74 protein-coding genes, 4 tRNA genes, 1 rRNA gene and 2 pseudogenes are annotated in these 87,432 nt (G+C 41.7%); 24 read left to right on the plus strand and 57 right to left on the minus strand.

Going from position 1 to position 87,432, the window contains the following annotated elements; translation table 11 throughout:
* Nucleotides 1-195: 195 nt before the first annotated feature.
* The 5 genes from F9802_RS19575 to F9802_RS07455 all read right to left on the minus strand — a co-directional run bounded on the left by F9802_RS19575 (nucleotide 196) and on the right by F9802_RS07455 (nucleotide 4,763).
* Nucleotides 196-336, minus strand: coding sequence for a hypothetical protein (locus F9802_RS19575; protein WP_191991800.1), 141 nt, complete (start codon nucleotides 334-336; stop codon nucleotides 196-198).
* 124 nt (nucleotides 337-460) lie between these two features.
* On the minus strand, nucleotides 461-1,963 hold the full coding sequence (katA, locus tag F9802_RS07440) for a catalase KatA (RefSeq protein WP_152150534.1): 1,503 nt from the start codon (nucleotides 1,961-1,963) through the stop codon (nucleotides 461-463).
* 187 nt (nucleotides 1,964-2,150) lie between these two features.
* On the minus strand, nucleotides 2,151-2,375 hold the full coding sequence (locus tag F9802_RS07445; RefSeq protein ID WP_152150535.1) for a hypothetical protein: 225 nt from the start codon (nucleotides 2,373-2,375) through the stop codon (nucleotides 2,151-2,153).
* Nucleotides 2,376-2,393: 18 nt separating this feature from the next.
* Nucleotides 2,394-2,789 carry a hypothetical protein gene (locus F9802_RS07450; RefSeq protein WP_152150536.1) on the minus strand — a complete coding sequence of 132 codons (396 nt, stop codon included), beginning with the start codon at nucleotides 2,787-2,789 and terminating at the stop codon, nucleotides 2,394-2,396.
* Nucleotides 2,790-2,801: 12 nt separating this feature from the next.
* On the minus strand, nucleotides 2,802-4,763 hold the full coding sequence (locus F9802_RS07455) for a ribonuclease YeeF family protein (protein ID WP_152150537.1): 1,962 nt from the start codon (nucleotides 4,761-4,763) through the stop codon (nucleotides 2,802-2,804).
* A gap of 390 nt (nucleotides 4,764-5,153) precedes the next feature.
* Here F9802_RS07455 and F9802_RS07460 point away from each other — a divergent pair, with 390 nt between their 5' ends.
* The 5 genes from F9802_RS07460 (at nucleotide 5,154) to F9802_RS07480 (ending at nucleotide 11,425) form a co-directional block, all read left to right on the plus strand.
* Entirely contained in the window at nucleotides 5,154-6,293 is a 1,140-nt protein-coding gene (locus F9802_RS07460) for an alpha-hydroxy-acid oxidizing protein (RefSeq protein ID WP_152150538.1), read from the plus strand.
* A 215-nt stretch (nucleotides 6,294-6,508) separates the two neighbouring features.
* Entirely contained in the window at nucleotides 6,509-7,702 is a 1,194-nt protein-coding gene (locus tag F9802_RS07465) for a metallophosphoesterase family protein (RefSeq protein WP_225435224.1), read from the plus strand.
* Nucleotides 7,703-8,226: 524 nt separating this feature from the next.
* A complete protein-coding gene (gene rluF, locus F9802_RS07470; RefSeq protein ID WP_152150539.1) occupies nucleotides 8,227-8,934 on the plus strand; it encodes a 23S rRNA pseudouridine(2604) synthase RluF in 708 nt (235 codons plus the stop codon).
* 115 nt (nucleotides 8,935-9,049) lie between these two features.
* A complete protein-coding gene (locus F9802_RS07475; RefSeq protein ID WP_152150540.1) occupies nucleotides 9,050-10,240 on the plus strand; it encodes an MFS transporter in 1,191 nt (396 codons plus the stop codon).
* Nucleotides 10,241-10,408: 168 nt separating this feature from the next.
* Complete coding sequence (locus F9802_RS07480; protein ID WP_152150541.1) at nucleotides 10,409-11,425, plus strand: LLM class flavin-dependent oxidoreductase; 1,017 nt, start codon at nucleotides 10,409-10,411, stop codon at nucleotides 11,423-11,425.
* Nucleotides 11,426-11,611: 186 nt separating this feature from the next.
* Here F9802_RS07480 and F9802_RS07485 read toward each other — a convergent pair whose 3' ends face one another.
* Nucleotides 11,612-12,283, minus strand: coding sequence for a GNAT family N-acetyltransferase (locus F9802_RS07485; RefSeq protein ID WP_152150542.1), 672 nt, complete (start codon nucleotides 12,281-12,283; stop codon nucleotides 11,612-11,614).
* A 102-nt stretch (nucleotides 12,284-12,385) separates the two neighbouring features.
* Here F9802_RS07485 and F9802_RS20215 point away from each other — a divergent pair.
* Nucleotides 12,386-12,511: pseudogene (locus F9802_RS20215) on the plus strand (hypothetical protein); the annotation flags it as partial.
* Nucleotides 12,512-12,550: 39 nt separating this feature from the next.
* On the opposite strand, the gene F9802_RS07490 reads toward F9802_RS20215, so the two are convergent.
* The 6 genes and pseudogenes from F9802_RS07490 to F9802_RS07515 all read right to left on the minus strand — a co-directional run bounded on the left by F9802_RS07490 (nucleotide 12,551) and on the right by F9802_RS07515 (nucleotide 18,912).
* On the minus strand, nucleotides 12,551-13,819 hold the full coding sequence (locus tag F9802_RS07490) for a cytosine deaminase (RefSeq protein ID WP_152150543.1): 1,269 nt from the start codon (nucleotides 13,817-13,819) through the stop codon (nucleotides 12,551-12,553).
* Nucleotides 13,820-13,822: 3 nt separating this feature from the next.
* Nucleotides 13,823-15,085, minus strand: coding sequence for a cytosine permease (gene codB, locus F9802_RS07495; RefSeq protein WP_152150544.1), 1,263 nt, complete (start codon nucleotides 15,083-15,085; stop codon nucleotides 13,823-13,825).
* Nucleotides 15,086-15,467: 382 nt separating this feature from the next.
* Entirely contained in the window at nucleotides 15,468-16,070 is a 603-nt protein-coding gene (locus F9802_RS07500) for a hypothetical protein (RefSeq protein ID WP_152150545.1), read from the minus strand.
* Between the two features lie 9 nt (nucleotides 16,071-16,079).
* Nucleotides 16,080-17,261: a ParM/StbA family protein gene (locus tag F9802_RS07505; RefSeq protein WP_152150546.1), complete on the minus strand. Its 1,182-nt coding sequence runs from the start codon at nucleotides 17,259-17,261 to the stop codon at nucleotides 16,080-16,082.
* Nucleotides 17,262-17,709: 448 nt separating this feature from the next.
* Nucleotides 17,710-17,856, minus strand: a pseudogene (locus F9802_RS07510) (SAM-dependent methyltransferase); the annotation flags it as partial.
* Nucleotides 17,857-17,865: 9 nt separating this feature from the next.
* Nucleotides 17,866-18,912, minus strand: coding sequence for an NAD(P)/FAD-dependent oxidoreductase (locus tag F9802_RS07515; protein ID WP_152150547.1), 1,047 nt, complete (start codon nucleotides 18,910-18,912; stop codon nucleotides 17,866-17,868).
* Nucleotides 18,913-19,102: 190 nt separating this feature from the next.
* Here F9802_RS07515 and F9802_RS07520 point away from each other — a divergent pair, with 190 nt between their 5' ends.
* The 4 genes from F9802_RS07520 (at nucleotide 19,103) to F9802_RS07535 (ending at nucleotide 22,906) form a co-directional block, all read left to right on the plus strand.
* Nucleotides 19,103-19,894, plus strand: coding sequence for an ABC transporter ATP-binding protein (locus F9802_RS07520; protein WP_152150548.1), 792 nt, complete (start codon nucleotides 19,103-19,105; stop codon nucleotides 19,892-19,894).
* A gap of 3 nt (nucleotides 19,895-19,897) precedes the next feature.
* Nucleotides 19,898-20,821 (plus strand): iron-hydroxamate ABC transporter substrate-binding protein, encoded by a 924-nt coding sequence (locus F9802_RS07525; RefSeq protein WP_152150549.1) that lies wholly within the window; start codon nucleotides 19,898-19,900, stop codon nucleotides 20,819-20,821.
* 70 nt (nucleotides 20,822-20,891) lie between these two features.
* Nucleotides 20,892-21,902, plus strand: coding sequence for a FecCD family ABC transporter permease (locus F9802_RS07530; RefSeq protein WP_152150550.1), 1,011 nt, complete (start codon nucleotides 20,892-20,894; stop codon nucleotides 21,900-21,902).
* Nucleotides 21,899-22,906: a FecCD family ABC transporter permease gene (locus F9802_RS07535; RefSeq protein ID WP_152150551.1), complete on the plus strand. Its 1,008-nt coding sequence runs from the start codon at nucleotides 21,899-21,901 to the stop codon at nucleotides 22,904-22,906. Before F9802_RS07530 ends, F9802_RS07535 begins: the two co-directional genes overlap by 4 nt.
* Nucleotides 22,907-23,029: 123 nt before the next feature.
* On the opposite strand, the gene ypfJ is transcribed toward F9802_RS07535, so the two are convergent.
* Both ypfJ and F9802_RS07545 read right to left on the minus strand, forming a co-directional pair.
* Nucleotides 23,030-23,872, minus strand: coding sequence for a KPN_02809 family neutral zinc metallopeptidase (gene ypfJ, locus F9802_RS07540; protein WP_152150552.1), 843 nt, complete (start codon nucleotides 23,870-23,872; stop codon nucleotides 23,030-23,032).
* Between the two features lie 243 nt (nucleotides 23,873-24,115).
* A complete protein-coding gene (locus F9802_RS07545) occupies nucleotides 24,116-25,231 on the minus strand; it encodes an NAD(P)/FAD-dependent oxidoreductase (protein ID WP_152150553.1) in 1,116 nt (371 codons plus the stop codon).
* 230 nt (nucleotides 25,232-25,461) lie between these two features.
* On the opposite strand from F9802_RS07545, the gene F9802_RS07550 reads away from it, so the two are divergent.
* Complete coding sequence (locus F9802_RS07550) at nucleotides 25,462-26,637, plus strand: MFS transporter (protein ID WP_152150554.1); 1,176 nt, start codon at nucleotides 25,462-25,464, stop codon at nucleotides 26,635-26,637.
* 142 nt (nucleotides 26,638-26,779) lie between these two features.
* Here the strand turns inward: F9802_RS07550 and F9802_RS07555 are convergent, their stop codons facing one another.
* Nucleotides 26,780-27,664: a LysR family transcriptional regulator gene (locus F9802_RS07555; RefSeq protein WP_152150555.1), complete on the minus strand. Its 885-nt coding sequence runs from the start codon at nucleotides 27,662-27,664 to the stop codon at nucleotides 26,780-26,782.
* 120 nt (nucleotides 27,665-27,784) lie between these two features.
* Here F9802_RS07555 and F9802_RS07560 point away from each other — a divergent pair, with 120 nt between their 5' ends.
* Entirely contained in the window at nucleotides 27,785-28,975 is a 1,191-nt protein-coding gene (locus F9802_RS07560) for a coenzyme F420-0:L-glutamate ligase (RefSeq protein WP_152150556.1), read from the plus strand.
* 172 nt (nucleotides 28,976-29,147) lie between these two features.
* On the opposite strand, the gene F9802_RS07565 is transcribed toward F9802_RS07560, so the two are convergent.
* The 3 genes from F9802_RS07565 to F9802_RS07575 all read right to left on the minus strand — a co-directional run bounded on the left by F9802_RS07565 (nucleotide 29,148) and on the right by F9802_RS07575 (nucleotide 34,288).
* On the minus strand, nucleotides 29,148-30,593 hold the full coding sequence (locus F9802_RS07565) for a DEAD/DEAH box helicase (RefSeq protein WP_152150557.1): 1,446 nt from the start codon (nucleotides 30,591-30,593) through the stop codon (nucleotides 29,148-29,150).
* Between the two features lie 345 nt (nucleotides 30,594-30,938).
* Nucleotides 30,939-32,402, minus strand: a complete 1,464-nt coding sequence (locus F9802_RS07570; protein WP_152150558.1) for a protein adenylyltransferase SelO — start codon at nucleotides 32,400-32,402, stop codon at nucleotides 30,939-30,941.
* Nucleotides 32,403-32,785: 383 nt separating this feature from the next.
* Nucleotides 32,786-34,288: a malate:quinone oxidoreductase gene (locus F9802_RS07575; RefSeq protein ID WP_152150560.1), complete on the minus strand. Its 1,503-nt coding sequence runs from the start codon at nucleotides 34,286-34,288 to the stop codon at nucleotides 32,786-32,788.
* Nucleotides 34,289-34,790: 502 nt separating this feature from the next.
* On the opposite strand from F9802_RS07575, the gene F9802_RS07580 reads away from it, so the two are divergent.
* The gene (locus F9802_RS07580; RefSeq protein ID WP_152150562.1) at nucleotides 34,791-36,002 is read left to right on the plus strand and encodes an MFS transporter; all 1,212 of its coding nucleotides are present in this window, start codon (nucleotides 34,791-34,793) and stop codon (nucleotides 36,000-36,002) included.
* 519 nt (nucleotides 36,003-36,521) lie between these two features.
* Here the strand turns inward: F9802_RS07580 and F9802_RS07585 are convergent.
* From F9802_RS07585 to rlmH, 4 genes are all read right to left on the minus strand, one after another.
* Entirely contained in the window at nucleotides 36,522-37,187 is a 666-nt protein-coding gene (locus F9802_RS07585) for a DNA-binding response regulator (protein ID WP_152150564.1), read from the minus strand.
* 591 nt (nucleotides 37,188-37,778) lie between these two features.
* Nucleotides 37,779-38,306 carry a 3-phenylpropionate/cinnamic acid dioxygenase subunit beta gene (locus F9802_RS07590; protein WP_152150684.1) on the minus strand — a complete coding sequence of 176 codons (528 nt, stop codon included), beginning with the start codon at nucleotides 38,304-38,306 and terminating at the stop codon, nucleotides 37,779-37,781.
* A gap of 2 nt (nucleotides 38,307-38,308) precedes the next feature.
* On the minus strand, nucleotides 38,309-39,667 hold the full coding sequence (locus F9802_RS07595; RefSeq protein ID WP_404799147.1) for an aromatic ring-hydroxylating oxygenase subunit alpha: 1,359 nt from the start codon (nucleotides 39,665-39,667) through the stop codon (nucleotides 38,309-38,311).
* A 731-nt stretch (nucleotides 39,668-40,398) separates the two neighbouring features.
* The gene (rlmH, locus tag F9802_RS07600) at nucleotides 40,399-40,878 is read right to left on the minus strand and encodes a 23S rRNA (pseudouridine(1915)-N(3))-methyltransferase RlmH (protein ID WP_152150566.1); all 480 of its coding nucleotides are present in this window, start codon (nucleotides 40,876-40,878) and stop codon (nucleotides 40,399-40,401) included.
* Nucleotides 40,879-41,162: 284 nt separating this feature from the next.
* On the opposite strand from rlmH, the gene F9802_RS07605 reads away from it, so the two are divergent.
* The gene (locus F9802_RS07605) at nucleotides 41,163-43,478 is read left to right on the plus strand and encodes a glycerophosphodiester phosphodiesterase family protein (RefSeq protein WP_191991801.1); all 2,316 of its coding nucleotides are present in this window, start codon (nucleotides 41,163-41,165) and stop codon (nucleotides 43,476-43,478) included.
* Nucleotides 43,479-43,597: 119 nt separating this feature from the next.
* On the opposite strand, the gene F9802_RS07610 is transcribed toward F9802_RS07605, so the two are convergent.
* From F9802_RS07610 to F9802_RS07725, 24 genes are all read right to left on the minus strand, one after another.
* Nucleotides 43,598-43,750, minus strand: coding sequence for a CxxH/CxxC protein (locus F9802_RS07610; protein ID WP_152150570.1), 153 nt, complete (start codon nucleotides 43,748-43,750; stop codon nucleotides 43,598-43,600).
* Between the two features lie 75 nt (nucleotides 43,751-43,825).
* A complete protein-coding gene (locus tag F9802_RS07615) occupies nucleotides 43,826-45,037 on the minus strand; it encodes a S1C family serine protease (RefSeq protein ID WP_152150572.1) in 1,212 nt (403 codons plus the stop codon).
* A gap of 235 nt (nucleotides 45,038-45,272) precedes the next feature.
* Complete coding sequence (locus F9802_RS07620; RefSeq protein ID WP_152150573.1) at nucleotides 45,273-46,067, minus strand: MBL fold metallo-hydrolase; 795 nt, start codon at nucleotides 46,065-46,067, stop codon at nucleotides 45,273-45,275.
* A gap of 21 nt (nucleotides 46,068-46,088) precedes the next feature.
* Entirely contained in the window at nucleotides 46,089-46,871 is a 783-nt protein-coding gene (locus F9802_RS07625; RefSeq protein ID WP_191991802.1) for a two-component system regulatory protein YycI, read from the minus strand.
* Nucleotides 46,858-48,192 carry a YycH family regulatory protein gene (locus F9802_RS07630; RefSeq protein ID WP_152150577.1) on the minus strand — a complete coding sequence of 445 codons (1,335 nt, stop codon included), beginning with the start codon at nucleotides 48,190-48,192 and terminating at the stop codon, nucleotides 46,858-46,860. The genes F9802_RS07625 and F9802_RS07630 overlap by 14 nt, the downstream gene beginning before the upstream one ends.
* A complete protein-coding gene (gene walK / locus F9802_RS07635; protein WP_152150579.1) occupies nucleotides 48,189-50,012 on the minus strand; it encodes a cell wall metabolism sensor histidine kinase WalK in 1,824 nt (607 codons plus the stop codon). The genes F9802_RS07630 and walK overlap by 4 nt, the downstream gene beginning before the upstream one ends.
* A 5-nt stretch (nucleotides 50,013-50,017) precedes the next feature.
* Nucleotides 50,018-50,725, minus strand: a complete 708-nt coding sequence (gene yycF, locus F9802_RS07640) for a response regulator YycF (protein ID WP_152150581.1) — start codon at nucleotides 50,723-50,725, stop codon at nucleotides 50,018-50,020.
* A gap of 436 nt (nucleotides 50,726-51,161) precedes the next feature.
* Nucleotides 51,162-51,234, minus strand: a tRNA-Phe gene (locus tag F9802_RS07645).
* 98 nt (nucleotides 51,235-51,332) lie between these two features.
* A tRNA-Asp gene (locus F9802_RS07650) sits at nucleotides 51,333-51,409 on the minus strand.
* 147 nt (nucleotides 51,410-51,556) lie between these two features.
* Nucleotides 51,557-51,628 (minus strand) — tRNA-Glu (locus tag F9802_RS07655).
* Between the two features lie 16 nt (nucleotides 51,629-51,644).
* Nucleotides 51,645-51,720, minus strand: a tRNA-Lys gene (locus F9802_RS07660).
* A 219-nt stretch (nucleotides 51,721-51,939) separates the two neighbouring features.
* On the minus strand, nucleotides 51,940-53,232 hold the full coding sequence (locus tag F9802_RS07665; protein ID WP_152150583.1) for an adenylosuccinate synthase: 1,293 nt from the start codon (nucleotides 53,230-53,232) through the stop codon (nucleotides 51,940-51,942).
* 390 nt (nucleotides 53,233-53,622) lie between these two features.
* Nucleotides 53,623-54,972, minus strand: coding sequence for a replicative DNA helicase (dnaB, locus tag F9802_RS07670; protein ID WP_152150586.1), 1,350 nt, complete (start codon nucleotides 54,970-54,972; stop codon nucleotides 53,623-53,625).
* Between the two features lie 123 nt (nucleotides 54,973-55,095).
* Nucleotides 55,096-55,545 carry a 50S ribosomal protein L9 gene (rplI, locus tag F9802_RS07675; protein WP_152150588.1) on the minus strand — a complete coding sequence of 150 codons (450 nt, stop codon included), beginning with the start codon at nucleotides 55,543-55,545 and terminating at the stop codon, nucleotides 55,096-55,098.
* A complete protein-coding gene (locus F9802_RS07680) occupies nucleotides 55,542-57,512 on the minus strand; it encodes a DHH family phosphoesterase (RefSeq protein ID WP_152150590.1) in 1,971 nt (656 codons plus the stop codon). Before F9802_RS07680 ends, rplI begins: the two co-directional genes overlap by 4 nt.
* A 35-nt stretch (nucleotides 57,513-57,547) precedes the next feature.
* Entirely contained in the window at nucleotides 57,548-58,486 is a 939-nt protein-coding gene (locus F9802_RS07685; protein ID WP_152150592.1) for a YybS family protein, read from the minus strand.
* Nucleotides 58,487-58,699: 213 nt separating this feature from the next.
* Nucleotides 58,700-60,640, minus strand: a complete 1,941-nt coding sequence (locus F9802_RS07690; RefSeq protein WP_318636107.1) for a methyl-accepting chemotaxis protein — start codon at nucleotides 60,638-60,640, stop codon at nucleotides 58,700-58,702.
* Nucleotides 60,641-60,861: 221 nt separating this feature from the next.
* Nucleotides 60,862-61,095 (minus strand): 30S ribosomal protein S18, encoded by a 234-nt coding sequence (rpsR, locus tag F9802_RS07695; protein ID WP_152150595.1) that lies wholly within the window; start codon nucleotides 61,093-61,095, stop codon nucleotides 60,862-60,864.
* A 24-nt stretch (nucleotides 61,096-61,119) separates the two neighbouring features.
* Nucleotides 61,120-61,632, minus strand: a complete 513-nt coding sequence (gene ssb / locus F9802_RS07700) for a single-stranded DNA-binding protein (protein WP_152150597.1) — start codon at nucleotides 61,630-61,632, stop codon at nucleotides 61,120-61,122.
* A 68-nt stretch (nucleotides 61,633-61,700) separates the two neighbouring features.
* Nucleotides 61,701-61,991: a 30S ribosomal protein S6 gene (gene rpsF, locus F9802_RS07705; protein WP_152150598.1), complete on the minus strand. Its 291-nt coding sequence runs from the start codon at nucleotides 61,989-61,991 to the stop codon at nucleotides 61,701-61,703.
* A 118-nt stretch (nucleotides 61,992-62,109) separates the two neighbouring features.
* Nucleotides 62,110-63,210 (minus strand): redox-regulated ATPase YchF, encoded by a 1,101-nt coding sequence (gene ychF / locus F9802_RS07710; protein WP_152150600.1) that lies wholly within the window; start codon nucleotides 63,208-63,210, stop codon nucleotides 62,110-62,112.
* A gap of 199 nt (nucleotides 63,211-63,409) precedes the next feature.
* Nucleotides 63,410-63,592: a hypothetical protein gene (locus F9802_RS07715; protein WP_152150602.1), complete on the minus strand. Its 183-nt coding sequence runs from the start codon at nucleotides 63,590-63,592 to the stop codon at nucleotides 63,410-63,412.
* Nucleotides 63,593-63,822: 230 nt separating this feature from the next.
* Nucleotides 63,823-64,029 carry a DUF951 domain-containing protein gene (locus F9802_RS07720; RefSeq protein WP_152150604.1) on the minus strand — a complete coding sequence of 69 codons (207 nt, stop codon included), beginning with the start codon at nucleotides 64,027-64,029 and terminating at the stop codon, nucleotides 63,823-63,825.
* Nucleotides 64,030-64,033: 4 nt separating this feature from the next.
* On the minus strand, nucleotides 64,034-64,942 hold the full coding sequence (locus F9802_RS07725; RefSeq protein ID WP_152150606.1) for a mechanosensitive ion channel family protein: 909 nt from the start codon (nucleotides 64,940-64,942) through the stop codon (nucleotides 64,034-64,036).
* A gap of 171 nt (nucleotides 64,943-65,113) precedes the next feature.
* Between F9802_RS07725 and yyaC the strand changes: the two genes are divergently transcribed.
* Complete coding sequence (yyaC, locus tag F9802_RS07730; protein WP_152150608.1) at nucleotides 65,114-65,791, plus strand: spore protease YyaC; 678 nt, start codon at nucleotides 65,114-65,116, stop codon at nucleotides 65,789-65,791.
* On the opposite strand, the gene F9802_RS07735 is transcribed toward yyaC, so the two are convergent.
* The 11 genes from F9802_RS07735 to rpmH form a co-directional block, all read right to left on the minus strand.
* On the minus strand, nucleotides 65,769-66,473 hold the full coding sequence (locus F9802_RS07735; protein WP_152150610.1) for a DUF554 domain-containing protein: 705 nt from the start codon (nucleotides 66,471-66,473) through the stop codon (nucleotides 65,769-65,771). The two genes, yyaC and F9802_RS07735, sit on opposite strands and share 23 nt — an antisense overlap.
* An 81-nt stretch (nucleotides 66,474-66,554) precedes the next feature.
* The gene (locus tag F9802_RS07740; RefSeq protein ID WP_152150612.1) at nucleotides 66,555-67,406 is read right to left on the minus strand and encodes a ParB/RepB/Spo0J family partition protein; all 852 of its coding nucleotides are present in this window, start codon (nucleotides 67,404-67,406) and stop codon (nucleotides 66,555-66,557) included.
* Nucleotides 67,399-68,160, minus strand: coding sequence for a ParA family protein (locus tag F9802_RS07745; RefSeq protein ID WP_152150614.1), 762 nt, complete (start codon nucleotides 68,158-68,160; stop codon nucleotides 67,399-67,401). Before F9802_RS07745 ends, F9802_RS07740 begins: the two co-directional genes overlap by 8 nt.
* Before the next feature lie 259 nt (nucleotides 68,161-68,419).
* Nucleotides 68,420-69,295: a nucleoid occlusion protein gene (noc, locus tag F9802_RS07750; RefSeq protein ID WP_152150616.1), complete on the minus strand. Its 876-nt coding sequence runs from the start codon at nucleotides 69,293-69,295 to the stop codon at nucleotides 68,420-68,422.
* Nucleotides 69,296-69,421: 126 nt separating this feature from the next.
* Complete coding sequence (rsmG, locus tag F9802_RS07755; protein WP_152150617.1) at nucleotides 69,422-70,138, minus strand: 16S rRNA (guanine(527)-N(7))-methyltransferase RsmG; 717 nt, start codon at nucleotides 70,136-70,138, stop codon at nucleotides 69,422-69,424.
* 25 nt (nucleotides 70,139-70,163) lie between these two features.
* The gene (mnmG, locus tag F9802_RS07760; RefSeq protein ID WP_152150619.1) at nucleotides 70,164-72,053 is read right to left on the minus strand and encodes a tRNA uridine-5-carboxymethylaminomethyl(34) synthesis enzyme MnmG; all 1,890 of its coding nucleotides are present in this window, start codon (nucleotides 72,051-72,053) and stop codon (nucleotides 70,164-70,166) included.
* A gap of 27 nt (nucleotides 72,054-72,080) precedes the next feature.
* Entirely contained in the window at nucleotides 72,081-73,466 is a 1,386-nt protein-coding gene (mnmE, locus tag F9802_RS07765) for a tRNA uridine-5-carboxymethylaminomethyl(34) synthesis GTPase MnmE (protein ID WP_152150621.1), read from the minus strand.
* A 281-nt stretch (nucleotides 73,467-73,747) separates the two neighbouring features.
* Nucleotides 73,748-74,374 carry an RNA-binding cell elongation regulator Jag/EloR gene (jag, locus tag F9802_RS07770; protein WP_152150623.1) on the minus strand — a complete coding sequence of 209 codons (627 nt, stop codon included), beginning with the start codon at nucleotides 74,372-74,374 and terminating at the stop codon, nucleotides 73,748-73,750.
* An 11-nt stretch (nucleotides 74,375-74,385) separates the two neighbouring features.
* Complete coding sequence (spoIIIJ, locus tag F9802_RS07775; RefSeq protein ID WP_404799148.1) at nucleotides 74,386-75,150, minus strand: YidC family membrane integrase SpoIIIJ; 765 nt, start codon at nucleotides 75,148-75,150, stop codon at nucleotides 74,386-74,388.
* 84 nt (nucleotides 75,151-75,234) lie between these two features.
* Nucleotides 75,235-75,600, minus strand: a complete 366-nt coding sequence (gene rnpA / locus F9802_RS07780) for a ribonuclease P protein component (RefSeq protein ID WP_152150627.1) — start codon at nucleotides 75,598-75,600, stop codon at nucleotides 75,235-75,237.
* A 63-nt stretch (nucleotides 75,601-75,663) separates the two neighbouring features.
* Nucleotides 75,664-75,798: a 50S ribosomal protein L34 gene (rpmH, locus tag F9802_RS07785; RefSeq protein WP_152150629.1), complete on the minus strand. Its 135-nt coding sequence runs from the start codon at nucleotides 75,796-75,798 to the stop codon at nucleotides 75,664-75,666.
* A gap of 783 nt (nucleotides 75,799-76,581) precedes the next feature.
* Between rpmH and dnaA the strand changes: the two genes are divergently transcribed.
* The 9 genes from dnaA to F9802_RS07830 form a co-directional block, all read left to right on the plus strand.
* A complete protein-coding gene (gene dnaA, locus F9802_RS07790) occupies nucleotides 76,582-77,925 on the plus strand; it encodes a chromosomal replication initiator protein DnaA (RefSeq protein WP_152150631.1) in 1,344 nt (447 codons plus the stop codon).
* A gap of 189 nt (nucleotides 77,926-78,114) precedes the next feature.
* On the plus strand, nucleotides 78,115-79,251 hold the full coding sequence (dnaN, locus tag F9802_RS07795) for a DNA polymerase III subunit beta (protein ID WP_152150633.1): 1,137 nt from the start codon (nucleotides 78,115-78,117) through the stop codon (nucleotides 79,249-79,251).
* A gap of 283 nt (nucleotides 79,252-79,534) precedes the next feature.
* On the plus strand, nucleotides 79,535-79,753 hold the full coding sequence (gene yaaA / locus F9802_RS07800; RefSeq protein WP_152150635.1) for a S4 domain-containing protein YaaA: 219 nt from the start codon (nucleotides 79,535-79,537) through the stop codon (nucleotides 79,751-79,753).
* Between the two features lie 20 nt (nucleotides 79,754-79,773).
* Complete coding sequence (recF, locus tag F9802_RS07805; RefSeq protein WP_152150637.1) at nucleotides 79,774-80,892, plus strand: DNA replication/repair protein RecF; 1,119 nt, start codon at nucleotides 79,774-79,776, stop codon at nucleotides 80,890-80,892.
* A gap of 10 nt (nucleotides 80,893-80,902) precedes the next feature.
* Nucleotides 80,903-81,154: an extracellular matrix regulator RemB gene (gene remB / locus F9802_RS07810; RefSeq protein WP_152150639.1), complete on the plus strand. Its 252-nt coding sequence runs from the start codon at nucleotides 80,903-80,905 to the stop codon at nucleotides 81,152-81,154.
* A 56-nt stretch (nucleotides 81,155-81,210) separates the two neighbouring features.
* Nucleotides 81,211-83,136 carry a DNA topoisomerase (ATP-hydrolyzing) subunit B gene (gene gyrB / locus F9802_RS07815; protein WP_152150641.1) on the plus strand — a complete coding sequence of 642 codons (1,926 nt, stop codon included), beginning with the start codon at nucleotides 81,211-81,213 and terminating at the stop codon, nucleotides 83,134-83,136.
* Between the two features lie 132 nt (nucleotides 83,137-83,268).
* Nucleotides 83,269-85,785: a DNA gyrase subunit A gene (gene gyrA, locus F9802_RS07820; protein WP_152150643.1), complete on the plus strand. Its 2,517-nt coding sequence runs from the start codon at nucleotides 83,269-83,271 to the stop codon at nucleotides 85,783-85,785.
* 96 nt (nucleotides 85,786-85,881) lie between these two features.
* Nucleotides 85,882-86,964 carry an HD-GYP domain-containing protein gene (locus tag F9802_RS07825; RefSeq protein ID WP_152150644.1) on the plus strand — a complete coding sequence of 361 codons (1,083 nt, stop codon included), beginning with the start codon at nucleotides 85,882-85,884 and terminating at the stop codon, nucleotides 86,962-86,964.
* A 352-nt stretch (nucleotides 86,965-87,316) separates the two neighbouring features.
* Nucleotides 87,317-87,432, plus strand: a 16S ribosomal RNA gene (locus F9802_RS07830); the annotation flags it as partial.

An 87,432-nucleotide genomic window follows, 5' to 3' on the forward strand; every position in this document is an offset into this window, starting at 1 on the left:
CTTTTTCTACACTTTTTGTCACAAGAATATACTACAAAAACAACAAGCTTTTAGAAAACAGTCTTTGGAAATAAAGATATGACAATAAAGAATGATTAAGAATTTTTACTTATTCGGGGCTTCATTGTATTCACAGTGTTTTCGATAGCTCTTCGCTCATTTAAGTGGTATCAGTTACCTGCTTGTCCTTCTATGTTACTTCTGCAAGTTTTCATACTTGCGCTCTGAAGCATAAGACAGAGCATCAACTAAGGAATAGAAGCATAACTCAATATTTTTTCCTTCTCTTACAAGACAAAAGTGATTATTTACCTTTTCAATTTTTCTTTGTTTCATATATACCTCTCCTTTGTTTAATTAATTCATTCATTTGATTTCCAATCGTGTGCTTTCTCATTCATTTGATAAGGCTAAGGGTGTCCTAAAAGCAAAGATTTTAGGACATCTCCCTTCTTAATTTTTATACTTCCTGCGGCACAGCAAGCCCCAGCCCTGCTGCTACACGTGCGCCGTATTCCGGATCCGCTTTATAAAAATGGCTGATTTGACGAAGTTTAATATCTTCCCTTTCAACCAGCTTCATCGCATGGACGATGTTGGCTACAAGGCGTGCTCGCTCTTCTTCACTCAGTAAGCGGTATAAGTCGCCCGCTTGTGTGTAGTGGTCATCATGATTGTAATTATGTGTGCCTGCCTGTCCCGTTACGTCAAATGGCGTGACATTTGTTTCTGGCGCTTCTTTTGGACCGCTGAAGCTGTTTGGCTCGTAGTAAACAGATTTGCCGCCATTGCCGTCAAAGCGCATTTGTCCGTCGCGCTGATAGTTATTCACTTCCACTTTCGGGCGGTTGATCGGCAAGTGATTATGATTCGCACCTACGCGGTAACGGGCAGCATCAGAGTAAGCAAACAGTCTTCCTTGAAGCATTTTGTCTGGTGACGCTTCAATACCCGGCACGAATGTTCCTGGAGAGAATGTTGCCTGCTCCACTTCCGCAAAATAATTTTCCGGGTTGCGGTTAAGCACCATCCGGCCGACTTCGATTAACGGATAATCTTTTTGCGACCATACTTTTGTTACATCAAACGGATCCCAACGATACGTATTCGCATCTTCAAGTGGCATAATCTGAACGTACAGTTTCCACGCAGGGAAATCGCCGTTTTCAATCGCATTAAACAAGTCTTCTGTATGATAATCCGGATGTTCACCTGCTAGTTTCGCTGCCAGGCCGACGTCCATGTTTTTAACGCCTTGCTCTGTTTTAAAGTGGTATTTTACCCACACGCCTTCGCCTTGCTCGTTCACCCATTTAAACGTATGGCTGCCAAATCCGTGCATATGGCGCAGAGAAGCCGGAATGCCGCGATCTGACATTAAGATTGTTACTTGGTGGAGCGATTCAGGTGATAAAGACCAGAAATCCCATACAGCTGTCGGGTTTTTCAAATGTGTTTGCGGATCGCGTTTTTGCGTATGAATGAAATCAGGGAATTTAATCGCATCGCGAATAAAGAAGACCGGTGTGTTATTACCGACAAGATCGTAGTTGCCTTCTTCTGTATAAAATTTAACGGCAAAGCCGCGCGGATCACGTACCGTATCTGCTGAACCGAGCTCCCCAGCTACTGTTGAAAAACGGATAAACATCGGTGTGCGTTTGCCGACTTCTGATAAAAAGTCCGCTTTTGTATATTGGGAAAGGTCGTTTGTTACCTCAAAATAACCGTGGGCGCCGGCACCTTTTGCGTGAACTACCCGCTCAGGCACGCGTTCGCGGTTAAAGTGAGCCAGCTTTTCTAGCAAATGTACATCTTGGATTAACGTCGGACCACGCTGGCCAGCCGTCTGTGAATGTTGATTATCTCCTACCGGGGCACCCCAGCTCGTTGTTAAGCGATTATGATTCGTCAAAATGATCACCTCGTAATTTGTTTTGCTGTTACTATTATAATAACACATATTAAATAAAAATCAATACTAAATTATAATCATTACAAATAGATATTGATTATCGTTTCAAATAACATTCGACAGTGATACTCGGCGAAAGCGGCAGCCGCGCGTCTTTACGCCAGAAGAACATGAAGAATTGAATATATGAACGCAAAAAGGCCGGCCGTATGCCGGTCTTTTGCGAGTGTTTTTATTAAAAGTGAGGGCGCGGTTTCCGTTCATAAAACAAACATGGACGTTCAGAAATTTGTGGTACCCGTGCAGAAAACTGTAGTATCCGCGTATAAATGTCAATAACCGGTGAAAATCCAAGTGCAGTATCTTGCCTATCTCTAGAACGCAGATGATAATTGCCATCATGGTAAAACACCTCAAATTCTTTTCCGTCTAAAACGCCATATTCACCTTGTCTAATCATCTTTAATGCTCCACTGTTTTACAGAGGCTTTCTCTCCTCCCACATATTTTCTATCTCAGCTTTTGGAATCCATTTCTTAAATAATCCGCGTTCCCATTCCAGCTCAGAAGGCGGGAACCCCACTTCTTTTGCTCTCGTGTAACTTCCCTCTCCTAAAAGTAATTGGTTATCGCTTATTTCCCAAATTGGGAAGGTATACCCCTTGTATTTGGCAAATTGATCAATGTAATATAAATCATCTAGTTCATCACGGGTAACTGTTTTTGAATGCACACCCCTGTTATTTAAAGTGAAATCTTCTGGAATAAGGAATTTGTCTCTCGTATATAACTCATACATGCGGTTATCCCGCTCTAAATATTCATATTCTCTTCCCCGATAAACGGCTCTTTTTCCTCTTCGCAACTTCATCACTCCTTTACCATCCTATTTCACCGATACAAACTTTCTTTCTAATTCATCATAAACGGCTATTAATTTTTGACCATTTACGTCAATTTCATAAAGTTCCGCGCCATCATATAAGTCTATTTTTTGTCTGTTTTCATATTCAGGAATAGTATAGTTTTCACTTTTCGTAAAACCATTTCCAGTGAAAGGATCACCTTGTACTTGATCTAAAAAGTCTGTGCCTTTATCGTCCTTTACCATCTTGGCCAGTTCATCTTCATTTTGTCCGCCGAAAGGAATTTTATAATCTTCAGGTTTAGTGGCTTTATACTTTATGGCGAGTGCCGAATCAGAAGTTAAGTATTCATTCGGCCACTCAGCTGTCCCTTTGTAATCTAACCGAAGCCCTTCAAAAACTTTATCATATGTATCTAAACTTTCCGTATCGGCTGCTTTAGCTATAAATCCGCCTATTCTTATTTGCCCACCGTCTCCCGGTGCCTGAAACAACCATCCTTTAGCACTTGGCGGCAACACTTTTTGCATCATCGTATCTTCTTTAATAGGCTGTACACTTCTTCTAATATCCTTCATTACTTGTACTTCTTGAGCAGAATAGCTGCTGACTGGCTTCAAACGAATTTGATTAAATTCTCCAGCTTGAAGTCCATGTTTTTTCAATACGTCATTAAGCTGTGGTTGAAAAGCGTCTTTATTCGTAACAGCTGTACCGCTCAATTTGTTAACACTATACAACGCATTCTTCGCCTGCAGCCGATCCACGTAAAGGGCGGTGCCTCCCAGCCCAAGGTTAGCGAGTGCCTGGATGAAGCTGTTCTCGCGCTGTTCTGCAGTTAACTCATTGCCAAACATGTCTCGTCCGGTCACTGCTTCACTGAATCCGTTCGCCGTCACGAGCCCATAAATGCCCATTTCTGTTTTTTGAAGGGTGCTGAGCGCTCCTGCTCCTTTATAAGCATCCAGCGCATGGTCTGCGGCATTCAACCCTTTAGCCGTTTTGTAAATGGCGCTTCCGCCTTTTACTCCTCTGCCAAGCCAGCCGACGACTGGGATAAAACCGGCTGCAGCCATTGCTCCTGCTGTTACGCGCTGGGCATCTGATAATTTTTCTCCGGTAACAGGATCAATCCCTTCGGAAGCTCTTTTGTAATCATAATAACCCGTCACTTCTCCTGTAAAAGTGCTAATCGTATCCCATGTTTTTTCGTACCACGGACGATTTTTCATTTCTTCCATTTCTTTTGCGACTTTTCTTGCTTCTGCCTGGTCTTCCTTGAATGTTAAATAATCAACTGTCTGTTTTTCCGCTTCTTCTTTCAGCTTGTACACTTCGCTGCTTTCATACGCCTGCGAATCAAAATGAATTGGTGAAACTGCGCCTCCCCTCTCTGATGAAGCAAGCAGCTGGGCGAATAATGTGATCAAGTACGCTTCTTCACTTTCCGACATGGCATATTCGCTCATTAGTTCGCCGTCCAGTGCAATGACTTTTTCAATCGTATCCGTCCGTTTTTTGTTTGCTTTTTCCATGTTTATGTCAAACTCTTCTCTTGAAAAAACTTCGAGCGGTACTAAATCATTGATGCGGTCGAAGATCTTTTGCAAGTCATCCTGCTGAGCGGTCACCATATCATTGGACGTTTGATGAGCCGTAAATAAATCATCCTTTAAAAAAGGCACCTGGACAATCGTGCTGCCCGAAAGCTCGACTTCTTCTGCTGCCCCGGAAATTCCATTAAAAAAAGCAACGTGGCGGTCAATTAGCCGGATCCATGCATCCACGACATCGCTCTGGGCACTGTAAAACCCTTTAATTGCTTCAGCTCCTTCTCCTTGCAGCTCATTTTCCATGTCGACAATTGCAGTAAATTGCTTTTTTAATTCATTCATTTGCGTTTTTAGTTCAGTATACTGCCCCGCACGCTCTTCCATGGCAGCTATTAATGTTTGCGATTCGTAAACTACGCTGTTAGCCATACATTTTTACCTTTCTTGATTCTATTTTTCATACGTTTTTTATATCGCTGTTAGAGTGAGATCTATGCCACTCTTTTGCGTATTTTCCAATATATAACTCGCGCTATTCTCATTGAATCAAGAAGTCGGTAAGAAAAACAGAAACTTTTTTACTGAATTCGGCTAGGAGATTATGCCTTGAATAAGAAAGATATAAAACTATAAAGATTAAAATGGTATTCAACAATAAACAAAATTGATAGAATAAAAAGAAAGTTCGTCACTAACGTTTATTCACTTCTCAGGCATCACATAAAGTGACGCACACATAAAAGAGCAAGAAAATTCACATTTTTAATTTCTACTTAAAAATAAAGTTATACTCCAATTATTAAAGTGAGGTTATTTGAAATGAGCCATGAGAAACAACACGTATCGACAAAAACAATTATTGAAGAAATGGATTTTCCGCTTTCGTTTGAGGAGTGGGAACAAAAAGCGGCCAGTTTGATGATGCAGGGAGGATACGGCTATGCCCGGTCCGGTGCAGGAAGAGGAGAAACAGCAAGAAGAAATGAAGAAGCTTTTGCCAAATGGGCGATCGTTCCGAGAATGCTGAGTGATGTGTCCGAAGCGGATATGAGTGTGACTTTATTTGGACGCACGTATGCCCGTCCATTTTTGCTCGCACCAGTTGGCATGCAAAAGCTCGCTCACGAGGAAGGTGAACTAGCTACAGCTAGAGCTGCTGCTGCGATGAACATTCCTTTTGTATTGAGCACTGTAGCCAGCCACTCAATAGAAGAAGTGGCCGCTGCTGCTCCAGATAGCCCCAAATGGTTCCAGCTTTACTGGTCTAATAACGAAGAAGTTTCTTTCAGCATGGTAAAAAGAGCAGAAAAAGCCGGTTACGAAGCGATTGTAGTGACGGTAGATACAGTGATGACAGGCTTTAGAGAAGAAGATATCCGCAATGAGTTTTCTCCGCTCACAAAAGGATTCGGAAAAGCCAATTACGAAAACGACCCCGCCTTTATGAAGGCATTAACAAGCCATGACGAAGAATCTATTATCGCGGCAATGCTTGAAAACATTCATGCTCCTTCGCTTCATTGGAAGCATATCGCAGAACTAAAAAAGAAGACAAACTTACCTATTTTGCTGAAAGGCATTTTACACCCAGAAGACGCGCTGACCGCACTGGAGTACGGCGTGGATGGCATCATCGTTTCCAATCACGGCGGCCGGCAGCTCGATGGAGTCATTGCTGCAATCGACGCCCTCGCCCCGATTGCCGAAGCTGTCCAAAAAAGAGTGCCGATCCTGCTCGACAGCGGCATCCGGCGCGGCATTGATGCGGTCAAAGCCTTAGCATTGGGCGCTGACGCCGTTCTTATCGGCCGGCCTTATCTTTATGGATTAGCTTCAAACGGCCAGCAAGGTATAGAAAAAGTACTCGAACGGTTTTTCCAGGAAACAGAAATTTCTCTCTCTCTGTCAGGTATCGCCACTTTGTCACAAATTGGCAGACTCAAAATGGTGAGAGAATAAGATATCACACAAAGGGCGAAACGTGACAAGCAGATTTAGCCTTTAGCCTAAAGAAGCAAACAAAAGCCGGTTTTCACACTGGTTTTTGTTTGCTTTTTTCTATTTTTAAGAAAAGGTTTACTTCAAATTAATAGTCTATCCATATTACTGTCCTACAATAAAATAGCAACATTACTACTGACATATAAACAGCAGAAAATTGGGAGGTTATTTTTGTGAGCAGGGAAATGGACAGACGGGATTTTATTAAAATTGGAAGTATGGGTACAGTTGCTTTAACGCTTGCTTCAACCGGCATTCCTGTCGACTTATTCAGCAGCACAGCTTCCGCTGAAAAAAATGATGGGCCAAAGATTCAGTTTAACCCGAATGGCAAGTTTAAAATTGTCCAGTTTAACGACACACAAGATGATGAGCGCGTGGACCGGCGGACGATCCAGCTCATGGAAAAAGTGCTTGACAGCGAGAAACCCGATTTTGTTGTGCTAAATGGCGACAACCTTAGCAGCGGCTGCGATACAGCTTTGGAGATGAAACAAGCGATTAATAATATTGCTCAACCAATGGAACAGAGAGGCATAAAGTGGGCCATTACTTTCGGTAACCATGATGAAGATTCCACTCCTAACAGCGGACTGGATGAGCAGGACATGCTGAAAATCTATATGTCTTACCCTCATAATATGAATCAGCCTGGAGAAAAAGGAATCACCGGGACTGGCAACATGAATTTACTTATCCGCGATTCAAAAGGCAAGAAAGCCGCATTTAACCTCTGGCTTCTTGATAGTGGGAGATATGCTCCAAAAACAATTGCCGGCCAAGATTTCGAAGGATATCCTACGTGGGACTGGCTTCGTTTTAATCAAGTGCGGTGGTATTATGACACGTCTAAAAAAATCGAGAAGCAGGTCGGCCGTAAAGTGCCTTCGCTCATGTTCATACATATTCCTCTTTGGGAACATAGGTACATGTGGTATGCAAGCGTGGACGAGAGATCAGAAAGCCAGCATGCCCTTGCTGTAAAAAAACACAATATTGTGGGAGAAAGAAATGAAGATGAATGTCCTGGTCCAGTCAATAGCGGCCTGTTTTCAGCTATGCTGGAGCGCGGCGATGTCAAAGGAGTATTTTGCGGCCACGATCATATAAATACATACTCGGGAAATTATTATGGAATATTGCTTGGTTATGCCGGCAGCGCCGGATTCGGTGCTTATGGCCTTTCAGGAGCTGAAAAAAACAGGCTGCGCGGAGCTAGAGTTTTTAATTTAGATGAAAATACAGAAGGTGTGCTTGTCGATACACATATGGTTTTTGCGAAAGATTATGGCATCGACTTAACAGCGAATGACCAGAGCATGGATCCCTTGCCGCTGGAGGAAAAAAAGAAAAAAGTAACAACGTAAGAACAAAAGCGCAGGCGCCTTGGCTAGCTGCAAGCACCGAAGCTGGACGACGATGAAAAAAACTGATTTAACGCCTGTTCATTGGCCGTTAAATCCGTTTTTATTTTAAAGGCTGTTTTCTAAAAGATTGTTGTTTTTGTAGTATATTCTTATGACAAAAAGTGCAGCAAAAGGGTTGATTGGAGCGGAAGGTGCGAGACTCCTGCGGGATTAGCGGGACAGGTGAGACCCCGCAGGAGCAAAGCGACGAGGAGGCTCACCGCCCGCCCCGCGGAAAGCGAGCATCCTGGAGCAGAAATCAACCCTTTTCTAATAGCAACAAATTTTACAAAAACAGCCATTTTAAAAGATGAAGTGTCATTCCTCACTGTCGCAACTCTCCTCGTTCCTCCCTGAATCACCTGCTTTTTGTTTATTCATGAAGTTTCCACATGAAAAGTTTGCGTTAGACCCCCAATTTGATTACTCTTTTAAATAAGAAGTTGTCTTTTCAACTTAAATCCAAACTTAAAGGTGTGCTTACTTTGCGAATTAATAAATATATAAGTGAGACGGGTACGACGTCCAGACGAGGGGCTGACAAGTTGATTGCCGAGGGCAAAGTCACTATCAACGGTGTCACTGCTGAGCTGGGCAGCCGAGTGGAGCCTGGCGATGATGTGCGCGTAGACGGAAAACCGATTGCACGTGAACAGCAGCATGTCTATATTGCACTCAACAAACCTGTCGGCATTACGTGCACAACTGAAAGACATATTAAAGGCAACATTGTTGATTTCGTTAATCATCCGCTGCGCATTTTTCATATCGGACGGCTTGATAAAGATTCTGACGGGTTAATTCTGCTTACGAACGACGGCGATATTGTCAATGAGATTTTACGCGCAGAAAACAAACATGAAAAAGATTATATTGTGACTGTAAACAAGCCAATCACTTCTTCTTTCGTAGAAAAAATGGAAAGCGGTGTCGATATTTTAAATACGACGACACTTCCTTGTAAAGTGAAACCATTATCAAAAAATACGTTTCAAATCACGTTAACACAAGGGCTGAACCGGCAAATTCGCCGGATGTGTTCTGCTCTTGGCTACGAAGTCCGCAGTTTAAAACGTACCCGGATCATGAACATTCATTTAGACGGCCTGAAACTCGGACAATGGCGGGATTTGACCAAAGATGAACTGAGACAATTATTTGAGGATTTGAATTACAGCCCAAAAGGGAGATAAAGCAGCTTTATCAGGCAAAGAAAAGACAATTTTGATAAAAGTCTTTTCTTTTTTTATAACAGCTGCAAGTAACAATCAGCCCATAAGCCCCCTGGTCAGAGAAAGGAAGTTTTTCATGAAGGAACAAGCGCAAATTCAATTGCATGTCACGAAAGAAAGAATTTGGACAAGGGATTTTGTCCTTATTTGCCTGGCGAACTTTTTTATTTTCCTCGGCTTTCAAATGACGCTGCCGACGATTCCTCTTTTTGTCGAACATTTAGGGGGCAGCGACCAATTAATTGGAATCATTACGGGCGTCTTTACTTTTTCTGCTCTCCTGTTTCGGCCATATGCCGGACATTCGTTAGAAACAAAGGGGCGGCAATTTGTTTACATGCTTGGACTGGCTATTTTTGTCCTTTCTGTCGGATCGTTTGGTTTTGCTTTTAGTATCGCTTTTCTTTTTGTATTGCGTACGGTCCAAGGCATCGGCTGGAGCTTTTCCACGACTGCAACCGGGACAATAGCGACAGACCTGATTCCACCTAAACGGCGCGGCGAAGGAATGGGCTACTTCGGCCTCTCGGGAAACTTGGCAATGGCGATCGGCCCTGCGCTAGGATTAACACTGGCTGGTTCGATCTCATTCACTATGCTGTTTCTCATTTGTGCAGCACTCGGAGCGGTGGCCCTTACCTTATCAACAAAAGTGCGTTATAAAAAAGTAGAGCCGCCTAAAGAGCCAACGACACGTGCCAAGTTTGATATTTTCGAAAAAACCGCCATTAAACCTTCACTGTTATTATTCTTTATCACTATTACTTTTGGCGGAATCTCCACTTTCCTGCCTTTGTATACCGTTCAAAAAGAAATAGCAGGCATTGAAATGTATTTTTTAATTTTTGCTCTCTTTTTAATGATTTCCAGAACATTTTCTGGAAGAATTTATGATGCGTGGGGACATATCGCTGTTTTTCTTCCAGGCACTTTTATTGTTTTTATCGCGATGATTTTGTTAGCCTGGCTGCCCAGCTCTACTGTTCTCTTTACAGCAGCAGCCTTATACGGTTTAGGTTTCGGCAGTGTCAGCCCTGCCTTGCAAGCCTGGTCTGTCAATCAAGCGCCGAATGACCGAAAAGCAATGGCGAACGCAACCTTTTTCTCTTTTTTTGACCTTGGAGTAGGCGTCGGTGCTGTTCTCTTCGGCCAAATTGCTTTTTTGTTCGGTTATCAAGAGATTTATATTGCTTCAGCAGCTTCCGTTTTTGTATCAATGATGTTATATATTGTGCTCTTACAGAAAGAGCGTAGAAAAACAACCTAAGGGAGAATGTTATTCTTCCTTTTTTCTATTCCAAAATCTCCATTTTATGATCCGCAGCATGGCTGCATTTACAACCCTAAATTTCAGCGTAAGCAGTTCATTGGACGATCTCCCTCTAACACCGTATCATTTTTTATTGCAGGGGTACCACCTTTAAGGAGTGAAAAAATGACTGCAATTAAATCAAAGCAATTTCATCATATCCCTTTATCTGTTCTTGATCTGGCTCCGATTACAGAAGGAAGCCATGCGGGACAGTCGTTTAAAAATAGCGTTGAGTTGGCACAGCACGTGGAGAACTGGGGGTTCAACCGTTACTGGCTGGCTGAACACCACAACATGCCCGGCATCGCCAGCTCAGCCACGTCAGTAATCATCGGCCATATTGCCGGTGCGACGAAACACATTCGCGTCGGGTCAGGCGGTATTATGCTGCCGAATCACGCCACGCTTGTCATTGCCGAGCAATTCGGCACACTTGAGTCACTTTATCCGGGTCGAATTGATCTCGGTCTCGGCCGCGCACCAGGCAGTGACCAGGCGACCGCATTTGCCCTGCGCCGAACGCTGCAAAGCCGCGTCGAAGACTTTCCGTTACAGCTGGACGAGCTGCAAGCATATTTCGAAGAAAATCCTGCTGCCCGCGTCCGTTCCTTCCCTGGTGAGGGTCTTGATATTCCTATTTGGCTGCTCGGTTCAAGCGGCTTCAGCGCCCAGCTCGCCGCTGAAAAAGGCTTGCCATTTTCTTTCGCCAGCCACTTCGCACCGGATTACACACTGCCAGCTCTCAACATTTACCGAGACAACTTTAAACCGTCCAGTGTGCTTAAAGAGCCTTATGCAATGGTTGGGGTCAATGTCATTGCTGCCGACACAGAGGAAAGAGCCCAATGGTTAGCCACTTCCCAGCAACAGCAATTCCTGAGCTTAAGAAGAGGCGAGCCAACCCAATTAAAGCCGCCTATCGATAACATCGATGAATTCTGGGATCCCTTTGAACGTGCAGCCATCGAAAAAACACTCGACTCCCGCTCAACCATCGTCGGCAACCCAGAAACCGTCAAACAAAAACTCGAAAGCTTCCTAAACGAAACAAAAGCCGACGAAGTCATTATTAACTCGCAAATCTTCCATCACGAAGACCGCCTGCGTTCGTATGAAATTGTGGCGGGGATGATGGATTAAGCAGATTTGAGCCGGCCTTTGCTCATTACTTTGAGGGCTTTGTTCACTGTTTCGGACAACTTGTTCACGAATCCTGAACGTTGTTCACCATTTCAACGCCGTCTCATCGAAATAACAAAGAAAAAGCTGTCCAGAAGTCTGCTGCTCACCGACTTTTGGACAGCTTTTGTTATTAATCGACTTTCCTTATAAAGCCACTAGCTCAATTTCTTCTTGATCATCAAGATAAGCGATCATGTCATGCCATTCTTGCGGCTTGTTCGATAAAACATCGTAATATGTTTTAATGAATTGGCTAATAAAGCTGGCTTTTAACGAGTGAAGATTTTCTTCATAGGGCAAGAAACATAAATCTAATTCCTTTACTGCTTCCCCTTCATTTGTCCATGCAGGATGAACATAAGGGAAATCAAGACGTTTATAGCCGAGGTGAGACAATACTTCACGGCGGACAACTGGGTCCATGACTTTAATGCCGCCAAATGAATGGTCTTGTGCCCGATACGGATCATAAATTTCCGCAAACATGCCCCGCAATTGAATATTGTTTTCTTTTGCCAAATTCATTAAATCTTCATGCCTATTATTCGCTAAAAATGGTCCGACACCGAGTCCTTCTTTCATGATAATCGTAAAGTCCGTCATTGCCACTTGCAGCTCTTTATTATAACGATACTCTGTTACTCCCACTACTTCATCATTATGTACAGCTAAAAAGACACGGATAGTAGGATCTTGCAGCGGTTCCGCCCATAAATCATATTCGAGCACTTCTTCAGGAGGAAAAACTTCTTGCATAAGCTTGTGCAGCTTTGCAAACAGCGGATCATTAATGCTATTAATTTGAATGTATTCCATTTGAACTTACCTCTTTTCTAATAATATTTTCTATCTTGATTATACAAGTAGAAAAGGATTTGGTAAAATTTAAATTTTCAAAATGTTTTTCTGTAAAAAAAGGTTTTAAAATCATTTTCTTGGTTTCTCCTTGTCATTATCAGCATTATTATTGTTGCTCAGTTAAAAAGAGTCGAGAATCATTTAAGTGGCGAGTACTCTACTATGGGCCGGCAGCTAAAACAATAAAATAGGCACACCTCCGTTAAAGGTGTGCCCACATGACCATCATTTATTAAAGTTGATCTTCTCTTCTAATTGATCTAACGTGATCGTTGTTTCACTTGGCTTCGTTTTGGAAATCATCTTGCCATCTCTGAATGAATATGTGACGGTCGCCTGCTTGCGAATGGCCTCATATTCATTTTCTGCAGACAATACAATAAAGTTAGCTCGTTTACCTTCTTCAATTCCGTAGTCTTCCTCAATGTGTAACGTTTTGGCGCTGTTACTAGTGATTAAATCAATGGAGTTAACAATTTGCTCATAGCCCATTAATTGAGCAGCATGGATGCCCATATGCAATACTTGAAGCATGTTCCCTGTTCCGAGAGGATACCATGGGTCAAAGATGTCGTCATGGCCAAAACAAATGTTTAACCCTGCTTCCTGCAGCTCTTTTACTCGCGTTAGGCCTCTCCGCTTTGGATATGTATCAAACCTTCCTTGAAGATGAATGTTCACTAGCGGATTTGACACGAAATTGATGGAGGAAAGCTTCAGCAGCCGGAACAATTTATACGTATAGGCATCATTATAAGAACCCATAGCCGTTGTATGGCTCGCTGTTGTACGGGAACCTAATCCGCGATTGTATGCCTCCGTCGCCACCACTTCAACAAACCGGGACTGTTCGTCATCAATTTCATCACAATGGATGTCCACTAATCGATCATATTTCTCAGCAAGATCAAAAGCCGTCTTTAATGATTCTACTCCATATTCTCTTGTAAATTCAAAGTGAGGAATGCCGCCCACTGCATCGGCGCCCATTTTCAATGATTCCTCAAGCAATTCCGCTCCGCATGGATAAGAAAGAATCCCTTCTTGCGGAAAAGCGACGAGCTGAACATCTACATAAGGAGCCATCTCTTCTTTCACTTCCAGCATGGCTTTTAAAGCTGTTAACTTCGGGTCTGTTACATCTACGTGTGTACGGACGTGCTGAATCCCTTGAGCAATTTGCCATTTTAACGCTGTTTTTGACCTCTTCTTTACATCTTCCATTGTTAACGTTTCTTTTCTTTGCGCCCATCTTTGAATCCCTTCAAACAAAGTACCGCTCTGATTCCACTCCGGTTCACCCGCGGTTAATGTTGTATCCAAATGAATATGCGGCTCAATAAAAGGGGGAAGAACAAGGGCACCATCTACATCGATGATTTCATGATCAGTCGTTTCTCCCAAGGTTTGCGCAATTTTGGCAATCTTTCCATCTTGCACAACAATGTTCCATAGACCATCTTTTTCTCTAAGTTTTGCATTTTGAATAATCATTAATTAACTCACCTTTTCGCTCATTTTCTTTGTTGACGATTCTTCCAGTTGAAGTGCACTTTTCGTAATAACGACATAAATGATGGCGGAACCTAACAATGAATTAATCGGAGGGATACCTGGTGCAAAATTAGCGATAGCCACTCCGCCTGCCCATGCTATTATGGCGATCCAATTGACTGCTTTAAATTTCATCGTTTCAAATGACTGATATTTTCCGCGTTTTAACAAGAAATAATCTGCTAATAAAATGGCCCCGATCGACGGCAGCGTAGACCCGAGTATTGTCAAAAACCCTACAAAGTTGTTGTACAGCCACATAGCTGCAATGGTTCCAATCGCCCCGTTAAATACGACAATTTTACTTTTGGAAATTTTGGTGATACTTGCAAATCCTAAGCCGGAAGCATAAAGAGCATTTTCATTTGTCGTCCAAATATTTAAACCAAGTACAATAATGGCCGGTAAAATTAATCCTTGTAAAAACATGACTTCCGAAATATCGGCCTGGCCGAGAGCAATGGCGCCTACAGCCCCAAATAAAAACATTAACGAATTTCCGAGGAAAAAAGCAATAACTGTCGCTCCAACGGCAGAACGTGTTGTCTTAGCGAAGCGGGTAAAATCAGGCGTCAATGTACCAGCGCTAATAAATGATCCTACACATATCGTTAATGCTGCTGTCAGCCCCATCGCTTCAAGCGGTTGATACTCCATTAATCCTTGCACCCCGCCGGCCGTTTTAGTTGCTTTAAAAACGGAATAACTCCCCAATATAGTAATAGCTGGAACGGCGACCATTCCTAAAAGCGCCAATGCTTTGATTCCGTAAATCGCAGTGACTGTCATTAAAATCCCGGCACCGGCGATTAATAGATAAATATTCAATCCAGTCACTTTTTGAACAGGCACCGCAAACATAGCTACTCCGACACCAAACCATCCTACTTGTGTCACTCCCAGCAGGAGCGAAGATAAATAAGAACCTTTTTCACCGAAAGCATATCTAGTAAGCAAATGTGTCGATAATCCTGTTTTAGCTGCAATATAAGCTAATGCTCCCGTGTACATACCAAGAATAAAATTACCTGCTAATACAATCAAAATAAATTGAGTAAATGTCAATCCGCTGCCTAATGCTCCCCCAGACCACATGCTTGCTGAAAAAAAGGTGAGTCCGAGCATCACGGCAAGTATTTTTCCAAATCCATTGCGGCTTGCCTGCGGTACAGCCTGTAACGAAAACTCTGTATCTGTTTTTTCCATACCAATTCCTCCAATAACATGGTTGATAAGAAACTGGTACCGAAGAAACCTTCAAGTATTTTAGATAAAAAAAGCTTCCTGCCATTTCTGACAGGAAGCTTTTTTGTACAATGAACACAAGACACCTGTATATATAGATATATATGGATGCCACGCAATGGTCATTGTTTCCGCTGTCCTTGTCAGCCTCACGGGACTGAATTAAAGGTACCAGTATTTAATTAATCGTTATTATTGCAAGTAAAAGAGGATTTGTCAAGACAGAATTTCAAATTCCTCTTTGGCTAAAAGATAGTTAACTACAAAACAATTCACAAGGCCAATGATTAAGAGGCGTGCTCAATTCTCTTAATCATTGGCCCTTATTTATGATAATTTCGTTTCATTTATTCATTTGAGCAAGAAAGTCCCCAAGGGGGTCTTCCATATCTTCTTCTTCTTCTTCGATAGAAGGATTTTGAGTTCTTTGCACTTTTTCCAAATCAAAGTTATCTAGATCATCATCCTTATCAATGTTTGTTGCGTATACTTCTGTTCGTTTCTCACCTTTGCTTGTTTGCAGCTGAGCATTCACTGAATCCCATTCTATCTCCATGTCTTCTCCAGCAGCTGTTTCTTCTTGAAGATATAGAGCATCCTCTATCTCTAATGCACTACTGTTTAGTGATGCAAAGATTGAGGCTGTACGGATCGGATCGGATAACAGCTGATACACAATACTGCCTAATAGTGCCTCAGAATGTTCATGCTTCAACCAATCCCGTTGTGCTTTGTTTAATCCTTTTGGAAGAGGAATGGTGATTGTCTCTCTTTGATTTGATAAAGAATCATTCACCCCATGCATCACGAATTCGGCAATTTTACTGGAAAAGTTTCTTCTTTCGATCTCTTTTAGCCTTTGCAAATGCTTTAAGATGTGATCAGGTGCATCGGAGGGGATACGAAACGTAATAGGCTGCCCCCTCCTCATTCCCGTCTCCTTCATGAAATCACCCTATTTAGTTTTAACCATTTTTTGTTCTTCACTTTGCTTCTCTTTTTGATTTTTCTTTGAAAAATCCGCAATTAATTTATAATAAGCATTTGCCATCATCCAAATGCTTTCTTTTTCATCTTCAAAGAAATCGATATTGTAGCCATCCAAGTTATTGTTTAATGCTTTAAGGTAATCTTTTAAGATGATAGAGCCGCCCCCAATGAAATAACAAATTTCAGTTTGAGAGTTCTTTTGCCAAATATTTCGTAAATGACGATATTGCTTTTTCGCTAACTCCAGGAGAATTCGGTCTACAATATCGTGAACGCTTGTCCGGCTTCCCTTCACCATAATATGATTCCGGTCATTTTTTTTCGTGATAATTTCTACAACATCTCGCCGACTGTCCAGTTCTACCCCGTGTTTAGAACGGATTTCTTCCCGAATGGCTTCAAGAGACTCTGAAACTCCCAAATTGAATCCTTGTGCTTTATCGTCATCAACCTTACGATTTTTAATCACTGCTACATCCGTTGATAATCCTCCGATATCCTGAATAAGGATTCTCTTATCAATAAGGTCCTTGTTAATGATGTTTAAGTTATTATCCATCACGAGATTAATAAAAGCAGCAAAGCCTTCCGGATAGACTTTAACTTCTTCAAATTTAATATTTACTTTCAGACCTTGATATTTAGGTGTAACTAAAAACTCCACTTGGTGAACAGAGCTGAGCAATCGAGAACGATAACCAACATCTTTCCCTTCCTTTACTTCCCTAAGCGGAAGTCCTGTTCCTAATGTGTAAGTGGCCTCAATTACATTATTAGAGCGCTTAAAGATCTGTTTATTTTCTTCTCGAGCTGCATCTATTGCCAAAGCAGCAAACAACATAACAAGAGTTTGATCTTCTTCAGATTTACTGCTTCCAGGGTCTAATTCCATTGAATTGCTGCTTTTTGTCGCTAAATGTCCAACACGATAAATAGAGTTGTTGTCTTTTAAAGTAGGAGAGTGCAAACGAATATGAATGCCCTCGGTAGGATCTTGATTGTCTAATTCTTCTATTCCAATGATTGGACGATCTTCAACATCCTTAGCAATTACATTAGGAATATTGATATCTACTTCCATTTTTCCAAAAATGCCTTTCAGTGAATCATTCCCTACATCAATTGCCGCAATACGAGAATTTGCCAATAAACTCATCCTTTCCATTAGTCGCTAAATATTTTGTTGGAAATTTATATAATTCTGATAAAATATTACCTAATTTTTTCTGGTTAGTCAATATTCTTCCCCCATCTATTACAAAAACGTAAACATGTAAACCTATTTGTAATCTTGTATACATAATCGTAAACACACTTAAAATACGACTTGTGTACCTGTTCGTATACGTGTATACATTTATGCGTACAATTGTTTTCAATATGTAAACTTGTGTACATAAAAGTATACAAATGTATTGCATCCCATTTTCTTTACTTTCTTAAAATTTAATTCGAATTACGTGAATTTAATCATAAAAAACATTACTTGTGGAATCCCTTAATACTGGAAGATACACCGTTAAAGGTATTGCTTGGATGAGTAATATGAAAAGAGGGTATCACTAAAAACCAAGTTTTTAACGACGCCCTCTTTTTTAATGATACATATATCCACGGGTCCAAAGAATTGAATCGTTTGTTCCCTTTGTAAAAATAAATTGACTCAAGTCAGTCCGTCCTGTTTGGAACGAAGCAGAACAAGCGTTTAAATATAGTCTCCACACTCTAATAAAGCGTTCATCTAAAACATTTCATATCATTTGTTTAATTAATTCTCTATTGCGCTTTTTAAAAATTTCATTATGTGAAGAGACCATTCCGACTTTATTAGCAGCAGGCTGGATAAATTGTTTTGCCTTGTTTACGGCGTTTGCTGCATCTTGGAAAGCACCTGCTATTAAATTTAATTTCCCATCGTGCTTTAAAATATCTCCGGCAGCGTAAAGTCCATCTATTGAAGATTCGCTAACAGCATTACCTGCAATATAATAATTATCTGCTATTGCAATGTTCACTTCACTATTTTCAAGTAATGTCGTATCACGTTCATAACCATGGTTAATAATTACTTCATCGATTGGCAAATACGAAACCTCTCCTGTTTCATGATTTGTCAGTTCAACACGTTCAATTACTTCATGATTCGCACAAGCAATTAGTTTTGTAATCGATGTGTTAAAGAAACAAACAGCGGAACTGTTCATCAGTTGCGTTGCTTGTGCTTCATGACCTGCTAAAGCATCTTTTCTATATGTTAAATAAACAGTTTTAGCGATAGGTTCTAATTCATTTGCCCAATCGATAGCAGAATTGCCGCCGCCTGAAATAATCACCGTTTTATCTTTGAAACGTTTTAATGACTTCACTGTGTAATTTAAATTAGACACTTCAAATCTCTCTGCACCTTCTATTTCTAGCTTTTGAGGATTCAATATCCCACTGCCAACTGCAACAATGACTGTTTTCGAAAAATGCTTTTGACCCGAGGCAGTTTGTAATACAAAAATACCTTCTTCATTACGTGTGATCGCCTCTACTTTTTCATTCAACGCTACTTCTGGGTTAAACGTTAACCCTTGCTGTACGAGCTGTTCAATTAATTTTTCTCCCGGAATTGGCGTCTGCCCGCCAACGTCCCAAATCATTTTCTCTGGATATACGTGTATTTTGCCGCCTAATTGTGGTTGATATTCAATAAGCTTTGTTTTCATTTCTCTAAGTCCACTATAAAAAGTTGAGTAAAGCCCTGCTGGCCCTCCTCCAATCACAGTCACATCAAATAATTCTTGCTGTTCCATTTCCGTCCACTCCTCGGTAATCAAATGTAATTGATTATCATTATCAACAAACTATACGCCTTTTCCTTTGTTTTTACAATAAAAATAACTGTTGACAATAGAAATAGGTCACACTATAGTAATCATTAGGTCGAAAATGATAATCATTATCAATAATTTTTCCTAGTTCTTATCAAATGGAGGTTAAATCATGGTTCGCCTATATACAGATGGTCTAAATATTAGCTACGGTGAACGTTTAATTGTGAAAGATCTCAACGTAGAAATTCCAGATAATAAAATTACCACAATTATCGGTTCGAATGGCTGCGGAAAATCTACATTATTGAAAGCTATGACTCGTATTATTTCACACCAATCTGGAACAGTCATATTAGACGGAGAAAATATTTCAAAAGAAAGCACAAAAATACTCGCTAAAAAAATGGCGATTCTTCCACAGACACCAGAAAGTGCAAGCGGATTAACAGTCGGTGAGCTAGTATCCTATGGCCGCTTTCCCTATCAAAAAGGCTTCGGACGCTTAACGAAAAAAGATTATGAAGTCATTGATTGGGCACTTGAAGTCACCGGAACAAAAGACTTTAAGTTCCGTCCTGTAGATGCTCTATCAGGAGGCCAACGTCAACGCGTTTGGATTGCGATGGCCCTTGCACAAGAAACTGAAATTATCTTTCTTGATGAACCTACGACTTATTTAGATATGGCACATCAACTAGAAGTTTTAGAACTTTTGCAAAAGCTAAACATAGAACAGGAACGCACGATTGTCATGGTCCTTCATGATTTAAATCAGGCTGCTCGTTTCGCTGACTATATTATCGCTTTAAAAGATGGAGAAATAGTGAAAGCGGGAGATTGTGAAGAAGTGATAAATCGCGATGTGCTGAAAAAAGTATTTCATATTGATGCTGAAATCGGGCTAGATCCTCGAACAAACAAACCAATGTGTATCACATACAATTTATTAAAAGGAGCATAAAAAATGAAGAAATTATTGATCCCATTCTTCCTGCTATTCGTATTAATGATTAGTGCGTGCAGCAGCGGAGCAACAGAAAAAGAGAACAACTCAACTACAGATAAAAACAAATCAGGAACGATCACATACGAATCTGAAAACGGACCAATCGAAGTTCCTGCTGACCCGCAGCGCGTTGTCGTACTTTCTTCTTTCGCAGGTAACGTCATGGCTTTAGACGTAAATCTCGTTGGGGTAGATTCATGGTCTAAAATGAACCCCCGTTTTAATGATAAATTAAAAGATGTTGAAGAAGTATCGGATGAAAGCTTAGAAAAAATTATTGAATTAGAACCAGATTTAATTATTGGTTTATCCAATATTAAAAACATTGATAAATTAAGTGAAATTGCTCCTACAGTAACGTATACATACGGAAAAGTAGATTATTTAACCCAACACTTAGAGATCGGTAAACTTTTAAATAAAGAAAAAGAAGCACAAGCCTGGATCGATGATTTCAAAAAGCGTGCACAAACAGCTGGAAAAGATATTAAAGCAAAAATCGGTGAAGACACAACTGTTTCTGTCATCGAAAACTTTGACAAACAACTTTACGTATTCGGCGATAACTGGGGACGCGGCACAGAAATTCTTTACCAAGAAATGAAATTAAAAATGCCCGAAAAAGTAAAAGAAATGGCTCTGAAAGATGGTTACTATGCATTATCATTAGAAGTTCTTCCTGAGTTTGCCGGAGACTACGTCATCTTTAGTAAAAACCAAGACACTGATAATTCATTCCAAAAAACAGAGACGTACAAAAACATCCCAGCTGTTAAAAACAATCAACTATTTGAAGTCAATGCGAAAGAGTTCTACTTTAATGATCCAATAACGTTAGATTTCCAACTAGACTACTTTATGAAAAGCTTTCTAGGTAACTAACACGACGAGGGGAATTCTTATTTTAAGAATTCCCCTTCCTTTATTCTATAAAAGAAAAGATGAGGGACTAATGACTACAGAAAATCAACTTTCTATCCGATTTGTATATAAACTGATTGCAGGGATCATTGCATTTGTCGGTATGTTTATTGTTGCTTGTATTTTTGGGGCAGCAGATACTACTGTCAAAGATGTGTGGCTGGCACTTACTTCCGATGCTACAGGCGATAAAATTTCTATCATTCGTGAAATACGCTTACCACGCGAAGTTGCGGGGATTTTTGTTGGCGCTGCACTAGCAATTTCCGGGGCAATTATGCAAGGGATGACGAGAAATCCACTTGCTGATCCAGGCTTACTTGGACTAACTGCCGGTGCAAATGCGGCACTAGCAATTACGATTGCCTTTATCCCTTCAGCGAATTACTTCGGTATTATGATTGCTTGTTTTATTGGAGCGGCTGCCGGAGCCATTATGGTTTTCGGCATTGGTGCAATGAAAAAAGGCGGCTTTTCTCCTCTTCGCATTGTATTAGCTGGCGCTGCTGTTTCCGCCTTTCTGTACGCTATCGCAGAAGGTATTGGTATTTACTTTAAAGTTTCAAAAGACGTATCTATGTGGACGGCAGGAGGATTGATCGGAACTTCATGGGGGCAGCTTCGAGTAATTGTCCCATTTATTTTAATAGGTATACTTGTGTCTCTTTCTCTCTCAAGGCAGCTTACCATTCTTAGTTTAAACGAAGAAGTAGCCGTTGGATTAGGTCAAAAGACGACACAAATAAAAACAATTCTTTTTATTGTCATTATTCTACTTGCTGGTGCTTCTGTCGCACTTGTTGGGAATATGGCCTTTATCGGTTTAATGGTTCCTCATATCGTTCGTGCAATTGTTGGAACTGATTACCGCTTTATCATACCAATGTCAGCCATTTTAGGAGCCACTTTTATGCTTTTGGCCGATACACTCGGTCGTACAATTAATGCTCCATACGAAACACCTGTAGTAGCCATTGTTGCGATGATAGGTTTACCTTTCTTCCTGTTAATCGTACGTAAAGGAGGCAAAGCATTCTCATGATTGAGCCAGCTTTAATAAGGAAACAGCGAATGTCTTTATGTATTCTACTAGCACTTATTACGATTACGGTCGTTATTGGAACGGGTTTGGGCTACTCCTCTCTATCTTATGACAGACTCATTCCAACCCTTCTCGGCCAAGGTACGTTTAAAGAGGAATTTGTTTTATTTTCTATTCGGTTACCACGAATCATTATTACACTGTTGGCGGGCATGGCACTTGCATTATCCGGTGCTATTTTACAAGGCATCACACGAAATGATTTAGCTGATCCTGGTATTATCGGTATTAACTCTGGGGCAGGTGTAGCCATTGCCGTTTTCTTTTTGTTTTTCCCTATAAAAGCAGGTTCATTTGTGTATTTGCTTCCGCTTGTCGCTTTTGTCGGTGCTTTAATCACTGCAGGTGTAATATATATTTTTTCATATAATAGAAATGAAGGCCTTCAACCGGTAAAATTAGTACTCGTTGGAGTCGGGTTTTCAATGGCGCTCTCCGGGGCAATGATTGTACTTATTTCATCTGCTGAACGTTCAAAAGTGGATTTTATCGTCAAATGGTTATCTGGAAACATTTGGGGTACCGATTGGCCTTTTATTTTGGCTATCCTACCATGGTTAGTTATACTTGTTCCATTTACTTTATACAAAGCAAATCGATTAAATCTCCTTGGGCTAAGCGAACCTACGGCCATCGGTGTCGGTGTATCGATTGAAAAGGAACGGATCGTATTACTTTTAACGGCTGTTGCGCTGGCAGCTGCTGCCGTTTCTGTCACAGGAGGCATTACCTTTGTCGGGCTAATGGCTCCCCATATAGCAAAAGCTTTAGTAGGTCCTAGAAATCAATTGTTTATCCCTGTCGCTATTCTGATTGGTGGATGGCTTCTCTTACTTGCAGATACAATTGGACGTAACTTAGTTGAACCTGATGGGATTCCAGCAGGCATCATAGTCGCATTAATCGGTGCGCCATACTTTATGTATTTATTACTGAAAAAATAAGAATAAAGAAAAATGCCTGTCACTCAAACAATTGTTAATTGTTTGAGTGACAGGCATTTTATATGACCGTATTAGTTTGAATGACTGGCAAAAGCCGCAAACGAAGCTCCTCTTCTTGTACCTTTACAGATCTCGTGCATTAAAAGTATCTCCTCCGTCTAAATTGCCGGATCGGAATCCCTTATAAAACCATCGCTTCCTCTGCTCGGAAGTCCCATGTGTGAAACTTTCAGGTACAACATACCCTCTTGCCTTTTTTTGAATAGTATCATCACCGACAGCGCTCGCTGCATTTAAGGCTTCTTCGAGATCACCCTCTTCCAGCAAATTCATTCCTTGAGCGTGATGAGCCCAAACACCTGCTAAATAGTCGGCCTGTAATTCAAAGCGGACAAGATATTTATTGAACTCCTCTTCGCTGAGCCTTTGACGAAGGGGCATGATTTTCTCACTGGTTCCCAAAAGAGTCTGCACATGGTGTCCGACTTCGTGAGCGATTACATAAGCCATCGCAAAGTCCCCAGGAGCCTGAAAGTTTCGTTGGAGTTCATCATAGAAACTCAAGTCGATGTAAAGTTTTTGATCACCCGGACAATAAAACGGCCCTGCCGATGAACCGGATACCCCACAAGCGGACTGAACGCTGCCTGTGTACAATACGAGGGTCGGCTCTTCGTAAACTAAGCCTTCCTTCCGGAAAATTTCAGTCCACACCTCCTCTGTATCTGCAAGGACGACAGATACAAATTGTGAGAGCTCTCTCTCCTGTTCCGTTTCCTCGTAAGGGACGGAATTGTCAGAATCCGTAGTCTGCAAATTGTTCAGCAGTTCTCCCGGATCGCCGCCAAGAAAAGTAAAGATAAGTAAGAGGACTAAACCACCGAGCCCGCCCCCAATGATTGTTTTACCTCCCATTCCCCTCCGGTCCTCAACGTTCGAGCTTCCTCTTCTTCCTTTCCATTGCATCGTGTTTCCTCCCTAGTAACATTTGAAGTGATTGACTACAAAGAATGTACTTATGTCATTAGTGTTATACCCGAGATTGGTAGATTTATTTAAGCTCGCATGTATATTTTTTTATCAAAAAAAGAAAAAATCGAACCATTGACACGTCTAAAGACACGCCCAGTTCGATCTCTCTTTGATCAAGTATTGGAAGAAAAGCGATGTATCATGTATCGTTGAACTAATATTTCATTTTGAATGTCACTAGTCAATAGCCCCTGCCACGTCATACAGCTCGAGATCGATATCAACCGTTTCTCCGAGGACTAATTTTGCGAGCTGTGCACCAAGAAATGGTCCAACAGTTAATCCTGAAGCGCCAAGTCCATTTGCCAAAAGAAGGTCTTTATAACCTGGCACCTCTCCGATAATCGGAAGAAAGTTCGGTGTAAAGGGTCGAAACCCGACACGTGCTTCCACGAACGTACCATCAGCTAATCCTGGTGCTGCGGATAATGCTTTGTCAAAGACCTCATGTAAGCCCCCAGCCGTCACACGCCGGTCAAAATGCATATTATTTTCATGCGTTGCCCCAATCACCACTTGACCTTTATCAAACGCGAGAATATATTGATCATTTGGCGGCATGACTACTGGCCACTTGCCGGTTTGTGTGTTTTCGAGCTGAAGATGAACAATTTGCGCTTTCTGTGATGTCAGTTGAAGGTTAAGTCCGAGTGGTGCTAAAAGCTCGTCCGCCCATGCTCCTGCTGTTACAATGACATAATCCGCGGCGTACTGCTGGTCTCCAACTCGGACGGCGGTTACTTGGTTGTCTGTATGCTCCAGCTCTGCGGAACCATGTATAAATGCAGCGCCGTGCTTTTTTGCCGCATTTACAAGCGCTTGTCGCAATGCGCGTCCATTGACGCGCGCCGCTCCATTAATGTGAACCGATCCGTAATCCTTACATAAAGGCGGGAACAATGCCGATGTTTCAGCTGGCGTCAGTTGACGAATATCGCCAATTTCAGGCGCGCCTTCACGTCTTTTAAGCGCTCTCTCTTCCATTTTACCGAGCTTGCCGGCATCCGTATGCAGACTAATCGCTCCTACTTGTTGATACCCTGTTTCGGTTTCTCCGTCCTCTTCAAGCTGCTCAATGAGTGAGGCATAATACGCCGCTCCACCTTTTGCGAGCGCATACCACGCTTTGTTCCGCCGCTGGGACAACCACGGACAAATGATTCCGGCAGCAGCATCTGTCGCCTGTCCGAGATCATGACGGTCGACTACAGTCACAGTTTCTCCTGCTTTCGCTAAATGGTACGCTGTCGACGCACCTAAAATCCCCGCGCCAATTACAATAAATTCTTTCATATAAACACCTTTTTCGAGTAAATTTCATGCATTCATTTTACAGGAGTTATTGATAGGACTCAAAGTGAGTGTTTACCGGCTTTCTTGTTCATACTTAATAAGGACACTTTAAAACTGAATATTTGTATAAAAAAGTACATACTTATTCAAGTAGTTGACTATTCGCAAATACTTATTATTTATATTATTCTTAAAGAAGAAATAGCTAATAAACTGGAGTGAACTTAATTTTGGAAACAAAAAAAGCATTACCTATCTTATTCGTTGTCATGTTCCTCGTCATGGTGGGGTTCGGAATTATTATTCCTGTGTTGCCTTTCTATGCTGAAGAAATGGGCGCTTCACCTGCACAATTAGGATTATTAATGGCCGTTTATTCACTAATGCAACTTCTCTTTGCTCCAATGTGGGGACGGATTTCCGATCGAATGGGCCGGAAGCCTGTGATGATGATTGGCATTTTAGGACTTGCTCTCTCTTTTTTCTTAATGGCAGTGTCTTCGCAGCTTTGGATGCTTTTCGCCGCGAGAATCATTGGCGGCATTTTATCCTCCGCCAATATGCCAACTGTAATGGCATATGCAGCGGATATTACAACAGAAGAAGATCGCGGAAAAGGGATGGGTATTATTGGCGCAGCTGTCGGTCTAGGCTTTGTTTTGGGGCCAGCGATTGGCGGCATTTTTTCACAGAATAGTTTAAATATGCCTTTTTACATTGCAGGAGCTTCTTCCCTGCTTACGCTTTTCCTAGTTATGCTTATCTTAAAGGAATCATTAACTCCGGAAAACAGGAACGGACTTTCCAGGCGAAAAACCACACTAAGAGAAACACTTAATGGCCCAACATCAATTTTGTTTTTCTTGCAATTATTTATCTCTTTATCATTATCCGGTTTAGAAGCAACCTTTGCTTATTTTGCCGCTGAAAAAGCCGGTTTAGGACCAGTACAGCTAGGCTATATTTTTATGATTATGGGATTAGCTGGAGCAATTGTGCAAGGTGGATTAGTTGGAAGGCTAACGAAAAGATTTGGCGAAGGATTTGTCATTCAAATTGGGATTGTTATTTCGGCTATAGGCTTCTTGCTTATTTTATTCGTTGAAAGTTTTACAACTGCGGCTATTTATTTAACGATTTTTGGAATTGGGAACGGCGTTATTCGCCCGAGTGTTTCTTCCTTATTAACGAAAACGTCAAAAACAGGACATGGCAGTACAACAGGACTTTTATCTTCCTTTGATTCATTCGGAAGGATTATCGGCCCTCCATTAGGCGGTTGGCTCTTTTCTATCACCATTGGCTTGCCTTACCTTTCAGGAATATTATTATCCGTCGTTGCCTTTCTCTTGTATAGAATATATTCTGCTGCACTCTCGAAAAGTCTTCATCCAGACACGTTATAAATCAATCAGCAAAAAAAGACATTACTACATTCTAATCACAACGATAAAAACCAGTTCATTATTTTGAGCTGGTTTTATATTTACTTTTTTAAAATGACACAAGTAATCATTCCCCAATTGTAATTGAAAAAATATTTTATACCTATTTACTTTCTATTATCTCAACAAATTTTGTTGAAGCTGGTGAGAGAGGCACACTTTTTAAAAAACATACTCCTATACTTCTCTTTGGTATTTCTTCAATTATTTGCACTTCATACAATAATCCTTTATTTAAATACTCTTGGGAAAATTCTTTAGTCACACATGCTATCCCTAGATTTATTTTAGCAAACTCCAATAATAAATCATGTGAGCCTAATTCAAATTCTGGCGAAATCTTTATACCTCTAGATATCATATAATCCTCTACATACTTTCTGGAATTTGATTTTGGTTCAAGTAATATTAATGGCAGTTTTACTACTTCATGAAGACTTAATGGTTTAGATAATATATTCTTATATTTCTCCCCACAAACGAAAATGTCATGGATATCGATGCATGATATTAGTTCTAATGTAGGGTCATCAAGCGGAAAATTACAAATTGCAATATCAACTTCTCCTGATTTTAATAGAGAACAGAGCTCTAATGTTGTACCATTAACAATCTTAAACTTAATATTTGGATATCTATTATGAAAAGCTTCTAAATAAGGAAGTAAAAAAAACCTAGAAATGGTATCTCCTACACCTATCTTTAATTCCCCTGTCGTTAAATTCTTAAACTCTAAAATCTTTTCTTCTCCAACATCAATTAAACTAATAGCCGAATGAACATATTCAAATAGAAGACTACCCTCATTTGTTAATGATACCCCTTTAGGTGTTCTATTAAAAAGACGTATATCTAATTCTCTTTCTAATTGCATGATCGCTTGACTAACAGCTGGTTGTGTCATATAAAGATCTTTTGCTGCCTTAGAAAAACTTTCACTTTTTCCTACCTTACAAAATACTTTATATAAATCTAATTTACTTACCATATAATCACCCCTTATATCTACCATTCGATATATTAATTTTACTTATATCATTAAACTAATGTATATTACAAGGAGATACTTAATTAAAATTAACTTTTACAATTATAAGGAGCGATTATATTGGAAAGAGTAGTCGGAACGGTTGTTAGAGGTCTTCGTTGCCCAATCATAAATCAAGGTGATAATATCGAGGAAATTGTTGTAGATAGTGTGCTAAAAGCTTCAGAAGCTGAAGGCTTTAACATTAATGATAAAGATATCGTTACATTAACAGAATCAATCGTTGCCCGTGCTCAAGGTAATTATGCGACTATTGATCATATTGCTAAAGACGTTCGTTCCAAATTTGGAGAAGATACTGTTGGAGTAATATTTCCTATCTTAAGCCGTAATCGCTTTGCAAACTGTCTCCGTGGTATTGCAAAAGGAGCTAAAAAAATTGTATTAATGCTTAGCTATCCATCTGATGAAGTTGGCAATCACTTAGTGGATATAGACATGCTTGATGAAAAGGGAGTTAACCCTTGGACAGATGTTTTAACAGAAAAACAATTCCGTGATCATTTTGGATATAATAAACATACTTTTACTGGTGTTGATTATATTGATTACTATAAATCGTTAGTTGAGGAATGCGGTATTGAATGTGAAGTGATCTTCTCAAATAATGCAAAAACCATTTTAAATTACACAAAAAGTGTTCTTACTTGCGATATCCATACAAGATTTAGAACGAAGAAAATACTGAAAGCAAATGGCGGCGAGAAAATTTATAGCCTCGATAACATATTATCGGAGTCTATTGATGGCAGTGGCTGTAATGAAGATTACGGCCTGCTGGGCTCAAATAAATCAACAGAAGATAGTGTTAAACTTTTCCCACGTAATTGCCAGCCTATCGTTGATAACATCCAGCACATGCTCAAAGAAAAGACTGGAAAAAATGTTGAGGTCATGGTGTATGGAGATGGAGCATTCAAAGACCCAGTAGGCAAAATATGGGAACTAGCTGACCCAGTTGTATCACCAGCTTACACATCAGGTCTTGATGGTACACCTAATGAAGTGAAGTTAAAATATCTTGCTGACAATAACTTTGCTGATTTAAGAGGCGAAGAACTGAAACAAGCTATCTCTCAGTTCATTAACAATAAAGATTCTGATCTTGTGGGATCAATGGAAGCACAAGGTACTACACCTAGAAAACTTACTGATCTTATCGGTTCTTTATCCGATTTGACTTCAGGAAGCGGAGATAAAGGGACACCTATTGTCTTTATACAAGGTTATTTTGATAACTATACGAAATAATAGTAATCATTCATTGATTAGATAATTGTATATAAAAAATAAACCGTATCATTTAATTATGATACGGTTCTTCATATCGGGGATAACGACGAAACTCTAGCATAATTATGCTTCTCTTTCTATTTTAGATGGTTATACCCGCTTATCGATTTAGCCCACGTTGAGGATATAATCACTTAATTGCCTTGCTAGCTTTAATCTTCTTTCCTTTGATTGTTGTTTCTTCCATAGCTTGTAAGACTAATGACCCTTTCCCATTAAGAATATCAACATAGGACAAATTATCCTGAATGGTAATAATACCAATATCATCTGCTGTTACTCCAGGAATTTTCGCAATCGTTCCAACAAAATCTACAGCTCGAAGCTTCTTCTTTTTTCCGCCGTTGAAATGAAGTTTCATGATATCCTTGTTTATTCGTGCAGTTTTATTGTTTTTCACGACCCGGCGACCACTGACTTTTTCCTCGAAAGCGTTTTTTCCGCCAGCTACTTCCTGCTGTGTCGGTGCTTCCCTTACAGGTATCTCAAAGCCAATGTATTTTTCAATTGCTTTAAGGAGTTTGCCTTCATAAGGTGTCGCAAGTGTAATCGCTTTTCCTTTATTACCAGCACGCCCGGTTCTGCCTGTTCGGTGAACATAGCTCTCTTTTTCCACCGGAACGTCATAGTTGATCACAAGCGTTACATTATCAACATCGATCCCCCTCGCGGCCACATCGGTCGCCACGAGATAACGGAAATTCCCCATTTTGAAGCCATCCATAACCGCAAATCGATCTTCTTGTTCTAGTCCCCCGTGGAGTTTTTCACAAGAATAGCTGGATTCTTCCAATTCGGAAAACACTGTGTCGACATGTTCTTTAGTTCTGCAGAAAATAATACAGCTGTCCGGGTTTTCAACAACTGTAACGTTTTTAAGCAATGACATCTTTTCTTCTTCTTTCACCTCAATTACACTATGTTCAATCGCACTCGTAGTGATCCCTGCAGAAGCAATTTGAATATTAACAGGATTTTCCATATATTTATGGCAGAGATTTTCAATATCTTTAGGCAATGTAGCGGAAAATAACATCGTTACTCTGTTTAAAGGAAGTTGTTTTATTATAGCTTCTACTTCTTCGACAAAACCCATGTTAAGCATTTCATCAGCTTCATCTATAATAAGGTAGTTTATTTGGTCTAAAATTAATGTTTCTCTTTCAATATGATCCATCACACGCCCAGGTGTACCGACGACTATATGGGTTTTTTGTTTCAACTCTTCTTTTTGTTTTGTAAAAGGTTCTTTGCCATAAACCGCCATGGCTTTAATCCTTTTGAACCTCCCAATATTCGTTAAATCCTCTCGAACTTGAACGGCAAGCTCTCGAGTTGGCGTAAGAATTAATGCCTGTGGCTTTTTTTCCTCCCATTCAATCATCTCGCAAACAGGGATACCAAAAGATGCCGTCTTGCCACTGCCCGTTTGAGATTTCACCACGAGGTCCTGATTTCCCAATGCTCTTGGTATGACTTCGCTTTGAACCTCTGTAGGCGTTTCATACTTTAACACAGCAAGAGCTCTCTTTATTTCATCGCCTAAATTATAATCATCAAAACTTCTTTCACTCATGTATTTAACCTCGTTTTTTATATTATTTGACTTATTTACAAAATTCCTTAAAAAGAAATATCATATGCAGAACCTGACTGGGTTCATTATACTTGAAATGCCAGTCATACATACAAAACCTATAGAAATTTTGTTGCTTCGCCGTAGATTCTTCTCAACTGTATGATCTGCAGTCTATTTGACCTTAACTTTTCTGTCCAACTAAGTGTAGCCTATCCAGAAATCATAAAATAAAATAATGCTGCCACAAGAAAGGGGCAGCATTATTTTGTACGAGTAATAAACCATGACGAGGCGTCAACTTGATTGAGAAAAGCAGAAAGAGCCGTCTCTAATGCTTCTGTATCATGTACCGCAAAAGGTTCGGTAAGGGATTGTTGACGCAGGCAGTGTGGAGTACTCAGCTTGTTCGGCGGAGTGCGCATAAGGGTTTGACAGCATCTCCAAAAGCCGTTCCATCACGCTATAGTCTCCTTGTTCTACTGCCGCTTCTAGTGCCTCTTCTACCCGGTGGTTTCGTGGGATTAGCGCAGGATTGCTGTTCCGCATCAACTGATTCGAGGAGTCTTTCGATTCCTGCTGCCTGCCTAGTCTTGTCTGCCAGCGCTCATGCCATTCAGTGAATTCCGGGGTTCCAAGCAGAGCCGTATCCTCTAGCGTATCAAAAGTTAATGCACGGAAAGTATTCGTATAGTCCGCGCGATGCTTCTTCATCACACTTAGCAATTCTTTAATCAGGGCTTCATCCTCTGCCTCTTCATTAAATATCCCTAGCTTTGCTCTCATTCCCGCGACCCAATTAGAGTGATACAACTTAGTAAAATCAGAAATCTTATCCTGGGCCAATTCGACAGCCTGCTCTTCATCATCATGCAGCAGCGGCAATAGGGCTTCAGCAAATCGCGCAAGATTCCACCCGCCAATAACCGGCTGATTGCCATAGGCATAGCGGCCTTGAATGTCAATGGAACTGAATACGGTTGCTGGGTCATAGGTATCCATGAAGGCGCAAGGACCATAATCAATGGTTTCTCCGCTAATAGTCATGTTATCGGTGTTCATCACCCCATGAATAAAACCAACAAGCTGCCACTTGGCAATAAGCTCAGCCTGACGCTTGACCACTTCTTGAAGCAGTGAAAGATATTGGTTCTCACCGGCTTCAACTTCTGGAAAATGGCGATGGAGTGCATAGTCAGCCAAGATCCGGAGTTCCCGGGCTGTGCCCCATTGTGCAACGTATTGAAAGGTACCGACGCGCAGATGACTGGCAGCCACACGGGTCAAAATGGCACCAGGCAGCTTGGTTTCGCGGATGACTAACTCACCAGTTGTCACCACGGCCAGGCTGCGGGTCGTAGGAATACCAAGCGCATACATGGCTTCGCTAATGATGTATTCACGCAGCATCGGTCCAAGTGCCGCCCGGCCATCGCCTCCGCGAGAGTATGGCGTTCTACCTGAACCCTTAAGCTGAATATCAACCCGCTCATCTCGAGGAGTGATCTGCTCGCTTAGCAGCACCGCTCGACCATCCCCTAACATGTTAAAATGCCCGAATTGATGCCCTCCGTAAGCTTGAGCAAGAGGCGAAGCACCCTCGGGAATCTCGTTTCCAGCAAACACCGCTGCGCCGTCTTCGCTTTGCAGTGCCTGAACGTTCAAACCAAGAGACTCTGCTAACTTGTTATTTAGAATGACCAACTTCGGTGATCGTACAGGAGTTGGATTCGTGCTGGAAAAAAATAATCCTGGCAGACGAGCATAACTGTTGTCTAAGTTCCACCCTGTTTCTTTACTCTTTGTCATAGCTTCTCCTTTTCTTTTTATATAATAGTGTTTTCTGTTTATGAAACAAAAATTATAAGCATGTTTAGTTGTCTACATTTCATAAAAACATCATGCAGTCTCTTTTTAATGTCTACTTCTTCCAACTTATTATACACTTTCCACACAAGGATGCGTCCTTTAAAGTAAAGTGATTGCCTGTCACTGTCCCTAAATTTAAAGAAGAAGCAGATACCCTTAATGGGTTCCTGCTTCTTCTTTTAAGTCTATTTTTGTCGATCATTTTATCTTGCTTACTTTTCAATTTATTTGTGCCAATAGTTATTTCTGCTTTTCATGGGTCGACACGTTAGAAACCCCCACTTCAAGCTTTGCAAAGTGGGGGAGCATTCATATCCAAAGAATTAACTATAAACCGGCTCTTTTTCGCTTAGACCAAGCGTCTCTGCTGTTGAATTATGAATTTCATGCAGAAGCTCCGGGTTTTGCATTAGTGACACGCCATAAGAAGGGATCATTTCTTTGATTTTCGGTTCCCACTCTTTCACATGTTGCGGGAAGCATTTTTTAATTACCTCAAGCATAACGTGAACGGCAGTAGAAGCACCCGGAGAAGCGCCTAGTAATGCTGCGATCGAGCCATCAGCCGCACTTACAACTTCCGTACCAAATTGAAGCGTTCCTTTGCCGCCCGCTTCAGTGTCTTTAATAACTTGTACACGTTGGCCAGCAACTACAATATCCCAATCCTCGCTTTTAGCGTTCGGGATAAACTCACGTAACTCTTCCATGCGCTGTTCTTTCGATAACATGAGTTGTTGGATCAGATATTTTGTCAACGCCATCTCTTTAATCCCTGCCGCCAATAACGTTGTAATATTATGCGGTTTTACAGAAGCAATTAAATCCATATTTGAACCGTTTTTTAAGAACTTAGGCGAGAAGCCGGCGAACGGTCCAAATAGCAATGATTTTTTGTTATCGATATAGCGTGTGTCAAGGTGCGGAACAGACATTGGTGGAGCACCAACTTTAGCTTTTCCGTATACTTTTGCATGATGCTGCTCCACAACTTCTTGATTTTTACATGACAGGAATAACCCGCTAATCGGGAATCCACCAATGTGTTTCCCTTCAGGAATACCTGATTTTTGTAGTAACTCCAAGCTTCCTCCCCCCGCTCCAAGGAAGACGAATTTTGCAGTATGGTATTCCGCTTTACAGCCATCGATATCGTGGACTTTTACTTCCCATAAGCCGTCTTTAGTACGTTTAATGCTTTCGACACTATGTTTGTAATTGATATCGACGTTTTGAGTTTTTAAGTGGTCAAATAGCATACATGTTAAAGCACCAAAGTTAACGTCTGTGCCAGTGTCGATTTTTGTTGCTGCGATGGCTTCATCCGCTGGACGGTCTTGCATAATAAGCGGAATCCATTCCATCAGTTTTGCTGGGTCATCGGAAAATTCCATCCCTTTGAAAAGAGGATTTTTTGACAGCGCCTCAAAGCGTTTCTTTAAAAACGCGACATTTTGTTCCCCTTGTACCATACTAATATGAGGTAATGGCATGATAAAGTCCTGTGGATTATTGATCAACTTACTATTTACAAGATAAGACCAAAACTGCATTGAAACTTGAAACTGTTCATTAATTTTTATCGCTTTGCTAATATCTACGGATCCGTCTGATTTTTCAACTGTGTAGTTAAGCTCGCACAGTGCCGCATGCCCTGTCCCCGCATTATTCCACGCGTTAGAGCTTTCCTCTCCTGCTTCGTCAAGCTTCTCAAACACTGTAATGTTCCAGTCCGGTGCTAATTCTTTCAGAAGTGTACCTAAAGTCGCGCTCATGATTCCGGCACCAATTAAGATGACGTCTGTTTTATTTTCTCTGTTGCTCATTTTACCCTTCCTTATCCCCTAAGATTTGCAGAAAAGATATAGTCGCTCCTTCTTAGGCGTCATAAGCAAGCCAAGGCGCGACCTGATCACACACCTTTTCTGTATCAATTATAATTGAATATAGTATATCACTTTTACTTATAGTATATCACTTTTATTGATAGATTAAAATATCACTATTATATGATAAATATAAGCTATTTAAAAGCTGATAAAAAGTGAAAAGTCCTTCCATAAAGCCCTAGCCTAGCTTCTTGCAAAGGCTGAGGCGCTGGTTTGCCTCTGTTGGCACAATGGGTTCTCAAGGCCAACATCACTTGTTTCCCAAGCTTTCCAGGCATTTTCTTAGCATTGCCCTTTGCCTGTAATCGTTTTTAATTGAATAAACATTTTTGTCCTTCCTCCATTATTATTTTATTTATTATCTGCTATTATATTTAATAATGAAAATCATTATCAGTAATTGCTTATTTTTAAAAATAAAGAACGTGAGGTTGCTGTCATGTGGAATAATAAAAACGTGTGGATTCTCCTAATCGGGGAATTTATTGCCGGTGTGGGGTTATGGCTTGGAATCATTGGAAATCTTGAGTTTATGCAGGCTAAAGTTCCTTCTGATTTCTTAAAAGCCATTATTCTAGCAATTGGATTACTAGCCGGCCTTGCTGTAGGGCCATTAGCAGGTCGGGTCGTTGATCAGATGCGTAAAAAAACTATTATGCTCGTATCTGGATTTGCTCGAACAATAAGCGTTATTTTTATGTTCATTGCAATTCAAACGGGGTCTCTATGGTGGATGATTATTTTTCTTATCCTTATTGAAATTTGTGCTGCGTTCTATTTTCCAGCTTTGCAGGCAACAATTCCTCTTGTCGTCAAGGAAAAAGATTTGTTGCAGGTAAATGGTATGTTTATGAATGTTTCTTCAGTGTCTCGGATAATCGGAACAGCGTCAGCAGGAATTTTGTTAGTAATCATCTCTCTATCTATGCTTTATTTCTTTTCATTTGTTGCCTATTTAGGATTATTTATTCTGACGTGCTTTTTAACAATTAATGACTCAAAAAAAGAGAAAACAATTTTAGGAGATATGCATTCACCAAGAACAGGTTTTAAAGATGTCTTTCCGGTTATTAAAGAACGACCAATTGTCTTGATGACATTAATGCTATCATTTGTTCCCCTTTTCTTTCTCGGAGGATTTAATCTCATCATAATAAATATTAGTGAACTACAAAGCAGCGCATCGATCAAAGGGTGGATTTATACAGCAGAAGCAATTGCATTCATTTTAGGTGCTTTTTCTGTAAAACAAATTAGCCATAAATGCTCATCTTATACAATATTATTTCTCTGTTCATTCGTCATTGGTTTATCACAATTGTTACTCTATTTTGCACAAATTCCAGTTTTGTCGATCATTGTCTTTCTTCTATTTGGGTTTTCTGTCGGAGCCTTTTTTCCAACAGTTGCTACCATTTTTCAAACGAGCGTACCGAAAGACTTTCACGGTAGATTTTTCTCCTTTCGAATTATGCTCGATGGGTTTATTTTACAAGTTGCCTTAATAATTACTGGATTTTTATTGGATATAATGAGGCTGCAACAAATGTCCGTCACCTTTGGCACAATGTCACTTACCATGACGGCAATTTACTTTTTTCAGTTTAGAAAACGGAAAACACAATTTGAGTTGAAAGAAAAAATAAGTTAAATGATAATCTAGGCAATTATAAGAAAAGAAATCAACATACCAAGGTTAATTTCTTTTCTTTAACAATCCTTAGTATTTTTAGAACATACTAAATCAACAACTTTACTGTGAAATTAAGTTAGTTCTAAAAAGTGGGCACAAGAAAATGATAATTCGTTACAATAACTAAAATAATACCTCATTTACTTATGATACGGTTCCCCGTAACGCATCTAAATGAGGTTTTCTCGGACTATGAATGCTAAAATCAGATCCCGTCCCGCAATGGTTTTCAACTCACTTCCTTTTAAATAAGAATTCTTGTCCTTAATTAAGTAACCAGTGAAGGTAAAATAAGCGAAGGTTTTTCGGTTAGATGCAGAATAGAGCTCGTTTCGGGGTAAATAAGCGGAGGTTTTCCGATTATACAAAGCAAAATCCCCCATTTTCACCTTTTTCGAGTCAATAGGCGGATTCTCTCTGTCTATTTAGTCTATTTTTTAATTTTATTTACTAATTAAGCGAAATTTTTCCGTCTATTTATTTGATCGGGTGCTTAACCTGATCCCCCAACCGATAAGAGCGGACCCTCTTGATCCCAGATGAGGGAATCAGCATCTTTTTATCGACTAGTTGAGAAAGTACCTTTTTTACTGTCTTGTCACTTAGCTTTAAATACTTCTCGACTTCTTTAGGGGATATAGTTTCTCCTTTTCGAATCGCTAGCCTCAGCACTTCCTTTTCGACAAAGGACAGAGATGTCTGATCCAGTTCATCACCCAGCCATTGGCCAATCACTTGCTGAACAATCTGTTGACATCGACGAGGCTGCTCGTTAACCTGGTCATAAGAAAAGCGGATCACGGTCCATCCGTCAATCACCAACTGGTTTTGACGTTCCAGGTTGTCGGAAAATTGCCATCTGCTTATGTTCTTTAGGTGAGGGCCATACCCGTCAACCTCAAGGCAAATCCGGATGGCGGGACGAATATAAGCAAAATCCAAATACCTTTTGCCATCCTTGAAATCATCGACTTCATATTCTGGATGAAGATACTTGAAATGGTAAAATAATGGCCGCCACACTTGCTTCAAAAATAACATTTCAGCCTGATTGTGACCTTCTTGTAAGCGCCGCAGCCGTTCGCCGGTTCTCGCCTGCAAGTGAGCATTCAAAAAGGCCTGGTATTCACCTTCAAATCCCATAGCACCCTTCCTCCCATCCAATGGTCATGTCTTTTACAGCACCCTAGTGAACAAATCCTAACGAATTTGGAAACCGTTCTTTCCTCAATTTCTTCTACTATCAAATTTTACATACATATTTATTTATTCATTTGAACTTCGGATAGATTTTTAAAATTAATGAGTGTTACTGTGAGTGAAATAATGAGGTTTAATGTTGCTTCAATTGGAGAAAGTAAAAAGCAAATAAAGACTTGCGGAGTAGCAAATGTAAAAGGAAAATTTAGAGAAGAATTTGAGGATAGAACTATTTTTAGTTTAATAAAATTCTTAAATTTGTCAATATGAACGCAATACCATTCTGATCATTTTTATTTCCGTTAAGGAAAATAGAGTCAGTCCCCCGGTACGCTAAAAATGAGGTCATGCTCCTAAAAGCATGACCTCATTTTTTAAACTATTTAGACAAAAATTCTAGACAAATCCATCTGGATTGCGGCATACCTCTGCACCCTCAATCCAAATTTTTACAAAAAATTCGAATCCAAAGATCAGATTATAGAGAAAAGGTGTTCGCGTCATCACCATGGGGAGACTCGAAATAGCGCAATTCTACAAAAACATACTCAAATTCATAACCGTTAATACTGCCTGATCAGGAATGATTGTCCTTGCAGCAATCTTCCACTGCCCATCTACTTTCCGAATGATGTCTTCCCGCTCGCCAATAATTTCTTCTAATTGATGTTCGGAAGCTCTGCTGCGTTTGAAGTAAAAATAGCTTCGGACGTTATATTCATCAGAATTAGCACCAGGCTTTACCATGATGTTGGTGATATAATGCCTCTGCCTTGTTCGTGGATCTTCAACCCACGCGGAATTCGTATAAAGCCGTTTCACCCTCGTCTCAAGGGATTTTTTCGTTTCTTCAAAATATGTCATATCATCAACGATATTCGAACCATCTCTTCTTTCCGTTGTCACACGCAACGGCATGCGGTATATAATATCATCGGTTAATAAATCATGCCATTCTTGGTACATATGGTGGTCTAACAAATAGGCTTCATGATATAGAAATTGAGTAATTTCATGTTGTAATTCTGAATTCACTTGAGTGTTTTGAAATTGCAATTCCATGCTCACTGGCTATCCTCCTCTTCGTCCAAAAGACCTTTTGAAATTAGTTCAAACCAACGTTTTTGAATACTTCTTGCTAAGTTATCCGTGTAAGTAGATGGGTAAGCAACACCTGGTCCAGGGAAGTTTTCAACTGGCTCAAATACGTCTTCTCCCAATAGATAATTGTTCACATTATTATAGCTTAATTCTTTATCTTCCATCATGAGCGCGTCGCTTACTTGAATAATACGAGCCCAAACTTCTGTATCATCCTGTTCTAATGTTCCAGAGGGACCAAAGGAACCGACATAAGCCTTATATGCTTCCTCCTTGTATTCTTCGGGTGCTGCCTTATCAATTAAAAACCAACACCATATTTCTACTTTATCAGGCCCTAAAGGTCTCCAAACCCGAAGATTTAAGTAGTTGCACATCTCGCCTTCCATCCCATGCACTGGACTGTCGAAAGCAAGGTTAGGGAACATACCACCGACAAAAACGGTCGCATTTGAAAAGATTTCATTTTGTTCAGGACTTAAATTTCGTTCAAACATTGGCCACATCGATTCAGGCAATGTTTGATATTTATAGGGTGACTTGCCTGTTGCAGACGTCATGATACTTAGACCGTGACCGTTACCTAAAACGATCTGATGGCCATAACTTGCAAAATTCGGGTCATTTGGGCTGATTCCTAATTCAACAGTGGACCGGTGATTCGTTTGAACATGATATGGATCTGAAGCGAAGTTTTCTTGTGTCATCTTCCAGTTGGCTTGTGCTGTCCAACGTTGAGGAACGCCTCTAACTTCCATTCCGCCATCACTTCTGCCTAACAGGATGTCTAAATACCATTTCATATCCCCAAGGTAATCCTCCAAAGGCATGGCTTGATGATCCAAGCTTGCAAATATCAACCCTTGGTACATCCCAACTTTCGGAATTGGACGCAGCCCCCACTCGTCCTTTATCATTTTTTCTCCGTATACTTTTTTTCCGGATACGACACCAACCAGTTCCCCTTCAAGGTTAAAACTCCATCCATGATAGGGACAAGTAAACGTTTTCTTTTTTCCGAAATCAGCCGTACATAGATGTGCGCCTCTATGCGTACAGGAGTTTAGATAAGCTTTAATCTCTCCGGAATTTGTTTTTACAAGTAATACTGGATCACTCGCAATCCAACGCGTCACATAACTTCCGGGCTCTTTTAATTCAGATTCATGCCCCAGAAATTGCCACGTTTTACCAAAAATCTGTCTGCGTTCCAATTCATAAATATCCTTATCTGTCACTGCCCATTGAGGCATTAAACCCTTATCCAACTTTTCTTTCAGCTTCTGTAATGTTTGCTTATTTACGCTATCTTTAACCAACATTCTCTGTTCACCTCATTAAATCTATTTTTGATGATTAATTTTAAATCTTCTGTTTTTTATAGTTTAGAACGTATTATATATAATGTAAATAAAGGTTTTTTATGATTATTTGTGATTATTTGTGATTAGTTATGATTAGAGAAATAAAATGAATGTAAGATATTTGCCTGAAAGGGGCCTTTTGAACAATAGTGAGATAATCTCTATAAATTATTCATATCTTTCGCAGATTGTAATACTAATCTAACAGAATCCCAAACATGATCATGGGTCCGAATTGATTACTGGTTTTGCACAATGTGCACAGAACAAGGATGTTAAACAGTATTTTGTTAGAAAATAGAGTCAGTCCCCCGGTACGCTAAAGCAGTATCGCAGCGGGGGACAGGCACCCAAGTTTACCAATGAAGGTAAAATAAGCGGAGATTTTTCGGTTAAATGCAGAATAGAGCTTGTTTCGGGGTAAATAAGGGGAGGTTTTCCGACTATGCAAAGCAAAATCCCTCATTTTCACGTTTTTCGAGTCAATAGGCGGAATCTCTTCGTCTATTTAAGCTATTTTTAATGATAATTACAAATTAAGCGAAATTTTCCCGTCTATTTTATCAGATCAGGTACTTAACCTGATCCCCCAACCAATAAGAGCAGATCCTCTTGATCCCACCGTTAAGAAAACTTACAATGTTCCAGCCTCCCCAACTTTAAGGAGAGGCATTTTCTAATAACCTCATTTACTTATGATACGGTTCCCCCCGGTTAATCCGAAAGCTCCGATACACCTGCTCCACTAATATCAGCCTCATCAGCTGATGGGGAAAAGTCATTTTTGAAAAAGATAACGTATCGTTGGCCCGCTGCATAACGTCTTTGTGCAGGCCGAGCGAACCGCCGATGATGAAGGCGATTTTGCTTTTGCCGTAGGTGGCGAGCTGATCAAGCTGTTTAGCAAGTTCTTCAGATGTTTTCATTTTGCCTTCGATAGCAAGTGCGATCACGTGCGTGTCCGAGCTAATTTTAGCAAGGATGCGTTCACCTTCTTTTTGTTTAACTTGCTCCATTTCTGTTATACTTAGTTCTTCCGGTGCTTTTTCATCGGCGACCTCAATAATGTCCAGTTTGGCATAAGCCGAAAGACGCTTGACGTATTCGTCGATTCCTTGTTTTAAATACTTCTCTTTTAGCTTTCCAACTGTAACGATTGTGATATTCACAGCATGTCCTCACTTTACAAACAATTTACGAACAGGTTATCCACAAAATTATCCACATATCCACAAAATTAATTTTTTCCACTGTTTTTTCTTTAAATAATCATATCATAATTGACCTGCTTCTTTTTTTTACGCGTTTTTTTCTTAACAAAATTCCTCTTTTTTAATTGATTAGTAAAAAAGAATGAATATTCCAATTCTCCTTAAAATTTATATGGATTTAATACGCCCTTTACATTGGATTGACAGAATGAAGAGGAGCTTATTTTAAGGGGGAAATGAAGATGAGTAAAGTGAGAATGAAAACGATTCCGATTGTGCTTACAGCGGGGATGATATTTAGCAGTGCACCTGTCTTTCCCGAAGCAGCAGCGAACGGACAAGCTGTAAATCTGGTCCAAGAAAACTTCGATGCTTCCAATCTGCCTGCCGGGTGGAAGGTTATTCAAGGACAGGCAACTGTTCAAAACGGTAAGCTGACACTTACTTCTCCGGCCACTTCTAAGCCAGCGCGAGTCGTTGCGCCGCTAGCTGAACAAACCGGAGATTACGTCATTGAAGCCGATATGACGTTCTTATCTGCGGTGGAAGATACACGCTGGGCTTCTATTATGTACCGTGTCCAGTCAGAAAACTATCCTTATTACCAGTTTGCGGTTCGCCGCGGCGCCACTGCTGTGAATGGCCTTGAATTTGCCTTGCGCAACGACCGGAACCAATGGGAAGTACTTGGTAAAACGTTTTATTCCGAACCATTTGAATTGAATAAGCCTTATCGCTTGAAAATAGTCGCGAAAGGCAGCCGGGTTCAGCAGTACATCAATGATCAGCTCGTCATTGATACAGATGCTGCTTCAGCTCATCTCAAAGGTGATATCGGTTTTCAAGCTGCCGGAACGACTGTGCAATTTGATAATTTAAGAGTCACATCCCAAGAAGCAGAATTGCCGCCGCTCACTGATTCCGGCGCCTTTTTGCCAAAAGAAGCGGAAACAAATATTTTGAACGCGCCAACTATTTTATCATCCAATGCCACACCTCAAGCCATTGATGCACTGGCCGGGACGGGCGTTTCTTCTATGTTGCTAAAAACGAATAGCGATCTGCAAGTGAATGGCACTCCACTTAAAGACATGCTTGAAAAAATGAAAGGAAAAATGATTCCCGTCATTCAGCTGGAAGAGGAAAAAACAGCGGCACCGCTCATTTCTTTATTAAAAGAACAAGCCATTCAGGATGTTCACATTTTGTCGAGCAGCCCGGCGCTAGTGGATCTTGTGAAGAAAGAGGTGCCTACAGCAAGAGGAGCCGTTCTATATAACCGTCAATCTTTGAATAAACATGATATCAACCAATTTATTCAAAGTTTGCATAAGCATGGCGCTAAAACGGCTGTTATTCCGAAAAAGCTGCTGTCGGCAGATCTTGTCCATACATTCCACAGCCGGACGGTCTCGGTGTGGGGCATAGGCGGGTCCAATGAAGCAGATGCTCATGAACTCATACATACTGGCGTAGACGGCATCATTGCTGATGAAGCTGCTCCCGTTTTAACAGCATTTAGCCGCTACCCTGAAAATACGCTCGTTCAGCGTCCAATTGTGGCTGCTCACCGCGGTATTCCGTCTCTTGCCCCAGAGAATACGATGGCCGGCTACCAGAAAGCGTATGAGCTTGGCGCCGACTTAATTGAAACGGATTTGCATATGACAAAAGATGGCCAACTCGTTGTTATGCATGATGAAACCGTCAACCGGACGACGAACGGAACAGGCAAAGTGTCTGAGTTAACGTACGAACAAATTCGCCAGCTCGATGCAGGCGTGAAGTTCAGTCCGGAATTTGCCGGAGAAAAAGTGCCTTCTTTCCGCGAATTTTTGCAAGGATTTAAAGGAAAAGGCGCAATCCTTCTCGTTGAGCTGAAAGCAGCCGGCATTGAAGAAAAAGTAATAGAAGAAATTGAACAGGAAGGCATGACAGATGAGGTCTTAATTCAAAGCTTCAATCTTGATACAGTGAAGAGTTCTCGTGAGCTGAAGCCGGAAATCGGGGCAGGCTATTTATACTCAGCCGGCGTGCCGGCAACAGCAGAAGCAAGATTGAAAGACGCCAGACAAATGGTCAATTACGCGTCTACAATGAATGTAACATTAAACTCAAGCTACGGCAGTCTTTCGAAAGAATTCATCACCTATATGAAGCAGCGCGGCATGACAAGCCTTCACTGGACATTCCGCAATGAGCAAGCGCTGGAAGAACAGTTGATGAATGGCATGATCGGTCCAATTACCGACTACACACAATGGCTGAGTGCGGCTCCTGTCCGGCTGGAAACGCCGATTAAAAAGCAGAATTTAAAAGTTGGAAAAACAGCTGTTATTCAAGCTAAAGCTTTTGTCCATTACCGGGAAGAGAAAAAAGAAAATATTGAAACGACTCTTTTTTCTTCTGATAATGGGAAAATTACCGCAATTGAAGGAAATACAATTAAAGCACTGGCACCTGGAAAAACATTTGTCTTTGCACAGCACACATTCACGATGCTTGGCAAAGAATGGCGGCTCGTGTCAGAACCGATTGAAGTGACTGTTTCCAATTAAACTAAAAAAGAGCGTGCTTGTGTATAAGCCGCTCTTTTTTGGTTATCCACAACTTATTTTTGTTGTTTTTCTAAAAATTATACACATACCCATAGACTCTATCCACATACATCAGGGGACTATTCGTGGGCTACTTTATATTCCGCTTCATTTTGACAGTATTCACAGGACTTTTTCTCTACTTCCAGTTTTTCTATAATAGGTGCTGTTTCGTATTCATCCACAATAATGTCAAGTGCAAGTTCTGTATGTTCTTTGCAGCAATAAATCATTTGATCCACTCCTTTGCGTATATATTCTATCATGAAAAAGCGCAGAAAAGCGTAGTGCCTTCCTGCGTCTTTCAGTTAAAGAGCTTCTTCTGAAGTTAGCGTCATTGTTGTTTTTTGTTTTTTTCCGCTTCGGTAAAAAGTAACTTCCACTTTATCACCGACTTTTTTCTTGTTGTACATATATTTACGGAGCTCTAAAATATCACGTACCGCTTGATTGTCAAGCTTTACAATGACATCAAATTCCTGCAGCCCTGCTTTTGAGGCGGGTGTATTAGGCATAACTTGCTCGACCATCGCCCCATCATTAATTTCTCTAGGGAGCTTTAATGTTTCCTGCTGATGGTACGCCGGTATTTCATTCACGTTTCGGAGTGTCACTCCCATGGCGGGACGAACCATTTTTCCATTTTTCTCAAGACTATCGATAATTGGTTTTGCAAAATTAATTGGAATCGATAAACCGATGCCTTCAACTGCACTTTGAGCAATCTTCATTGAATTGATACCAATGACCTGGCCGGCAATATTGACGAGTGCTCCGCCACTGTTACCAGGGTTAATAGCCGCATCTGTCTGCAACACTTCCGCCTGCCAGTCGATCATGTTGTCTCCATTAATATCAACCGGAATCGCGCGCTCCAAGCCGGAAATCACTCCTTGCGTGACCGATCCGGAAAACTCCAGACCAAGCGGGTTCCCAATTGCGATGACTGGTTCGCCGATTTTTAGCGCATCTGAATCGCCAAATTCAGCGACTTTTTTTACATTTTTTCCGTCAATTTCAACAACGGCTAAGTCCGTCCAAATATCTCCGCCACGCATTTTTGCCGGCACTTTTGTTCCGTCTGCGAGCGTCACTTCAAGCTGCTGAGCGCCTTCGATCACATGATAATTCGTCACTATGTACGCTTTATCGCCGGATTTTTTGTAAATAACACCTGAACCTGTTCCGGCCGGCTGGGCAGATTCTTCTTCCCAAAAGCTGCCTGATTGAATGTTTGTAATTCCGACGACTGTATCCTGTGCTTTATCTACCGCTTTTGTCACATCAGTCGTAATATTTAAAGAAACATTTTGTCCTTTCGGCTGCTCATCGTTTTGTTCAATGTGGACTTGTTCATTACTCTCTCCGCCCGGCAAGATATCATAATCCGCCAGCTTAGGAAGAGCGATAATCACGAGCAGTGCACCTAAAATAAGTCCGGCCAGACTCGCCAGGAAATACCCACTTTTACTAGGGCCGCGCTGATTTCGGCCAGCCCGGCCATCATCGTAATAGCCCAAACACCTCACCCTTTCTACTACATACTGTCTCTTATTTTCCCCATGTAGCACAAATTATAACGTCTCAGTTGAAAATTTCAATTAAAATGCAATGTTCGCGGAAGTTAATAACAGTGGGCTCATGAAATCACTATAATTATTATTTTACAGCTCATTTATAGTCAATAACAAACGTTTTGCAGTCAATGACATAATAAAGCCGCCTGAACAAAATCAGGCGGCTTTATCCATCCACTTATATCTCCGTCAAAACAGTCGGGGTTTTCGGGTCTGTATGAAGCAGCTCAAATTGCTCCCCGACAGGCATGTTTTTCATTTCGAGCGTTTGCGTGACGCTCATTTTGGCCAAGTCTTTCATGTTGTTGTCTTGGCTTAAATGCGCCAGGTAAATGCTTTTCGTCCGATCACCGATCACTTCGCTCATAGCGATGGCTGCATCTTCGTTAGATACGTGGCCGAAGTCGCCCAAGATGCGGCGCTTAATATTCCACGGATAACGGCAGACACGCAGCATTTGAACGTCATGATTGCTTTCAAATACGTAGGCGTCAGCATCTTTAATAATCCCTTTCATCCGGTCGCTTACATAGCCTGTATCCGTAATTAACACGAGCTTTTTGCCTTCGTGGTGAAAAACGTAGAACATTGGCTCGGCGGCGTCGTGCGATACACCAAACGATTCAATATCGAGGCCCCCAAAGCTCTTTATTGTTTCCATATCGAAAGTAAATTTTTGTTCTACATCCACATTGCCGATCAAATTCTCCATCGCCTGCCACGTTCTTTCGTTTGCATAAATTGGCAGCTTGTATTTTCTGGCAAGCACACCGAGCCCTTTAATATGATCGCTATGTTCATGAGTCACTAAGATGCCCGATAAGTTTTTGAGCTCCCGATCTATAGACGAGAAAAGTGCTTCCATTTGCTTGCCACTTAAACCGGCATCCACTAAAAACGCTTGCTCGCCTGTTTCAACGTAAAACGCATTTCCTGTACTGCCGCTCGCCAGAACACTAAAACGCATCGTCATGTTGCTTCACTCCACTTACAATTAGCTATTTTCTTCGTTCCTATAAATCGATCCGTCAAAGGCATTTACATACATTCTTTCTGTTTTCTCACCGTTTTTAATTTTAAAGTACCAAGTCGGCGACAGCACTTGCAATTCCGTCACAACTGTATAGTAGCCAAGCTCCACATTTGAAATTTTACTATTTGGCTTAATCAAACCGTTTTTATAAAGCGTCTCGATCGCCTGATAAGCAGACAGAATACTTTCTGACTTACCATTTTCCTCTAAGTTCTCAAGCAGCGTCTGGCTGTAGGCATAAATTTCTCCATTGTTGTTCAGTTTAATTTCAAGTTTACCATTTTTGTTTTCAAACATTTTTTTATTGTCATAATGCTGATAAAAAATAGCTATATTCTTTTCATCATTCATGCCCCAATACCGGTACTGATCGCCGAAAAGGACATCTGATTCGACGAATGATTTCATGTCTTCCAATTTTTCTTCACCAAGCTTAAACGGTTTTTGGAGATAGCTGTCCAAAATCAGTTGATTAAGTGAAAGCTTAACCGTTTGATTCAGCAGCCGATCCGTCTCTTTTTTCGTGAATTTTTTTGTTTTTGCCGTAATGATCGTTTCCTCGCTCACTTCTTCCGGCAATTTTTCATACTCAATATTGTAAGACTTTAATTTATCCTCAATCGAAGCTTCTTGTATAAATTCAAACTGGCTGGCACTATGCTTATTAAAAAATACCATCAAGAGAAAAATGTCCAAAATGAGGAAAACGGCAATGAAAATGGTTTTTGTTTTACTCCAATCCATGAACGTTTCCCTCCGTCTCCTCAGTAAATGAGAGCTGTTGCCAAGAACCCCCATATTTATAAAACCAGGCAGGCTCGAGAACGAGTATTTTCGACGATTGCGGGTCTGGCAGCAGTTGATAACCAACTGCCATGTCTTCCAGCAGTTCCAGATTAAAATCTTCCTGTTTTTTTACTTGTTCAAAAGCATCGGCGCTGTCCGGCAATGTAATTTCCTCTTTTTCTGATGGCAAAGAGATATCGAGCGTAAAATACGGACGGATATATTTATATATCTTGTCTTTGCCCCATATTTGCACAATTTCCGCCATGCCATCCTTATTGAACACTGGCAGCCCGTTCATGAATAAACGGTAGCGAATCGTAGAAGATCCCGGTTTCGCTTCAAACAACCGGTACTGATCTGTCCAGCCGCTATGTTCATTGACGAATTGAATGCTTTTATCTAACAGGTCATGCAAGCTTCCCCTGCTTGTAATTTCAGGTTCTTTCGCAGGGTTTACATAGGTAATCATGTTTGTCCTGTAATCCACTCTCATTAAACTGGAGCCGTCTGTATACTCTTCTCCGTTCGACTTTGTCCCTTTTTTAACTAAACTTGGATCACTGAACAGCAAATCTTTAAAATCCCCTATTTTAATATCATCCGGCAAGTATTTATACTTGGACAATAGCGGATTTTCTTCCGGCAAAAACAATTGATCAGCTGCAGCGAGCGGATAAGAGACATACGTTTCCCATTGTTCCACTTTATCGATAAATTGTTTTTTAAACACCGAGAGGCTCGGCGAAGAGGCCCGGCTTTGGAAAACGAGCCGCTCTTTTGTCGAGACAAAATACACGATCGCTTCCTTTTCCTGCGTGTTCACTTTCGTGATGACAATCCGATCAAACACAGCATTCGGCACTGTGTCGTCTTCAAACGTAAATATATTGTTTATCGTGTAAAAAGGAACGAACGCTGGAAATAATAGTTCCGTCCGATTCTTCCCATGAATTAATTCACTGAATTCTTTTTCAGTCATCGGGCTGGACACATTCATCGTACGTGAGAAAGTCCATTTTTGCAGTTCTTTCATTATTTCATCTGTTTCTTTATGCCCCGTCGTTCCGTAATGTTCGCCTTCTTTATGATGTAAAATTTTAGATGGTTTAATTAAGTGGGAGGCATCTCTCGTTTCACTGATCGAAGACACTTCATGAATATTGTCTTCAGTAATCTTTTCGTAGTTCGGCTGATAATTCCAGATACCTAACGTCAGGATAATGCTGATTGCCACGAGCAGCGCTAACCCGATCGATTTCATTTTTTCGTAATTCATGACCAATCATCCTCTTCAGACAGCTCATATGGAAGAGTAAAGAAAATAGTTGTTCCTTTTCCTTCAGCACTTGTTGCCCAAATGTGGCCGCCGTGGGCAGTAATCATTTCTTTCGCAATAGCGAGCCCCAAACCAGTTCCGCCTAATTTCCGGGTACGGGCCCTATCCACGCGGTAAAAACGTTCAAATATCCGTTCGAGATTTTTCTTTGGAATCCCCATTCCTTGATCGCGGACGCTGACTTCAATCTTATCGGATTTTTCCTCCACTTTAAAGGTAATCTGACCGCCTTGCGGAGAATACTTTAAGGCGTTAGAAATAATGTTATCAAGCACTTGAGTCAGTTTATCCGCATCAATTTCTACATAAATAGGATAGCGGGGAAGCTTGCGTTTAAACGCGACCTCCTGAGATTTTGTCATTTCAAAACGGTCAATGATCTTATCGAAAAACTCAGTAAAGTCGACATCTTTTTTCGTTAACTGATAGTCGCGGCTATCAAACTTGGACAACTGCAGTAAATCGTTAACAAGACGAATCATTCGCTCAGTTTCCGTCTGGGTCACGTCAAGGAAATGCGGGGCAATATCCGCATCCTGCCATGCCCCTTCTGCCAGCGCTTCTAAATAACTTCTCATCGTTGTCAGCGGCGTCCGCAGCTCGTGTGAAACGTTGGCAACGAATTCGCGGCGGTCCATTTCGATTTTTTCTTGTTCCGTTATATCATGGAGCACCGTGATCAATCCGTTTACAAAGCCGGTTTCTTTCTGAATAACTGAGAAATTGGCCCGCAATATATACGGCTGATCACCATTGCTGTAATCCAAAATGACTGAATCTTGTTCATTCAGCAGATCGTCAAACGTATATTCCTCTTCAAGTCCGAGCAAGTTCGTGATCGACTGTGAAATGACTGTTTCACGTGAAACATTTAAAAGCTTTGCCGCTGGTTCGTTTATTAAAATAACGCGGCCTTTCCGATCGGTTGCAATAACCCCATCAGTCATATAAGAAAGCACAGAAGATAGCTTTCTTCTTTCTCCTTCTGTTGTTGCCTGCGCTTCCTGCAGCCGTTTCGTTAAATTATTAAACGTGATCGCCAATTCGCCAATCTCGTCCTGACCGTATACTTTTACTTTGCGTGAAAAGTTTCCTTTTCCAAGTGCGACAGCCTGCCGGCGCATATCAGATATCGGCCGAGTAATCGTGCGGGCCAGCAGCACACCTAACACAGCTGTCATCACTAAGGCGAGAGCGGTCGCTGAAAAAAGAATTTCGTTAATTTGATCCATCTGCCCATAAACGGTTTCAACTTTTCCGATTAAGTAAACAGCTCCAATAACTTCCCGATTTGAAATAATCGGCGACGTATACACCCAGATCCGCTTGTTCGACTGCTGGTCAATATACATCTTATCTTCTTCAGCACCGAAAGAAAGAGTCCGCTTCACAGCAATGTCCGTTATCCGCTGTCCGATAATTCCTTGCCTGTTCGGGTCAGATGTGCCGGTGATACGGCTGTGGTGATCAATGACGCGCACTTCAGACACGTCAGGTGCTGTAAAATCATCCAGTATTCTCCGTATATCCTGCTCAAGAGTCTGCGTTTCTTCTGTCCGCTCTTTCAGCATTTCTTCCCTTAAATTGTACTCGAGAAGATTGACACGCTGCTGCAAAGACGTTTTAAAGTTAGTCAGGAGCTTCTCCTCTAATTCTTTGACAAAATAAACACCGATAATTTGCATCGCGAACAAAATAAGCAATACGTAAATTAATACAAATTTCAGTTGTATCGACTGAAAAAAGCCAACTCTTTTCATGTGTGTTACTCCTGTTCAGGGTTGCGCAAGTAGTAGCCTACCCCTCTTCTCGTGACGATCCATGAGGGGTGGCTTGGGTTGTCTTCTATTTTTTCACGAAGGCGCCGAACCGTTACGTCAACTGTACGGACATCTCCGTAATAATCATATCCCCACACCGTCTGCAGCAAATGTTCTCTCGTCATCACCTGTCCGATATGTTTCGCCAAATAATGAAGCAGTTCGAATTCACGATGTGTCAATTCAATCGTTTCCCCACGCTTGGAAACAATATAAGCATCCGGGTGAATGATTAACGTACCTACTGAAATTTCATTTGTATCTTCTTCCTCCGACTGGGAAGGCACAGCTTGATGACGACGCAAGTTTGCTTTCACACGGGCAATTAACTCTCTCGTGCTGAACGGTTTCGTTACATAATCATCTGCGCCAAGCTCCAGCCCCAACACTTTATCAATCTCTGAATCTTTTGCTGTCAGCATGACAATCGGCATTTCATGTTTTTTTCTTACTTCCCGGCACACTTCCATACCATCGCGTCCTGGAAGCATAATATCCAATAATATTAAATCAGGATGAATTTCCTCAACCATTTCTACTGCCTGGTCACCATCGTAAGCACAATGAACGTCATAACCTTCTTTTTTTAAATTAAACTGCAGAATGTCTGCAATCGGCCTCTCATCATCAACGACTAATATCTTCTTTTGCATGTTCTTCTCCTCATTTCTTCAATCTGAAACATCCACCTTATGGAAAAGCGCAAGCGCCTTGTCCACCCCCGACAAGCACAAGACGAGCCCCTCAAAAAAGTGATCTTTACCTTTCTGGAAGGACTAGCTTGTGAACTTGAAGGGGTAGGCGCTAGAGCTAGACAATTGTCTAACTTAGAAAAGATTATTCTACTATTTTACCATATTTCCGGAAGTTCGCTTTTTGTTCCGCTTTTTTAAGCAGATGGCGTCTTCTTATCTACCACAAACAGGCCGTTATAAAAACAAACGACCCCGGACTTCACACAACATCGACTTCTCACTAACTTTATCACGAAAAGCGGCGTTTTTCACGCTTTTCAAGTAACTGGAATGTTTTTCTTTTCCATGAAAAAAAGCACCGCGAGAGTAAAATATCATCGCAATGCTTCTTTGATGGCTCAGGACGGAATCGAACCGCCGACACATGGATTTTCAGTCCATTGCTCTACCGACTGAGCTACTGAGCCTTAATAAAAAATGATGCGGCCAACATTGAAGTTGAATCTTGAGGATTATGGCCGTCATCTCGGAAAATAGGATTCATTAAATTAAACGGTTTTAAAAATGGCGGTCCGGACGGGACTCGAACCCGCGACCTCCTGCGTGACAGGCAGGCATTCTAACCAACTGAACTACCGGACCATATAAATATGTTGAATCTTGTCTAGCTGCAGGCGCTAGCGGCTCGGGGTCAAATAACCTTCACCCAATGAAGCTAAAGAACAGCTTCTTTGGGTGAAGAACATTTGCCTGTCGCCGCTGGACGAGCGCCTTCCGCTTTTCTATAGATGACCCCTACGGGATTCGAACCCGTGTTACCGCCGTGAAAGGGCGGTGTCTTAACCGCTTGACCAAGGGGCCATTTTTTAGATAAAAGTGGTGAGCCATGAAGGACTCGAACCTTCGACCCTCTGATTAAAAGTCAGATGCTCTACCAACTGAGCTAATGGCTCGTAACTGTGCTTGTTCTTAGCAACGTTGTTAATATTATCATAAGGCTAAAAGGCTGACAATAGATTTTTGAAAAAAATTGTCGAAAAAAATGCGATTATTGTGCAATTTCTGTAGAAAGCGTGAATGAATGTGTCAAATTGTTGAGTGTTACCTTCATTCCATTTCATGCACACAAAAAATCCGTCTCCTCAAAAGGGAAAACGGATTGGGTCTGTCTATTATCTTTGCGCCCATACGCTGCGGACGATGTTTGTCTGACTGCGGTCTGGTCCGACTGAGAAGATCGATAATGGGATGCCCGTCAGCTGCGATACACGCTCTAAGTAGTGGCGGGCATTTTCAGGAAGTTCACTTAACGACTTGCAGCCGGTGATGTCTTCTGTCCAGCCTGGCAGTTCTTCGTAAACGGGTTCGCACTCAGCAAGAATATTCAAGTTCGCCGGGAACTCTTCAATGACTTCTCCTTTGTAGCGGTATGCTGTACAGATTTTCAATGTTTCAATGCCTGTCAGCACATCAATGGAGTTGAGCGATAAATCTGTCAGTCCACTCACACGGCGGGCGTGGCGTACGACGACGCTGTCAAACCAGCCAACACGGCGCGGGCGGCCTGTCGTTGTGCCGTACTCACGGCCGACTTCACGAATTTGGCGGCCGATTTCATTATCAAGCTCTGTCGGGAAAGGCCCGTCTCCAACACGTGTTGTGTACGCTTTCGATACACCGACTACGTGATTGATTTTTGTTGGTCCAACGCCGGAGCCGATTGTTACTCCACCGGCAACTGGGTTTGATGACGTTACGAATGGATACGTGCCTTGGTCAATATCGAGCATAACACCTTGCGCGCCTTCAAATAATACGCGGCGGCCTTCATCGAGTGCATCATTTAAAACGACAGATGTGTCGCACACATATTGTTTAATTTGCTGACCATATTCATAATATTCATCAAGAATATCCTTAAGCTTAAATCCTTCTGTTTCATAGAAACGCTCAAGCAAGCGGTTTTTTTCTTCTAGGTTGCGTGTTAGCTTTTCTTCAAACGCTTTGCGGTCCAGAAGATCAGCCATGCGGATGCCGATACGGGCTGCTTTATCCATGTAGGCAGGGCCAATACCTTTTTTCGTTGTGCCGATTTTGTTGTCGCCTTTGCGTTCTTCTTCCACTTCATCAATTTTCAAATGGTAAGGGAGGATCACATGCGCGCGATTGCTGATGCGCAAGTTGTCTGTTGATACATTGCGTTCATGCAAATATTTCAATTCCTCGATTAATGCTTTCGGATCAACGACCATTCCGTTGCCGATGACGCAAACTTTATCATTGTAAAAGATACCTGATGGAATTAAATGAAGTTTGTACGTAATATTGTTGAATTTAATTGTGTGTCCCGCATTGTTACCACCTTGGTAACGAGCCACCACTTCTGCGTTTTCTGAAAGGAAATCAGTGATTTTCCCTTTTCCTTCATCGCCCCACTGTGTTCCAACAACTACTACTGACGACATAAACAAGCACCTCCGAAGGGTCTATAAATTTCTTATTTGTTTGCCAAATTTATTTTAACAGTTTAAAACTAGAGAAGTCAATTACAAAACACGAACATTTTATATTTGTTTTACCGATTTGTTCGTGAAAAATAACAACAACCCATGCTGATGGCACTGAAAAAGTCTATTAAAAGAGAAAAAGAAGCTAATCACCTATTACATACAGGACGTTAGCTTCTTTTATTATTTGTATATTGATGAAAATTATTACTGCTTTCAAGAGCCATTACTTTTTCAGCAGTCTCTCTATGCTGCCAGTCTCTTTCAATTGTCCAGCTTCAGCGCCTTGCTCCTCGGGGTCAAATAACCTTTCCCTGTCGGAGCAGAACAGACGCTTCCGCTTTTCTTTTAACCTGTTTCGTCGAATCGCCGCTCTAGGTTAACGAACTTGTTGTATTCTTTTACGAAAGCAAGTTGAACTGTGCCAACCGGGCCATTCCGCTGTTTCGCAATGATGATTTCAATAATATTTTTATTCTCGGATTCTTTATCGTAGTAATCATCCCGGTATAAAAAAGCAACAATGTCCGCATCCTGCTCAATCGATCCCGATTCACGGATATCGGACATCATCGGACGCTTATCTTGGCGCTGTTCCACTCCGCGGGAAAGCTGTGAAAGAGCAATGACCGGCACTTCAAGTTCACGAGCGAGCGCTTTTAAGGAGCGGGAAATCTCTGAAACTTCCTGCTGGCGATTTTCACCTGAGCGGCCATTCCCTTGAATTAACTGTAAATAGTCGATTAAAATCATGCCGAGTCCCTGCTCCTGCTTTAATCGACGGCACTTCGAACGAATTTCGCCGATGCGCACACCAGGCGTATCATCGATGAATATTCCTGAGTTGGACAAGCTGCCCATCGCCATCGTGAGCTTGCGCCAGTCTTCATCCGTCAAAGAACCAGTCCGTAAATTTTGGGCATTAATGTTTCCTTCCGCACAAAGCATCCGCATGACGAGCTGCTCGGCGCCCATTTCCAAACTGAAAATCGCGACATTCTCATCCGTTTTCGTTGCTACATTTTGCGCAATATTTAAAGCAAAAGCTGTTTTACCAACGGAAGGACGAGCGGCTACAATAATTAAGTCATTGCGCTGAAAACCAGCGGTCATGCTGTCAAGCTCAGCAAAACCGGTAGGAATACCTGTAACATCTCCTACGCGGTTGTGCAGCAATTCAATGTTGTCGTACGTGCGTACGAGTACATCTTTTATATTATGAAAAGCGCTCGTATTTTTGCGCTGGGCCACTTCCATGATGCTCTTTTCTGCTTCATTCAATAAAGCATCTACTTCATCTTCGCGGTTATACCCTTCCTGGGCAATCGTTGTGGCCGTACGAATTAGTCGGCGCAATAGCGACTTTTCTTCAACAATGCGGGCATAATATTCAATATTAGCTGCTGTTGGAACGGATTCGGCCAACTCTGTTAAATAAATCACGCCGCCGACATCTTCCAGCTCTTTTGCTGCAGCGAGCTCTTCGGTCACAGTGACCACATCGACTGCCTTTCCATGATCATTCAGCTTCAGCATCATATTATATATTTTCTGGTGGGCCGTCCGGTAATAATCTTCCGGAATTAAAATTTCGGAAGCAACCGTTAAAGCAGCCGGTTCCAGAAAAATAGCGCCAAGTACGGCTTGCTCGGCTTCAATGCTTTGCGGTGGAATCCGATCAGTCAATAACTCACTCATCACCTAAACCTCCTTGCAGGAAGCGTTGTTTCTTTCTTCGCTAACTGTCTCTTTGTTAAAAAAAATGTGACCAGAAAAATCCGATCACATGTTTTCAACCTTATTATTTTAGCATGAAACCACTTATTTTTCTTCTACTGTGTGAACTTTTAATGTGGCAATTATTTCATTGTGAAGCTTGACAGGCACATTCGTATAACCAAGCGCCCGGATGCCGTCCGGAAGATCCATTTTTCGCTTGTCGATTTTTATATTATGGGTTTTCTTCAGTTCCTCTGCAATTTGCTTCGTCGTCACGGAGCCGAACAAGCGCCCGCCTTCACCAGATTTCGCTTTGATTTCCACTGTTAACTTTTCCATGATGTCTTTTAGCTTTTTCGCTTCTTCCAGCTCCTGCTGGGCCAGCTCTTCCTCTTTTTTCTTTTGAGCATCAAGCGTCTTCTTATTGCCGGCTGTTGCCTCTACAGCCAAACCATTTTTAATTAAAAAGTTATGTGCATACCCGTCCGCTACATTTTTCACTTCACCTTTTTTGCCTTTTCCTTTAACGTCTTGTAAAAAGATTACTTTCATTCTCCGCTGCCTCCTTCATATAATTCCGTTATGACTTGCTGGAGCATAGCCTCCGCTTCCATAACAGTCGTTTCTTTTAATTGAGTGGCCGCATTTGACAAGTGGCCTCCTCCTTGCAATTGTTCCATAACAACTTGCACATTTACTTCCCCGAGTGAACGGGCGCTGATGCCGACTGTATCCGGCGCCCTTCTCGCTATGACGAATGAAGCCTGTACCCCGTCCATGGCAAGCAACGTGTCCGCTGCCTGGGCTATTAGAACGGAATCATACACCTCTTCATCGTTTCCTTTGGCAATAGCAATGCCGTTCTTGTAAAAATAAACTGTTTCAATAATTTGTGAACGCTGGATATATGTTTCAATGTCTTCTTTTAAAAACTTTTGAACGAGTACGGTATCTGCTCCGTGCGCTCGCAAATAAGAAGCGGCATCAAATGTTCTTGACCCTGTACGTAATGAAAAACTTTTCGTATCGACAATAATACCCGCAAGCAAAGCCGTCGCTTCAAGCATGGAAAGCTTGCTGACTTTCGGCTGATATTCAAGCAATTCAGTAATCAGCTCTGCCGTTGAAGATGCATAAGGCTCCATATAGACGAGCAGCGGATTCTTCACAAACTCTTCGCTGCGGCGGTGGTGATCAATAACGACAACCTTTTCCACTTTGTGAAGAAGCTTCTCGTCAATGACAAGCGAAGGCTTATGTGTATCCACAACAACGAGCAGTGTATTATCTGTCGCTAAATCCAGCGCTTCTTCCGGAGCAATAATACGCGAGTACAGTTCCGGATTTTTCTTTGTTTCTGCCATCAGCCGTTTAACGGCAGTGTCCATTTCGGAAAAATCGAGCACAATGTAGCCTTCCCGGTCATTCATTTCAGCTACCCGCCTGATTCCCATAGAAGCACCGAGTGCGTCCATATCCGGGTACTTGTGCCCCATAACAATGACTTTATCGCTTTCCGCAACAAGTTCACGCAATGCATGAGAAATAACTCGTGCTCTGACGCGCGTTCTTTTTTCCATCGGATTTGTTTTGCCGCCGTAAAACTTCACCTTACCATTTAGCTGCTTTAAAGCAGCCTGGTCCCCTCCGCGCCCGAGAGCAAGGTCAAGGCTTGATTGAGCAAGGTTGCCCAGTTCAGGCAGCGAAAGTTCGCCGTGTCCGACTCCGATGCTTAACGTCAGCGATGCAGCTTGCTTCGCTGTCCGTTCTCTTACTTCATCTAAAATTGAAAACTTTGTTTCTTCAAGCTTTCGCAATATTTTTTCATTCAGCACAGCAAAAAAACGGTCAGAAGAAATTCGTTTTAAATAAATGCCGTGTTCAAGTGCCCAGTTATTTAAAATGAATGTGACCATGCTATTTAAGCTGCTGCGCGTTTGATCATCCATCCCTTGAGTTAAATCATCATAGTTGTCCAAATAAATAATGGATAAAACCGTTTGTTCTTCCAAAAACCTTCTTGCAGTTTCTTCTTGTTCAGTTACATCAAAAAAGTAAAGAAGCCTTTCTTCCGGTTTTACAATAACGTTAAACTTGCGGTCATGCAGCTCGATAACCTCTTCTTTCTCATTTTTTATCACTGCAATGAGAGGTTCAGCTAGTTCGTGTAGTGATGTTCCTGCCAATGTATCTTCTTCGAAATAAGAAGACAGAAAGGAGTTGGCCCATTCTATGTAGTAGTCATCGTTATATAGAAGGATCCCAATCGGCATTTCCATGAGTGCTTCTTCTCCCACCCGTCTTAATCGGTAGGAAAGAGTCGTAACATACCTCTCAATTTCCTTATGTATGTTATATTCTGCTTTTATCAGCAGAAAAAGTAACACTGCACCTGCAGCTAAACCAGCAAGTGCCGCTGGCCAGTTAAAGAAGGCGAGCACGGCGAGGATGATAAGTAAAACTGCCATTAATCCATATAACGGAAATTGTATTTTCCGCCTGCTATAGTAAGAAAGCATCGTTTCAGCTCCTAGAAATAAAATAGCCTAAGCAATTATGATTTTCGTCGAAGGCGCTGCCGCAAATCAAATCCTAAGTCAATTATACCTAATAATCTCACAAGATAAAGGAGAGGAAGTATAAGAATTGAAAAAACCGTCAGCAAAATCGGAATGATTTTCGGCCACTTTTTCAGATGAGCTGCAAAGTACAGAAACGATAGTCCTTGCAACAGCAGACAAAACTGCAGCATAAACATAATATTTATGTAGGAAAAATACCACATGCTCCCTTTTTCTGGCTCTATAATCAAACTCGCCAGCAATAAAATGACATAGTACCATAAAATACTTTTCGGCACGTGCCATTCCCGGAAAGGCTTGAAGCGAGGCACGTCCACTGCCATTTTTTTTGCGATCGGAAAATTGACTGCCATCATAATCAATGTAGACGCCAGAGAAAAAAGCACAAGCAAGCTTGGCATTAACGCCATTAAATAATCAAATAGTTCCTGTGCCTGCTGAATCACTTCTTCCGGCAAAGGCTGACCAAGACTTTCCATTAACTCCGCGGAGTCTTGATAAGATTGTTTAAATGACTCTCCTATGCTCGCCGCCTCGTCTTCCGCAAGGCCCATGGCTGTCACATACAAAACGACCATGCTCAGCAAAAAGATAAAACTTCCTGCCATAAATAAAGAAAATTTGTCCTGCTTTTTCTGAATCATGATGCCTATGACCGTGCCCGTTAAGATAAAAGGAAGGACAAACGGCACGGCTGCCAAACCGCCAATGAGCAAGGAAATCATGACACATATTGCGGCAAAGCTAACAGCCGCCCTGACCGGCTGCTTTGCACTGTACACTAAAAAGGGAAGGAGCAAAAAAAGACTAGTCACAATCCCTAAAAGCGGGATATAGAGCGACAGTATGAACAAAATGACAAAAACACCTGCCATTTTCACTCCTTCAGTAATTATTTTTTTATTCTCCACTCAAACACCTCATTAAACATTTCTCAGCTTGACAGTGAATGGTTTCCTTTCTCCCCTGTCTTTCAAACTGCCTATATCCTATTATTTTATCTTGCTTTAACCGTTCATTCAACTTTTCAAGCTGTAACAAAACAAGGCTGTCCCAGAAGTGTCCGTTTTCTCCTGCTTATTGGAGGTACCTGGCTCTTCTATGACAGCCCTGTCACTTTTTTATTAATTTAATTTAAACTGGTTGACGGCACTTTTTAAATCTGCGCTTAGTCCCATTAACCGCTTAGACGAATCAGTCACGGATTGGATGGCGCGAAGTTGTTCATCAGCTGAAGCACTAATTTCCTCACTTGCTGCTGCTGACTGCTGCGAAGAGGCCGCAATTTCTTCCATTACTTGCAGCACTCCATTTTTCGCATCGGCTGCATCCAAAATTTCTTCGTTAATAGAGGAAATAGACGATTCCATCTTTTCCACAAGTGAAGACAATTCGCCAAAGATCGTTTCAGTCGCTTCTACAACCACCGTTTGACTGTCAAAGTTTTTCCGTGTGTTCATCATTTGATTCACAGCTTTTCTGGAACCTTCCTGAATGTCGCCGATTGTTGCTTTTACTTGGTCTGTCGCCTGGACGGACTGTTCAGCTAATTTCCGGACTTCCTCTGCTACGACCGCAAATCCTTTGCCGTGTTCCCCTGCACGAGCTGCTTCAATCGATGCATTTAAAGCGAGCAAGTTCGTTTGCGAAGAAATGTCGGTAATCGTTTGCATAACGAGTTCAATTGACTTAATCTTTGTCTCTAAAGCAAGAACGACTTTTTCCATCTCATCAATATACATTTTCGTTTCTATACTAGATGACCTGAGTTCCTGTACTTGCTGGAGTCCTGCTTTTTGTGCATCTTCCGTTTTACGGGCGGCATCAGTCATTTCCCCCGCTTGAGCAGCAATCATGTTGATTTGGCCGCCAAGGTGATGAGAGCGCTCAGTTGCTTCACTTGATTCTTCTGCCGATTTAGCTACTCCTTTAGCAATTTCGTTAATAGCGGCAGCAATTTGTTCACTGGAAGCGTTTGTTTCTTTAGATATCGCGCTTAAATTTTCAGCGGCTGCTGTTACATCACTCGCTGAATGATTAACAACAGAAATAATATCTTTCATGCTGCTGACCATGCCATTAAAAGCTCCAGAAAGTTCGCCAATTTCATCTTTGGAAGTAACGGTCACTTGTACACTCAAGTTACCTTTGGCCACTTCTTTTGCTGACTGCTGAAGGTCGCGGATTGGTCTAAGGATTCGATTCAAAATGTAAAGAACAGCTGCCACCATTAATAACAGAATAAGAACACCCGTAATGGTTAATGCTTTTTTGATTGATTTCGATAATCCGAGAAGCGTTTCCTGGTCGTAAGCAGTTCCAACTTTCCATCCCGTTCCTTCTACTGTGTCGTACACAAACAGCTGGTCTTTCTCTTTCACTTTGTAGGAAACTGTTCCCTGCTTTTGATCGCTGGCTAAAACTGATTCCACATAGCTGTATTTCGTTAAGTCTTTTCCTTGATTAGTCGGGTGAACAATTCCAAGCCCTTCTTTAGATATCATGATAGGCGTACCATTGTAGCCGATGTTCATTTCACTCAGCTTGTCGGTCATCACCCCCAGAACTATATCCGCCGCTAGTACGCCGATTGTGCGATTTTCCAAGATAAGCGGTTTAGAGAGGGTAATCATGTAATTTCCTGATGTTTTCTCTATATACGGCTCACTCCAAACTGCTTCCCCATCCGACTCCATCGCATTTTTGTACCATTCCCTCTCTCTTGGATCATACCCTTCAGGAAGTTCGACATCCGGATACTCATCCATCGTGCCTTTAGCAGTCGCATAATAAATACTGGCGATGTCTTTGTATTCATTTAAGTACCGCTCGTACATACCAAATAAAGCAACTTTTCCTTTCCCGTCTCCCGCTGCCAGCAAGCTCTCCCCATAATTGGTAAGCGCCGGATCTTGAGCAGCTAAATCTAGACTTTTCTTGTGCTGTTCCAAAAGTAAATAAACAGAATCACTCATCTGTTTAACTATGCCTTTGGTCTGGTTAACTACTTCTTCTTCCGTCTGCTTTTCTATTTTGTGCCCGATAAAAAAATAATAAAAGCAAATGAAAACGTCATCAGCACAATAAGAGGAATCATTAACTTTGTTTTAATTGACTTCAATCACTTCAGCCTCCTTATATGAAATATTTTTTACTTTTCCCTGTATTTTGAATATTTTAAAAATCCTTCTCTTTTTTATCGGATGATTTGCTAAAATATACATCCTTTTTCACCATTTTTCCATAAAAAAAAGATCCGCCAATTAAGGCGGATCTTTTCATTAAATTATTCTCCAGATACGAATGGAAGAAGAGCTACTGTACGAGCGCGTTTAACTGCAATTGTTAAACGACGTTGGTATTTAGCACTTGTTCCAGTTACGCGGCGTGGAAGAATCTTTCCACGTTCAGAGATAAACTTTTTCAAAAGTTCTACATCTTTATAGTCGATATGCGTAATGCCGTTAGATGTGAAATAACACACTTTCCGGCGTTTACGTCCGCCTCTGCGTCCTGCCATGTTGATTTCCCTCCTTTTTTTATATTAGAATGGCAAATCGTCGTCTGAAATGTCGATCGGCTGCCCGTCGCTTGCAAACGGATCTTCATCCACTCTTGTATAGTCTGATTTATTATTGTTATTGTTGCGTTGATTCTGCTGGCCAAACGGTAAGTCTTGATTTCTTTGCCCGCCGCCGTATGCGTTGTTTTCATTGCTGCGATCACTTGAAGAAGCGCTCCGCGGCTCTAAAAATTGCACGCTTTCAGCTAGAATTTCGGTTACGTATACCCGTTTGCCATCTTGTCCTTCATAATTTCGTGTTTGGACACGGCCGTCCACTCCGGCTAAGCTTCCTTTTTTAAGGAAGTTCGCCACGTTTTCTGCCGGTCGGCGCCAAACGACGCAATTAATAAAGTCCGCTTCCCGCTCGCCCTGTTGGTTAGTGAACGAACGATTGACAGCCAATGTAAAAGTAGCAACTGCTGCTCCATTCGGCGTATAACGAAGTTCCGGATCCTTTGTTAAACGACCAACTAAAATGACTCGGTTCATCATCAGAATCAACCCCTTTGATTCAACATGTCTCACGTGAAACGTGTTGAAAGATTGTTTATTTAAACGGTTTATTTTTCTTCTTCGCGAACTACTAGATGGCGGATGATGTCGTCGCTGATTTTTGCTAAACGGTCAAACTCTTGAACCGCTGCAGCATCTGCGTTAGCGTGTACTAATTGGTAGAAACCTTCACGGAAATCGTTGATTTCATACGCTAAACGACGTTTACCCCAGTCTTTAGAATCGATGATCTCCGCACCGTTAGAAGTTAAAATTCCGTCAAAGCGCTCAACAACTGCTTTTTTCGCATCCTCATCAACAGTCGGGCGGATAATGTACATAAATTCGTACTTTTTCATCTTTCTTTCACCTCCTCATGGACTATACGGCTCTTTTCCTTTCGAAAAGAGCAAGGAATAATTATTAATTACTCACAAGAAAAGAGTATAACATAAAGTTCCTTTTTACGCAATATGATCAAACGTTAAATCTGAAGTGGACGACGTCTCCGTCTTTCATGATGTATTCTTTACCTTCGAGGCGGACTTTTCCGGCTTCTTTGGCGGCTGTCATAGAGCCGGCTGCTGTAAGGTCATCGTAGGAGACGGTTTCAGCGCGGATGAAGCCGCGTTCGAAGTCTGTATGGATAACTCCGGCGCATTGTGGTGCTTTCATTCCTTGGCGGAAAGTCCACGCGCGTACTTCTTGGACACCTGCTGTGAAGTAAGTGGCGAGTCCGAGCAGGGAGTATGTCGCACGAATAAGCTGGTCTAGTCCAGATTCTTCGATTCCGAGTTCTTGCAGGAACATCGCTTTTTCTTCATCGTCAAGTTCGGCAATTTCTTCTTCGATTTTGGCACAAACGACGATAACTTCCGCATTATCTTCCGCCGCAAATTCACGTACTTTTTGAACGTATTCGTTGTCAGAAGCATCGGCAACATCATCTTCACCGACGTTCGCTACGTAAAGCATCGGCTTCGCTGTCAATAAATGAAGCTGTTTCGCGATGCGGGCCTGCTCTTCGGAAAACTCCACTGTACGGGCTGGCTTGTTCGCTTCCAGCGCGTCTTTTATTTTTACTAGAATGTCGTTTTCCATTACGGCATCTTTGTCTTTTTGTTTGACTAGTTTAGCCACGCGCACAAGACGTTTTTCGACTGTTTCTAAGTCCGCGAAAATTAATTCCAGGTTAATGACTTCGATGTCATCAATTGGATCGACTTTACCAGATACGTGCGTAATGTTGTCATCGGCAAAACAGCGGACTACTTGGCAGATGGCATCCACTTCACGAATGTGTGCCAAAAACTTGTTACCGAGTCCTTCTCCTTTGCTTGCACCTTTGACGATTCCCGCGATATCTGTAAATTCAAACGCAGTTGGGACTGTTTTTTTCGGCTCAACCATTTCAGTGAGCTTATTTAAACGTTCGTCAGGTACTTCCACAATGCCGACGTTCGGATCGATTGTACAGAAAGGATAGTTGGCAGATTCCGCTCCCGCTTTCGTAATTGCATTAAATAATGTAGATTTACCGACGTTTGGTAAACCGACAATTCCAGCTGTTAAAGCCATTTCGGTCACTCCTCTATTTAAACTTTTCTATTGTTTGAGTTCGCTCTAAACCTTTCATAATTATATGTTTAGTCATAAAAAAAGGCAATTGCAGCTTTCTGTTCCTGTCCAGCTGCAACGGTCAGACTCTCGGGCATAAGCCGTCACGCCTGTGTGGCCAAGAACGCCACTTCGGCGGTCCGTCTTATGCCTGCCGAGTCTAAACGACCGCTTCCGCTTTTCTACTGTCCAGCTCCGCCTCCTTGGGGCTCGAGGTCATATGCCAGTCTGACTGCATGGCTAAAAAACGCCATTTCGTCAGCCGGTCATATGCTTGTCGCCCCAAAACAGTCGGCTCCGCTTTTCTACTGTCCAGCTGCAGCGCCTTGCCCCTCGAGGTCAAATAACCTTTCCTCGAAGAAGTCAAAAAACAGACTTCTTGAGGAAAGAACATTTGCTTGTCGGGGCAGTACAGGCGCTTCCGCTTTTCTATTGTCCAACTGCAGCGCCTTGCCCCTCGAGGTCAAATAACCTTTCCTCGAAGAAGTCAAAAAACGGACTTCTTGAGGAAAGAACATTCGCTTGTCGGGGCAGTACAGGCGTTTCCGCTTTTCTATTAAAAAACAGCAGCGTTTATTTTTCGCTGCTGTTTTCGACTGGATCGACTACTTTTTTCATTTTTTTTGTAAATTCTTTTCTCGGCAAAATGACGCTGTGTCCGCAGCCTTCACACTTTATACGGATATCCATGCCGAGCCTGATGATTTTCCAGCGATTCGTTCCACATGGATGCGGCTTTTTCATTTCCACTACATCATTTAACTCAAACGTCTTGTCCATTGGATCAGCTCCTTTTCGCACGCTCATACTTTTTTGGCGCCACCGCCTCTTCCTGTTCACCGCGGGAGTACATAACTAGCCGTGGGAATGGAATTTCAATTCCGTTTTCATCTAGACACAATTTTACCTCTTTGCGGAGCATCCGGGCAATAAACCAATGGTTCATTGGAGTTGTTTCAGCAATTATTCTTAAAATGACATCAGATGCTACAAGATTTTGTACTCCGAGAAGCTTAGGTGGAGCCACAATTTCTTCATATTTGTCTGGCATTGTTTCGAGCAGATTATTAATCACCTTTTCAGCTTCATCGATGTTCTCTTCGTAAGCAATGCTGACATCAACAACCGCCACGCTGTTGTGAATGGAAAAGTTGGTCACTTCGTTGATTGAACCATTAGGTAAAATATGAAGCTGTCCTGTCCATTCTTTTATTTTTGTTGTTCTCAAGCCAATTTCCTCTACGGTGCCTTCAAAATTGCCAATACGAACAAAATCTCCTACTGAAAATTGGTCTTCGAAAATAATGAAAAATCCGGTAATGATGTCACGCACGAGGTTTTGCGCGCCAAACCCAACCGCAAGGCCTACTACCCCGGCCCCGGCAATCAATCCTTTAATGTCAAAAGTTAATATTGCCAAAACGTTCATTAAAGCAATGAAGTACACAACATAGGAAATAACATTTTCCGTCAATTTTAAAAGCGTATTCTCCCGACGCTCCGAAAAAACAAGAGGAGCTTTTGAGCGCAAATGAAAGAAGTTGCGAACTGCCGCTTTGGCAATTTTAATAACAAAAGCAGCCACTATAAGTGTAAGAATGATTTTTACGGTGCCCTCGCCTAGTGCTAGCCACGTTTCTTCATTTATCAATTTAGCCCAGATTTTTTCGACCATCCGTTCAATTGTAGACATTAGATTTCTCCTTTTTTATGCAGTTTAAAGGACAATTTTCATTTTAACAAGAATAGCAAAGAATTTGTAGTTAGGCACATTCTTGAGAAACTTTTCTTTTTCACCCGGCAGTACGTATAGAAATTGATTAAAATCCGTATACTCTTACTATTATCCAGCAGGAGGTAACATATGAATCTTAAAAATCTGTTTGAACGTAAACCCGACTCATACAGCATTCATTATAAAGAGCAGCAAGCGGCTTCTGCGTTCGCCGATCATTTGCTGACGTTGCTGCCGCCTCCGGGAAGCTGTCCGGTTGTGTTCACATTCATCGGTACCGATCGCTCTACCGGAGATTCTCTCGGTCCGTTAATCGGCACGCTGCTTGAAGAAAAGAAACTCTTTCACTTTCATACTTACGGCACGCTTGAACATCCCGTTCATGCAGTCAATCTCGTCGAAAAGCTGGCCTACATTCAAAAACACCATAAACACCCATTTATTATTGGAGCGGATGCTTGCTTGGGCGGGTTAAAAAATGTAGGAAATATCCAAGTCGGCAAGGGGCCGGTAAAGCCAGGTGCCGGAGTAAAGAAAGAATTGCCGGCTGTAGGCAACGCTCACATAACTGGTATTGTGAATGTAAGCGGCTTTATGGAGTTTTTTGTACTGCAAAACACACGGCTGCATCTCGTAATGAGTATGGCCCGGGTGATTGCAGAAGGGATTGCAGAAGCATCTGTTCGCTATTCAGCCGCCGCGGTACTGCAAGGAATATCCTCTCCTGAACTTGACGCTTCTCCCAATCCGAGCAAACAAGCGATTATGTACACAAAGCATTTACTCAAAAAAGATATTGAATCGTAATAATGAACCCGACAACAAAGAGGCTTGGCAATAAATTGGCTACTCGCACTTTTGTCAAGCCGAGTAAGTTTAGTCCAATGGCCAAGATCATGATACCGCCGGCTGCGGTCATTTCTACGATAAAGGCATCCATCCACTCTTCTGGAACAAACCGGTTGATTTGTGTGGCAAACAAGGCAATGGTTCCTTGATACAAAATGACTGGAACAGCCGAAAAGATGACGCCGATTCCTAAAGTAGTAGTTAAAATTAAAGCTGTTACACCGTCAATGATCGCTTTTGTTAAAAGTACTTCATGATTACCGCGGATCCCGCTGTCAAGCGCTCCGATTATTCCCATAGCTCCAATGACAAAAATTAACGTCGCTGTGACGAATCCCTGTGAAATGCTCGTTTCGCCCGCTTCTTTGCCAATCTTTTTTTCCAGCCATAAACCTGTCTCGTTCAGTTTTTCATCGAGCGCTAGCACTTCTCCGATGGCTGCTCCAATAACAAGGCTAATAATAACTGTTAAAAAATCTTCACTTTTTAACCCCATTTGCAAACCGAGTACGACTACAGCCAGGCCGATTGCCTGCATAACTGTACCTTTTATCCCTTCTGGAATACGATTTAACAACTTGCCTAGTAGAGCGCCGACAATGATCGTCAATCCATTGATAATCGATCCGAAAAGCACCATTTCCCTTCCCCCATTCATTTTTAATTAAAAGATTTATTCAATAACAATAAAAATAGCTGCCAGCAACCGGCAGCCCCGTAATTAATCCTGCTTAAGTAAATCAAGAATTCGGTTTAAATCTTCTGTTGATAAAAACTCGATTTCGATTCTTCCTTTTTTCTTATCTTTCGTCTGTTTAATATGAACAGACGTTCCAAATTGTTCTCTTAGGAAATCTTCTCGCTCTTTTAAAAATACGTCCTTCACTTGTTTAGGCGGCAATGTTTCACGTGAAACATTTTCATGAAGCTGTTGAATCCATTTTTCCAACTGCCGGACGTTTAAACCTTCTGTTATGACTTTATTAGCAGCTTGAACAATTTGTTCTTTCGTTTTTAAGCCAACGAGCGCCCGTCCGTGGCCCATCGTTAATTTTCCTTCAGTAATAAATTGCTGCACTTCACTCGGCAATGAAAGCAGACGAAGGTGATTAGCCACGTGAGAACGGCTTTTTCCCATTTTCGCTGCTAATTCTTCCTGGGTGAGTTTTAGTTTTTCAATAAGTGATTGATAAGCAGCTGCTTCTTCAAGTGCCGTTAAATCTTCTCTTTGCAGATTTTCAAGTAATGCCATTTCCATCATCTGATCATCAGTCAGCTTGCGGACAACGACTGGAACTTTTTCAAGCTTCGCTGCTTTTGCTGCCCGATATCTTCTTTCTCCGACAACAATCTCATAGCCTTTAATGCTTTTGCGGGCAATAATCGGCTGCAAGATCCCATGTTCTTTAATCGATTCTTTTAACTCTTCAATTGTTTCTTCTTTAAAAATTTTGCGCGGCTGATAAGGATTCGGTCGCAGCTCCTTCAGTTTTATCTCTTTAACCGCTTCTTCGTTTTCCAGTTCGAGGTCTCTAAAAATGGCATTTATCCCTCTCCCTAACCCTTTAGCCATTGGCCGCTACCTCCTTTGCGAAGTCTAAATACATTTCTGCTCCCTTTGAACGCGGATCGTAAAGAATGATTGGTTTTCCGTGGCTTGGCGCTTCACTGAGACGAATATTCCGCGGAATAATTGTTTGATATACTTTGTCCTGGAAATACTTTTTCACTTCTTCAATCACTTGCAGTCCGAGGTTTGTACGAGCATCAAGCATCGTCAGCAAAACGCCTTCGATCGCTAATTCTTTATTTAAGTGTTTCTGTACGAGGCGTACAGTATTTAACAACTGGCTTAATCCTTCAAGGGCATAATACTCACACTGAACAGGGATAATGACAGAATCAGCCGCTGTTAAAGCATTAATTGTCAATAGCCCGAGCGACGGCGGACAATCGATTAAAATATAATCAAAGCTGTCGCGTACTTCTTCCAACGCTCTTTTCAACCTCAATTCCCGGGAAATGGTCGGCACAAGTTCGATATCTGCCCCTGCTAGTGAAATGGTTGCCGGTGCAACGAATAAATTTTCCCCAGCAGCTTGTTTAATAATGTCTGTTATATGTGTATCATCTACTAATACGTCATATAAACATTGGTCGACATCGCCTTTTTCAATTCCGCTGCCACTCGTTGCGTTTCCTTGCGGGTCAATATCTACTATCAGCACTTTTTTATCTAAAGAAGCTAAACAAGCTCCCAGATTTACAGAAGTAGTTGTTTTTCCTACTCCTCCTTTTTGGTTAGCTATTGCAATAACTTTTCCCATCCGGCCCACCTGCTTTCTCCTATCCTAATAATCTGTTGTATTTCCATTTTAACAAAAATAGCGGTCTGAGTTATCATCCTATCTAAAATATTTTCCATTAGAAAAGCGGAGAGCGCCCGCTTATCGGCGACAAGCATAAGACAAGCCGGCTGGAAGGTTGTTCTTTAACCTTCTGGACGGATTGGCTTATGACCTCGAGCCGATGGCGCTCGGAGCTGGACAACGAAAAAAGTGAGAAACCATCAACCGGTTTCTCACTTTATTTCTTTTTCGGTATTTTGATCGTAATTTGGTAAAAGTCTTCAAACTCTTCTTCCTGTGACTTTAAATCAATGCCGTTATCGCTTACCATAGACAAGGACTGACGGATAGTATTGACGGCTATTCTCACGTCTTTGCTAAAAGCTTTGCGGCGGGGTTTTGGCTTTTCCTTTGATGTGTTCAGCAGCTGAATGACCCGGTCTTCCGTTTGTTTGACGTTTAGCTGCTTGTCAATCACTTCATTCATTATTTGTACTTGCTTTCCCGGATTCTTTAAAGGTATCAAAGCCCGGGCATGGCGTTCGGTGATTTTCTTTTGCGCTAAAGCTTCTTGAATTTCTTGAGGCAGCTTTAACAGCCGCAGCTTATTAGCGACAGTAGATTGCCCTTTTCCAAGACGCTGAGCAAGGGCTTCCTGGGTCAGTCCATGAAGTTCAAGTAATTTGCCATAGGCAATAGCTTCTTCAATGGGCGATAATTCTTCTCTTTGCAAGTTTTCTATTAGAGCAACCGAAGCAGTCTCGGTATCACTTAAATTATTAATAATTGCAGGGACAGTTTCCCATTTTAGTGTTTGGACTGCCCGCCAGCGCCGTTCACCGGCAATCAACTCATATCTCTCATCATCTGTCTCCCGGACAACGATCGGTTGAATAATGCCGTGAATATGAATGGTTCTAGCCAGCTCTTCTATCTTCTCATTATTAAAAATTGTTCTTGGCTGAAAGCGGTTCGGAACAATCAGGGAAACCGGAATCTGTTTGACTTCTTCTCTCTCAACTGTTGATTCTTCTTCTGTTACTGTTGTTTCTTCTGGCTGCTCTTCCGCTGTTTTTTCCCCCATGCTAAAAAAACGAGAGAAACGATGCTTCATGACCCCTACACCACCTTTAACAAACTCCCTTTATACCTATTCTCTCTTTAATAGCCTTCTTCCTTCTTCTATAGACTGCTTTTTTTACTTTTTAAAGAAAATAAAGTTATCCACAAGTGGATAACTTTACTCGATTGGTGATTTATTCGGCGTTCCTGGTTTTCGAGGATACTTTTTTGATGTTGCTTTTGTTTTTTCAATCACCATAATCGTCCGCTCGCTTTCTTCCATAGGAAGCATAAATGAATGATCCGTTTTTAAACGTCCACCGAGCACATTAAGCGCTTTTTGACTGTTTTGCAGCTCATCTTTCGCACTGGCTGCTTTCATTGCCAAAAAGATGCCTCTAGTCTTCACAAGCGGCAAACACAATTCACTCAACACGGACATGCGGGCGACCGCACGGGCCATCACTACATCGTATTGCTCTCTATGTTCAGGCTGCCTGCCAAATGTTTCGGCGCGGTCGTGGTAGAAATGCACATCGTTTAACTGCAGCTGCCCGGCCAAGTGATTTAAAAAAGTAATTCGTTTATTGAGTGAATCTACGATCGTCACGCGCAGATGCGGGAAAGCTATTTTTAACGGGATGCTTGGAAACCCGGCTCCCGCTCCGACGTCGCATATAGCAAGACTACCGGAAAAATCAAAGTAAAACGCAGCCGACAGCGAATCATAAAAGTGCTTTAAATACACTTCTTCTTCGTCTGTAATAGCTGTTAAGTTCATTTTTTCATTCCATTCAACGAGCAGTTTGTAGTATAAATCAAACTGTTCAAGCTGGGAAGGAGAAAGGTCGATCCCTTTCTCCGCAAGCAATTGCTGAAATTGTTCTTTATTCACTTGCCTAACATCCCTTCAACTAGACTTAATTAGCTGTGCGGGCTATGCGGCCCTGTTCGATATAAATGAGCAAAATAGAAATATCGGCTGGATTGACACCTGAAATCCGGGAAGCTTGGGCAATGGAAAGAGGTCTTACTTCCTTCAAGTTATGACGCGCTTCCGAAGCAAGTCCATTGATGGCATCATAATCAATGTTCTCAGGTATTTTTTTGTTTTCCATTTTCTTTAGCTTTTCCACTTGCTGAAGGGATTTTTCAATGTATCCTTCATATTTTATTTGAATTTCTACTTGTTCCTCCACTTCGGCGTCCAGCGCTTCAGGGGAAGGAATAAGTTGGTGCAAATGGCTGTAATGCATTTCTGGCCGTTTTAAGAGATCTGTGGCGCGGATACCGTCTTTTAGTTCGCTGCCGCCAGCCTCGCGGATAATAGCTTGCGTTTCTTCATTTGGCTTAATAATAATTGATTTCAGCCGATCTATTTCCCCGGCAATAGCCGCTTTTTTCGCCAGGAACCGTTCGTACCGTTCTTCAGAAATTAAACCAATTTGATAACCAATTTCCGTCAGGCGCAAATCAGCATTGTCATGACGCAGAAGCAGGCGATATTCCGCACGGGAAGTAAGCAGGCGGTATGGCTCGCTCGTTCCTTTCGTAATGAGGTCATCAATTAGCACACCGATGTAAGCATCTGACCGGCTTAAAATGACTTCGCCTTTGCCGAGTACGCGGCAAGCCGCATTAATGCCCGCCATCATGCCTTGTGCAGCCGCTTCTTCATAACCGGATGTTCCATTAATTTGGCCAGCTGTATAAAGATTTTTCACTTTTTTCGTTTCAAGTGTCGGCCAAAGCTGTGTTGGCACAATCGCATCATATTCAATGGCATAGCCCGCTCGCATCAGCTGAGCTTTTTCAAGACCCGGAACCGTGCGCAGCATGCGATATTGCACGTCTTCCGGCAAGCTTGATGACAAGCCCTGCACGTACACTTCTTCCGTATTCCGCCCTTCCGGCTCCAAAAAGATTTGGTGGCGCGGCTTGTCATTAAAGCGAACCACTTTGTCTTCAATAGATGGGCAGTACCGCGGACCTTTCCCTTTAATCATTCCGGAAAACATCGGGGAACGGTGCAAGTTTTCACCAATAATTTTATGTGTTTCTTCGTTCGTATAAGTGAGCCAGCAAGGGAGCTGGTCTGTAATAAACTTCGTTGTTTCATAACTGAAAGCATGTGGCTCTTCATCGCCCGGCTGAATTTCTGTTTTGCTGTAGTCAATCGTCCGGCTGTTCACACGCGGCGGTGTCCCTGTTTTAAAGCGAACGAGATCAAATCCGATTTTCTCCAGGTATTCAGACAGACGGATCGATGGCTGCTGGTTATTCGGTCCGCTGGAATATTTTAAATCGCCGATAATGATTTCGCCGCGCAAAAAGGTTCCCGTTGTAATGATGACCGTTTGAGACCGATAAACCGCTCCTGTTTGCGTCACAACTCCGCGGCACTCGCCATTTTCTATAACGAGCTCTTCTACCATCCCTTGAATAAGCGTTAAGTTTTCTTCATTTTCAATCGTTTTTTTCATTTCTTGCTGATACAGCACTTTATCGGCTTGTGCTCTTAACGCTCGCACAGCCGGTCCTTTACCAGTATTCAGCATGCGCATTTGGATATGTGTTTTGTCGATGTTCTTGCCGATTTCACCGCCGAGCGCATCAATTTCCCGAACAACAATTCCTTTTGCCGGACCGCCAATCGACGGATTACACGGCATATAAGCAATCATGTCCAGATTAATGGTAATCATTAAAGTCTTAACGCCTGCCCGTGCAGCCGCAAGTCCTGCTTCCACGCCGGCATGGCCGGCACCGACAACAATGACATCGTATTGGCCAGCTTCATATTGTGGCATGTTTTTTCCTCCTAGTTGTATTATTTATTATTTCCCGAGACAAAATTGCGAGAATAACTGATCAATTAAGCTTTCATGGACACTTTCACCAATAATTTCACCTAACAATTCCCACGTTCTTGTTAAATCAATTTGAATAATGTCAATTGGCGTGCCTGACTGTGTATTTTCAATAGCGTCTGTAATGGATGACAGCGATTGGTTAAGCAAAGCAATGTGGCGGGAGTTGGAAACGTATGTCATATCACCGGATTCAATCGCACCCGAGAAAAACAACGAAGCAATCGCTTCTTCAAGCTCGTCTATACCCTTTTCCTCCAATAAAGAAGTCGTGACAAGCTGTTTTCCTTCTGTCAGTTCTTTCACACGTTCCATGTTGATTTGCTGCGGCAAGTCTGTTTTGTTGACAATGACGATAACATCCATACCAGCTGTAGCTTCAAACAGCTTTTCATCCTCCGCTGTTAACTGATCGGAATAATTCAATACGAGCAAAATTAAATCCGCTTCCTTTAACACTTGGCGTGACCGTTCCACGCCAATCCGTTCAACAATATCTTCTGTTTCACGGATGCCAGCTGTGTCAACGAGACGCAGCGGGACTCCACGCACATTTACGTACTCTTCAATGACGTCACGGGTTGTTCCCGGAATATCTGTCACAATCGCTTTGTTCTCTTGAACGAGTGCATTCAATAAAGAAGATTTTCCGACATTCGGGCGGCCGATAATAACTGTGGACAGTCCTTCACGCAAGATTTTCCCCTGTTCGGATGTTCGCAGCAGCTTTTCTATTTCTTTTTGAACAAATGCTGCTTTTTCCAACAACACGCGATGTGTCATTTCTTCGACATCATCATACTCGGGATAATCGATATTCACTTCAATATGTGCGAGCGTTTCAAGAATCTCCTGGCGCAGCTGGCGGATCAGCTTCGAGAGGCGGCCTTCCATTTGATTCAGCGCCACGTGCATTGCTTTATCTGTTTTGGCACGAATTAAATCCATGACAGCTTCAGCCTGCGATAAATCGATCCGGCCGTTTAAAAAAGCCCGCTTCGTAAATTCGCCCGGTTCTGCCAGTCGTGCTCCTTCGTTTAAAACAAGCTGTAATACACGATTAACGGAAACGAGCCCGCCATGGCAGTTTATTTCAACGACATCTTCCCGTGTAAACGTCTTTGGTCCTCTCATGAGAGACAGCATTACTTCTTCCACCGTCCGGCCTGTTTTCGGGTCGACTAAGTGGCCGTAATGAATCGTGTGGCTCGCGGTTTCAGTCAATGTCTTTTTGGATGGGCTTTTAAAGACTCGGTCTGCAATCTTTACTGCTTCCTCGCCACTTAAACGTACGATAGCGATCGCACCTTCCCCCATCGGTGTAGAAATAGCGGCAATTGTATCAAAATCCAACCTTTTCACCTCTTCCTTCTTCCGGTGTTATCTATAGAAATAAATGAAGTTTTATTCTCAAACCACTAGACTAACATAAGCGGTGTGATTTAAAAAGAAGGCTGTTTTGTCCACAGCCTTCTTTTAATCTTATTTATTTTAACTTATTAACGTGTGGATAACAATAATTACTGCGATTGGTTTTTTGGAAAATAAAGTAACAAACTATTAAATAGAAAAATAAAAAAGGCTTCCCGGGTGTTCCTTTCTTTTTATAAGATAAGGACTTACCGGGAATGCCTTTATTTCGTTTTTGGTGCAATGACCATAGAACGCTTTGGTTCGGCGCCTTCTGAAAATGTCCGAATGCGCCGATCGCCAGAGAGCGCCGCATGAACAATTTTTCGTTCAAAAGAAGGGAGCGGCTCCAGGCGGACTGGTTTTCCTGATGACACTGCTTTTTCAGCCATGCGTTTCGCTAACGCGGCAAGCGTTTCTTCTCTTCGTTTTCGGTAGTTTTCAGCATCAAGCGTAAAATGAATGAAGTCTTTTGAGTGGCGGTTAATGACGAGCTGAGTGAGCTGCTGCAAAGAATTCAACGTTTGTCCTCTTTTTCCAATTAACAAAGCAATTTTTTCACCTGAAAGCGAGAAGATGACTTGCTTGCCTGCTTTTTCCACTTGGATGTGCGGAAAGACGCCTAAATGAGCGGCAATAGACAATACGTAAGTTTTCGCTTCTTCGACCGGATCTTGTGCTCTCAATCTAACTTTTACAGATGCAGGCCGCTGTCCGAAAAGACCAAAAAGCCCCTTTTTTCCTTTGTCCAAAACGTCGATTTCTACTCTTTCTTCTGTTACTTTCAGCTGTTTCAAAGCTGATTGAAGAGCTTCTTCAACTGTTTGACCGACAGCCGTAACTTCTTTCATTCATGCCCCTCCTAGTCGTTAACTGAAGTGGTCTTGCTGACACTAGGTTTGTTAATAATGAGTGTTTGTACAATCATGAAAATGTTTCCTACTACCCAGTACAGTGATAAAGCGGCCGGTAAGTTCACCGCGAATACGATGATCATAATCGGCATGAGCCAAAGCATCATTGCCATTTGCGGATTTTGATTCATTGCACCAGCCATCATTAATTTTTGCTGCAAGAAAGTTGTTACTCCTGCCACGAGAGGAAGAATGAAAAATGGATCTGGTGAACCGAGGTCGAACCATAAGAAGTTATCCTGCTTAATGGCTTCTGTTCGCATGATCGCTTGGTAAAATCCAAAAATAATCGGCATTTGCACGATCAGCGGAAAACAGCCGGCCAGCGGGTTTACTCCATGCTTTTGAAAAAGAGCCATCGTTTCCTGCTGCATTTTTTGTTGAGTAACAGCGTCTTTTGATTTATACTTTTCTTTAATTTTTTGCATTTCAGGCTGCAATACTTGCATGGCCTTCGCATTTTTCGTTTGTTTAATCATCAAAGGCAAAATGATTAGACGAATGATAATCGTGACAATAACAATTGACCACCCATAACTTCCAACTGCTTCCGCTGTTTTCATAATGACTAGTGAAAGCGGATAAACAACAAATTCGTTCCAAAAGCCTTCACTTTCCGGTGTAATTTCTTTGTTTACTTCTGTACAACCGGCCAGCAGCATCGTCATTGCTGCTAAAAAAATTAAGGCTATCATCTTTCTATTCAAACTCATATTCCCCCTGTCAGTCTTTCATAGCAGCCGCCAGCAGGCGAATGCAGCCAAACTCATATGATAGAGAATGTATTTTATTGCTATTTATTTATAGTCAGACCGATATGCTCTTCTGCTCAGCGCCTTTGCCCGTTTTAATACATGGATCAGGCTTTTTTTCACTTCATTGCCATCCATGTCAGCCGCGGGCTTCCGGGCGATAATAATGAAATCATATCCGGGCAGAATTTCTTCTTTTAGTTCCGTAAAGCTTTGTCTGATGCAGCGTTTGACCCGGTTACGTGTCACCGCATTCCCAATTTTTTTACTCACAGACAAACCAATTCGGAAAGGAACATTTAATTCATTTTTGTACATATAGACAACAAACTGACGATTGGCAAATGACTTCCCGCCTTTGAAAACGGATTGAAATTCACTGTCTTTTTTAATACGGAACGTTTTTTTCATCAGTCAATCACCTTTTCTACGTCATTTTTACTAAAAAAAAGACCACTGAGATTTTTCAGTGGCTTATGCAGATAATACTTTTCTTCCTTTAGCACGACGGCGAGCAAGAATGCGACGACCGTTTTTAGAGCTCATACGGCTACGGAAACCATGAACCTTGCTTCTTTTACGCTTATTTGGTTGGTAAGTTCTTTTCATTATAAAACACCTCCCTGAGGAATGGAAAATTTAACGTTAAAGACAGTCCTTTTGATTATAAAGACGAACCATCCTCCTGTCAACACCTTCTCTAGAAATAACGAAAAGCGGAAGCGCCTGTTCTGCCTTAGACAAAAATGTTCTTCCCCCTGTCCAGCTGCAGGCGCCAGCGCGTACGCAGATTTCACCCTCTCTGTCGGAGTCTAAAAAGCGGAGCCGACTGCTCTGGAGCGACAAGCATATGACCTAGAGCCCCAAGGAGGCGAAGCTGGACAAGAAAAGTGGAAGGTACTCATTCATAGAGCAGAGCAGATCCAATCCATTTATCCCCGACAGAGAAAGCAAAAAATTTTCTTTTCACGTTATACCCAGCTTTTTTTCAGCAGCTGTGGATAATTTTCGACAGCTATTTTTTTATTCACACTCCTTACTGACAACTTTTTCACAAATGCGCAGCCTGTGGAAAAGTTATTTGCACAAGCTGCATGTACTGTGGATAAATTTTATATGTCATTGCAACAAAGCACTTTTTCTGCTATTATTATTTTGTTTTCACTCTGGATAAGTGGTTTCTGATTTATAATTATCCACAAACTGTGAACAACCTGTGGACAAGTTATTCAGCCTCTCTGCAAAACTTTGTCCACAGGTTGTGAATCATGTCGAAAAACTACTTTTTTCTTATTTATATATTTAACCACAATCAAGTGAGTGCATAAATATAAAAATCAGATAAAAAACTGTTATATAATAGCTGCAATTTGATTAAGAGGAGGGGGCCTTATGGAAAATATCGAGGATCTTTGGAACAAAGTGCTGGAAAGCATAGAAAAAAAAATTAGCAAGCCAAGCTTTGATACGTGGCTAAAATCCACGAAAGCACATTCTCTACAAGGTGATTCCATTACTATTTCTGCTCCAAACGATTTCGCCAGAGACTGGCTCGAGGGACATTATTCTCAATTAATTTCCGGGGTACTCGGTGAAATTACTGGTGAACAGCTGGCCGTCAAATTTATCATTCCCGAAAGCCAGGCATCTGAGGACTACGGGCTTACTATGCCAAAAAAACGGAAAAAGAAAGACGAGTCATATGAATTTCCGCAAAGCATGTTAAATCCTAAATACACTTTCGACACATTTGTCATTGGCTCCGGCAACCGTTTTGCCCATGCGGCTTCGCTCGCTGTTGCAGAGGCACCGGCCAAAGCTTATAACCCGCTGTTTATTTATGGGGGAGTGGGACTTGGTAAAACTCATTTAATGCACGCAATTGGCCACTATGTACTAGAACATAATCCAGATGCAAAAGTTGTTTATTTATCTTCTGAAAAATTTACAAACGAATTCATCAATTCCATCAGGGATAACAAAGCAGTTGATTTTCGCAATCGGTATCGTAATGTAGACGTTCTTCTGATAGATGATATTCAATTTCTTGCCGGCAAAGAACAGACTCAAGAAGAGTTTTTCCATACGTTCAATACACTTCATGAAGAAAGTAAACAAATTATCATATCCAGCGATCGGCCTCCTAAAGAGATTCCAACACTTGAAGACAGACTGCGTTCCCGTTTTGAATGGGGTTTAATCACAGATATTACCCCTCCAGATCTGGAAACGCGGATTGCTATTTTACGCAAAAAAGCGAAAGCTGAAAATCTCGACATTCCAAATGAGGTCATGCTTTATATCGCTAACCAAATCGATACGAATATTCGCGAGCTTGAAGGAGCACTTATTCGTGTAGTTGCTTATTCTTCGTTAATTAATAAAGATATAAACGCAGACCTTGCAGCAGAAGCATTGAAAGATATTATTCCGAGTTCAAAACCGAAAGTCATCACGATCCAGGCCATCCAAAAAGTTGTCGGTGAGCAATACAATATTAAACTTGATGATTTTAAAGCGAAAAAACGGACAAAGTCCATTGCGTTTCCTAGACAAATTGCCATGTATTTGTCACGCGAACTGACAGATTTTTCGCTGCCTAAAATTGGGGAGGAATTTGGCGGGCGGGATCATACAACCGTCATCCATGCTCATGAAAAAATTTCAAAGCTGCTTGATACCGACAGCCAATTACAATATAAAGTGAAAGAAATTCAAAGTATTTTAAAATCTTAATAGTGTGAATAACTTTCTGTAGTTTACAAACAGTCTGTCCACATGTGGATAGGCTGTCTTTACTTTCATTTTTTAGCTTATCCACATATTCACAAGCCCTACTACTATTACTATTACTTTTTTAATATAAAATTATTATTATATGCAGCAGCTGCAAATATCATGCTTAAATACCGAAAGGAGAAAAAAATGAAGTTTTCAATTCAAAAAGATCGTTTTGCTCAAAGTGTACAAGATGTATTAAAAGCAATCAGTTCGAGAACAACGATACCCATTTTGACAGGGATTAAAATAGATGCCACAGAAGAAGGCATTAAGCTGACTGGCAGTGATTCAGATATTTCAATTGAGTCTTTTATTCCAAAAGAGGAAGAAGATCAAGTCATTGCTGATATTAAACAAGTTGGCTCTATCGTACTTAATGCACGTTTTTTCAATGAAATTGTGAAAAAGTTACCTTTAGAAAAAATTGAAATTGAAGTGATTACCTCTTTTCAAACAGTAATTAGGTCAGGCCAGGCGGAATTCAACTTAAACGGCCTCGATCCTGAGGAATATCCGCATTTACCGCAAATTGAAGAAGGTGAAGTGTTTAAACTGCCAACAGATCTGCTTAAAGCCATGGTCAGGCAGACAGTTTTCGCAGTGTCCACCTCAGAAACACGACCTATCTTGACAGGTGTCAACTGGAAAGTAGAAGATGGCGAATTAATTTGTATTGCTACAGACAGCCACAGGCTTGCTTTGCGAAAAGCGGCAGTAGAAACGGATGCAAATGCTGAATATAACGTCGTAATACCAGGAAAAAGCTTAAATGAATTAAGCAAAATTTTAGATGATACACAAGAACCGGTGGAAATTGTTATTACAGACAATCAAGTGCTTTTCCGGGCTAAGCATTTATTGTTTTACTCTCGGTTGCTTGAAGGGAATTATCCTGATACGAGCAGGTTAATTCCAGCTGACAGCAAAACAAAACTGGAATTAAACACGAAAGAATTTTTACAGGCAATCGACAGAGCTTCCTTACTTGCAAGAGAAGGACGCAACAACGTGGTGAAATTATCGATGATTGGCGAAGAGATGATTGAAGTCTCCTCTAACTCCCCGGAAATTGGGAAAGTGACTGAACAAGTGAAGAGCCAGTCCGTTGAAGGAGAGGAACTTAAAATCTCCTTTAGTGCCAAATATATGATGGATGCGTTGAAAGCACTTGAAGGGACAGAAATAAATATTCAATTTACTGGGGCGATGAGACCTTTTGTCATCCGTCCTCAGCATGACGATTCAACTTTGCAGCTGATTCTGCCAGTGAGAACGTATTAACTCCTCTCAAAAAGGGAACAATGTGGGAAAAAAAGAAAGAAAAGGCTGTTTCCTGAAAAATGGGCAGCCTTCTTTCGTTTGCTTCTAGCTCCAGCGTCTAGCCCCTCGAGGTCAAATAACCTTTCCTCAATGAAGTCAAAAAGCGACTTCTTTGAGGAAAGAACATTTGCTTGTCGGGGCTGATCAAGGCGCTTGCGCTTTTGTTCTTCTTCTCCTTTGTGTTAAGGTAAAAAGTTTAGTAAAATAAAGTATTAGAGAATTCAATCGAAAGCAGTGAGAATAAATGGACAAAAAAATAGCCATTGAAACGGAATATATCCCTTTAGGTCAATTTTTAAAGCTTGCTGAGGTGATTCAAACCGGCGGTATGGCCAAATGGTTTTTAAGCGAGCATGAAGTGTATGTAAACGGAGTGCTTGACCAACGCAGAGGGAGGAAGCTTCGTGCAGGCGACCGGGTAGAAATTCCGGGTGCCGGCAGCTTTGAAATTGTGGATTCATAAAACAAAAGGGTGTTTTGCACATGCACATAACAGATCTGTCTTTAGAGAACTATAGAAATTATGTTTCTTTAGATATTGAATTTGAAAATAAAGTGAATGTTTTTCTTGGAGAAAATGCCCAGGGGAAAACAAATATAATTGAATCCATTTTCGTGCTGGCTATGGCAAAATCCCACCGGACCTCCAACGATAAAGATTTAATTCGCTGGGAAGCGGAGTATGCTAAAATAAAGGGAAGGGTTCAAAAAGCTCGAAGTTCTATCCCGCTGGAATTAATCATTTCAAAAAAAGGAAAAAAGGCGAAATGCAATCATCTTGAGCAGCAGCGCTTGAGCCAGTATGTTGGAAATATGAACGTCGTAATGTTTGCACCGGAAGACCTTCATCTTGTTAAAGGAAATCCTCAAGTGAGAAGGCGCTTTATCGATATGGAAATCGGCCAGGTATCTCCTGTCTATCTTCACGATATTAGCCAGTACCATAAAGTGCTGCAGCAAAGAAATCATTACTTAAAGCAGCTTCAAATAAAAAAAACGAATGATTTTACGATGCTCGACGTTTTAACCGATCAGTTAATTCAACTAGCTGTAAAGATTGTCAGAAAAAGATTTGATTTTATCCACTTGCTGCAAGACTGGGCCCGAACTATTCATTCAGGGATCTCACGCGGGGGGGAAAACCTTGATATTTTATACGAGCCGTCTGTAGATGTATCAGATGGGCACGATTCGTCAAAAATGGTTAACATATTTGAAGAAAAATATCATTCCCAGCGGAAAAAAGAAGTGGAGCGGGGAGTGACGATGAGCGGCCCGCACCGCGATGACCTCGTTTTCCAGGTAAACGATAAAAATGTGCAGACGTTTGGTTCTCAAGGCCAGCAGCGGACGACGGCTTTATCCGTCAAATTAGCGGAAATTGAACTGATTCATTCTGAAATCAAGGAATACCCCATCCTTTTACTTGATGATGTGCTGTCAGAACTTGATGATTACCGGCAATCACATTTATTAAATACGATCCAGGGGAAAGTACAAACATTCGTGACTACGACGAGTACGGAAGGGATTAACCACCAAACATTGCAGGAAGCCGCTACATTTGCAGTAAAAGAAGGAACAATCTCGCAAGTAAAGTGAGGGAGCATCCATGTATGTTCAAATTAGTGAAACAGCTATTTTACGAACGAATGAAATTATTGCTATTATCGACCAGAACAGCACGGATTTGTCCGAAAAGAATGCGGCGAACAAAGTTCATAAAGATTCTTTAGCTCTCCTAGCCAATGGCGGTTATAAATCGGTTGTCGTAACCGGAGATCACTTTTATCTTTCTCCTTTTTCATCTCATACATTAAAAAAACGAATATATGAAAATCACTTACAAAAGTCTGGCGGATAACAAATTTATGTTAAAAGCAGGCTTTCAAAAGAAAGGGCAGGTGAACGGATTTGACTATGGAACAACCTAATGTAGCTAACCAGCCTTCTTATGATGAAAACCAAATACAAGTATTAGAAGGACTTGAAGCCGTTAGAAAGCGGCCGGGAATGTATATCGGTTCAACGAGTGGAAGAGGTCTTCATCACCTTGTATGGGAAATCGTTGATAACAGCATTGATGAAGCACTCGCAGGATACTGTGATAAAATTCAAGTCATTATTGAAAAAGATAACAGTATTACCGTTAAAGATAACGGCCGGGGAATTCCGGTCGGCATCCAGGAAAAAATGGGCCGGCCGGCAGTAGAAGTTATTTTGACCGTTCTTCACGCAGGTGGAAAATTCGGCGGCGGCGGTTATAAAGTGTCCGGCGGCCTGCACGGTGTAGGGGCTTCTGTCGTCAACGCTCTATCAAGCCAGCTTGAAGTGTTTGTCCACCGTGATGGAAATATTTATTACCAATGTTATAAACGCGGCGTGCCGCAGGAAGATCTTAAAATTATTGGTGAAACAGACTATACAGGGACAACCATTCAATTTCAGCCGGATGAGGAGATTTTTACAGAAACGACTGTATATGAATACGACACGCTTGCTAATCGGCTGCGCGAACTTGCTTTCTTAAACCGCGGCATTAAAATCGTCATTGAAGACCGCCGTGAAGAAGGAAAAACGAATGAGTACTACTATGAAGGCGGGATTAAGTCTTATGTAGAGCATTTAAACCGGACAAAAGAAGTGGTGCACAGCGAGCCAATTTACATGGAAGGCACGAAAGAAGGAATTTCTGTTGAAATTGCTCTGCAATACAACGAAGGCTTTGCCAGCAACTTATATTCTTTCGCCAACAACATTAATACGTATGAAGGCGGGACACACGAGTCTGGATTTAAAACAGCTTTAACACGTGTGATTAATGACTATGCCCGCAGAAGCGGTTTAATTAAAGAAGCGGAAACAAATTTGTCGGGTGAAGATGTCAGGGAAGGTTTGACAGCGATTGTTTCCATCAAGCATCCGGATCCCCAATTTGAAGGACAAACAAAAACGAAACTTGGCAACTCCGAGGCCCGTACAGTAACGGATTCGGTTTTCTCTTCCCGTTTTGAATCCTTTTTGCTTGAAAATCCGGCTGTGGCTCGAAAAATAGTGGAAAAAGGTTTAATGGCAGCCCGTGCGCGAATGGCCGCTAAAAAAGCGAGAGAGTTAACTCGCAGGAAGAGTGCACTCGAAGTATCCAGCCTGCCTGGGAAATTGGCTGACTGCTCGTCACGCGATCCGGAAATCAGTGAATTGTATGTAGTTGAGGGAGACTCGGCTGGTGGATCGGCTAAGCAAGGACGTGACCGCCACTTTCAGGCAATCTTGCCGCTCCGCGGAAAAATTATTAACGTAGAGAAAGCCCGTCTTGATAAAATTTTATCGAACAATGAAATTCGGACAATCATTACCGCACTGGGCACAGGAATCGGAGAAGAGTTCGAAATCTCCAAAGCCCGTTACCATAAACTTGTTATTATGACGGATGCAGATGTGGATGGAGCTCATATTCGCACCTTGCTGCTCACTTTCTTTTTCCGCTATATGCGTCAGCTGATCGAAGCAGGCTTTGTTTACATTGCTCAGCCGCCATTGTACAAAGTTACACAAGGAAAGCGAATTGAGTATGCTTACAATGACCGCCAGCTCGATGAGATTATAGCGACTCTTCCGGAAAATGCGAAACCAGGACTGCAGCGCTATAAAGGACTTGGTGAAATGAATCCGGAACAACTATGGGAAACAACGATGAACCCGGACACGAGAACGTTGCTTCAAGTCAGTCTGGAAGATGCCATTGAAGCGGATGAAACGTTTGAAATACTGATGGGGGACCGGGTAGAACCGCGTCGTCAGTTTATTGAGGAAAACGCTCTGTATGTGAAAAACCTGGATATTTAAAAGGGGCAAATTAAGCCTGGAAAATAGACTGTCAGGAAAAGCAGGATAGATGTTAATCTATCCTGTATGTCTTTTTTTATCCTAGTGCACTGAATATTTTTTAAAGCAGTTCGTTGAAGGAGGTCTTTAAAAATGGCTGAAACGCCTCGATCCAAAGTAACGGAGATTAATATTAGCCAGGAGATGCGTTCATCTTTCTTAGATTATGCGATGAGTGTAATCGTATCCCGGGCTCTTCCGGATGTTAGAGATGGCTTAAAGCCAGTTCACCGCCGGATCTTATATGCAATGAACGATTTGGGTATGACCGCTGATAAAGCGTACAAAAAATCTGCCCGGATTGTTGGTGAAGTGATCGGTAAGTACCATCCTCACGGTGATTCGGCTGTGTATGAAACGATGGTGCGGATGGCGCAGGATTTTAACTACCGCTATATGCTTGTAGACGGCCACGGTAACTTTGGTTCCGTTGACGGAGATGCTGCCGCTGCGATGCGTTATACAGAAGCACGCATGTCCAAAATATCGATGGAATTAATACGCGATATTAACAAAGATACGATCGATTATAAAGACAACTATGATGGGTCAGAAAGAGAACCCGTTGTGCTGCCGGCTAGATTCCCTAACTTGCTCGTTAATGGGACATCAGGCATTGCGGTCGGCATGGCGACGAACATTCCTCCTCACCAGCTTGGAGAAGTGATCGATGGACTCATTGCTTTCAGTAAAAAAGAAGATATGACCATTCCGGAAATTATGGAGTACATACCGGGACCAGATTTCCCAACGGGCGGAATGATCATGGGAAGAAGCGGCATTCGCCGGGCGTATGAAACAGGGAAAGGCTCTTTAATCATTAGAGCTAAAGTAGACATTGAGCAGCGTGCTAATGGCAAAGAAACAATTATCGTAAATGAGCTCCCTTATCAGGTTAATAAAGCGAGGCTAATAGAGAAAATTGCTGAGCTTGTGCGTGATAAAAGAATTGATGGCATTACTGATTTAAGAGATGAATCGGACCGGAACGGCATGAGAATTGTGATGGAAGTCCGCCGGGATGCCAATGCGAATGTCCTGTTAAATAATTTGTACAAACACACGGCTATGCAAACGAGTTTTGGGATTAATTTGTTAGCACTCGTGGACGGGCAGCCGCGTGTATTAAATATACAAGAATGCCTCTATCACTATTTAGAGCACCAGCGGGTTATTATCCGCCGCCGCACTGAGTTCGAACTGAGAAAAGCAGAAGCGAGAGCGCATATTTTAGAAGGTTTAAGAATTGCTCTCGACCATATTGATGAAATTATCAGCTTAATTCGTAGTTCTCAAACAACGGAAATTGCCAAACAAGGGTTGATGGAGCAATTTTCTTTATCCGAAAAGCAAGCGCAAGCTATTCTTGATATGCGGCTCCAGCGTTTGACAGGTTTGGAAAGAGAAAAGATTGAAGAAGAGTATCAAAACTTGATTCAATTAATTGCTGAGTTAAAAGCTATTTTGGCCGATGATGAAAAAATTCTTGCGATTATTCGCGAAGAATTGCTGGAAATTAAAGAGAAATTTAATGATAAGCGTCGGACGGACATCATGGATGCCGGTATTGAAGGCATCATGGATGAAGATTTAATCCCGCGTGAACAAGTTGTTTTAACGCTCACGCATAACGGCTACGTGAAAAGGCTGCCTGCATCCACTTACCGCAGCCAAAAACGGGGAGGCCGCGGCATACAAGGCATGGGCACAAATGAAGACGACTTTGTCGAACACTTGATGACCACTTCCACACACGACACGATTCTCTTTTTCACGAACAAAGGAAAGGTTTACCGTTTGAAAGGGTACCAGATTCCTGAATTCAGCCGAACAGCAAAAGGTATACCGATCATTAACTTATTAGGTGTTGAAAAAGATGAATGGGTGAACACGATGATTCGTGTCGAGCAATTCACTGAAGATCACTACTTATTTTTTGCCACAAAGTCAGGTATCGTGAAGCGTACACTGTTAACAGACTTTGCTAATATTCGAACAAATGGCTTAATAGCTCTTAATTTACGGGAAGATGACGAATTAATCTCTGTACGGCTGACAGACGGCAATAAGCATGTGGTAGTAGGTACACGCAAAGGAATGATGATTCGCTTTGAAGAGGAAAATGTCCGCCAAATGGGACGTGTGTCAACCGGAGTAAGAGGGATCAGACTTGCCTCTGATGACGTTGTTGTGGGAATGGAGTTGCTTCATGAAGACGATTATGTACTTATCGTAACAGAGAACGGTTATGGAAAACGTACACCGGAAAAAGAATACCGCATCCAGACGAGAGGCGGAAAAGGGCTGAAAACGTGTAATATCACAAGCAAAAATGGCCCACTTGTTGCGATTAAAACAGTTAGCGGCGAAGAAGACTTAATGCTGATTACAGTCGGCGGCGTTCTCATTAGAATGGATATAGATGATATTTCCATCACCGGAAGAAACACTCAAGGAGTAAAACTCATCCGGTTGAATGGAGATGAAACGGTGGCAACTGTTACAAAAATAGCTAAAGAAGAGGAAGAAGAGCTTGAAGACATTCTTCCTGATGAAGCGGCAGAAGAAACAGTTCCAAGCGATGAAATAGACGTGGAACCAACAGAATAAAGTGTAATGATAGAGCCGGGTAATCCGGCTTTTTTTGTTTCTTTCCTATCCAATATTTGTTAATATATAGATTAAAAAACCTGGGGGAAAAGACTTATGTACGTGAAGGTAGAAGAGCTGAAGGAAGGAAACGTACTCCTAGAAGATGTCATAAGCAAAGCTCCTGAGCCATTAATGGTGAAGGACACTATCTTAACAAGCTGGCACATAAAAATCCTTGAGGCATTTCTAATTGACAAAGTGGCCATTGGAGGCGCTTCGATGGGAATGGTTGTCGAAAATGCAGGGCTGCCAGCTGAAGAAAAGAAAAGAGCGGCTGTCCCCGTGCAAACGAAAACGAACTTTTTTGAAGTTTACCTTCGAAGTGTAGACGAATATAAAAAAGAATTTCATAAATGGCAGGCAGGATCGGGAGTGGATATTATCCAGATCCGTGAAATCATTTTGCCATTGCTTGACGAAGTGACAGCTGATCCTGGATTGTTTTCCAAACTTTATCAATGCGCGGAAAAAGAAAACTATTACTGCCATCACTCAGTTGTAACCGGATTGTTGAGCGGTGCTGTAGCTGCCCAATTAAATTATGAAAAAGGATTTGTTATACAAACAGCTTTGGCCGGAGCCCTAGCCGATTGTGGAATGGCTAGAATTAATCCGCGCATTCTCTTAAAAGAAACTTCATTAACTGCCGGAGAAAAAAAAGAAGTAGATAAACATCCTGTCTTAAGCTATAAAATGGTGAAAGATATTAACCTTCTTAATCCAGAAACAAAAATAGCCGTATTTCAGCATCATGAGCGAATGGATGGCTCAGGGTATGTCAATGGAGCGAAAGCGGAAAATCTACCTCCAATTTCGCGGATTGTGGCAGCAGCCGATGTATTCCATGCGATGACATCGGACAAGTTATACCGCAAGCGCCAAACCCTATTTAAAGTGATGGAAATGTTTGAACAAGACTTCTTCGGCAAGTTTGATTTACCAACCGTAAAAGCATTGACAGCTTTGTTTACAAAATTGGCGTCCGGTACGGCTGTCCGATTGTCTGATGGCCAATTAGCGAATGTTTTATTCATGAAGCAACAGCACCCGACAAGACCGCTGTTGAAACTGCAAGCCAATGAATCAATAATAGACTTGGAAAAGAGAAGAGATTTACATATAGAAGAAGTGCTTTAAGTTCTTATTTTCGGCTCTGAAAAAATCAAATCAGGTTTTCTCAGAGCTTTTTTCTAAAAGGGAGAAACAAGCATCACTGTAAGAATGAAAAGGAAGGATCAATGTTACCTATTTGTTTGCTTCATCTTTTATTCTGTACGGTAAAAGAAATTTTATAGGAATGTTAACAGCTAACAAGCGGATATTATATAATTTATAAAAAAAATGATAAAAGTTATTGACCTAAAGAATAAGAGATGGTATATTATAAAAGTCGCTTAGATGCGACGGTGATTGAACATTGAAAACTGAACAGAATACAACATGCCAGTAAGTTAATTCTTATTTTTAAAACATGAGCAAGTCAAACATCTTTTTGGAGAGTTTGATCCTGGCTCAGGACGAACGCTGGCGGCGTGCCTAATACATGCAAGTCGAGCGGACTTGACTGGAGCTTGCTCCAGTTCAAGTTAGCGGCGGACGGGTGAG

Source organism: Bacillus aerolatus, from assembly GCF_009183655.1.
GTDB lineage: Bacteria > Bacillota > Bacilli > Bacillales > Domibacillaceae > Pseudobacillus > Pseudobacillus aerolatus.

Coding starts and splice junctions, on each gene's coding strand:
- F9802_RS19575 (WP_191991800.1), bottom strand. CDS start 336: ATGAAACAAAGAAAAATTGAAAAGGTAAATAATCACTTTTGTCTTGTA.
- katA (WP_152150534.1), bottom strand. CDS start 1,963: ATGTGTTATTATAATAGTAACAGCAAAACAAATTACGAGGTGATCATT.
- F9802_RS07445 (WP_152150535.1), bottom strand. CDS start 2,375: ATGATTAGACAAGGTGAATATGGCGTTTTAGACGGAAAAGAATTTGAG.
- F9802_RS07455 (WP_152150537.1), bottom strand. CDS start 4,763: ATGGCTAACAGCGTAGTTTACGAATCGCAAACATTAATAGCTGCCATG.
- F9802_RS07460 (WP_152150538.1), top strand. CDS start 5,154: ATGAGCCATGAGAAACAACACGTATCGACAAAAACAATTATTGAAGAA.
- F9802_RS07475 (WP_152150540.1), top strand. CDS start 9,050: ATGAAGGAACAAGCGCAAATTCAATTGCATGTCACGAAAGAAAGAATT.
- F9802_RS07480 (WP_152150541.1), top strand. CDS start 10,409: ATGACTGCAATTAAATCAAAGCAATTTCATCATATCCCTTTATCTGTT.
- F9802_RS07485 (WP_152150542.1), bottom strand. CDS start 12,283: ATGGAATACATTCAAATTAATAGCATTAATGATCCGCTGTTTGCAAAG.
- F9802_RS07490 (WP_152150543.1), bottom strand. CDS start 13,819: ATGATTATTCAAAATGCAAAACTTAGAGAAAAAGATGGTCTATGGAAC.
- codB (WP_152150544.1), bottom strand. CDS start 15,085: ATGGAAAAAACAGATACAGAGTTTTCGTTACAGGCTGTACCGCAGGCA.
- F9802_RS07500 (WP_152150545.1), bottom strand. CDS start 16,070: ATGAAGGAGACGGGAATGAGGAGGGGGCAGCCTATTACGTTTCGTATC.
- F9802_RS07515 (WP_152150547.1), bottom strand. CDS start 18,912: ATGGAACAGCAAGAATTATTTGATGTGACTGTGATTGGAGGAGGGCCA.
- F9802_RS07520 (WP_152150548.1), top strand. CDS start 19,103: ATGGTTCGCCTATATACAGATGGTCTAAATATTAGCTACGGTGAACGT.
- F9802_RS07525 (WP_152150549.1), top strand. CDS start 19,898: ATGAAGAAATTATTGATCCCATTCTTCCTGCTATTCGTATTAATGATT.
- F9802_RS07530 (WP_152150550.1), top strand. CDS start 20,892: ATGACTACAGAAAATCAACTTTCTATCCGATTTGTATATAAACTGATT.
- F9802_RS07535 (WP_152150551.1), top strand. CDS start 21,899: ATGATTGAGCCAGCTTTAATAAGGAAACAGCGAATGTCTTTATGTATT.
- ypfJ (WP_152150552.1), bottom strand. CDS start 23,872: ATGCAATGGAAAGGAAGAAGAGGAAGCTCGAACGTTGAGGACCGGAGG.
- F9802_RS07545 (WP_152150553.1), bottom strand. CDS start 25,231: ATGAAAGAATTTATTGTAATTGGCGCGGGGATTTTAGGTGCGTCGACA.
- F9802_RS07555 (WP_152150555.1), bottom strand. CDS start 27,664: ATGGTAAGTAAATTAGATTTATATAAAGTATTTTGTAAGGTAGGAAAA.
- F9802_RS07565 (WP_152150557.1), bottom strand. CDS start 30,593: ATGAGTGAAAGAAGTTTTGATGATTATAATTTAGGCGATGAAATAAAG.
- F9802_RS07570 (WP_152150558.1), bottom strand. CDS start 32,402: ATGACAAAGAGTAAAGAAACAGGGTGGAACTTAGACAACAGTTATGCT.
- F9802_RS07575 (WP_152150560.1), bottom strand. CDS start 34,288: ATGAGCAACAGAGAAAATAAAACAGACGTCATCTTAATTGGTGCCGGA.
- F9802_RS07580 (WP_152150562.1), top strand. CDS start 34,791: ATGTGGAATAATAAAAACGTGTGGATTCTCCTAATCGGGGAATTTATT.
- F9802_RS07585 (WP_152150564.1), bottom strand. CDS start 37,187: ATGGGATTTGAAGGTGAATACCAGGCCTTTTTGAATGCTCACTTGCAG.
- F9802_RS07590 (WP_152150684.1), bottom strand. CDS start 38,306: ATGGAATTGCAATTTCAAAACACTCAAGTGAATTCAGAATTACAACAT.
- F9802_RS07595 (WP_404799147.1), bottom strand. CDS start 39,667: ATGTTGGTTAAAGATAGCGTAAATAAGCAAACATTACAGAAGCTGAAA.
- F9802_RS07605 (WP_191991801.1), top strand. CDS start 41,163: ATGAGTAAAGTGAGAATGAAAACGATTCCGATTGTGCTTACAGCGGGG.
- F9802_RS07610 (WP_152150570.1), bottom strand. CDS start 43,750: ATGATTTATTGCTGCAAAGAACATACAGAACTTGCACTTGACATTATT.
- F9802_RS07620 (WP_152150573.1), bottom strand. CDS start 46,067: ATGACGATGCGTTTTAGTGTTCTGGCGAGCGGCAGTACAGGAAATGCG.
- F9802_RS07625 (WP_191991802.1), bottom strand. CDS start 46,871: ATGGATTGGAGTAAAACAAAAACCATTTTCATTGCCGTTTTCCTCATT.
- F9802_RS07630 (WP_152150577.1), bottom strand. CDS start 48,192: ATGAATTACGAAAAAATGAAATCGATCGGGTTAGCGCTGCTCGTGGCA.
- walK (WP_152150579.1), bottom strand. CDS start 50,012: ATGAAAAGAGTTGGCTTTTTTCAGTCGATACAACTGAAATTTGTATTA.
- yycF (WP_152150581.1), bottom strand. CDS start 50,725: ATGCAAAAGAAGATATTAGTCGTTGATGATGAGAGGCCGATTGCAGAC.
- F9802_RS07665 (WP_152150583.1), bottom strand. CDS start 53,232: ATGTCGTCAGTAGTAGTTGTTGGAACACAGTGGGGCGATGAAGGAAAA.
- dnaB (WP_152150586.1), bottom strand. CDS start 54,972: ATGAGTGAGTTATTGACTGATCGGATTCCACCGCAAAGCATTGAAGCC.
- rplI (WP_152150588.1), bottom strand. CDS start 55,545: ATGAAAGTAATCTTTTTACAAGACGTTAAAGGAAAAGGCAAAAAAGGT.
- F9802_RS07680 (WP_152150590.1), bottom strand. CDS start 57,512: ATGCTTTCTTACTATAGCAGGCGGAAAATACAATTTCCGTTATATGGA.
- rpsR (WP_152150595.1), bottom strand. CDS start 61,095: ATGGCAGGACGCAGAGGCGGACGTAAACGCCGGAAAGTGTGTTATTTC.
- ssb (WP_152150597.1), bottom strand. CDS start 61,632: ATGATGAACCGAGTCATTTTAGTTGGTCGTTTAACAAAGGATCCGGAA.
- rpsF (WP_152150598.1), bottom strand. CDS start 61,991: ATGAAAAAGTACGAATTTATGTACATTATCCGCCCGACTGTTGATGAG.
- ychF (WP_152150600.1), bottom strand. CDS start 63,210: ATGGCTTTAACAGCTGGAATTGTCGGTTTACCAAACGTCGGTAAATCT.
- F9802_RS07720 (WP_152150604.1), bottom strand. CDS start 64,029: ATGGACAAGACGTTTGAGTTAAATGATGTAGTGGAAATGAAAAAGCCG.
- F9802_RS07725 (WP_152150606.1), bottom strand. CDS start 64,942: ATGTCTACAATTGAACGGATGGTCGAAAAAATCTGGGCTAAATTGATA.
- yyaC (WP_152150608.1), top strand. CDS start 65,114: ATGAATCTTAAAAATCTGTTTGAACGTAAACCCGACTCATACAGCATT.
- F9802_RS07735 (WP_152150610.1), bottom strand. CDS start 66,473: ATGGTGCTTTTCGGATCGATTATCAATGGATTGACGATCATTGTCGGC.
- F9802_RS07740 (WP_152150612.1), bottom strand. CDS start 67,406: ATGGCTAAAGGGTTAGGGAGAGGGATAAATGCCATTTTTAGAGACCTC.
- F9802_RS07745 (WP_152150614.1), bottom strand. CDS start 68,160: ATGGGAAAAGTTATTGCAATAGCTAACCAAAAAGGAGGAGTAGGAAAA.
- noc (WP_152150616.1), bottom strand. CDS start 69,295: ATGAAGCATCGTTTCTCTCGTTTTTTTAGCATGGGGGAAAAAACAGCG.
- mnmG (WP_152150619.1), bottom strand. CDS start 72,053: ATGCCACAATATGAAGCTGGCCAATACGATGTCATTGTTGTCGGTGCC.
- jag (WP_152150623.1), bottom strand. CDS start 74,374: ATGAAAGAAGTTACGGCTGTCGGTCAAACAGTTGAAGAAGCTCTTCAA.
- spoIIIJ (WP_404799148.1), bottom strand. CDS start 75,150: ATGAGTTTGAATAGAAAGATGATAGCCTTAATTTTTTTAGCAGCAATG.
- rnpA (WP_152150627.1), bottom strand. CDS start 75,600: ATGAAAAAAACGTTCCGTATTAAAAAAGACAGTGAATTTCAATCCGTT.
- rpmH (WP_152150629.1), bottom strand. CDS start 75,798: ATGAAAAGAACTTACCAACCAAATAAGCGTAAAAGAAGCAAGGTTCAT.
- dnaA (WP_152150631.1), top strand. CDS start 76,582: ATGGAAAATATCGAGGATCTTTGGAACAAAGTGCTGGAAAGCATAGAA.
- dnaN (WP_152150633.1), top strand. CDS start 78,115: ATGAAGTTTTCAATTCAAAAAGATCGTTTTGCTCAAAGTGTACAAGAT.
- yaaA (WP_152150635.1), top strand. CDS start 79,535: ATGGACAAAAAAATAGCCATTGAAACGGAATATATCCCTTTAGGTCAA.
- recF (WP_152150637.1), top strand. CDS start 79,774: ATGCACATAACAGATCTGTCTTTAGAGAACTATAGAAATTATGTTTCT.
- remB (WP_152150639.1), top strand. CDS start 80,903: ATGTATGTTCAAATTAGTGAAACAGCTATTTTACGAACGAATGAAATT.
- gyrB (WP_152150641.1), top strand. CDS start 81,211: ATGGAACAACCTAATGTAGCTAACCAGCCTTCTTATGATGAAAACCAA.
- gyrA (WP_152150643.1), top strand. CDS start 83,269: ATGGCTGAAACGCCTCGATCCAAAGTAACGGAGATTAATATTAGCCAG.
- F9802_RS07825 (WP_152150644.1), top strand. CDS start 85,882: ATGTACGTGAAGGTAGAAGAGCTGAAGGAAGGAAACGTACTCCTAGAA.